Source organism: Nocardia sp. NPDC127579 (assembly GCF_042672005.1).
Taxonomy (GTDB): Bacteria; Actinomycetota; Actinomycetes; order Mycobacteriales; family Mycobacteriaceae; genus Nocardia.
The window spans coordinates 1496736-1609014 of sequence record NZ_JBHXVZ010000001.1; the positions used below are offsets into that span (position 1 = coordinate 1496736).

108 protein-coding genes (2 of these 108 only partly in view) are annotated in these 112279 nt (G+C 67.8%); 41 read left to right on the forward strand and 67 right to left on the reverse strand.

The features are described 5' to 3' along the window. Together ACFVMC_RS06425 and ACFVMC_RS06430 are read right to left on the reverse strand one after the other, a co-directional pair. On the reverse strand, positions 1-130 hold the start of the coding sequence (locus tag ACFVMC_RS06425; protein WP_379207404.1) for a PrsW family intramembrane metalloprotease. 929 nt of this gene lie to the left of the window's left edge; only the first 130 of its 1059 coding nucleotides appear in the window; it begins with the start codon at positions 128-130; the stop codon falls past the left edge of the window. Continuing rightward, on the reverse strand, positions 127-738 hold the full coding sequence (locus tag ACFVMC_RS06430) for a hypothetical protein (RefSeq protein WP_379207406.1): 612 nt from the start codon (positions 736-738) through the stop codon (positions 127-129). The genes ACFVMC_RS06425 and ACFVMC_RS06430 overlap by 4 nt, the downstream gene beginning before the upstream one ends. 297 nt (positions 739-1035) lie before the next feature. Here ACFVMC_RS06430 and lon point away from each other — a divergent pair, with 297 nt between their 5' ends. Further along, positions 1036-3354 (forward strand): endopeptidase La, encoded by a 2319-nt coding sequence (gene lon / locus ACFVMC_RS06435; protein WP_379207861.1) that lies wholly within the window; start codon positions 1036-1038, stop codon positions 3352-3354. A gap of 87 nt (positions 3355-3441) precedes the next feature. Here lon and ACFVMC_RS06440 read toward each other — a convergent pair whose 3' ends face one another. Both ACFVMC_RS06440 and ACFVMC_RS06445 read right to left on the reverse strand, forming a co-directional pair. After that, entirely contained in the window at positions 3442-3888 is a 447-nt protein-coding gene (locus ACFVMC_RS06440; protein WP_379207408.1) for a PaaI family thioesterase, read from the reverse strand. 59 nt (positions 3889-3947) lie between these two features. After that, positions 3948-4508 carry a TetR/AcrR family transcriptional regulator gene (locus ACFVMC_RS06445; protein ID WP_379207410.1) on the reverse strand — a complete coding sequence of 187 codons (561 nt, stop codon included), beginning with the start codon at positions 4506-4508 and terminating at the stop codon, positions 3948-3950. 70 nt (positions 4509-4578) lie between these two features. Here ACFVMC_RS06445 and ACFVMC_RS06450 point away from each other — a divergent pair, with 70 nt between their 5' ends. Continuing rightward, positions 4579-5640: a DNA polymerase IV gene (locus ACFVMC_RS06450; RefSeq protein WP_379207411.1), complete on the forward strand. Its 1062-nt coding sequence runs from the start codon at positions 4579-4581 to the stop codon at positions 5638-5640. Positions 5641-5643: 3 nt separating this feature from the next. Here ACFVMC_RS06450 and ACFVMC_RS06455 read toward each other — a convergent pair whose 3' ends face one another. Further along, positions 5644-5886, reverse strand: a complete 243-nt coding sequence (locus ACFVMC_RS06455) for a hypothetical protein (RefSeq protein ID WP_379207413.1) — start codon at positions 5884-5886, stop codon at positions 5644-5646. An 82-nt stretch (positions 5887-5968) separates the two neighbouring features. On the opposite strand from ACFVMC_RS06455, the gene ACFVMC_RS06460 reads away from it, so the two are divergent. Then, entirely contained in the window at positions 5969-6964 is a 996-nt protein-coding gene (locus tag ACFVMC_RS06460) for an oxidoreductase (protein ID WP_379207415.1), read from the forward strand. A gap of 89 nt (positions 6965-7053) precedes the next feature. Here ACFVMC_RS06460 and ACFVMC_RS06465 read toward each other — a convergent pair whose 3' ends face one another. The 3 genes from ACFVMC_RS06465 to ACFVMC_RS06475 all read right to left on the reverse strand — a co-directional run bounded on the left by ACFVMC_RS06465 (position 7054) and on the right by ACFVMC_RS06475 (position 10108). Then, the gene (locus ACFVMC_RS06465) at positions 7054-7788 is read right to left on the reverse strand and encodes an alpha/beta hydrolase (RefSeq protein WP_379207416.1); all 735 of its coding nucleotides are present in this window, start codon (positions 7786-7788) and stop codon (positions 7054-7056) included. Positions 7789-7980: 192 nt separating this feature from the next. Continuing rightward, positions 7981-8142 (reverse strand): DUF6374 family protein, encoded by a 162-nt coding sequence (locus ACFVMC_RS06470; RefSeq protein WP_379207418.1) that lies wholly within the window; start codon positions 8140-8142, stop codon positions 7981-7983. 115 nt (positions 8143-8257) lie between these two features. After that, entirely contained in the window at positions 8258-10108 is a 1851-nt protein-coding gene (locus ACFVMC_RS06475) for an ABC transporter ATP-binding protein (protein ID WP_379207863.1), read from the reverse strand. Positions 10109-10332: 224 nt separating this feature from the next. On the opposite strand from ACFVMC_RS06475, the gene ACFVMC_RS06480 reads away from it, so the two are divergent. Beyond that, on the forward strand, positions 10333-13236 hold the full coding sequence (locus ACFVMC_RS06480) for an FAD-binding and (Fe-S)-binding domain-containing protein (protein WP_379207420.1): 2904 nt from the start codon (positions 10333-10335) through the stop codon (positions 13234-13236). Positions 13237-13396: 160 nt separating this feature from the next. After that, a complete protein-coding gene (locus ACFVMC_RS06485) occupies positions 13397-14344 on the forward strand; it encodes a DNA-3-methyladenine glycosylase family protein (protein ID WP_379207421.1) in 948 nt (315 codons plus the stop codon). Positions 14345-14501: 157 nt separating this feature from the next. Here ACFVMC_RS06485 and ACFVMC_RS06490 read toward each other — a convergent pair whose 3' ends face one another. Continuing rightward, on the reverse strand, positions 14502-14708 hold the full coding sequence (locus tag ACFVMC_RS06490) for a hypothetical protein (RefSeq protein ID WP_194816555.1): 207 nt from the start codon (positions 14706-14708) through the stop codon (positions 14502-14504). A 402-nt stretch (positions 14709-15110) separates the two neighbouring features. Here ACFVMC_RS06490 and ACFVMC_RS06495 point away from each other — a divergent pair, with 402 nt between their 5' ends. The 3 genes from ACFVMC_RS06495 (at position 15111) to ACFVMC_RS06505 (ending at position 16481) form a co-directional block, all read left to right on the forward strand. After that, positions 15111-16037 carry a helix-turn-helix domain-containing protein gene (locus ACFVMC_RS06495; protein WP_379207865.1) on the forward strand — a complete coding sequence of 309 codons (927 nt, stop codon included), beginning with the start codon at positions 15111-15113 and terminating at the stop codon, positions 16035-16037. Then, positions 16034-16243: a DUF397 domain-containing protein gene (locus ACFVMC_RS06500; protein ID WP_379207423.1), complete on the forward strand. Its 210-nt coding sequence runs from the start codon at positions 16034-16036 to the stop codon at positions 16241-16243. The genes ACFVMC_RS06495 and ACFVMC_RS06500 overlap by 4 nt, the downstream gene beginning before the upstream one ends. A gap of 100 nt (positions 16244-16343) precedes the next feature. After that, positions 16344-16481 carry a hypothetical protein gene (locus tag ACFVMC_RS06505; protein WP_379207425.1) on the forward strand — a complete coding sequence of 46 codons (138 nt, stop codon included), beginning with the start codon at positions 16344-16346 and terminating at the stop codon, positions 16479-16481. Between the two features lie 45 nt (positions 16482-16526). On the opposite strand, the gene ACFVMC_RS06510 is transcribed toward ACFVMC_RS06505, so the two are convergent. From ACFVMC_RS06510 to ACFVMC_RS06540, 7 genes are all read right to left on the reverse strand, one after another. After that, positions 16527-17273, reverse strand: a complete 747-nt coding sequence (locus ACFVMC_RS06510) for a succinate dehydrogenase/fumarate reductase iron-sulfur subunit (protein ID WP_379207427.1) — start codon at positions 17271-17273, stop codon at positions 16527-16529. 2 nt (positions 17274-17275) lie between these two features. Then, positions 17276-19207: a fumarate reductase/succinate dehydrogenase flavoprotein subunit gene (locus ACFVMC_RS06515; RefSeq protein ID WP_379207429.1), complete on the reverse strand. Its 1932-nt coding sequence runs from the start codon at positions 19205-19207 to the stop codon at positions 17276-17278. Between the two features lie 31 nt (positions 19208-19238). Beyond that, positions 19239-20069 (reverse strand): hypothetical protein, encoded by an 831-nt coding sequence (locus ACFVMC_RS06520; protein ID WP_379207431.1) that lies wholly within the window; start codon positions 20067-20069, stop codon positions 19239-19241. A gap of 262 nt (positions 20070-20331) precedes the next feature. Beyond that, complete coding sequence (locus tag ACFVMC_RS06525) at positions 20332-20619, reverse strand: hypothetical protein (RefSeq protein WP_379207432.1); 288 nt, start codon at positions 20617-20619, stop codon at positions 20332-20334. 191 nt (positions 20620-20810) lie between these two features. Continuing rightward, positions 20811-21755 (reverse strand): alpha/beta fold hydrolase, encoded by a 945-nt coding sequence (locus ACFVMC_RS06530; protein ID WP_379207434.1) that lies wholly within the window; start codon positions 21753-21755, stop codon positions 20811-20813. Positions 21756-22064: 309 nt separating this feature from the next. After that, entirely contained in the window at positions 22065-24008 is a 1944-nt protein-coding gene (locus ACFVMC_RS06535; protein WP_379207435.1) for an acyl-CoA dehydrogenase family protein, read from the reverse strand. Between the two features lie 128 nt (positions 24009-24136). Continuing rightward, positions 24137-25318, reverse strand: coding sequence for an AAA family ATPase (locus ACFVMC_RS06540; protein WP_379207437.1), 1182 nt, complete (start codon positions 25316-25318; stop codon positions 24137-24139). A 111-nt stretch (positions 25319-25429) separates the two neighbouring features. Between ACFVMC_RS06540 and ACFVMC_RS06545 the strand changes: the two genes are divergently transcribed. The 4 genes from ACFVMC_RS06545 (at position 25430) to ACFVMC_RS06560 (ending at position 28049) form a co-directional block, all read left to right on the forward strand. Continuing rightward, positions 25430-25693, forward strand: a complete 264-nt coding sequence (locus ACFVMC_RS06545; RefSeq protein ID WP_379207439.1) for a hypothetical protein — start codon at positions 25430-25432, stop codon at positions 25691-25693. A 348-nt stretch (positions 25694-26041) separates the two neighbouring features. Further along, on the forward strand, positions 26042-26608 hold the full coding sequence (locus ACFVMC_RS06550) for a C40 family peptidase (protein WP_379207867.1): 567 nt from the start codon (positions 26042-26044) through the stop codon (positions 26606-26608). 10 nt (positions 26609-26618) lie between these two features. Then, complete coding sequence (locus tag ACFVMC_RS06555) at positions 26619-27014, forward strand: RNA-binding S4 domain-containing protein (RefSeq protein WP_379207440.1); 396 nt, start codon at positions 26619-26621, stop codon at positions 27012-27014. Positions 27015-27077: 63 nt separating this feature from the next. After that, on the forward strand, positions 27078-28049 hold the full coding sequence (locus tag ACFVMC_RS06560; RefSeq protein ID WP_379207442.1) for an MBL fold metallo-hydrolase: 972 nt from the start codon (positions 27078-27080) through the stop codon (positions 28047-28049). Positions 28050-28145: 96 nt separating this feature from the next. Here ACFVMC_RS06560 and ACFVMC_RS06565 read toward each other — a convergent pair whose 3' ends face one another. Further along, a complete protein-coding gene (locus tag ACFVMC_RS06565) occupies positions 28146-29237 on the reverse strand; it encodes an RNA ligase (ATP) (protein WP_379207444.1) in 1092 nt (363 codons plus the stop codon). A gap of 87 nt (positions 29238-29324) precedes the next feature. Beyond that, positions 29325-30296, reverse strand: a complete 972-nt coding sequence (locus tag ACFVMC_RS06570) for an NAD(P)H-dependent flavin oxidoreductase (protein WP_379207446.1) — start codon at positions 30294-30296, stop codon at positions 29325-29327. A gap of 171 nt (positions 30297-30467) precedes the next feature. Between ACFVMC_RS06570 and fadD5 the strand changes: the two genes are divergently transcribed. Then, entirely contained in the window at positions 30468-32039 is a 1572-nt protein-coding gene (gene fadD5 / locus ACFVMC_RS06575; RefSeq protein WP_379207447.1) for a fatty-acid--CoA ligase FadD5, read from the forward strand. A 39-nt stretch (positions 32040-32078) separates the two neighbouring features. Continuing rightward, a complete protein-coding gene (locus ACFVMC_RS06580) occupies positions 32079-32690 on the forward strand; it encodes a cysteine hydrolase (RefSeq protein ID WP_379207449.1) in 612 nt (203 codons plus the stop codon). Positions 32691-32717: 27 nt separating this feature from the next. On the opposite strand, the gene ACFVMC_RS06585 is transcribed toward ACFVMC_RS06580, so the two are convergent. Then, on the reverse strand, positions 32718-33302 hold the full coding sequence (locus tag ACFVMC_RS06585) for a TetR/AcrR family transcriptional regulator (RefSeq protein ID WP_379207451.1): 585 nt from the start codon (positions 33300-33302) through the stop codon (positions 32718-32720). Positions 33303-33406: 104 nt separating this feature from the next. On the opposite strand from ACFVMC_RS06585, the gene ACFVMC_RS06590 reads away from it, so the two are divergent. Further along, on the forward strand, positions 33407-34084 hold the full coding sequence (locus ACFVMC_RS06590; RefSeq protein WP_379207453.1) for a class I SAM-dependent methyltransferase: 678 nt from the start codon (positions 33407-33409) through the stop codon (positions 34082-34084). A gap of 13 nt (positions 34085-34097) precedes the next feature. Here the strand turns inward: ACFVMC_RS06590 and ACFVMC_RS06595 are convergent, their stop codons facing one another. Both ACFVMC_RS06595 and ACFVMC_RS06600 read right to left on the reverse strand, forming a co-directional pair. After that, positions 34098-35024: a DMT family transporter gene (locus tag ACFVMC_RS06595; protein WP_379207455.1), complete on the reverse strand. Its 927-nt coding sequence runs from the start codon at positions 35022-35024 to the stop codon at positions 34098-34100. A 161-nt stretch (positions 35025-35185) separates the two neighbouring features. After that, complete coding sequence (locus ACFVMC_RS06600) at positions 35186-35449, reverse strand: hypothetical protein (RefSeq protein ID WP_379207456.1); 264 nt, start codon at positions 35447-35449, stop codon at positions 35186-35188. 183 nt (positions 35450-35632) lie between these two features. Between ACFVMC_RS06600 and ACFVMC_RS06605 the strand changes: the two genes are divergently transcribed. Then, positions 35633-36931 carry a helix-turn-helix domain-containing protein gene (locus ACFVMC_RS06605; RefSeq protein WP_379207458.1) on the forward strand — a complete coding sequence of 433 codons (1299 nt, stop codon included), beginning with the start codon at positions 35633-35635 and terminating at the stop codon, positions 36929-36931. Here ACFVMC_RS06605 and ACFVMC_RS06610 read toward each other — a convergent pair. Then, the gene (locus tag ACFVMC_RS06610) at positions 36928-39294 is read right to left on the reverse strand and encodes a lysylphosphatidylglycerol synthase domain-containing protein (protein ID WP_379207460.1); all 2367 of its coding nucleotides are present in this window, start codon (positions 39292-39294) and stop codon (positions 36928-36930) included. The two genes, ACFVMC_RS06605 and ACFVMC_RS06610, sit on opposite strands and share 4 nt — an antisense overlap. A 255-nt stretch (positions 39295-39549) precedes the next feature. Between ACFVMC_RS06610 and ACFVMC_RS06615 the strand changes: the two genes are divergently transcribed. Next, positions 39550-40401: an SDR family NAD(P)-dependent oxidoreductase gene (locus ACFVMC_RS06615; RefSeq protein ID WP_379207461.1), complete on the forward strand. Its 852-nt coding sequence runs from the start codon at positions 39550-39552 to the stop codon at positions 40399-40401. 11 nt (positions 40402-40412) lie between these two features. Here the strand turns inward: ACFVMC_RS06615 and ACFVMC_RS06620 are convergent, their stop codons facing one another. Next, on the reverse strand, positions 40413-41171 hold the full coding sequence (locus ACFVMC_RS06620) for an SDR family NAD(P)-dependent oxidoreductase (protein WP_379207463.1): 759 nt from the start codon (positions 41169-41171) through the stop codon (positions 40413-40415). Next, on the reverse strand, positions 41158-41952 hold the full coding sequence (locus tag ACFVMC_RS06625; RefSeq protein WP_379207465.1) for a 2OG-Fe(II) oxygenase: 795 nt from the start codon (positions 41950-41952) through the stop codon (positions 41158-41160). The genes ACFVMC_RS06620 and ACFVMC_RS06625 overlap by 14 nt, the downstream gene beginning before the upstream one ends. A gap of 286 nt (positions 41953-42238) precedes the next feature. On the opposite strand from ACFVMC_RS06625, the gene ACFVMC_RS06630 reads away from it, so the two are divergent. Further along, positions 42239-43363: a nitronate monooxygenase gene (locus ACFVMC_RS06630; protein ID WP_379207467.1), complete on the forward strand. Its 1125-nt coding sequence runs from the start codon at positions 42239-42241 to the stop codon at positions 43361-43363. A 46-nt stretch (positions 43364-43409) separates the two neighbouring features. On the opposite strand, the gene ACFVMC_RS06635 is transcribed toward ACFVMC_RS06630, so the two are convergent. Next, positions 43410-44183, reverse strand: a complete 774-nt coding sequence (locus ACFVMC_RS06635) for a FadR/GntR family transcriptional regulator (RefSeq protein ID WP_379207468.1) — start codon at positions 44181-44183, stop codon at positions 43410-43412. Between the two features lie 108 nt (positions 44184-44291). Here ACFVMC_RS06635 and ACFVMC_RS06640 point away from each other — a divergent pair, with 108 nt between their 5' ends. Further along, complete coding sequence (locus ACFVMC_RS06640) at positions 44292-45644, forward strand: ABC1 kinase family protein (RefSeq protein ID WP_379207469.1); 1353 nt, start codon at positions 44292-44294, stop codon at positions 45642-45644. A 27-nt stretch (positions 45645-45671) separates the two neighbouring features. Here ACFVMC_RS06640 and ACFVMC_RS06645 read toward each other — a convergent pair whose 3' ends face one another. From ACFVMC_RS06645 to ACFVMC_RS06670, 6 genes are all read right to left on the reverse strand, one after another. Further along, positions 45672-46274, reverse strand: coding sequence for a GDSL-type esterase/lipase family protein (locus tag ACFVMC_RS06645; protein ID WP_379207470.1), 603 nt, complete (start codon positions 46272-46274; stop codon positions 45672-45674). Between the two features lie 51 nt (positions 46275-46325). Continuing rightward, positions 46326-47675, reverse strand: coding sequence for a wax ester/triacylglycerol synthase family O-acyltransferase (locus ACFVMC_RS06650; RefSeq protein WP_379207472.1), 1350 nt, complete (start codon positions 47673-47675; stop codon positions 46326-46328). Between the two features lie 138 nt (positions 47676-47813). Then, entirely contained in the window at positions 47814-48443 is a 630-nt protein-coding gene (locus ACFVMC_RS06655) for a class I SAM-dependent methyltransferase (protein ID WP_379207474.1), read from the reverse strand. Further along, the gene (locus tag ACFVMC_RS06660; protein WP_379207476.1) at positions 48440-49342 is read right to left on the reverse strand and encodes a DMT family transporter; all 903 of its coding nucleotides are present in this window, start codon (positions 49340-49342) and stop codon (positions 48440-48442) included. The genes ACFVMC_RS06655 and ACFVMC_RS06660 overlap by 4 nt, the downstream gene beginning before the upstream one ends. Positions 49343-49489: 147 nt before the next feature. Next, the gene (locus tag ACFVMC_RS06665) at positions 49490-51238 is read right to left on the reverse strand and encodes a cutinase family protein (protein ID WP_379207478.1); all 1749 of its coding nucleotides are present in this window, start codon (positions 51236-51238) and stop codon (positions 49490-49492) included. 205 nt (positions 51239-51443) lie between these two features. Continuing rightward, positions 51444-51800: a winged helix-turn-helix transcriptional regulator gene (locus ACFVMC_RS06670; RefSeq protein ID WP_379207479.1), complete on the reverse strand. Its 357-nt coding sequence runs from the start codon at positions 51798-51800 to the stop codon at positions 51444-51446. Positions 51801-51872: 72 nt separating this feature from the next. On the opposite strand from ACFVMC_RS06670, the gene ACFVMC_RS06675 reads away from it, so the two are divergent. Then, positions 51873-52280: a Rid family hydrolase gene (locus tag ACFVMC_RS06675; RefSeq protein ID WP_379207481.1), complete on the forward strand. Its 408-nt coding sequence runs from the start codon at positions 51873-51875 to the stop codon at positions 52278-52280. A gap of 94 nt (positions 52281-52374) precedes the next feature. After that, positions 52375-53436 (forward strand): serine hydrolase domain-containing protein, encoded by a 1062-nt coding sequence (locus ACFVMC_RS06680; protein WP_379207483.1) that lies wholly within the window; start codon positions 52375-52377, stop codon positions 53434-53436. Positions 53437-53495: 59 nt separating this feature from the next. On the opposite strand, the gene ACFVMC_RS06685 is transcribed toward ACFVMC_RS06680, so the two are convergent. Continuing rightward, positions 53496-54068, reverse strand: coding sequence for a TetR/AcrR family transcriptional regulator (locus tag ACFVMC_RS06685; RefSeq protein WP_379207485.1), 573 nt, complete (start codon positions 54066-54068; stop codon positions 53496-53498). Between the two features lie 70 nt (positions 54069-54138). Here ACFVMC_RS06685 and ACFVMC_RS06690 point away from each other — a divergent pair, with 70 nt between their 5' ends. The 3 genes from ACFVMC_RS06690 (at position 54139) to ACFVMC_RS06700 (ending at position 55884) form a co-directional block, all read left to right on the forward strand. Next, positions 54139-55032 (forward strand): NADP-dependent oxidoreductase, encoded by an 894-nt coding sequence (locus ACFVMC_RS06690; RefSeq protein ID WP_379207486.1) that lies wholly within the window; start codon positions 54139-54141, stop codon positions 55030-55032. A gap of 184 nt (positions 55033-55216) precedes the next feature. Further along, a complete protein-coding gene (locus ACFVMC_RS06695) occupies positions 55217-55621 on the forward strand; it encodes a type II toxin-antitoxin system VapC family toxin (RefSeq protein WP_379207488.1) in 405 nt (134 codons plus the stop codon). Next, complete coding sequence (locus ACFVMC_RS06700) at positions 55618-55884, forward strand: LysR substrate-binding domain-containing protein (RefSeq protein ID WP_379207869.1); 267 nt, start codon at positions 55618-55620, stop codon at positions 55882-55884. Before ACFVMC_RS06695 ends, ACFVMC_RS06700 begins: the two co-directional genes overlap by 4 nt. Before the next feature lie 22 nt (positions 55885-55906). On the opposite strand, the gene ACFVMC_RS06705 is transcribed toward ACFVMC_RS06700, so the two are convergent. From ACFVMC_RS06705 to rpsF, 6 genes are all read right to left on the reverse strand, one after another. Beyond that, positions 55907-56524 carry a histidine phosphatase family protein gene (locus ACFVMC_RS06705; protein ID WP_379207490.1) on the reverse strand — a complete coding sequence of 206 codons (618 nt, stop codon included), beginning with the start codon at positions 56522-56524 and terminating at the stop codon, positions 55907-55909. A gap of 29 nt (positions 56525-56553) precedes the next feature. Continuing rightward, positions 56554-60465 (reverse strand): replicative DNA helicase, encoded by a 3912-nt coding sequence (locus ACFVMC_RS06710; RefSeq protein WP_379207491.1) that lies wholly within the window; start codon positions 60463-60465, stop codon positions 56554-56556. 618 nt (positions 60466-61083) lie between these two features. After that, the gene (gene rplI, locus ACFVMC_RS06715; RefSeq protein ID WP_379207493.1) at positions 61084-61536 is read right to left on the reverse strand and encodes a 50S ribosomal protein L9; all 453 of its coding nucleotides are present in this window, start codon (positions 61534-61536) and stop codon (positions 61084-61086) included. Between the two features lie 17 nt (positions 61537-61553). Beyond that, on the reverse strand, positions 61554-61805 hold the full coding sequence (rpsR, locus tag ACFVMC_RS06720; RefSeq protein WP_209885537.1) for a 30S ribosomal protein S18: 252 nt from the start codon (positions 61803-61805) through the stop codon (positions 61554-61556). Positions 61806-61854: 49 nt separating this feature from the next. Beyond that, positions 61855-62397: a single-stranded DNA-binding protein gene (locus ACFVMC_RS06725; protein WP_379207495.1), complete on the reverse strand. Its 543-nt coding sequence runs from the start codon at positions 62395-62397 to the stop codon at positions 61855-61857. 85 nt (positions 62398-62482) lie between these two features. Then, complete coding sequence (rpsF, locus tag ACFVMC_RS06730) at positions 62483-62770, reverse strand: 30S ribosomal protein S6 (RefSeq protein ID WP_356972024.1); 288 nt, start codon at positions 62768-62770, stop codon at positions 62483-62485. A gap of 171 nt (positions 62771-62941) precedes the next feature. Here rpsF and ACFVMC_RS06735 point away from each other — a divergent pair, with 171 nt between their 5' ends. Continuing rightward, positions 62942-64279 carry a hypothetical protein gene (locus ACFVMC_RS06735; protein WP_379207497.1) on the forward strand — a complete coding sequence of 446 codons (1338 nt, stop codon included), beginning with the start codon at positions 62942-62944 and terminating at the stop codon, positions 64277-64279. Positions 64280-64315: 36 nt separating this feature from the next. Further along, positions 64316-65278, forward strand: coding sequence for a DUF389 domain-containing protein (locus ACFVMC_RS06740; protein WP_379207498.1), 963 nt, complete (start codon positions 64316-64318; stop codon positions 65276-65278). A 3-nt stretch (positions 65279-65281) separates the two neighbouring features. Here ACFVMC_RS06740 and ACFVMC_RS06745 read toward each other — a convergent pair whose 3' ends face one another. Beyond that, positions 65282-65821, reverse strand: a complete 540-nt coding sequence (locus ACFVMC_RS06745) for a CGNR zinc finger domain-containing protein (protein ID WP_379207500.1) — start codon at positions 65819-65821, stop codon at positions 65282-65284. A gap of 74 nt (positions 65822-65895) precedes the next feature. Here ACFVMC_RS06745 and ACFVMC_RS06750 point away from each other — a divergent pair, with 74 nt between their 5' ends. Continuing rightward, positions 65896-66789 (forward strand): DMT family transporter, encoded by an 894-nt coding sequence (locus ACFVMC_RS06750; RefSeq protein WP_379207501.1) that lies wholly within the window; start codon positions 65896-65898, stop codon positions 66787-66789. 58 nt (positions 66790-66847) lie between these two features. On the opposite strand, the gene ACFVMC_RS06755 is transcribed toward ACFVMC_RS06750, so the two are convergent. Together ACFVMC_RS06755 and ACFVMC_RS06760 are read right to left on the reverse strand one after the other, a co-directional pair. Further along, positions 66848-67963 (reverse strand): DUF475 domain-containing protein, encoded by a 1116-nt coding sequence (locus ACFVMC_RS06755; protein WP_379207503.1) that lies wholly within the window; start codon positions 67961-67963, stop codon positions 66848-66850. A gap of 172 nt (positions 67964-68135) precedes the next feature. Further along, a complete protein-coding gene (locus ACFVMC_RS06760; RefSeq protein ID WP_379207504.1) occupies positions 68136-68711 on the reverse strand; it encodes a TerD family protein in 576 nt (191 codons plus the stop codon). Positions 68712-68888: 177 nt separating this feature from the next. Between ACFVMC_RS06760 and ACFVMC_RS06765 the strand changes: the two genes are divergently transcribed. The 4 genes from ACFVMC_RS06765 to ACFVMC_RS06780 are packed head-to-tail and all read left to right on the forward strand — an operon-like array spanning position 68889 to position 74954. Continuing rightward, positions 68889-70121: a hypothetical protein gene (locus tag ACFVMC_RS06765; protein WP_379207505.1), complete on the forward strand. Its 1233-nt coding sequence runs from the start codon at positions 68889-68891 to the stop codon at positions 70119-70121. 59 nt (positions 70122-70180) lie between these two features. Continuing rightward, positions 70181-71392, forward strand: a complete 1212-nt coding sequence (locus ACFVMC_RS06770; protein ID WP_379207507.1) for an HpcH/HpaI aldolase/citrate lyase family protein — start codon at positions 70181-70183, stop codon at positions 71390-71392. Further along, positions 71389-74124, forward strand: coding sequence for a phosphoribosyltransferase domain-containing protein (locus ACFVMC_RS06775; RefSeq protein WP_379207509.1), 2736 nt, complete (start codon positions 71389-71391; stop codon positions 74122-74124). Before ACFVMC_RS06770 ends, ACFVMC_RS06775 begins: the two co-directional genes overlap by 4 nt. Continuing rightward, positions 74124-74954 carry an HAD family hydrolase gene (locus tag ACFVMC_RS06780; protein ID WP_379207511.1) on the forward strand — a complete coding sequence of 277 codons (831 nt, stop codon included), beginning with the start codon at positions 74124-74126 and terminating at the stop codon, positions 74952-74954. Before ACFVMC_RS06775 ends, ACFVMC_RS06780 begins: the two co-directional genes overlap by 1 nt. A gap of 7 nt (positions 74955-74961) precedes the next feature. Here the strand turns inward: ACFVMC_RS06780 and ACFVMC_RS06785 are convergent, their stop codons facing one another. The 5 genes from ACFVMC_RS06785 to ACFVMC_RS06805 all read right to left on the reverse strand — a co-directional run bounded on the left by ACFVMC_RS06785 (position 74962) and on the right by ACFVMC_RS06805 (position 78659). Beyond that, positions 74962-75372, reverse strand: coding sequence for a hypothetical protein (locus tag ACFVMC_RS06785; RefSeq protein WP_379207512.1), 411 nt, complete (start codon positions 75370-75372; stop codon positions 74962-74964). Positions 75373-75407: 35 nt separating this feature from the next. Then, complete coding sequence (locus ACFVMC_RS06790; protein ID WP_379207514.1) at positions 75408-76460, reverse strand: alpha/beta hydrolase; 1053 nt, start codon at positions 76458-76460, stop codon at positions 75408-75410. A gap of 101 nt (positions 76461-76561) precedes the next feature. Then, positions 76562-77323: an AIM24 family protein gene (locus ACFVMC_RS06795; RefSeq protein ID WP_379207516.1), complete on the reverse strand. Its 762-nt coding sequence runs from the start codon at positions 77321-77323 to the stop codon at positions 76562-76564. 3 nt (positions 77324-77326) lie between these two features. After that, positions 77327-78025 carry an AIM24 family protein gene (locus tag ACFVMC_RS06800; RefSeq protein ID WP_379207517.1) on the reverse strand — a complete coding sequence of 233 codons (699 nt, stop codon included), beginning with the start codon at positions 78023-78025 and terminating at the stop codon, positions 77327-77329. A 10-nt stretch (positions 78026-78035) separates the two neighbouring features. Further along, positions 78036-78659, reverse strand: a complete 624-nt coding sequence (locus ACFVMC_RS06805) for an AIM24 family protein (RefSeq protein ID WP_379207519.1) — start codon at positions 78657-78659, stop codon at positions 78036-78038. A 181-nt stretch (positions 78660-78840) separates the two neighbouring features. On the opposite strand from ACFVMC_RS06805, the gene ACFVMC_RS06810 reads away from it, so the two are divergent. Further along, on the forward strand, positions 78841-80133 hold the full coding sequence (locus ACFVMC_RS06810; protein WP_379207521.1) for a TerD family protein: 1293 nt from the start codon (positions 78841-78843) through the stop codon (positions 80131-80133). A gap of 26 nt (positions 80134-80159) precedes the next feature. Further along, positions 80160-81725 (forward strand): TerD family protein, encoded by a 1566-nt coding sequence (locus tag ACFVMC_RS06815; RefSeq protein WP_379207523.1) that lies wholly within the window; start codon positions 80160-80162, stop codon positions 81723-81725. Positions 81726-81738: 13 nt separating this feature from the next. Here ACFVMC_RS06815 and ACFVMC_RS06820 read toward each other — a convergent pair whose 3' ends face one another. The 3 genes from ACFVMC_RS06820 to ACFVMC_RS06830 form a co-directional block, all read right to left on the reverse strand. Continuing rightward, complete coding sequence (locus ACFVMC_RS06820) at positions 81739-83400, reverse strand: glycosyltransferase family 87 protein (RefSeq protein WP_379207870.1); 1662 nt, start codon at positions 83398-83400, stop codon at positions 81739-81741. A gap of 205 nt (positions 83401-83605) precedes the next feature. Next, on the reverse strand, positions 83606-86098 hold the full coding sequence (locus ACFVMC_RS06825; RefSeq protein ID WP_379207525.1) for a transglycosylase domain-containing protein: 2493 nt from the start codon (positions 86096-86098) through the stop codon (positions 83606-83608). 392 nt (positions 86099-86490) lie between these two features. Further along, on the reverse strand, positions 86491-86922 hold the full coding sequence (locus ACFVMC_RS06830; RefSeq protein WP_379207527.1) for a DUF5318 domain-containing protein: 432 nt from the start codon (positions 86920-86922) through the stop codon (positions 86491-86493). 121 nt (positions 86923-87043) lie between these two features. On the opposite strand from ACFVMC_RS06830, the gene ACFVMC_RS06835 reads away from it, so the two are divergent. Together ACFVMC_RS06835 and ACFVMC_RS06840 are read left to right on the forward strand one after the other, a co-directional pair. Then, complete coding sequence (locus tag ACFVMC_RS06835) at positions 87044-87601, forward strand: PadR family transcriptional regulator (RefSeq protein WP_379207528.1); 558 nt, start codon at positions 87044-87046, stop codon at positions 87599-87601. Continuing rightward, a complete protein-coding gene (locus ACFVMC_RS06840; protein WP_379207530.1) occupies positions 87594-88706 on the forward strand; it encodes an inositol-3-phosphate synthase in 1113 nt (370 codons plus the stop codon). Before ACFVMC_RS06835 ends, ACFVMC_RS06840 begins: the two co-directional genes overlap by 8 nt. Before the next feature lie 61 nt (positions 88707-88767). On the opposite strand, the gene ACFVMC_RS06845 is transcribed toward ACFVMC_RS06840, so the two are convergent. From ACFVMC_RS06845 to ACFVMC_RS06870, 6 genes are all read right to left on the reverse strand, one after another. Continuing rightward, the gene (locus tag ACFVMC_RS06845; RefSeq protein ID WP_379207532.1) at positions 88768-89193 is read right to left on the reverse strand and encodes a GyrI-like domain-containing protein; all 426 of its coding nucleotides are present in this window, start codon (positions 89191-89193) and stop codon (positions 88768-88770) included. A 4-nt stretch (positions 89194-89197) separates the two neighbouring features. Beyond that, a complete protein-coding gene (locus ACFVMC_RS06850; protein WP_379207533.1) occupies positions 89198-89656 on the reverse strand; it encodes a GyrI-like domain-containing protein in 459 nt (152 codons plus the stop codon). 270 nt (positions 89657-89926) lie between these two features. Beyond that, entirely contained in the window at positions 89927-92137 is a 2211-nt protein-coding gene (locus ACFVMC_RS06855; protein ID WP_379207535.1) for a transglycosylase domain-containing protein, read from the reverse strand. Between the two features lie 128 nt (positions 92138-92265). Continuing rightward, positions 92266-93135, reverse strand: a complete 870-nt coding sequence (locus tag ACFVMC_RS06860; protein WP_379207536.1) for a carbohydrate ABC transporter permease — start codon at positions 93133-93135, stop codon at positions 92266-92268. Further along, the gene (locus ACFVMC_RS06865) at positions 93135-94118 is read right to left on the reverse strand and encodes a carbohydrate ABC transporter permease (protein WP_379207538.1); all 984 of its coding nucleotides are present in this window, start codon (positions 94116-94118) and stop codon (positions 93135-93137) included. The genes ACFVMC_RS06860 and ACFVMC_RS06865 overlap by 1 nt, the downstream gene beginning before the upstream one ends. A 35-nt stretch (positions 94119-94153) precedes the next feature. Then, a complete protein-coding gene (locus ACFVMC_RS06870) occupies positions 94154-95461 on the reverse strand; it encodes an ABC transporter substrate-binding protein (protein ID WP_379207539.1) in 1308 nt (435 codons plus the stop codon). Positions 95462-95623: 162 nt separating this feature from the next. On the opposite strand from ACFVMC_RS06870, the gene ACFVMC_RS06875 reads away from it, so the two are divergent. Continuing rightward, positions 95624-96472, forward strand: a complete 849-nt coding sequence (locus tag ACFVMC_RS06875; protein ID WP_379207541.1) for a DUF2786 domain-containing protein — start codon at positions 95624-95626, stop codon at positions 96470-96472. An 87-nt stretch (positions 96473-96559) separates the two neighbouring features. Next, on the forward strand, positions 96560-97072 hold the full coding sequence (locus tag ACFVMC_RS06880; RefSeq protein WP_379207542.1) for a TIGR04338 family metallohydrolase: 513 nt from the start codon (positions 96560-96562) through the stop codon (positions 97070-97072). Between the two features lie 108 nt (positions 97073-97180). On the opposite strand, the gene ACFVMC_RS06885 is transcribed toward ACFVMC_RS06880, so the two are convergent. Then, on the reverse strand, positions 97181-98140 hold the full coding sequence (locus tag ACFVMC_RS06885) for an o-succinylbenzoate synthase (RefSeq protein ID WP_379207544.1): 960 nt from the start codon (positions 98138-98140) through the stop codon (positions 97181-97183). Between the two features lie 130 nt (positions 98141-98270). Here ACFVMC_RS06885 and ACFVMC_RS06890 point away from each other — a divergent pair, with 130 nt between their 5' ends. After that, the gene (locus ACFVMC_RS06890; RefSeq protein ID WP_379207545.1) at positions 98271-98612 is read left to right on the forward strand and encodes a hypothetical protein; all 342 of its coding nucleotides are present in this window, start codon (positions 98271-98273) and stop codon (positions 98610-98612) included. Between the two features lie 10 nt (positions 98613-98622). Here ACFVMC_RS06890 and ACFVMC_RS06895 read toward each other — a convergent pair whose 3' ends face one another. The 11 genes from ACFVMC_RS06895 to ACFVMC_RS06945 all read right to left on the reverse strand — a co-directional run bounded on the left by ACFVMC_RS06895 (position 98623) and on the right by ACFVMC_RS06945 (position 109895). Further along, entirely contained in the window at positions 98623-99714 is a 1092-nt protein-coding gene (locus ACFVMC_RS06895) for an ABC transporter ATP-binding protein (RefSeq protein WP_379207547.1), read from the reverse strand. Positions 99715-99816: 102 nt separating this feature from the next. Beyond that, entirely contained in the window at positions 99817-100254 is a 438-nt protein-coding gene (locus ACFVMC_RS06900; protein ID WP_379207548.1) for a YdeI/OmpD-associated family protein, read from the reverse strand. 46 nt (positions 100255-100300) lie between these two features. After that, on the reverse strand, positions 100301-100597 hold the full coding sequence (locus ACFVMC_RS06905) for a hypothetical protein (RefSeq protein ID WP_379207550.1): 297 nt from the start codon (positions 100595-100597) through the stop codon (positions 100301-100303). A gap of 79 nt (positions 100598-100676) precedes the next feature. Further along, positions 100677-102470, reverse strand: a complete 1794-nt coding sequence (locus ACFVMC_RS06910) for an ABC transporter substrate-binding protein/permease (protein ID WP_379207551.1) — start codon at positions 102468-102470, stop codon at positions 100677-100679. A gap of 67 nt (positions 102471-102537) precedes the next feature. Continuing rightward, positions 102538-103332: an LLM class F420-dependent oxidoreductase gene (locus tag ACFVMC_RS06915; RefSeq protein WP_379207553.1), complete on the reverse strand. Its 795-nt coding sequence runs from the start codon at positions 103330-103332 to the stop codon at positions 102538-102540. Positions 103333-103444: 112 nt separating this feature from the next. Next, the gene (locus tag ACFVMC_RS06920) at positions 103445-103864 is read right to left on the reverse strand and encodes a hypothetical protein (protein ID WP_379207555.1); all 420 of its coding nucleotides are present in this window, start codon (positions 103862-103864) and stop codon (positions 103445-103447) included. A 32-nt stretch (positions 103865-103896) separates the two neighbouring features. After that, entirely contained in the window at positions 103897-104253 is a 357-nt protein-coding gene (locus ACFVMC_RS06925; protein WP_379207556.1) for a nuclear transport factor 2 family protein, read from the reverse strand. A gap of 121 nt (positions 104254-104374) precedes the next feature. Then, positions 104375-105628 carry a CHAT domain-containing protein gene (locus ACFVMC_RS06930; protein WP_379207558.1) on the reverse strand — a complete coding sequence of 418 codons (1254 nt, stop codon included), beginning with the start codon at positions 105626-105628 and terminating at the stop codon, positions 104375-104377. Positions 105629-105710: 82 nt separating this feature from the next. Then, positions 105711-107417 (reverse strand): tetratricopeptide repeat protein, encoded by a 1707-nt coding sequence (locus ACFVMC_RS06935; RefSeq protein WP_379207560.1) that lies wholly within the window; start codon positions 107415-107417, stop codon positions 105711-105713. 145 nt (positions 107418-107562) lie between these two features. Beyond that, positions 107563-108555 carry a hypothetical protein gene (locus ACFVMC_RS06940; RefSeq protein WP_379207562.1) on the reverse strand — a complete coding sequence of 331 codons (993 nt, stop codon included), beginning with the start codon at positions 108553-108555 and terminating at the stop codon, positions 107563-107565. Then, positions 108555-109895 carry a hypothetical protein gene (locus ACFVMC_RS06945; protein WP_379207872.1) on the reverse strand — a complete coding sequence of 447 codons (1341 nt, stop codon included), beginning with the start codon at positions 109893-109895 and terminating at the stop codon, positions 108555-108557. The genes ACFVMC_RS06940 and ACFVMC_RS06945 overlap by 1 nt, the downstream gene beginning before the upstream one ends. A gap of 163 nt (positions 109896-110058) precedes the next feature. On the opposite strand from ACFVMC_RS06945, the gene ACFVMC_RS06950 reads away from it, so the two are divergent. From ACFVMC_RS06950 to ACFVMC_RS06960, 3 genes are all read left to right on the forward strand, one after another. After that, the gene (locus tag ACFVMC_RS06950; RefSeq protein WP_379207564.1) at positions 110059-110592 is read left to right on the forward strand and encodes a lipoprotein LpqH; all 534 of its coding nucleotides are present in this window, start codon (positions 110059-110061) and stop codon (positions 110590-110592) included. 75 nt (positions 110593-110667) lie between these two features. Continuing rightward, positions 110668-111462 (forward strand): hypothetical protein, encoded by a 795-nt coding sequence (locus ACFVMC_RS06955; protein WP_379207565.1) that lies wholly within the window; start codon positions 110668-110670, stop codon positions 111460-111462. A 181-nt stretch (positions 111463-111643) separates the two neighbouring features. Further along, positions 111644-112279, forward strand: the beginning of a protein-coding gene (locus ACFVMC_RS06960; RefSeq protein WP_379207567.1) for a PhoX family protein. 1416 nt of this gene lie beyond the right edge of the window; only the first 636 of its 2052 coding nucleotides appear in the window; it begins with the start codon at positions 111644-111646; its stop codon lies beyond the right edge, outside the window.

Genomic DNA, 112279 nt, shown 5'->3' on the forward strand with positions numbered 1-112279 from the left:
GGACGAACGGTGCGCCGACCAGGCTGTCGCGCCAGGTGAGCAGCAGCACCGGCAGCAGCTGGATCAGCAGCCCCGCCGCACCCGTGACCAGGGCCAGACAGTAGACCCAGAAGACCGGGGATCTGCTCACGACCGATCGGCCTGGAGCGTGTCGACGATCGTGTCGAGTTGCTCCAGCGTGGCGTCGTCACCGCGCAGCACCATCGTGACCACCAGGTTCTGGTTGCCGAGGATCGCGCAGACGCCCTTGGTCGCGGTGCCGTGGCAGGCCGGTCCGGCGAAACCGTGGTGGTTCCACATCTCCCAGCCACGATCCCATTCGGCCGGAAAGCCCTGGACGCCCAGGACTTTCAGCCGCCACGCGGCCGCGTCCGCGAAATCGGTCGCGCCGTTGACGACATTCACGGCCAGCACCGTGTCGTCGCGGGTCAGCAGCGCGGCGGAGCTGTCACCGGTGGGACGGCGGTCCCAGCCCGCGACGCCGGAGAACGCAATGGTGTCGGGTGCGGTGCCCGCGGCGGTCAGCTCGACGACCGAGTCGGCGTGCTGCGCGGTCTCGCGATCCGGGACCAGCGTGGCCAGCAGGGCCGGAACAGCGAGCAGCGCGGCGAGCACCAGCAGCACGATGACGGCGATTCTCCAGTCCCGGCGTTGCGGCGGCGGCATCTGCAGCACATCCGCCATGCGCGCTGCGGGATCCCGCCATGCGGGTTCCGGATCCCAATCTTCATGTGGCACGCCACTGGTCATCTTCGACGCTCCGCTCGCTTCGATCGCGTGGGTAACCGGAGAAAACTGGCCGTAACCTGCGGCTCAGCCGTTCAACGATATGTCAGCGGGCCCGTGCTCGCGGTGAGCGACGCGGCAAACCGACCGCTCGCATTCGCTGTCAGCGAACGTGGGCGGGCGGCTGGAACAAACCCGGGGCAGGCGGGGTTGACTGGACATCGCTCAACTTTCAGAAGGGTCGAAGACGTGACTACACCTCAGAACCTGCCGGTGCTGTTCCTCACCGATCCGATCGTGCTGCCGGGCATGGTCGTGCCCATCGAACTCGACGAATCCGCGCAGGCCGCGATCGACGCCGCGCGGGCGGCGAAACTGGATCAGGTGCTCGTCGCACCGCGCCTGGACACCGGCTACGCCGCCTACGGCGTGGTCGCCACCATCGAACAGGTCGGCCGGATGCGCGGCGGTGCACCCGCCGCCGTACTCAAGGCCGAACGGCGCGCCAAGATCGGCCACGGAGTCACCGGGCCGGGCGCCGCGCTGTGGGTCGAGGCCGAACCGGTCGAGACCGGCGCCGCCGACGGGCGTACCCGTGAGCTCGCGGCCGAATACAAGAAGCTGGTCGTCTCGGTGCTGCAACGGCGCGAGGCCTGGCAGATCATCGACGCCGTCAATCAGCTCGACGATCCCGCCGCCATCGCCGACACCGCCGGGTACGCCTCGTACCTGACCGCCGACCAGAAGCGCGAGCTCCTCGAAACCCCGGACGTCGCAGCCCGTTTGACCGCGCTGATCGACTGGACCAAGGCGCATATCGCCGAGGCCGAGGTGACCGAGAAGATCAGCGACGAGGTGCGCGAGAACGTCGAGAAGACCCAGCGCGAATTCCTGCTGCGCCAGCAGCTCAACGCCATTCGCAAGGAACTCGGCGAGGACGAACCCGACGGCGCCGACGACTACCGCACCCGGCTCGAGCAGGCCGACCTGCCCGCCGAGGTGCGCGAGGCCGCGTTGCGCGAGGTCGGGCGGCTGGAGCGAGCCAGCGATCAGAGCCCGGAATCCGGGTGGATCCGCACCTGGCTGGACACCGTCCTGGAACTGCCCTGGACCGTGAAAACCGAGGACAGCACCGATATCTCGGCGGCGCGGGCCGTGCTCGACGCCGATCACCACGGGCTGGACGAGGTCAAGGACCGCATGGTCGAGTACCTGGCCGTGCGGGCTCGCCGCGCCCGGCGCGGACTCGAGGTGGTCGGCGGCCGCGGCTCCGGCGCGGTGCTGGTGCTGGCCGGTCCGCCCGGTGTCGGTAAGACCTCGCTCGGTGAGTCCGTGGCGCGGGCGCTGGGCCGCAAGTTCGTCCGGGTCGCGCTCGGCGGCGTCCGCGACGAGGCCGAGATCCGTGGCCACCGCCGCACCTACGTGGGCGCTCTGCCCGGCCGGATCGTGCGCGCCGTGAAGGAAGCGGGATCGATGAATCCCGTTGTGCTGCTGGACGAGATCGACAAGGTCGGCGCCGATTTCCGCGGTGATCCGGCGGCGGCGCTGCTCGAGGTGCTCGACCCCGCGCAGAACCACACCTTCCGCGATCACTACCTGGATCTGGATCTGGACCTGTCCGACGTGCTGTTCATCGCCACCGCGAACGTGGTGGAGTCCATTCCCGGCCCGTTGCTGGACCGGATGGAACTGATCACCGTCGACGGGTACACCGAGGCCGACAAGGTCGCCATCGCGCGCGACTTCCTGGTGCCGCGGCAGCTGGAACGCAACGCGCTGACCGCGGCGGAGGTGTCGATCACCGAGTCCGCGCTGCGCGAGATCGCGGCCGACTACACCCGCGAAGCCGGAGTGCGGCAGATGGAGCGGCTGGTCGCCAAGGCGCTGCGCAAGGCGGCGACGCGGCTGGCCCAACAGTCGGACGATCTGGGCTATGACCCCGAGCTGGGGTACGAGTCCGGTGCGCTGACCATCGACGTGGCCGATCTGAAGGACTACCTGGGCCGTCCGCGTTTCACTCCGGACGGGGTGGAGCGCACCGCCGTCCCCGGCGTCGCGACCGGCCTGGCGGTGACCGGCATGGGCGGTGACGTCCTCTACATCGAGGCCAATGCCGCCGAGGGCGAGCGCGCGCTCACCCTCACCGGGCAGCTCGGCGATGTGATGAAGGAGTCGGCGCAGATCGCACTCACCTACGTGCGGTCGCACCTGGAGGAGATCGGGATCGAGCCGAAGGTCCTGGACCGCAATATCCACATCCACTTCCCGGCGGGCGCGGTGCCCAAGGACGGTCCGTCCGCGGGCGTCACCATGGTGACCGCCCTGGTGTCGCTGGCGCTGGGCCGGCAGGTTCGCGCGGATGTGGGTATGACCGGCGAGGTCACCCTCAACGGCCGGGTCCTGCCGATCGGCGGCGTGAAGCAGAAGCTGATGGCCGCCCAGCGCAACGGGCTGAAGACCGTGTTCATCCCGGCGCGCAACGAACCGGATCTGGACGATGTCCCCGCCGAGGTGCTGGCCGCCCTCGATGTCCGCCCCGTCGCCGACGTGGCCGACATCCTGGCCTACGCCATCGAGCCGGTGCGCGAACCGGTCCTGGACGCGCCGAAGTTCGCGGCGTCCGCTTGAGCCGACCGCGCGGGCCGGGCACGGAACACCGTGCCCGGCCCACCCGTCATCTGGACAGTGCCGCGAGCTCGCGACAGGTGGAATGAGCTAGTCGCCGTTGGATTGCAGGTCGCGCTCCACCGATCGGGTGGTGCCCTGGGCGACCGCGCACAGCACCGGCTCGGAATCGTCGGTCTCGGCGTAGATCTCGCAGCTGACCACGGCTTGCCGCCGGGTCCTTCCGGTCACCTTCGCTTCGGCGCGCAGCCGGGTGCCGGAGGCGGGCCGCAGGTAGGTGACGCTGAATCCGCCGGTGAGCACGTTCGCGCCCAGCACGGTCCCGGCGGCGAAGGTGAGGGCGTTGTCGGCGGCGTAGGCCAGCACTCCGCCGTGCACGAACCCGAACTGCTGGCCGAGCTCCGGCCGGATCGGAATGATCAGTGTGGCGGCGCCGTCGCCGAAGGCCGTCAGTTCGGTGCCGACCAGCTGCGCGAAGGGCTGGGCGGCCAGCACCTGCTGGGCCAGTTCCTGGTTGAGGGCGATCGAGGCGGTCATCGGCGGCTCCGTTTCATCATCGTGGTGTCGCGAATCGGCGCGCCCGGCCGATTCGGGGTTCAGCGGTCGCTGGCGCGCAGCGCGATCCAGGCGGCGTCGGCCAGTTCCTTGCCGACATCCTTGGGCGCGGTGCGCATATCGCCGCCGAGCCACTGCCGGGAGTACTCCTGTGCCGGGCCGAGCCACAGCGCGTAGACGAGGTCGAAGTCCAGATCGCGGACCGCGCCGTAGCCGGCGTGCGTGCGCCACCAGCGGTACACGTTCGTGAAGAACTCCCGGTTGCTGTCGCTGTCGCGCACGCCGGGCGGGCGGGCGGAGGTGAGCACCATGGCGCGGTATTGGTTTTCGGTCACCCAGCGCAGGTGTTCACGCACGCCCGCGGTGACGCCCTCCTGCGCGTCGGTGCTCTGCCCGACCGCGACCCAGAAGTGCGCCTGGTAGTCGGCCAGCGCGTGCGCCCACACCTGCCGGTACAGCTCGGCCTTGTCGGGGAAGTGGTGATACAGCGCGCCCACGCTGGCGCCCGCGGCGTCGCGGATCTGCGTCAGTGTCGCCTCCAGCGCCCCGCGCTCGGCGAATTGCCGCTCGGCCGCCAGCAGCAACCGATCTCGAATCTTCACAACCAGAATTTAGTTCTGTTTCGGCTCGGTGCGCAAGCCCGGCGGCCCCGGAGTGCGGTAGGAATGACCTATGGCCAGATGGCTGCTGCATGTCGATCTCGACCAGTTCCAGGCGGCGGTGGAATTCCGCCGCCATCCAGAACTGCGCGGACAGCCGGTGATCGTCGGCGGGAACGGCGATCCGAGCGAACCGCGCAAGGTCGTCACCTGCGCGTCCTATCCGGCCCGGGCCTTCGGCGTGCACGCGGGCATGGCGCTGCGATCCGCCCAGCGCAAATGCCCCGAGGGCGTCTTCCTGCCGCTGGATATGGCCGCCTACGAGGCGGCCTCGGACGAGGTGATGACGCTGCTGCGCACCTTCGGTGGCCGCGTCGAGGTGTGGGGCTGGGACGAGGCTTTTCTCGCCGCCGACACCGACGATCCGGAAAGCCTGGCCGCGGAGATTCGCGCCGGGATCGCCGCCCTGGAACTCACCTGCGCCATCGGTATCGGCGACAACAAACTCACCGCCAAACTCGCCACCGGTTTCGCCAAATCGGTGAGCAAGTCCGACGCGCCCGCCACCGGGGACGGCACCGGCATGTTCCGGCTCACCGCCGCCAACTGGACCGAGGTGATGGCACATCGACCCACCACGGCGCTGTGGGGTGTCGGCAAGCGGATCGCCGCGCGCATGTCCGAGCTGGGCATCGAGACCGTCGGTGACCTGATGTCCGCCGACCGGCGCCGCCTGGCCGCCGAGTTCGGCCCCAACACCGGGCCCTACCTGTGGGTGCTAGGCAAAGGCAAGGGCGACACCGATGTGGTGACCGAGCCGCGAGTTCCGGTGGGCCGCAGCAAATCCGAGACCTTCCCGCGCGATCTGACCGAACGTGCCGAGATCGAAACCCAGGTGGCCCGATTGGCGGCCGAGGTCGCCGCGGAGATGGCCGCCGCGGGCCGCGTGCCGTTCCGGGTCTCGGTCACGGTGCGCAGCAACACTTTCTACACGCGCAGCAAACAGACCAAGCTAGCCGAGCCGACCGCGGAGGTGGCGGTCATCGTCGACGCCGCGGTCCGCATTCTGGATCGTTTCGAGCTGGATCGCCCGGTCCGGCTGCTCGGTGTGCGCCTCGAGCTGCTACCCGAATGATGGCTATTTCCACCGGTGTACGACGGCGACCGGCCGTCCGGCGAAATCCGCCGCGGTGACCGCCAACTGCCAGCCCTCGTAGGCACTGCCCTGGAGAAATCCACGGCCCGCCTCGACATCGACCCAGGACCCGTCAGGTAGTAGGCAGGTGCCCGCACCGATGTCGGAGAGCTGATTCCACGCGTCCACCCAACGCATTTCGATTTCCGCGGCCGAAACCTCGTCCGCGGGATCTTGCTGCGTCATGTGACCACATTAGGTTTCCCGGCCGCGGTTCTCCACCGGTGGAATCCCGCATGCTCGCGTTCGCGCTCGTATGCTCGAGGCCATGGAGTTCTGGGCGATGGTGGCGCACCGGTCCGATGACGGAATCGAGTTGCGCCGGGAGCGGGTCGGCGCCGAGTTCCTCGGGCCGGGCACCGTGACGATCCGAGTGCACTACTCGAGTGCGAATTTCAAAGACGGGCTGGCGGTCACCGAGGGTGGCGGCGTGGTCCGCGACTACCCGATCGTGCCGGGCATCGATCTCGCCGGTGAGGTGGTCGATTCCGACGACGATCATTTCGCCCCCGGTGATCTGGTGGTGGCGCACGGCTACGACATCGGTGTCGCGCACCACGGCGGGTTCGCCGAATACGCGCGCGTTCCGGCGGAGTGGGTGGTCAAGCTGGACGGGCTGACCCCGCGCGAGGCCGCGGCGCTCGGCACCGCCGGGTTCACCGCCGCCATGAGCGTGCAGGAGCTGCTGAACCGCGGGCTCACCCCGTCCGACGGTCAGGTGCTGGTCACCGGCGCGACCGGCGGCGTCGGCAGTGTGGCGCTCGACATCCTGTCCGGACTCGGGTTCGAGGTGGTCGCCTCCACCGGCAAAACCGATGCGGGCGAACTGCTTTCCGAGCTGGGCGCGGCCGAGGTGATCGGGCGGCTGCCCGAGGACCCCGAGGCGAAACTGCGGCCGCTGTCGAAGGCGCGCTGGTCGGCGGCCGTGGACAGTGTCGGCGGCACATCGCTGGCCTACGTGCTCAGTTCCATCGCCTACGGCGGTTCGGTGGCCGTGAGCGGCCTGACCGGCGGGCACAATGTCCCGGCCACGGTCATGCCGTTCATTCTGCGCGGCGTCGCCCTGTTCGGCATCGACTCGGTCAACTTCCCGATCGATCAGCGCCGCGATCTGTGGGCTCGGCTGGGCAAAGAGCTGAAACCCCCGCATCTTTCGTCCATCGAGCACCTCGCGCCGGTCACCGAGGCGGCGGCCGTGCTGGACAGCATCAAATCCGGAACGCATTCGGGCCGGACGGTGTTCGAGGTCGCGGGCGCTTTCTGAGCTGGTTTGCTGGGCACCGACAGCGCCCTCTGTGACGACGAACCCTGCGGTCGACGACCGCAGGGTTCGCTTTCTTCCTCAGGTGCGGTCTATTTCAGGTGCCGGGCCAAGAATCGGCCGGCCGCTTCACCGGCGTGCTGGGGGACACCGGTGTGTCCGCCGAGGTTGGCGTTCAGCGTCTTCTCGGTGGAGCCGAAGGCGTCGAACAGGTCCAGGGCTTGCTGCCGGTCGTTGCCTTCGTCGTCCCACTGCAACAGCACGTGCAGCGGGATGGTGACCTGCCTGGCCTCCTCGATTATCGATCGGGGGACGAAACTGCCCGCGAACAGCACAGCCGCGATGATGCGCGGTTCGACCAGTGCGAGCCGGGTGCCGATGGAGATCACGCCACCCGAGTAGCCGACCGGGCCGCCGAGTTCGGGCAGCGCCAGGAGGGCGTCGAGGGCGGCCTGCAATTCCGGTACCGCCTGCTCGACCAGCGGGAGGACGAGCCGGTCGACGATATCGTCGGTGACCGGTTCGCCGGTTCGCAGCGCCCGCTGCAAGTCGACGCGGGCTTGATCGATCACAGCCGAACTCGGCCGTGCGCCGCTGCCGGGCAGCTCGAGGACGGCCGCGGCGTAACCTTCCGCCGCGACCGCGCGGGCCCGGTCCAGCAGGCGTGGATACATCGCCGGCAAGCCGATGGGTGACTGGCCGAGCAGGATCAGCGGCACCGGGGTGGCGGCGGATCCGGGTGTCCACAGGATGCCGGGAATGTCACCCAGCGTGAATTCGCGCTCGAGAAGGTCGTCGTCGAGGCGTTGTTCGGTAATGAATTGCACGGTCGTGCCTTTCGGGAGTGCTCGAACGGCGCTCCCGGGCGACCTATCGCCCGACCGTCACCTCACCGAGGAGCACCCATGTCGATACTGCGTTCACGGATACCACCTCCTCGGTCGTCTGGTACGGCTCCGCCACGGTAGCAGCGGCCGGCGGGCACGCGCCACCCTATTTTCGGCGGTTCCCGTCCGGGCTCAGTCCCGGCAGCTGTAGACCCGTAGCGCATAGCCGATCTTGCGGGCCGCGTTCTCGAGCTGCGCCGCATCGAGGTGCTTCCCGAAGGCCGCGGCATCGAGCAATTGCGCCCGAACCTGCTCCAGATTCATCCGCGCATCGTCGGTGGCTGCGTCGAGCATGCGCAGACGATACACCCAACCTCGAACGTGAGTTCGACATCTGGTGGCTTCTCGGCTCGCGGCCATGACCGACCAGCTCGAAGGCTCCGGCGCGTCGGAGTGTTCGAACCTTGTCTCAAGCGGCGACCTCGACCGGGTCGTCGGCGAATTGGGTGCGGTAGAGCTCGGCGTAGCGGCCGTCGGCGGCGAGGAGCTGGGTGTGGGTGCCGCGTTCGACGATGCGGCCCTGCTCCAGGACGACGATGAGGTCGGCGGCGCGGATGGTGGAGAGCCGGTGGGCGATCACCAGGGCGGTGCGCCCGTCGAGGGCTTCCGAAAGCGCTTCCTGGACAGCTGCTTCGGAGGTGGAGTCCAGAGAGGCGGTGGCTTCGTCCAGGATCACCAGGCGTGGCTGCTTGAGCAGGAGCCGGGCGATGGTGAGCCGTTGACGTTCACCGCCGGAGAGCCGGTAGCCCCGCTCGCCGACCACGGTGTCCAGCCCGTCGGCCAGCGATTCGATCAACTCGCGCAGGCGGGCCCGTTCCAGCGCGTCCCACAGCTCGGATTCGGTCGCTTCGGGCCGGGCCAGCAGCAGATTCGACCGGATCGAATCGTGGAAGAGGTGACCGTCCTGGGTGACGAGCCCGACCGTGTCCCGCAGCGACGTGGTGCTCAGCTCGCGCACATCGGTGCCGTTCAGGCGCACCGTGCCGCTGTCGACGTCGTACAGTCGCGAAACCAGCTGGGCGATCGTGGATTTGCCCGCTCCCGAGGACCCGACGAGGGCGATCAGCTGGCCGGGTTCGGCGCGCAAGGACACCTGATGCAGCACATCCGTGCCGCCGCGAGTGTCCAGTGTCGACACTTCCTCGAGCGAGGCCAGGGAGACCTTGTCGGCGGAGGGGTAGCCGAAGGTGACGTTGTCGAACTCCACCGCGACCGGGCCGTCCGGCACCGCCACGGCGTCGGGCGCGTCTTCGATCAGCGGTTTCAGATCGAGCACTTCGAAGACCCGCTCGAAGCTGACCAGCGCGGCCATGATCTCCATGCGCGCGCTGGCCAGCGCGGTGAGCGGGGTGTAGAGCCGGGCCAGCAGCAGCGATAGTGCGACGACCGCGCCCGCGTCGAGTTGGCCGCGCAGCGCGTACCAGCCGCCGAGGCCGTAGACCAGCGCCAGCGCCAGCGCGGACACCAGGGTGAGCGAGGTGACGAAGACGGTCTGGAGCATCGCGGTGCGCACCCCGATATCGCGGACCCGGCGGGCGCGCAGCGCGAACTCGTCGGATTCCTGTTCCGGCCGGCCGAACAGTTTGACCAGGGTGGCGCCGGGTGCGGAGAAGCGTTCCGTCATCTGTGTGCTCATGGCCGCATTGAGTTTCGCGGCCTCCCGTTGCAGCGCGGCCAGCCGATTGCCCATGCGCCGCGCCGGAATAACGAAGACCGGCAGCAGCACCAATGCGAGCAGGGTGATCCGCCAGGAGATGCTGAGCATGACGCCGAGGGTGAGCGCGAGCGTCACCAGATTGGCGACCACGCCGGAGAGCGTGTCGCTGAATGCCCGCTGCGCGCCGATCACATCATTGTTCAAGCGGCTGACCAGGGCGCCGGTGCGAGTGCGGGTGAAGAACGCGATCGGCATCTTCTGTACGTGGTCGAATACGGCGCGGCGCAGATCCAGGATCAGTCCCTCGCCGATGCGCGAGGACAGCCACCGGATCGCGACCCCCAGCACCGCGTCGAAGATCGCGAGCCCGGCGATGACGAGCGCGAGCACGACCACCACCCGCGGCGCCGACCCGCCGACAATGTTGTTCACGACCCGCCCCGCCAGCACCGGTGTGGCCACCGCGAGCAGCGCGGACACCACGCTGAACACCAGGAACACCGCGATGCGCCGCCGGTGCGGTTCCGCGAACCGCAGGATCCGCTTGGCCGTGGCCAGGCTGAACGGCCGCTGTTCATCCGGCGCGTTCATCCGCCGATACATCTGGCTGTAAGCCACGGATTCGATACTCACGCCTGTACTCCCTCTCGCTCCCGCCCATTCAATCCGATGCCCCCGACACTAAAACCTCAACAAAGATTCAGATCAACTATTTCCCGTCCCCGGAACCCAGCGAGCGCCCCGGCTGAAAGGGATGGAACAGGGGTGTGGCTGGTGGGGCTGTGTTGTCGCGGAGGGTAGTGGTCGGGCGGGCTTAGGGTGGTGGGGTGGACGCGGTCGATGTCGGGGGTCTGCGGGAGGCGGTGGGGTGCCCGGTCGAGATTTCGGTGCGGCGGCGGGCGGAGTACGCCAGCGACGCGTCGAACTATCGCGTGCTGCCGGCGGCCGTGGTGTTTCCGCGGGGCGACGAGGATGTGGCGGGCGCGTTGGAATTCGGCCGGGAGCACGGAGTTTCGGTGACGGCGCGTGGTGCGGGAACCTCGGTGGCGGGCAACGCGATCGGGGAGGGGATCGTGCTGGATTTCAGCCGGTCCATGAACCGGGTGCTGGAGGTGGACGCCGAGCGGCGAATTGCGCGGGTGCAACCCGGTGTGGTGCTGTCGGAGTTGCAGCGGGTCGTGCGGGCGGCCGGGCTGCGGTTCGGGCCGGATCCGTCGACCCAGAACCGGTGCACGCTGGGCGGAATGATCGGCAACAACGCCTGTGGGCCGCGGGCGGTGGCCTGGGGGCGCACCTCCGACAACGTGCGGGAGCTGCGAATTCTCGACGGGTCGGGTAGCGAGCGGCGGCTCGCGAACGATCTCGGGGTGCTACCGGGACTGCCGGAATTCACCCGCGCCAACCTCGCCGTCCTGCGCACCGACCTGGGGCGCTTCGATCGCCAGGCTTCCGGCTACGGATTGGAACACCTACTGCCAGAACGCGGTTCGTCTGTTGCCAAGGCGTTCGTCGGTACCGAGGGCACCTGTGGGCTACTGCTCGACGCCACCGTCGATCTGGTCGCGCTGCCCGGGGCAACGGTGCTCACCGTCCTCGGGTACGACGACATCGCCAGTGCCGCAGACGATGTCGCCGAGGTCATGGGCTGCGGTCCGATCGCGGTCGAAGGTATCGATGCCCGCCTCGTCGATATCGTGCGCGCACACCGGGGTACGGTCCCGGACCTGCCGCGTGGCGGGGGCTGGCTGTTCGTGGAAACCGCCGGAACCACGGTCGAGGAAGCCCGCGCGATCGCCGCCCAGTTGTGCGCGAACGTCCATGCCCGTGCGGCCCGCATTGTCACGGAACCGGCCGAGGCCGCGGCACTCTGGCGGATCCGAGCCGATGGCGCCGGGCTGGCGGGCCGCACTCCCGACGGCCGTCCCGCTTGGCCCGGCTGGGAGGACGCCGCTGTACCGCCCGAGCATCTCGGCGCCTATCTCCGCGATTTCGCCGACCTCACCCGCGATCACGGTGTCGATGGTCTGCTCTACGGACATATCGGTGACGGGTGCATCCACGTGCGCTTGGATCTCCCGATAGCCGATGCGCCACAACGATTCCGGGCCTTCCTGTTCGACGCAGCCGAGCTCGTCGTCCGCTATGGCGGTTCGCTGTCGGGCGAACACGGCGATGGGCGCGCACGTTCGGAACTCCTGCCGCTCATGTATTCCCGCAATGTCCTCGACGTATTCGAAGGTTACAAAGCGCTATTCGATCCGCAGAACATTCTGAACCCCGGAGTGCTGGTCGGCCCGCGCCCGATCGATGCCGATCTCCGTGTCGCCGGCCTGCCGATTGTCGCCGCCACCACGGGTTTCGCGTTCCCCGATGACGACGGCGACCTGACGACCGCCGTGCATCGCTGTGTCGGCATCGGAAAATGCCGTGCCGACGACAATTCCGGCGGCTTCATGTGCCCGTCCTACCGCGCGACCGCCGATGAGAAGGACAGCACCCGCGGCCGCGCTCGCGTCCTCCAGGAAGTGGTCCGCGGCGCCCTCCCCTGGGACGCGCCCGCTGTCGCCGAATCCCTCGATCTCTGCCTGTCCTGCAAGGCATGTCGCTCGGATTGCCCGGCCGGCGTCGACCTCGCCACCTACAAATCCGAGGCCCTGCATCGTCGCTACCGCCGTCGCCTCCGCCCGATCGACCACTACTCCCTCGGCTGGCTCCCACGCTGGCTGACCCTGGCCACCCGTGCCCCCCGTCTGGCGAACACCCTCGCCGACCATCCCCGCCTCCGCCGAATCACCTTGCGCGCCGCGGGAATCGACCCCCGTCGCGAAATCCCCCGCCTGGCCGATCGCAGTTTCCGCCGCCAGCTCCGAAAACCCGGCTACCTCGCCGCTCTCGGCACGTCGGATGTCGATGCTCAGCACGAGGTCGGCGCGAGTCGCCCAGGTGGGCCGATCCGAATTCGCCGATGGGCGGCGAAGGTTGGTCGGGCGTCGAGCGGGGCGTTCGTGCTCGATCGGGTCGCCGAGGGCAGCGACGGCAAGGAGGTGATGTTGTGGCTCGATACCTTCACCGATGCCTTCGACCCCGAAACCGCTGGGGCCGCTGTGCGATTGATCAATGCACTCGGCTATCGGGTGCGGATTACCGGCCGTCGGGTGTGTTGTGGATTGACGTGGATAACTACCGGCCAGCTGGATGGGGCGCGGGCGCGATTGCGGGCGACGCTGGATGAGCTGGACGCGCATGTGCGAGGCGGCGGCGTGATCGTCGGTCTGGAGCCTTCGTGCACCGCGGTGTTGCGCTCTGATCTGCCGGAGTTGTTGCCCGATGACCCGCGGGCCGCGGCGACCGCGCGGGCAGTGCGCACGCTCGCGGAATTCCTCGCGGAGCATCCTGATTGGCGACCACCACCGCGGACCGGCGACGTGGTGGTTCAACCGCATTGCCATCAGCACGCCGTGCTCGGCTTCGACGCCGACCGGCGGCTACTGACCGACACGGGCGTGCGGGTCAGCGAGATCAGCGGCTGCTGCGGGTTGGCCGGGAATTTCGGTATGCAGCAGGGCCACTACGAGGTGTCGGCAGGCGTCGCCGAGAACGGAATCCTGCCCGCCCTCCGCGAGAACCCCGCCGCGACGCTGCTGGCCGACGGCTTCTCCTGCCGCACGCAGGCCGACCAGCTGGCAGGCCGACGCGGCATGCACCTGGCGCGGTTCCTGTTGGACGACTGAGACCGTTCGGTCGGTCAGCTATCGAGCCGCTGATTTGCTGCTGGCCTGCCCGCGGGGCATGACGGCGACCGCGGCATCTACCGGCACGACCCGAAGTACTCCGGCCATCACCTCTTCGCTCGTCAACCCGATGGGCCGCCCGAAAGGGCCGACGGGCAGAATGGCGCGGGTGCGCGAACAGGCGGCGATTGCCGAATCCGCCCTGGTCCGGACGGTGACCACGGACCGCCCGGTCGATCTCGCCCACACGATCGCCCCGCTGCGCCGCGGTCTCGGTGATCCGTGCCACGTCGATGCCCCGGACGGCACGCACTGGCATGCTTCGCGGCTGCCGTCCGGCCCGGTGACCTACCGCCTCGCCCAATCGGGACCGGATGCGGTGCGGGCGCAGGCCTGGGGTGCGGGCGCGGCGGAATTCCTGGCCGGGCTCGAGCACATGCTCTGTCTCGACGAGGATGTGTCGGATTTCGTGCCGGAGCATCCGAAGCTGGCCGACGCGCACCGCCGGTTTCCGGGGCTGCGTATGCTCCGGACTGGTCTGGTCTTCGAGGCCCTGGTCCCGGCGGTGCTCGAGCAGAAGGTGCACACCAAGTCGGCGCGGGCGTCGTGGCGGCGCCTGGTTCGTGAGTTCGGCGCGCCGGCGCCGGGGCCCGCGCCCGCGGGGCTCATGCTCCCGCCCGACGCCGAGGCGTGGCGCCGCATTCCGTCGTGGGCCTATCACCGCGCCAATGTCGGCCCACAGCGCGCGCAGACCATCGTCCGCGCGGCTCGGGTCGCGGACGCGCTGGAGCGCACCGCGCACCAGGACCCGGTCGAAGCCGCCCGGCGGCTGCGCACGATCCCGGGTATCGGTGTGTGGACGGCCGCCGAGATCGCCCAGCGCGCGTTCGGTGACGCGGACGCGCTGTCGGTCGGTGACTTCCACCTGGCCGCGATCGTCGGCTGGACCTTGCTGGGCCGCCCGATCGACGACGACGAGATGGTCGAGTATCTGAATCCGCTACGGCCGCATCGCTATCGGGCGGTGCGGTTACTGGAGGTCAGCGGTTACGCGCACAAGCCGAAATTCGGCCCGCGCACGCCGCTCACCGATCACACGTGGCATTGAGTCCGGCGGGCCTCGGGGCGGGATCCAGGCACCGGAACCCGCGAACGGGTCCTCTCATTCCGGTGCGCTGGATCCCGGCCGAAGACCCGCCGGAGGGGATGACGCGCCGCCGCGGCCTTCCCTGTGTCGCGGCCGCGCGTCCCCTGGCGGACGCCGCTCAGGTGCGCAGCGCCCGCTCGTCCAATACGCATTTGCCGGCCTCGACCAGGGTGGCGCGGGCGCGCCGCCGGACCCGGCAGCGGTCGACGGTGCAGTCGAGGTGCAATTGCATTGCCGCGTGTGCTTGTTCGGTGGTCATCGGCCCGGGGTCGGTGCCACAGGCGAGCAGTGCGGCTACGTGCATGTTCAGGTTCGTCAGTTGCATGGCACAACCCCTGTCCGATACCGGGAACCGTTAGCTGGCATTCCACCAGTTACCGGTACCGCCGCGGGTGTCGCCGGTGCGGCGAACCTCCACGCGGGCGGTGTGGGAACCATCCAGCGCTCGGGGCGGGACTGGTCCGGACGTCGATCATCTGCGGCCATGACTCCTCGTTCCTGCGTGCGATTCCTGTGATGTGCCCGGAGCTTTCACAGCGGGGAGGGGCCGGGCCTGGAAGGCTCCGGGCACACTCTCAGCACACCACTGGATGCGGTGTCGGGCAACGGACTTGCCGGATACCGGAAGATTTCGCGCGAATTCCCAGCACGAAGTCCATCCAGGAGAGGAAGATTCACCATATTGGGTGAGCCGGAGAACTGAACGGAGCGTGCCGTGTCAGCGAGTATGGCCAGGGTTTCCGCAATCGAGAGCGACCATGATCGCGCGTCCGCGGAGGGTGCGTCCTCGACGCTACCGCGCCGCCAGCTCGGCAGATATCTGCGCGACTGGCGTACGCAAGCCGGATTGACGATCGCGGAGGCGTCCCGGTTGATGGAGTGGGGTGCGAGCACGCTCCAGCGCATGGAGAAGGGGCAGGCCGACCGGATCCGGACCATCGACATCCAAGAGCTGTGCCGCATCTACGGGATTCCCGACGATCTGGCCGAGGCGCTCAAGGGCCTGGCCCAGCAGGCGGCGGTGAAGAGCTGGTGGCACGCCTACGGTGACCTGATCCCCGAGAACTTCGATGTGTATGTGGGTTTGGAGGCTTCGGCGCACCAGCTGACCTCCTACCAGTCCGAGCTCGTGCTCGGCCAGTTGCAGACCGCCGAGTACGCTCGCGCGCTGAACCGGCTCGGCTACCCGGAGGATTCCGCCGACGAGCTCGAGCGCCGGGTGCAGCTGCGGCAACAGCGCCAGGCCCTGACCTCCCGCAAGACTTCCCCCGCGGCTGTCGACGTGGTGCTGCACGAGTCGGTGTTGCGGCGCGTGGTCGGTGACGCCCGGGTGATGGCGGCGCAACTGCGGCATCTCGCCGATATCAGCACCAAACCGAATGTGACACTGCGTATTCTGCCGTTCGCCGCGGGTATTCCGCTCGGCGACGCGACCGGCCCGTTCACCGTGCTGCAGTTCGGTATCGACGGCAAGGGCCATCAGGTGGAGCCGCCGGTGGTCTATGTGGAGGGTTTCACCGGCGATCTGTATCTGGAGCGCCCGGCCGATGTGGAGCGGTACCTGCGGGCACACGAGTGCCTGCGGCATGCGTCGCTGGATGCTCAGGCGACCCGAAACCTGTTGCGGCAGGTAGCAAAGGAGTTCGTGGCATGAAAGGCAATGTCGACTTGTCCACCGCCACTTGGCGTGCGACGGGCGGACCGGAAGGCAATGGTGTGGAGGTCGCGCTGCTGGCCGACGGTTACGTGGCACTGCGCAATGGAAACGACCCTGCCGAAGGGGTTTTGGTGTTCACGCCCTCGGAATGGGCTGCCTTCACGGCGGGTGTACACGATGGTGAGTTCGATCGTCCGCGGTAACCCGTGTTTACCCCGCCGGTGTGCGGGGTAGCTCCCTATTGTGGACCGCGGGTTGAAGAATGCCCATCCCCGGTATCGGAAATTGCGTCCGGGCGATTGGGTGGAATGGCTGATTGTCGCGCTGTTGTTCGGCGTGTCCGCGATCGGCGTCTACATCCTGTCGGGTTCACTGCTGTCGGCGCTGTTCGTGGGCCTGCTGGTGTGGGTCGTCGCGCTCGGCGTCATCGCGACTTTGTGAATGGGTGCGCCGACCGGCCGGGAGTTCCCCGGCCGGTCCACCCGCTCAGCGCCGGAACAGCTTGTTGCCCAACCAGACCAGCGGATCATACTTCCGGTCGACGACGCGTTCCTTCATCGGAATCAGCGCATTGTCGGTGATCTTGATATGTTCCGGGCAGACCTCGGTGCAGCACTTGGTGATATTGCACAGTCCGAGTCCGTGCTCCTCCTGCGCCATATCGCGGCGGTCGGCCACATCCAGCGGATGCATTTCCAGTTCCGCGATGCGCATGAGAAAACGCGGCCCGGAGAACGCCTCCTTGTTCTCCTCGTGATCACGCACCACGTGACAGGTGTTCTGGCACAGGAAACATTCGATGCACTTGCGGAACTCCTGCGAGCGTTCCACATCGACCTGCTGCATCCGGTAATCACCCGGCTTCAGATCCGGCGGCGGCGTGAAGGACGGAATCTCGCGTGCCTTGGTGTAATTGAACGACACGTCGGTGACCAGATCGCGGATCACCGGGAAGGTACGCATCGGAGTGACCGTGATCAACTCGTCCTCGGTGAAGGTGGACATCCGCGTCATGCACAGCAGCCGGGGCCTACCGTTCACCTCCGCCGAGCACGAACCGCATTTGCCCGCTTTGCAATTCCAGCGCACGGCCAGATCGGGCGCCTGGGTGGCCTGGAGCCGGTGGATGATGTCGAGCACGACTTCGCCCTCGTTCACCTCGACCGTGAAGTCCTCCAGCGCGCCGCCGGTATCGTCGCCGCGCCAGACGCGGAACTTGGCGTCGTATCCCATGGCTAGGCCTCACCTTCCGTGGCAGTAGCCGTCGCGCCCGGGATTTCGTCCGGGCGATAGTACTTTTCGAGCTCGGCCACGTCGAACAGCTCGAGCAGGTCGGCGCGCATGGGCACCTGGTCTTCGGGGGTGACCCGGATCTCCGGGATGGCCGCGGCGGCGTCGGCCGGGTCGATCGAGCAGACCAGCAGCCTGTTGCGCCACACCGGATCCATCGCCGGGAAGTCGTCGCGGGTGTGCCCGCCGCGACTCTCGGTGCGCAGCAGCGCCGCCTGCGCGACGCATTCGCTGACCAGCAGCATGTTGCGCAGATCGAGCGCCAGGTGCCAACCGGGGTTGAACTGCCGGTGTCCCTCGACCGTGACGCCGGCGAAGCGTTCGCGCAGCGCGGCGAGCCGTTCGATGGCCTGCTGGAGTTCGTGTTCCTTGCGAATGATGCCGACCAGGTCGTTCATCGACTGCTGGAGATCGGTATGCAGTGTGTAGGGGTTCTCGCCGGTGCCTTCGGCCGGCGGATCGAACGGCGCCACAGCGGCTTTCGAGGCGGCGGTGATATCGGCGTCGGTGACCGTCGGCCGCTCGGTCAGCTGCTCGACATAGGTGGCGGCGCCGAGCCCGGCCCGTCTGCCGAAGACCAGCAGGTCCGACAGCGAGTTGCCGCCGAGCCGGTTGGATCCGTGCATGCCGCCGGAACATTCACCGGCCGCGAAGAGCCCCGGCACCGTGGCGGCGCCGGTATCGGGATCCACCTCGATCCCGCCCATCACGTAGTGACAGGTCGGGCCGACCTCCATCGGCTCGGCGGTGATGTCCACATCGGCCAGCTCTTTGAACTGGTGGTGCATGGATGGCAGCCGCCTGCGGATCTCCTCGGCGGGCAGCCGCGAGGCGATATCGAGGTAGACGCCGCCGTTCTTGGTGCCGCGCCCCGCCTTCACCTCCTCGTTGATGGCGCGCGCGACTTCGTCGCGGGGGAGCAGGTCGGGGGTGCGGCGCGCGGAATCGTTGTCGCGCAACCACTGATCGGCCTCCGCCTCGGTCTCGGCGTACTGCCCTTTGAAGACCGGCGGAATGTAGTCGAACATGAACCGCTTGCCGTCGGAGTTCTTCAGCACGCCGCCGTCCCCGCGCACCCCCTCGGTGACCAGGATGCCCTTGACCGAGGGCGGCCAGACCATGCCGGTCGGGTGGAATTGCAGGAACTCCATGTTGATCAGCGTCGCGCCGGCGCGCAGCGCGAGGGCGTGACCGTCGCCGGTGTACTCCCACGAGTTCGAGGTGACCTTGTAGGACTTGCCGATTCCGCCGGTGGCGAGCACCACCGCGGGCGCCTCGAACAGGATGAAGCGCCCGGATTCGCGCCAGTAGCCGAAGGCGCCGGCGATCTTGTCGCCGTCCTTGAGCAGCTCGGTGACGGTGCATTCGGAGAAGACCTTGATCCGGGCCTCGTAGTCGCCGGTCTCGGCGAAGTCCTCCTGTTGCAGCGAGACGATCTTCTGCTGCATGGTGCGGATGAGTTCGAGGCCGGTGCGGTCGCCGACGTGCGCCAGGCGCGGATAGGTGTGACCGCCGAAGTTGCGCTGGCTGATCCGGCCGTCGGCGGTCCGATCGAACAGCGCGCCATAGGTTTCCAGTTCCCAGACCCGGTCCGGCGCCTCCTGGGCGTGCAGTTCGGCCATGCGCCAGTTGTTGAGGAACTTGCCACCGCGCATGGTGTCCTTGAAGTGGGTCTGCCAGTTGTCCTTCTCGTTGGCATTGCCCATCGAGGCCGCGCAGCCGCCCTCGGCCATCACGGTGTGCGCCTTGCCGAACAGCGACTTGCACACCACCGCGACGGAGTGGCCGTGTTCCCTGGCTTCGATCACCGCGCGCAGTCCGGCGCCGCCGGCACCGATCACGACGACGTCGTACTTGTGCCGCTCGAGTTCTGGCATGGGGACGAATACTCCTGGGGTCTAGGCAGATTCAGTTGATGAACCGCAGGTCGGAGATGGTGCCGCTGGCCACCAGCATGACGTAGAAGTCGGTGAGCACCAGGGTGAACAGGGTGATCCAGGCCAGCTGCATGTGCCGGGTGTTGAGTGTGGAGACCTGGGTCCAGAACCAGTACCGCACGGGATGCGCGGAGAAGTGCTTGAGCCGCCCGCCGGCGATGTGGCGGCAGGAGTGGCAGGACAGCGTGTAGGCCCAGAGCAGGATCACGTTGCCCAGCAGCACGATATTGCCGAGCCCGAAGCCGAACCCGCCGCCCTTACCGTGGAAGGCGGTGATGGCGTCATAGGTGTTGATCAGCGAGACCAGCACGGCCACATAGAAGAAGTAGCGGTGCACGTTCTGGATGATCAGCGGCAGCCGGGTTTCGCCGGTGTACTTGGCGTGCGGTTCGGCCACGGCGCAGGCCGGCGGGGAGAACCAGACCGCGCGGTAGTACGCCTTGCGGTAGTAGTAGCAGGTCAGCCGGAAGCCGAGCAGGAACGGCAGCACCAGGAAGCCGAGCGGCAGGATCGCCGGGATGTGCCCGAACCAGGCGCCGAAGTGGCGGGCGCCCTCGACGCAGTCGGTGCTGACGCAGGGGGAGTAGAACGGCGTCAGGTAGTGGTAGTCCTCAACCCAATAGGCCGTTCGCACATAGGATCTCACCGTCGCGTAGATGATGAACGCGCTCAGGCCGAGCACCGTGAGCAGCGGTGGGATCCACCACTTGTCGGTGCGCAGGGTGCGCTCGGAGATCCGGGCCCGGGTCCGGCTGAAGACGCCGGGGCCTGATTCGGGAGTGGTTGTCGGTGCGGCACTCACAGCTGGATGCCTCGCTCTGCTGTGCTGAGGTCGAATGTGATGCTGAGCACCATACGACACGTCCGCTATCGCTCGAGCGGGGTCCTGGCAAACCTGACCCATATGATTTGCGCCACAACTGATCTTGTGCAGGTATGACAAATCCGGCAATCGACCGGATTTCGAACCTGTTCGAACACAGGGGAATTCGGCGATCAGGGCGCTTCCAGCACTGTCGCCCCGGCCGTAGCGCGCCGGGACGACAGTGTTGAACGCGGATCGGTTACTTGGTGCGCGGCCGCGAGTGGAAGCCGAGCCCCTCGTCCTGCGCACCCATCCACGCCGCTTCGTCGGACTTGCTGTCCGGGACGTAGATGGTCTGCTGCGGGCGCGGGTTGACCTCCGGCGGCGGCGCTTGCTCGAAGTCCTCGGCGTCGATGACGAGGCGTTCGAGATCGTTCTCCAGGCGGCGCACGGTGTTGGCGTCGCCGTAGTGCGAACGCAGTGCGCTGATCGATTGCCGGAGCTGGCCCACCGCGTAGCGGAGTTCCGCGATATCGCTGCGTGTCATCGTTTCCTCCTGTGTTCGCTGGCGGGTCGTTGCTGACGACGGGGCTTATCAGCCCTGTGACCCACCACACATCGTGATCTACAACACAGTACGTGACGATTTCCGATCTGGCTCGTCCGATCGAGAATCCTGGGTGATTGCCCGAGTGTTGCGGGTCGGCGATTGGTTCGGGTCATAGCTTCGGCCGAGGGCTAACCGGCGGCCGCCAGCTCCGGATCCGGGCCCGGCTCGGCGAGGGTCGCGCACACCCGGTTGACCAGCGCGACGATCTGCAACGCCACCTCCTCGGCCCGCTCCAGGATGACGCTGTGTCCCGCGCCCGGCACCGGAACCAGCTCGGAGCCGCTGAGCTGGGCGGCCAGCACCACCGAGTGCACGAACGGAACCATGATGTCCTGGGTGCCGGCCAGTACCAGGGCCGGAATCGTCCCGAGCCGGTGCAGCGACGCGGTCTCGTCGAACGCGATGAGCGAACCCAGGAAGCTCGACATGGTGAGCAGCGGCGTGTCGTTCAACATGGCGGTCGCCACCGCGACGACCCGCGGATTCACCTTCCGGGTGCCGAACTGCGCCTCCCGGATGATCGGTTCGAAGATCCGCCGGGAGAGCCGCTTCGAGGCCTGCATCACCCGCGGTGCGCGCAGCACCGCGGTCTGTAGCGAGCTGACCGCGTAGCGGTGCAGGAATCGGCCCAGGCCGACCTCGTTGAGTCCGTTGGCGGCGCCCGCGATCAGGCCGACGCCGAGCACTCGGGTGCCGATCGCCTCGGGAAACAAGCGGGCATAGGCCAAGCACACCATCGCGCCCATCGAGTGCCCGACCAGGACCACGGGCCCGGTCGGGGCGAGCGCCCGCAGCACGGCGTCGAGGTCGTGCGCGAGCTGGTCGATGGTGTAGGTCGAGGGGTCCGCTACCCCGGATTCGCCGTGGCCGCGGTGATCGTAGAAGACCATCCGGGTATCGGCGTCCCAGTGACTCAGCAACTGGTCGCGCAGGAACGACCAGGAATCGATGCGCAGGCAGTGTCCGTGGACGAACACCACGGTGAGCGGTGCGGTTTCGACGCCGAAGGTGCGGACCGCGATCGGGACTCCGTCATCGGCCGCTACGACGACACGGGCGAAGGGGGTGGACATGGGATCTCCTGTGGCGCGTCGTCCCAGTGGAGCTTTTGCCCGGTTGTCGATATAGATTGCCGGGTCGTTAGCCCGGCATACCTGCCGTTATGTACGTGTTGCGCAACCGACGCGGTAGATCGACATCGGATCGACCAGCAGATTCCGGTCGATCGGGAACATCTGTCTATCAACGTATCTCGGCGATGCTGTAGATAGCCCTAGATTTTGCGAGACAGTCCGACTAAGGCCCCGACCTGAAGGTCGGGGCCTTATATCGTCAGTATTCAGTTGTCTAGGAAATATCCGATATAGACGGATATTTCTCTGTCATGTCGACGGCCTGGTCGACGGCAGGAACGGATCGAGCAGATTCGGCTCGGTGGACGCGCCCAGCTGCCACTCCGCGATCCACGGCCCGGTGCCCTCGCTCGGATCGAAGACCCCGCCTTCCAGCCAGGTGTAGCGCCCGTCGAGCACGCCGCGGGCGACCGCGCGATCGTCATCGTCGGTGTTGTCCCACAGCGCGGCGAACAGCCTGCGCACCCGCACCCGCGACTGCCCGCAGAAGGCATCGGCCAGCTCCGCTGCCGCCGGACCCTCGGGTGCGTCGCGCAACGCCTGCGCCCGCACCACCGCGGCCGCCATGGCGAACAGCTCGGCGCCGATATCGACGATGCGGCCCAGGAAGTTCTGCCGGTACTCCAGCCCCGCCTGCCAGCGGCCCATGGCGTACATCAGCGAGCGGGCCTGCTTGCGCGAGTTCCGTTCGATGAAGCGCAGATGCTTGGCCAGCGTGCCGAATTCGCCGTAGGTCGCCGGGACGGTCCCGGCGCCGACGGCCAGCTGCGGGAACCACTTGGCGTAGAAGCCGGTCGCTCCGACGGCGGCCTTGGCCTTGTCCTTGAACTCGGCGTTGCGATCCACCAGCGCGCCCGCGGCCGACATGTGCGCGTCGGCCATCTCGCGCGCGACCAGCAGCCGCATGATCTCGCTCGACCCCTCGAAGATGCGATTGATCCGCAGATCGCGCAGCAGCTGCTCGGCCGCGACGGCGCGTTCACCGCGTGCGGCCAGGGAGGCGGCCGTCTCGTAGCCGCGGCCGCCGCGGATCTGTACCAGCTCGTCGGCGATGGCGCAGCTCATCTCGCTGGCCCACAGCTTGGCCAGCGCCGCCTCGATCCGAATGTCGTTGCGCCCCTCGTCGCACATGGTGGCCGAGAGGTCAAGGGCGGCTTCCAGGGCGTAGGTGGTGGCCGCGATGAACGAGATCTTCTCGCCGACCGCGGCGTGCTCGCCGACCGGGCGGCCCCACTGCACGCGGGCGGCGCTCCACTCCCGGGCGATCTTCAGCGACCATTTCGCCGATGCCGTGCAGAGCGCGGGAATCGCCAGGCGACCGGCGTTGAGGGTGGTGAGCGCGATCTTCAGGCCCTCACCCTCGCGGCCGATCAGATTGCGCTTGGGCACACGCACGTTGTGCATTCGGGTGACGCCGTTCTCGATTCCGCGCAGCCCCATGAACGCGTTGCGGCGCTCCACGGTGATGCCGGGGGAGTCGGCTTCCACCACGAACGCGGAGATGCCGCCGCGATGGCCCTCGCTCTTGGGCACCCGCGCCATCACCACCAGCAGTTCCGCGACCACGCCGTTGGTGGTCCACAGCTTGACCCCGTTGAGCTCGTAGGCTTCGCCGTCCTCGGTCGGGGTCGCGGTGCTGGCCATGCGGGCGGGATCCGAGCCGACGTCGGGTTCGGTGAGCAGGAAGGCGCTGACCGCGCCGGCGGCGCAGCGGGGCAGGAACTCGGCCTTCTGCTCGGGGGTGCCCGCCAGCTTGAGCGGTTCGGGTACGCCGATGGACTGGTGTGCCGACAGCAGCACGCCGAGGCTGGCGTGCGCGGAGCCGACCAGCATCAGCGCGCGGTTGTAGCCGACCTGCGAGAGCCCCTGTCCGCCATAGGATTGCGGGATCTTGAGGCCGAAGCAGCCGAGTTCGGCCAGCCCTTTGACGACCTCGTCGGGTATGCGGGCCGCGGCCTCGATGGCCGCGCCGTCGATGCTCTCGCAGAACGGGCGCAGCCGATTCAGGTAGGCCTCGGTGCGTGCGGCGTCCTCGGCGTCGGGTTGCGGGTAGGGGTGGATGAGGTCGAGCCGGAAGCGTCCGAGGAACATCTCCTTCGCGAACGACGGTTTGGCCCAGCTGGTTTCGCGGGATTCCTCGACGAGCGCGCGGGCCTGTTCTTCGGTGGCGTCGACTTTGGCGGTGGTCGCCATGATGTCCTCCTTCGGAGGTGATCAGCGTCACATCCGAGTGTAGGAACAATGGTTACCCGCCGGTAGGCGTTTGCCCGAGAATTCTAACGATCTCTAATGATCTTGTTAGACAAGCGAATACGTGGTTATCACACGCTGCGCAGATAGCGCCCGAAGTGCGGCACGGTGAAACCGATGGTGCCGCGCTCGGCCGAATAGATCAGGCCCTTCTTGATCAGGCCGTCCCGGGCGGGAGACAGCGAAGCGGGCTTGCGGCCCAGCTCCTGCGCCACCGCCGCAGTCGCGACCGGGCCGTCGTCGCCGGCCAGATCGGCCATGGCGCGCATGTATTCGCGTTCGGCCGGTGTCGCGCGCTCATAGCGTGACCCGAAGAAACCCACGGCCAACTCCTCCTCCGCGGCGGGCGCGGCCACCGCGACATCCTCGGCGGTGATCGGGCTCTCCGGCGCCTGATCCCAGGCGGCCTTGCCGTAGGCCTGCACGAAGTACGGGTATCCGTCGGCGCGCTGGTACAGCGCGTCCAGCGCCTCGTCGGTGAACTTCACGTCCTCGCGCCGCGCGGGCGCGATCAACGCCTGATCCGCGGATTCCCGGTCCAGCCGGTCGATTCGGTGATAACTGAACAAGCGCTCCGAATAGCTCTTGGACGCCGAGAGCACCGCGGGCAGATGCGGCAGTCCCGCGCCCACCACGATCAACGGCGCGGCATCCTGGCTCAATTCGTGGCAGGCGCCGCAGATCGCGGAGACATCGGCCGGGCCGAGATCCTGCATCTCGTCGATGAAGACGGCGATGCCGACGCCGATATCGCTGGCCAGCGCCGCCGCCTCCTTGAGCAGCTCGACCAGATCGATCTCGATGTCGCCGGAATCGGCGCGGCCGGAGATCGCGGGCACGTCGATGCCGGGCTGCCAGCGTTCCCGCATGCCCTTGTCGGCGGTGGAACGCAGCGCGAAAGCCTTGAGGATGCCCAGGAAGTCGTCGACCCGCTCGGGATTGCGGTGCGCCATGGCGATCGCGCGGGCGGCCATGTGCAGTGCGGAGGACAGCGGCCGGCGCAGTTCCTGATCCGGCCGGGCCTCGATCTTGCCGGTACCCCAGCCCCGGCTGATGGCCGCGGAGCGAAGCTGGTTGAGCAGCACCGTCTTCCCGACGCCGCGCAGACCGGTGAGCATGACGCTGCGTTCCGGGCGGCCGCGGGCGATGCGTTCCAGCACGATGTCGAACGCGGTGAGTTGTTTGTCGCGCCCGGCTAGTTCGGGCGGGCGCTGACCGGCTCCGGGAGCATACGGATTCCGCACGGGGTCCATACCCTGACACCGTAGCGCTTGACGCCCGTATTCTCTGGGCCGATCTACGAACTCTCCTAGACGCGTCTATTTTGTCCTTGCGAACGCGCCGGAAATCCCTACTCTGAGGCGGTGTCCGAGGAATCAGCAACCCATTCCACCGCCGATGTCGTCCAGTCCTGGCGTATCCCGGCGGGGGCGACGCAGGCCGAATTGATCCGCTCCAACATTCTGGAGGCGATCGCGCAGGGGTTGAACGATCCCCAGCTGGTCGCGGATCTGGCGGTCGGCCCACTGGTGATGGAACTGGGCAAACTCGAGGTCGGCCTGGCCGACGCGCGCCGGCGGATCGCCGAGCTCGAACGCGCGCTGGCCGAGCGGGATTCTCGGTACTGAGCTCCGGGCGCGCCAGTTCGGTAACGCCTGCGCGCGCGTGGCGATATCGAGTCGTAACCCCGTGTCGCATTTCTCGCGACCCGCTTCATGCTGGGGTTTTGCTGTCGCACAAGAACATGCGGCGCTGTGCGCTGGACAACACTCGATCGGCACCGTAATCTCTTCGTGACTTAGTGGAGTCTGTCGCTTCGTAAGAGAAGCGGCGCCACGAAGTCACCACGGATCGGTCGTCGGGGCTGAGAAGTCCCCGGTCGGTGGTGGAGCATGAAACGGAGACTCAGCTCGGTGGGTAGACACAGCTTGCAGCGGGAATCTCGCTTGCCGAATTCCGTCAAGGGCGCCATCGTCATGGGCGCCATCGCGACAACCGGTGCGATGCCTGCCATCCAGGCGCAGGCCGCGACGATCAATGTCCCCGGCTTGGGCGACTTCGACGTCCCCGTGCCGCAGGAATTCGAGGCGCAGGCCCAAGACCTCGGAAAGCAGCTGGGCCAGGCGCTTGCCGCCACCCCGGCGATTCCGCAGGCCGCGCCGAACGTCGGCCTCGGCTTCTTCGAAGCCGCTCCGACCAGCGCCGCCGATATCGCGCTGGACGCCGCCAAGACCAAGGTCGGCGCCGCGTACTCGTGGGGCGCGTCGGGCCCGTACAACTTCGACTGCTCGGGTCTGGTCCAGTGGGCCTACAAGCAGGCCGGAATCGAACTGCCCCGCACCAGCTTCGAGCAGTCGCACGTCGGCGCTCCGGTGGCCTTCCAGAACTTGCAGGCGGGTGACATCGTCATCACCAACGGCGGTGGCCACGTCGGCATCTACGCCGGCGACGGCAAGCTGCTGAACGCCGTCCAGTCCGGTACCCCGGTGTCCTACACCCAGCTGGACCCCGAGGACGTCGTCACCGCGCGTCGCGTCGTCTAATTTCGTAGGGGTGGCGCCCATCGAACGAATCGCTCCCGTCCAGGCCCGCGTCGACGCGTGGACCTGGGCGGTTCGCCTTTTCAAGACCCGCTCCGCGGCAGCCGAAGCCTGCCGGGGCGGGCACGTCCGGGTCAACGGCGCTACCGCAAAACCCGCGCAGACGGTGAAGCTGGGCGATGAGATCCGTATCCGCGGAGCCGGTCTCGAACGCATCGTGATCGTGGAGCGGATCGTCACCAAACGCGTCGGCGCTCCCATCGCCGCCCAGTGCCTGATCGACCGCAGCCCGCCGCCGCCACCGAAGGAGCTCCTCGCGAGCATGCCGGTGCGAGACCGCGGCTCGGGCCGGCCCACCAAACGAGAACGGCGCGAAACCGATCGCCTGCTCGGCCGCGCCGACCAGTGACGTCGAACGGCGGGGTTTGCGGCGCACTTTCCGGATTCGCCGTGATCATTTAGCGTTGCAGGCGTGTCAGATTCCCATGGGTTCGCTGCCCGCGCCGAGCAGACGCCGACCCTGTCGACCGTGCTGCGCTGCTGTGCGGCGGTGGCCGCGACGCCCGCTCGGCTGGTGCGCCCGCGCCGAGCGGATCGAGGGTTGCTGGCGGGCCTGACCGTGCTGGATCCGCCCTCGGCCCGCACCACCGTGCAGCTCACGGTGATCCGCCAGGGCGATATGGCGGCACCGAAAACCATTGTGGCCGAAGGTGTCCGGAGTCTGCGCTCGCTGCCGCTGACCATGGCGGCGTTTCTGGTCGAGCATCCGAAGGGCCGGTTCCTGGTCGATCCGGCGCTGTGCTCGAAGGTGCACGATCGGGTGCTGCCGGAGCTGCCGTTCCCGATTCCGCTGCTGGTGGCGCCGCACAAGCCGGTGCTCGGGCTGGCCGACGCGCTGGCCGCGCGCGGATTGGCCGGTGGCGATCTCGATTTCGTGATCCCGACACACCTGCACTGGGATCACGTATCCGGCCTGCTCGAGCTGCCCACTTCGATGCCGATCAGACTGCCCAGGGCCGAACATGAGTGGGCAATGAGCGGTGCACACGCCCCGATCGGTGTGGCACGCGGCCCGCTGCGCGACCGCGCCTTCGATCTGTTCGACCTCGACGGCCCGCCGGTGCTCACCTTTCCGCGCAGCCGCGATCTCTTCGGTGACGGTTCGGTGCTACTGGTGGATCTGGCCGGGCACACACCGGGCAGCATCGGCGTGCTGCTCGCGGTCGACGACGGCAGCCGAGTGCTGCTGGCCGGTGATGCGGTGTGGAGCAAACTCCAGATCGACCTGCTGCGCGAAAAGGCGCCCATGCCGGGCCAGATCTTCGACACCGACCGCGACGCGGCGTTCACCACCGTCCACCGGCTGCACGCCCTGCCGCCCGGCATCGAGATCATCGCCGGCCACGACCACGCCGCCATCACCGCCCGCGCCGCCCGGAACTAGCGCGGCCGCACGCGCAGCCGCGGCGATCGGTCCTGCGTCTCGGACGGCGAGAGTGCCACCCAGCAGGTCGAGGCCCACCGCGCCCGCGGCTCGGACTCACTCGTACTCGGTACCGCCGTCCCGCAGCAGGTAGGCGTTGGACACGATCTTGCCGATCGCCCGTCCACCGAGCACGGGCGCGTATCGCTCGGTGGCGGGCCGCACCACCAGGCCCTCCCGGATATTGGCCGCGGTTCCGGTGACGGTCTCGCGTCCCTCGGCGAGTTCGAGCAGGGCCGCCGCGTCGTAGGGGCCCTCGTACAGGACCGGCACGCGCGGCAGCGTGATGCCGAGATCGGCCAGCACCGCGCCGATTTCGGCATGGTCGAGCCAGCGCACCGGCTCGGGGGCCGGGTCGATCACGATGTCGAACAGCGCGTAGCCCAGCGTGTCATCGTGTCCGGCGGCGGCGCCGTAGTGCAGGTCCTGCACACCCTGGCCGAACACCTCGCCGAAGAACCCGACCCGCGCGAGATCCAGTGCGGCACTGAGTTTGCGGGCCGCCTCGGCCAGACCGTGGTGGTTGACCGCACGCCAGTACAGATTCCGCTCGTCCGATACCAGCGCCAGCGACTGCCCGCCGACGCCCTTGGAGGACACCTGAACCCGGTCACCGTCGCGCAGATAGGTCATCAGGCAGGCGGTGCCGTGGATCTTCTCGGTAGCCACCACCGGCTCGCCCGGTTCGAAGATCTCCGGGTAGCGTTTGATGTTCTCCACGTCGATCCACCGGAGCAGGTCCGGCGCGGACTCCACCTGCCCGGACATCGAGGTCGGGATCGGGGGCGCCCACTTGGTGATGCCGAGCGTCTCGGCGAAATCGGTCCGCTCGGCCTGCGCCTGTGCCAGGTCGACCTCGGCCAGCGCCGCCGGACGGCACACGATGCCCTGGGACACTTCCCCGCGCAGCCGGACGATCTTCACCCGATTGTGCTGCGACCCGGCCAATTTCCCGGTCAGGCCGAGCTCCTCGATCAGTGGTTCCGGCAGGACCGCCTGTTCCGGGATGTAGAGCGCGTAGTCGCCGGTCGTGAATTGACCCTTGGCGACCACGGCACGGTACAGCCCGACCTGGGCCAGCTCGAGCCGGTCGGCGTTCGGGTGCGGGTGGACAACCAGCTTTTCGGCGGTTACGGACAACGTTGACATGGGCATCCCCTCCAGAAGACCGGGTCAGCGTACGTCCACCGCACCGCCGGGGTCGACGGAATTTCCGTCACCCCGGCGGTTTTCGGCTCAGGCGACCAGGTCGGCCAGGCGCGCCTTGATCAGCGCCTCGGCCTCGGTGACCATGCGCTCGATCAGCTCCGCACAGGTGGGGATGTCGTGGATCAGGCCCTGGGCCAGGCCCGCCGACCAGATGCCCGCGTCCAGATCGCCCTCCTCGAAGACGCGGCGGCCGCGCGCACCGGCGACCAGTTCCCGCACATCCTCGAAGGTGCCGCCGGCCTTCTCGATCTCGACCACCTTGCGGCTGATCTCGTTGTCCGCGACGCGCGCGGTATTGCGCATGGTGCGGAAGATGAGCTGGGTGTCGAGTTCGCTGTTGGCGACGATTTGTTCCTTGACCTTCTGATCGATCGAGGACTCCTGGGTGCACAGGAAGCGGGTGCCCATATTGACGCCGTCCGCGCCGAGCGCGAGCGCGGCGACCAGGCCGCGGGCGTCGGCGATGCCGCCGGAGGCGACCATGGGGATGTCCAGCGCGCGGGCGGCGGCCGGGATCAGGATCAGGCCGGGGATGTCGTCCTCGCCGGGATGTCCGGCGCATTCGAAGCCGTCGATGCTGACGCCGTCGACGCCGATCTTCTGCGCCTTGAGCGCGTGCCGGACGCTGGTGCACTTGTGCAGCACCTTGATTCCGGCTTCGCGGTAGTAGGGCAGGAACGGTTCGGGGTTGCTGCCGGCCGTTTCGACGATCTTGACGCCGCTGTCGATGATGGCCTGTACGTATTCGGCGTACGGCGGCGGGTTGATCGACGGCAGGATGGTGACGTTCACGCCGAACGGCTGGTCGGTGAGTTCTCGGGTGCGCGCGATCTCCTTGCGCAGGTCCTCGGGCGTGGGCTGGGTGAGCGCGGTGATGAAGCCGAGGCCGCCCGCGTTGGCGACGGCGGCGACGAGTTCGGCGCGCCCGACCCACATCATCCCGCCCTGCACGATCGGGTGCTTCACCCCGAAGGTCTCGGTGAACCTGGTACGCAGCATCGTGCTTCTCCTGTGTCTCTGCTCGTCCGTCGCCTAGATGGTGACATGACAGTCACGTCGTATACAAGAAGTAAGTGAACGGTGACTCGCCTGCAAACAGGCGATTACCTCGGATTCGGGCACATGAATTCGCTCTTGCTGCTCAATTAAGTTAGTTGTTATTCTCGTCTCATGATGAATGGTGCCCAAGCGCTCGACGAACCGATCCGGTCGCGGCGCAACCACTGGAACAACCAGATCGCAGCGCACGCGCTGATGCGTCCCGACGCGGTCGCGCTGCGGTTCCGGGGCCGGGACACCACCTGGGCCCAGCTGCACGAGCGGTCCGGGAAGTTCGCCGATGCGCTGGCCCGCCGCGGCGTCGGATTCGGCGACAGGGTGCTGCTGCTCGCGCTGAACTACCCCGAATATCTGGAGGCGGTGTTCGGCATCAACGCGCTCGGCGCCATCGCGGTGCCGGTGAACTTCCGGCTCACCCCACCAGAGGTCGCCTACATCGTCGGCGACAGCGGCGCCAAGGCCATCGTCACCGACACGGTGTTGCAGCCGCTGGCCACCGCGGTGCGGGCGCAGGCGCCGGCGCTCGAGACCTGCGTCGTCATCAACGGCACCTCGGGTGAGGGCGTGCTCGGCTACGACGAACTGCTCGCCGAGGGCGGCGAGCCGCACAGCCCGCTCGACATCCCCGAGGACACCCCCAGCCTGATCATGTACACCTCGGGCACCACCGGCAGTCCCAAGGGCGCGGTGCTCTCGCACGCGAACATGAACGCCCAGGCGCTCACGTGTATCCGGGCCTTGGAGATCACACCCGATTCGGTCGGTTTCTGCACCTCGCCGCTGTTCCACATCGCCGGACTGGGCAGTCTCGCACCGTATTTCATGCTCGGCGGGAAGACTGTGCTGCATCCGCTCGGCGCCTTCGACGCGACCGAGTACCTGGACGCGGTGGAACGCGAGGGCGCCACCACCGCGTTCTGCGTGCCCGCGCAGTGGCAGCTGATCTGCGACGAGCCGACCGTCAAACAGCGCAAGCTGGCGTTGAAGATGCTCAGCTGGGGCGCGGCTCCGGCCTCGGACACCGTGCTGCGGGCCATGGCGGACTGCTTCCCGGATGCCCAGAATGTCGCGGTGTTCGGGCAGACCGAGATGTCGCCGATCACCTGTGTGCTGGAGGGCAAGGACGCGATCGCCAAGCTCGGCTCGGTCGGCAAGCCCATCCCCACCATTCAGGCCCGCGTGGTCGACGACGAGATGAACGACGTCGCGCCCGGCGAGATCGGCGAGATCGTCTATCGCGGACCGACGCTCATGGCGGGCTACTGGAACAAGCCCGAGGCCACCGCGGAGGCTTTCGCGGGTGGCTGGTTCCACTCCGGCGATCTGGTGCGCCAGGACGAGGACGGCTTCGTCTACGTGGTCGACCGCAAGAAGGACATGATCATCTCCGGCGGTGAGAACATCTACTGCGCCGAGGTGGAGAATGTGCTGTTCGCGCATCCGGCGATCCGCGAGGCCGCGGTGATCGGGCGCGCGCACGAGAAGTGGGGCGAGGTGCCGGTCGCGGTGGTCGCGCTCACCGATCCGAACGCACAGCTCACCATCGCGGAGCTGGAGCCGTTCCTCAACGAGAACCTGGCCCGCTACAAGCATCCCAAGGATCTGGTCGTGGTGGCCGAGCTGCCCCGCAATGCCAGCGGCAAGGTCGTGAAAGTGCAGTTGCGCAAAGATTATTCGTCATGAATCCAGGCGCAACCGGCGCGGATGCTTCATGATCGGCCTATGGCTACTCCCCGCGTCCGCGCCGCAGTGCTCGGACTGCACTGGCAGGTGAATGTGATTCGGCCCGAAGGGTTCTTCGGGCCGATGCTGGCGGCTCCGGTCGCGCGCAGCGGCGTGGTGCGCCGGGCGGCGGGCTTTCACGCCGGTGCGCTCGACGCCGGGGTGCCGGTGGTGTTCACCCGGTTCACCGTGCCGATCGGCGAGGGGGAACTGGTGCGCAACACCGGGTTCATGCGCTCGGTCGCGGCCGGGCAGACCGATTTCCGTCCGGGATCGCCCGGGGCGCAGACGATTCCGGAGATGGCCGGGCGGTACACGGTGGCCTTCGACAATCAGAAGCTGTCCGGGCTGGCGTCGAGCCCGGCTGTCGAGTGGCTGCGGGAACGCGAGATCGACACCCTGTTCCTGACCGGCGTGGCCACCAATCTGACGGTCGAGCAGACCGCCCGGCACGGCACCGATCTCGGGTTCACCGTGCACGTCGTCACCGACTGCGTCACCGCCGCCACGCCGGAGGCGCACGCCGCCGCGCTGGCGAATCTGGAGTTGGTGACCGCGGGCAATATCACCGCGGTGGTGGCCCAGGAGCTGTTGCGCCGCGACGCGGTGTGAGAGCCAACTGCCCGGCCGACCCGGATATCAGGGCTGGCGGGCCCGCAGGCCCGGACCGGCCAGCTGATTCAAACGGCGGTAGGCGACGCGGGGATGGGTCGGCGGATCCGCCTGCGCGATCCCACCGAGCAGGCCGACCACGCCCCAGGAGAGGAAGGTGACCGTGGCGGCCAGTTCGTCCTCGTCCAGATCGAGGCGATCCGCCAGACGCTCGGTCAGGATCTTGCCCAGCACAGCCTGATAGGCGCGCAGCATCTCGCCGCTGCTCTTGCGGCCCAGCCACGCCCGGTACACGTCGGAGTATTCGGCGGCGAGGCTGAACAGGGTGTACATCGGTGCCAGCGGTTCGGAATCCGGCGGCGACCAACCCTGTGGCGCCGCACCGGGTTCCGGCGCATCCAGGGCGGATCGCAGGAATTCGGTGCTGCTCACCACGAGCAGGTCGTCCTTGTCCCGGAAGTGCGCGTAGAAGGTGGAGCGGCCGACGTCGGCGCGTTCCAGGATGTCGCGCACCGTGATCCGGTCGTAGCCACGCTCGATCATCAACTCGACCAGGGCCTGGTGCAATTGCTGCCTGGTGCGGCGTACCCGGCGATCCGCTGTGTCACTCATATCATCACCCGGTCCCGGACAATACCGGACCATTTGTTCGGTATCGAACGGTATATCCGGTTTTGTTCCTGGTTCCGCGCGCCGCCTCCGCCGACCATGGAGCCATGACCGAAACCAGCACGAACCCCACCGACGAGATCGGTATCCTGCTCACCAATCCGCGCGCCTATCTGGTCTTCCGGCAGGCATTCATGGTCGGCCGCGGCAGCGCCCTGAACCGGAGGCTGACCGCCCTCAGCGGCGTCGGCCCCGGCGACCGCGTCGCCGATATCGGTTGCGGCCCCGGAGATCTGCTTCGGAACCTGGCCGAACGCGCGGGTGTCACGGGAACGGCGACCGGCATCGATCCGTCCCCGGAAATGCTGCGCTACGCGCGCGAGCACTCCGCGCACCTGCCTCGATGCGCCTTCGAACTCGCTCCGGCACAGCAGCTTCCGCTCGCCGACGCCAGCGTCGACGTACTTACCTGCACCTTCGTCATGCACCACATTCCCCAGGCGCGGCGTCCGGACGCCTTCGCCGAGATGTTCCGCGTGCTACGCCCCGGCGGTCGCCTGCTGCTGGCCGACACCCACCCGCACGGCCGCATCGTGTCCACCCTGATCCGCGCCATGTCCCGCTCCGCCGCGCGCCAGACCGACGACCACGCCGCCCACACCGACCCGCTTGCCGCCATCGATATCCGCCGCTACCGAGACCTGCTGCGCACAACCGGGTTCCACGACGTCGAATTCAGCACCGCGCGCCCGGTGACCGGCGTCCTGCGCGCGACCAAGCCCTAGTCGAGCCGAAAGCTCAGGTCCGCTGCGAGGGCACGGGTTCTCGGTCGACCGGCGCGGGCAGCGTGGTCGGTGGTGGCGGCGAGGCGACGGATGGCGAATCGGGCTGCCCACCGGCGATATTGAGACGCACGGCGCAGGCGACGATCACGATGCCGCCGACGATGCCGCCGACCGTCGGCATCTGCTGGTAGCACAACCAGCCGAGCAGCAACCCCCACACACATTCCAGGGTCAGCAGGTTGCCGCCGTGTACCGGATCGACGTGCTCGAAGGCGTAGTTGATCAGGAACACGTTCATGACATTGAGAATTCCGGCGACCGCGATCGCCGCCCACAGGGTGGTCGGTGCGTCCGTCGCCGAAACGTCGGGCAGGCCATCCCCGCTGAACACCGACCAGAGCGCGACCGCGACAGCGCCGAAACCCACTGTCAACGCGGTGATCTCGTAGTTGTTCAGGCTGTCGTCATGCCATTCCCGGCCGATGTAACTCACCGCGAGGGCGACCATGGCCACCAGCGCGAGTAGCTCACCACGGTCCCAGGACAGGGCGAGCGGGCCGGTGCCCGAGGCCGTCAGGATCGCGACCCCGGCGGCCGACCCGGCGACACAGAGGACGCGAGTGGGCGTGATGCGCACCTTCCGGAGCAGCAGTCCCAACGCGGGTACGAGCGGGAGCGCCGCGATGAACGAGACGTCACTGATCGGAGCCAAGGTCGCGGCCTTGGAGAACAGCGAGGTTCCGACGAGATACAGCAGGACGGCGCGAATGACGATCACCCGCCACTCGCGGCCCGTGATGGTCAGAATCACGCGCCAGCGGATCCAGCGGCCGAACGCGACAACGGCGATCAGAAAAGCCACCGCGGTACGCAGATAAACCTGCTGTGCGATCGTGAATCCATTGTCCATGTTCAGGAATCGCGCAAATACCGTGAGCATCGCGAACGAGGCTGTGAGTACTAGGAATGCGCCGACTCCGCGCAGGTCGGTGCGCATGCTGACCCGTCCGGGAAGAGTGTTGTCGATGCGCTCCAGCCTACAGCCGGACCCGCCGTCCCAATGCGAAACCACGGGCCGGTCGCCGACACCGGCGAATACCCTCATCGCGGCGCCTGGGATTCCTCGGCGCTGTCACCGCACCGGCAGCGCCGCCCGCGGGCCAGCCAGGCCACCAGCAGCGTCGCGGCCGCCAGTACGGCGAGGCCGGTGAGATTCATGCTGGCCACGCAGGTGGCGAAGCCGGCCAGGGCGGCCGCCACCGTCGTCAGGGCCGGTGCGCTCCGGGTCCAGTGGGCTGCCTCTCGGTGCGCGCAGCCCCGGTGCCGAGCCGGGCCGATCGTCGGTACAAATCGCTGGTGTCTCATGGCGAAAGCGTGAGATCCGCGCAACCGCCCGCGCCAGCAGTTTCTCCCGAATGCACGCAGAGCGCGCAAACCGGCGGAATATCGCGGTCGGCACGCACGGCGGCGAGCTATCTTCGGAGCACTGGCACAAAACATTTCGTGCCAGCCCGATCAGCGGGACAGCACCAGCCGGCTGGAGATGTTGTGAGCGGTCAGCACAGCATCGCGTGCGGACGACGAATCGTACGCGAGCTCGAACAAGGCGGTGGATCGAAATGGCAGGCAGCCCAGGCGATCCGCGCACACTGCGGAGTTTCGCTGCTACGCGCGCACCGCGTCGCGCACAAACTCACGCTCAGCGAGGTGGCGCGGCAGCTACAGGATCTGCTGGCCGAGCGCGGAGCCGCCGGGGCGGGACTGTCGCATCAGAGCGTCTCTCGCTGGGAGACCGGATCGGACATGCCGTCGTATCAGTTTCTGGACGCCCTGTGCCAGCTGTACCGCACGCGCCCGGACCGGCTCGGCTTCGGTAACGACTACTCCGATCGGCGCTACCCGGTGCGGGTACGGCTCGTGAATCCCGCGTGCGCCGCACCGGCATTCGATGCGGCCGGTGCGCGGAATCGGTCATCGATGGCGGAGGCGCTCCAGTCGCTGGAAGAGGGCCTGGACCTCAGTGGGTACCTGGTCTATGTGCTGCCCCCGTCGGAATTCATCCCGGCACGGATGCGGGATCTCGCTCAGGTGCAGCAGCTGATCCTGAGCGACCCGGGTACCGAGACACAGCGCAGATTGCGACGGGTCGAGGCGATCCTCGCCGGGCTGATCGCCTTCCGGCTCAATGACATCGCCGATATTCACGACACCTTCATGTGGGCGCACAAATCCCGGCGCGCCGCGCGCCAGTCCGGGTATCCCGGCGTGGAAGCCTGGCTGCTCGGGCATCTGGCCCACGGTCACGAATGCTATCGGCACGCGCTCGACCGTGGTCTGAGCATGGCTCGCACAGCGCAGGCCGTGAGCGGGACGGCACCGAATCCCGGACGGGTGTTCGGGCTGCTCGCCGAAGGCGGAATCCAGGCCCGCGTCGGCAGATCCCGGGAAGCCCTGGACGCCATCACCACCGCCGAGCGACTGTTCGATGTCCTGCCGGTGACCGATCGAACCGACAACAATCTCGGCACCTCCGAGTACATCCTGCGCTGGCATCAGTCGCACGCGCTGAGTTCGATGGACGATTGGCGCGGGGCCGAGGAGATTCGCAAGCGCATGCTGGAACTGCCGATGGCGGCCAAGGACGAGGTGGGACGCGCGCTGCTCGATCTGGACCTGGCGGCCTCGCTACAGCGGCGCGGCGAATCCGAGCAGGCGTCGGCGCTGATCCGCGATGTCTGGCACGCGTTGCCGGCCGAATTGCGCGCGGGTCAGGTGCGCCGGAACGTCGCGCAGTTGGTGACCGGATTCTCGGCGACCGTGCGCGACACCATCTTCGAGCCGAACTAGATCAGGTTGCGTGCGGTCATCCAGCGCATGGTGGGCCAGCCGCAGAAGACCGGGAGCCAGCAGGTCAGGACGCGGTAGAGCAGGACGGCGGGAACGGAGACGGTCGGAGGGAGGACGAAGGCGAGTCCGCCGATCAGGGCGGCTTCGACCGCGCCGACGCCGCCCGGGGTGGGCGCGGCGGAGGCGAGTGTGCCGCCGACCATCGTGACGATCGTGACAGTGACGAAATTGGCGCCGCCGCCGAACGCTTGCACGCTGGCCCACAGCGCGCCCGCCATGCCCAGGGTGATGGCCGTGGAACCGAGGATGATGATGGCGAAGCGTTTCGGGTCGCGGGCCAGATCGCCCAGTTCGCCGAGCACCTCCTGCAATTGCGGGCGGATCGAATTGTTCAGCCAGCGCCGCAGTTTCGGCACGAACATGAAGGTGCCGAGCACGCCGACGCCCACACCGGCGGCCAGATACAGCACGGTGGCGTCGGGCACGAAGTGCGACAGGTCCGCCGATCTGCCCGCCACCACGCTGAACAGCAGCAGTAGCGAGAGATGCGTGATCACCTGGACGGCCTGCTGCAACGCCACCGCGGCGGTGGCCCGCACCGCCCCGAGACCGCTCTTCTGCAGGAACCGCACACTCAGCGCGAGACCGCCGACCCGGGCGGGTGTAGTGGTGGCGGCGAAGGTGTTGGCGATCTGCATGATCACCAGATTCGGGAACGAGGCCAGCCCCGACGCGCACGCCCAGAGCGCGGCGGCGGCGCCGACATAGGTCAGCAGCGAGACTCCGAGCCCGAGCAGCGCCCACCACCAGTTCGCGGTCCGCAACTGGGTGAAGAAGGTCGGGACCTGGCTGATGAACGGATACGCGACGTAGACCAGGCCGATCAGCAGCGCCAGCTGAATGACCTGCTTACGGCTGAACCGGGTGATCTGGTCGGCTTCGAGTTTGTCCGTGCCGGTCTGCTCGCGGACCTCGTCGCGGGTCCCGGCGACCACGGATTTCCAGTCGGCGACCGATTTGCGGATCCCGGAGGGCATGGCGGACTTGGTGAGTCGCGGCGAGGCCGCCAGCACCGGCTGTTCGCCGAGTGCGTCGATGGCCGTGCGCACGGCCGCTTTCTTGCCGAAGATGGCCGAGGTCAGCACCAGCAGCTGCGCGATATCGGATTTCCGCTGCACCTCCGAGGCCCCGAATTCGGCATTGCCGAAACCACTGAACCGGGTGACATCGTCGTCGCCGAGCCGGATCTCCTCCGGCCGTAGATCGCCGTGCGCGACCTGAGCGCCGTGCAGTTCCGCCAGCGAGTTCCACACCCCGGGTAGATCCGCGGCCGCCACCTGGCTCAGGGGTCTGCCGCGCGGGCGGGTGTGCGCATAGAGCATCCAGCCGCGATCGAGGGCGGCCACGGCGACGGCGTCCTGCGCGGCCAGCCCGATCTCGCCCACCGCGATGGTCATGAGCGCGCGATGCTCGACCGCGCGATGCAGCGAACCGTGCATGGCCGCGGTCTCGCCGCGCCGGAAGGTCAACCAGCGGAACAGCATGCGCAGGGCGCCGTGACTGCGCTGATCCTTGCCGTACAGCTCGACGTTCACCTCGTCGTCTTCGGTGGCGGCGGCGAGCACCAGCGGGCCCGGCCCGGCGGGGCGCACCACCCGGATCCCGGTGACGGTGTAGCCGCGTTTGCCCAGCACCCGGACCGCGGCGTCGAGCGGCACCTCCAGGGCGGGCGTGCCGACCAGCCAGACGATGACCGCGCCGACCAGCCAGCCGACCGCGAGGCCGAGCATGGCCCGGGCCGGGACGACGGTCGAGACCGCCAGGTGGATCGGCGCGAACAGCAGTAGCAGAATCCACCACCAGCGCCGCGGTTTGCGCGGCAGCCAGGGACTGGACACGGTGAGCACCGCGGCCAGCATGGCGATCCAGCGCGGGTCGTCGAGGAACTGGGACAGGAAGGTGTCCAGCCGGTCGGGAACCTGTAGATGCCACTGTGGCGCCGACAGACCGGTGCCGGTGATCGAGAGCAGCAGTCCGGCCAGCAGCGCCGCGGCCGCGTATCCGGCCAGCAGCTTCCACTGTCTGCCGATGATCAGCTCGACCAGAATCGCGAACGGCAGGATCAGGATGAGCACGCCGTAGACCAGGTACACCAGATTCGACTGGTCCGGGGTGAGGAAGCCGACGATATCGGAGACCGAACTCTCCAGGGCCAGCCATTCCGGGCGGGTGATCACCGAGGCGGCGATGATGATCGCGAGCCAGGACGCCGCCAGTGCGACGCGAACCATGTCGGTGGTCCGCCGGGTCAGCGGTTGCAGCAGGCTGCCCGTGACCGGGATCTCCCGCCCGTCGACTCGCATGTCGTATCGGCACTTTCGGTCGGTGGAAGCTGCACGGCGCCATAGGGTGACGGGCCACCCCGGGTGAGTATGCAGCAGCCCGCCGGGACGTTCGGCGCCAACACGCCGATGTCCCGCGCGTGATCAGCCTGCCAGAGACGCCCGGATCGGTCGCAGCCCGGGAGACATTGTGGGCTCGAGTGGGGGTACGCGTGCTTGAAGAACTCGCCCGTTCGGCCCACGATCAGGGAGGGCGGGTGATTCAGGGAGGAAGTTATGGCAGTGCAGGACCAGGACTTACAGGGCCGGACCATCGTCGTCACCGGCGCCAGCAGCGGGATCGGCGCGGTCGGTGCGGCCCGTCTGGCCGCGCGCGGCGCGACGGTGGCGGTGGTCGGACGCGATCCGGAGCGGACCGCGCGGGTGGCGGAGGAGATCGGGGCGGCGCATTTCCTCGCGGACTTCGGCCGCCTGGACGACGTGCGAAAGCTGGCCGATCAGTTGCTGGGGCGTTTTCCCCAGATCGACGTGCTGGTCAATAATGCGGGCGGGTCGTGGCCGGATCGCGCGGTCACCGTGGACGGCAATGAGCGCACCTTCCAGGTCAACCATCTGGGCGGCTTCCTGCTGACCGGGTTGCTGCTGGATCGACTACGCCAGGCGCCGCGGGCACGAGTCATCAACACCTCGAGCCTGACCTACCGGACCGCGAAACTGAACCTGGATACCGTGAACGCGCCGTCCGGGTCGTTCTCCATGCTCGGCGCCTACGCCGCGACCAAGCTGGCCAATATCGTGTTCACCCGCGAGCTGGTGCGGCGCACCGGTCTGGTCAGCGCCGCCTTCCATCCGGGCGCCGTGGCCACCAATGTCTACGACAACATCCCGTTCGGGATCGGCGCGTTCATCCGGTCCCCGCTGGCGCGGCCGTTCTTCATCCGCCCGGCGCAGGGCGCCGAGCCGCTGGTGCACCTGGCCGCGACGCGGGATGTCGAGGCGATCGACGGCAAGTACTTCCACCGGTTCAAGGAGGAGTCGCCGAGTGTCAAGCAGGCGGTGGACCCGGTATTCGCCGCGCAGCTGTGGGAGCTGTCCGAGCAGCTGACCGGGGTGAGCTACCAGCGGTGAGCGGTGCGCCGTCAGGCGGACCCGGTGTCCGCCTGCGGTGCCGCGGCGGTGGCGTCGACGTCGAAGATCCCGCCCGTCATCGTGCCGCTGTCGAGCTGGTAGATGGCGTGCAGCACGTTCTCGACCGGAACCACCTCGGGAAAGTTGTAGGGCGCGAGGGCGTTCACGCGCACGCCGAACTCGGTGAATTCGGCGGCCATGTGCCGGGTCAGATGGTTCAGCGCCGCCTTGGACGCGGCGTAGAGCGCCTGCACGCCGGGATAGACCTTGGCGCCGGAGGCGCAGGAGATGTTGACGATATTGCGGTTGCGGGCCAGGTTCGCCGCCCGGTCGTGCAGCCAGCCACGCTGCGCCAACCGGGTCGACATCCGTAGCGGCACACCGACATTCATGCCGAACGTGGGTTCGAATCCGTCCAGGGCCGCGTCGCCGTCGATCAGTCCGTTGGGCCGGTGGTCGACATGCGCGGCATTGTTGACCAGCAGGTCGACCCGGCCGAAGCGGGCGAGTGCCAGGTCGACGACTCGTTCCACTTCGCCCGGCCGGCTCAGGTCGGCATTGATCAGGTGCACGCGCGAATCGTTGTCGGGCACGGCGGCGTCCGGCTGGAACGGGTCGACGAACCATTCGTGCTGCGAGGGCACCGACGGCACCCGGGTGCGATGCACCGCGACGATGTCGTACTCGGTGTGCAGGGCGCGGCAGAATCCGTCGCCGAGCACGCCGCCGGCACCCGTGAGCAGGCAGACGCGTCGTTCACCAGGTGACAATATGGTTCTCTCCCCAGCGCCGGACCGCCTCCGATCTCGGGCGGTGCAGCCACATGACCAGGCAGTTGCGGTCTGCGACATTGTGTCCCGCGAAGGTGTGCCAGGACCGGGGCGTGCACTCGAACATGACCATGGAGTTGTTCAGCGGTGGCACCAGCAGATCCGGTTCCGGGTCGTGCCGCCCGTTCACGTGCGCGAACAGCGCGGTCTCGCCGCCGTCGCCGGCGGCCCAGGCCGGATCGTTGGCCAGATAGAACATGATCGCGACCCCGCGCACCAGTTCGCGGGCCGCGACGCCGGATTCGCGCTCGCCGGTCTGGATGTCGACCTCGCCGTCGGGCAGCCGGGTTTCGCCCGCGACGGGCGGGTCACCCGCGAACCAGGCGGGGGCGAGATCGCTGTGCGGCCAGCCGCGCGGGCTGTCCGGCGGGTGATGGTGCACGGCGCCTTCGATATCGCCGGTGCCCGCCACGCCCATGACGCCGGCGATCAGGTCGTGCCACTCCCGCGAACCGAACAGCGCCAGCGGCCCGTTGCGCAGTTTCGTCAGCGAGATCGCGTCGGCGCTGTAGAGCTCGTTGACCACGTGGAATTCGTCGCCGCGATCGCGGCGCACGCGCTGGTATTCGGCGGACAGCCGCTGATAGAACTCTTCGACGAAGACATCGCGGACGTACACGTGCGGAAACGGTGTCGCGCGCCGAACCCAGCGCCGGTGCGCGAACAGTTCCGTGAACCACTCGGGTAGCGCGGGCGCCGGGGTTTCCATTACGCCGGTCAAGGTTCCTCCCTCCCAAACGAACATCGCGATCCTATGGGGTGTGGGCCGGATTCGGCGGCCCGGTTAGGGAGAAATTGAGGCTGTACCCGGAAAACTAGAACATGTTACTGTCGGATTATGGTGCATCCGCCAGTCGATGCTGCCGCTGCCGCGCCATGGCGATATTCGCGGTAGCGGCAGTCTCGAGGCCGACGGGCGGGCACCTGAACTGAAACCCGTTCTAGGGCGGTGTGTACCCGCCCCGCCGACCTCGTCGGCTGCCATCCCCGAGGGAGATCAGCACGCCATGCGCACCGAAATCTGCGACCGGCTGGGGATCGAATTCCCCATCTTCGCCTTCACCCATTGCCGCGACGTAGCCGCCGCGGTCAGCAATGCCGGAGGCATCGGCGTGCTCGGCGCGGTCGGTTTCACCGCCGAACAGCTCGAGGTCGAACTCGCCTGGCTGGACGAGCACGTCACCGGAGTCTACGGCGTGGACCTGGTGATCCCGTCCAAGTACGAAGGCAAAGGCGTCGAGGGCCTGAGCCCGGAGGAACTGGAAGCCAAACTGGCACAGATGGTTCCGCAGGGCCACCGCGATTTCGCGGAGCAACTGCTCAACGACCACGGCGTGCCGCACCTGCCCGACGAGGAACAGGTCAACCAGCTGCTCGGCTGGACCGCGACCACCGTCGCACCGCAGATCGAGGTCATCCTGCGCCACCCCAAGGCCAAACTGGTCGCCAACGCGCTCGGCACCCCGCCCGACGACGTGATCAAGCAGATCCAGGACTCCGGCCGGCTGATCGGCGCGCTCTGCGGCTCGGTCAAGCACGCGCTCAAGCACAAGGAAGCCGGACTGGACTTCGTCGTCTGCCAGGGCACCGAGGGCGGCGGCCACTGCGGCGAGGTCTCCTCGATGGTGTTGTGGCCGCAGGTGATCGACGCCATCGGCGATCTGCCGCTGCTGGCCGCGGGCGGTATCGGCAACGGCCGTCAGGTCGCCGCCGCCATGGCGATGGGTGCGGCGGGCGCGTGGACCGGTTCGATCTGGCTCACGGTCGAAGAGGCGAATGTGCCGCCTGCTCAGATGCAGAGCTACCTCGACGCCTCCAGCAGCGACACCGTGCGTTCGCGGGCCTGGACCGGCAAGCCGGCCCGCATGCTCCGCAACGACTGGACCGAGGCGTGGGAGCAGCCGGAGAACCCGAAGCCGCTGCCCATGCCGCTACAGATGATGGTCGCCATCGACGGCGTCAAGCGCGGCCACCGCTACCCCGAGCAGGCCAAGGACGTGAACTTCAACCCGGTCGGCCAGATCGTCGGGATGATGAACAAGGTCGAGCGCTCCGCCGATGTGGTCGCCCGCCTGATCCAGGAGTACGTCGACGCCTGCGAGCGTTTGAACAAACTCAACGACGCGCTGTAATCGACGCCGGCTGCGGCCCGGACGAGAAAGCCCGGGCCGCAGCGGGTTACGCGGTGGCCGCGTGCACCGACTCCACGTCGGGCTCGGCGAGGACGCCGACGAGTTCGGTGAACCGGGCGGTCACCTTCTCGTGGTACATCCCGAACAGGTCCTCGAACAGCGCCAGCTGCGCGTCCGACGGGCCGGATCCGGACTCCCACACCGCGATCAGCGCACGCCAGACCAGGACGTGCAGGTCGGCGGCGCCCGCGAAATAGGCCTCGATCGCCTCCGGAACCTCGAGCACCATATCGCCGATGGAGTTCAGGACCGCGCGCTGCATGGTCGACCCGATGCTGGTGAGCAATCCGCGTACCAGGGTGAGTTCGATCTCGAGAATCCGGTGGAAATCCGGAACCTCCAGGCGCGCCAGCGCTTCCATCTCATCGACGGCGGATTTCAATTCCGCCGGGTCGATTTCCTGCGCGCTACCGGTATAGGCGAGCAGCGCCTCCATCACAATGCCGCGTTCGGCTTCCACGATGTCGCCGAACATATCGATCGCGACCTCGGGACTGGAAAAACGAAACAAATGCCGGTACACATCGATGCCGCCCGCCTCCCGGACGTCTCGAATGGTGAACCCCTTGCCCCGGCGTGCTTCGACGAAACCGTAGGACTCCAGCCGGCCGAGAGTCAGCTGGGCTGTCGCGCGGTTCATTCGGAATTCCTCGGCGACCTGGCGGACCGAGGGCATCAAATCCCCTGGCTGATATTCCCCTGCGGCAACCCGGCGCGCCAATTCGTCGGCAACGTCGGCGACTACCGTTTGGGATCCCATCGATGCCACCTTTCTAGTCCGTGTCGATTACGTCCCAGACAGTCTAGGCCCTCTTGTGTCGCACCGCACCTGCGGTAACACTGGTCAGCGCAGACTGTGAGGTGATTCATGACGAGGCTGGGTTCCGGAAACACGCCGCCGGTACGGAGTTCGGTACGCAGCGCCAAACTGGCGGCGCTGCCGGTGGCCTACGCGGGGCGCCAGGCGGCGGGTGTCGGCAAGCGCCTGCTTGGCCGTTCGCCGCAGGAGATCGATCGCGATATCCAATTGCGCACGGCACAGCATATTTTCGAGGTGCTGGGCGAGCTGAAGGGCTGCGTGGCCAAACTCGGCCAGCTGCTGGCGATCTACGGCCTGGCCTTGCCGCGTGATGTCGCCGAGCCCTACACCGCCGCATTGAGCCAGCTCCAGGATTCGGCGCCGGCCATGCTGCCCTCGATGGTGCACGCGGTCATGGCCGAACAGCTCGGCGCCGATTGGCGTTCGCGGTTCCGGGAATTCGATGCCCGCCGCGCCGCCGCGGCCTCGATCGGCCAGGTGCACCGGGCGGTCTGGCACGACGGACGTCAGGTCGCGGTCAAGCTCATGTATCCGGGCGCACGCGCGTCGATCGAGAGCGATCTGGTACAGCTGCGTCGAATCTCCCTGCTGGCCACAGTGTTTCTGTCCGGTGCCGATGTCAAGGGGGTGACCGAGGCGATCTGCGACGGGCTGCTCGCGGAACTCGATTACGCCGCCGAGGCGCGGCATCAGCGCGCGTTCGCCGCCGCCTACGCGGACGATCCCGAATTCTGTGTCCCGAATGTGGTGGCGCAGCACGGTGATGTGCTGATCACCGAATGGCTGGATGGCACGCCGCTGACCCGGATCCGCGCCAGCGGCAGTCAGGCCGAGCGGAATCGGGTGGGCATGCTGACGCTGCGTTTCGTGCTCTCCGGCTGGGCCCGCAATGGATTGCTGTATGCCGATCCGCATCCCGGGAACTTTCGGGTGCTACCCGACGGGCGGCTCGGCATCGTCGATTTCGGGGCCTGCTGCCCGTGGCCGCCGGCCGAATTCGATGAATTCGCGGTGGATTACTGCACCGCTATCGCCCACGGCGGTCCGCGCGATCTGGAATTGGTCGCGCGGCGGCACGGATTCGTGGATTCGAGCCGGGTTTTCGATATCGACGCACTGTTCACCTCGGTGCTGGCCGCCAGTGAACCGTTCCGCCGGTCCAGTTATCGGATCACCACGCCCTGGCTGCGGACCCAGGTATTGCGCACGACGAAACTCGAATTGTCCAATGTGGCGCGGCAATTGACCATGCCCGCGGAATTCACCCCGTTCGCCCGCTCGACTCTGACCCTGATCGGAACGCTGTCACAGCTCGAGACCGAGGGCCCGTATCGGGACGAGTTGGTGCGCTGGCTCCCGCGCCTGGAGGAAGCGATCGAAGCGCCCCGCCGGATCAGTTAGTTCCATTCTGTCCCAGACAATTCTGGCTCATCGGCGCGCCAACCAGTCCTGCCAGTGGGGAAGTACCAGTTCGGCCAGGACGTCGTAGCCCGGTGCACCGGGGTGCGCTCCGTCGCCGGCCCGCACCTCGCGCATCCACACCGCGCTGCCGAGCAGGACCTCGTGCACGCTGACATAGGAGATCTCCGCGGCCGCGCAGATCTCGGCGAATCGCGCGTCGAGGGCGGCGGTGCGCGCATTGTGGGCGGCATCGTCGACCGGGACCGGCCCGACCATCAGCACCCGCCAGCCCTGCTCCGCGGACCGCTCCAGCAGGGCCGCCAGATTCGCGGCCGAGGTCTCGGGATCCACCCGCGGACCGCCGTTCTCGTGCATGGTGTCGTTCACCCCGAACGACAGCACCACGCGCCGATCGGTTCCGGCGGGCAGCCGCTGCGCGCATTCGGCGGTGAAACGGGCCAGTACGTCCGCCGAGGTCTGGCGGCGCACACCGAGGTTGTAGGCGGTCAGCGCGACACCGTCGGCCAGCGCTCGCCCGCCGAGCCGGCCCGCCCAGCCGAGCAGCAGCGGATCTCCGACCCCCGCCACGAACGAATCACCGACGAAACACACCCGGACATCTGCACCCACCCGGTCATCCTGGCAGGCGCGCGGATTCGCTGCCAGCCGATATCGGGCGGACTAGATGGCGTCCTCCATTTCGGCCAGCGAGCTTTCCAGGTGATCGAGGATCCGGTGCATATCCGGCACACTGCGCCGGCAGCCGACCAGGCCGAAGTCCAGATTGGCCGCGGTGGTCGTCAATGTGATGTTCATGGCCTGCCCGTCCAGCGGAATCGACATGGGATAGCTGGCATCGAGCCGGGCGCCGTTGAAGTACATGGGTTCCCGCGCGCCGGGCACATTCGAGATGACGATATTGAACGGCGGCGCCGCCCGCTGCACCAGCGCCGGCAGCAAGGTCATCGCCATCGGGCTGAGCGTCACCGCCGACAGCGCCATCGCCTGGGTGCTGGACAGCTGCTTGTACACGGTCTTGGCGTCGTGCATGGATTCGCTGATCACCGTCAGCCGGGCCAGCGGGTCGGTGACATCGGTGCCCAGATTGCACAGGGCCGCACACACCTTGTTGCCGCTGGTCTCGGTGTCGTCCTCGCCGCGCAAATTCATCGGCACCATGGCGATCAGCGATTTGTCCGGCAGCGCGGCACGTTCGGCCAGATAGCGGCGCAGCGCACCGGAGGACATGGCCAGCACCACATCGTTGATGGTCTTGCCGGTGGCCTTCTTCACCTGCTTGATCCGCTCCAGCGGCCAGGACCGCACCGCGACCGTGCGGGCGCCGCCGATCGGAACATTGAGCATGGTGCGCGGCGCCTCGAACGGCAGGGTGAGCTGCTGTTCCAGCAGCGCCGAGCGGGCGGCGCGGGCCAGCTTCGGCCCGAACGCACCGGCCGAGAGCAGGTTTCGCGCCGCGCCGCCGAGCCCTGAGCTCTCGGGTTTCGGGGTGCGCGGCCGCCGGGGCAGATTCCAGGGCACGCGGACCTCGCGTTCGGCCGGGTCGCTGGTGAGCGTGCGCTGCATCAGCCGCTGCGCGGCCACGCCGTCGATGAGCGCGTGATGCATCTTCGTGTACAGCGCGAACCGGCCGTCGGCGAGCCCTTCCACCACGCGGATCTCCCAGAGCGGCCGATGCCGGTCGAGCAGCTGGCCGTGTAGTCGCGAGGCCAGATCCAGCAGCTGTTCGACGCCGCCGGGACTGGGTAGCGCGGAACGTCGCACGTGATAGGCGAGATCGACATCCGGATCCTGCGACCAGCCGAGCTGGGGTGCGCCCAGCCAGGTCGCGGGCCGCTTACGGAAGGTGGCGCTGACGGTGTGATCCGCCAGCACCCGCGAGTGGATGGTGCGCGCGAATTCGGGTCCCGCGTCCTCGGGCGCCTCGAACAGTTGCAGGCCGCCCACATGCATCGGGTGTTCCCGGGATTCGGCGATCAGGAAGATGGCATCGATCGGTGAGAGTAACTCCATGGCGCGTCGCCCCCTGACGACAGTGGTGAAGTCTTGTAACGGAATCGACCACGTTGTCGGACGGGCCCGCGCAACCCGGTGCACGGCGTCGCGCGATAGTCCAAAGTTACCCGGCGGATCGCGGATGTGTCCGGCGAATCACCGTGGCTTGCGGCACAGCAGGTAGCCCTGTTCGAACCGCTCGCCGCTGCCGGGTTCCCGGATCAGCCTGGCCAGCACCTCCAGACCACCGGCCCGCGACAGCTCGGCAAGCCGCCGCAGGGGCCACCGGTACGCGCGAATCACCTTGTGATCGAACGGTTCCACCACTTCCGAACCGTCGATCGCGAAGGTGGCCAGTAATGCGTGGCCGCCTGGACGGAGTACCCGGGTGAATTCGGCCAACACCCCGGGAATCCGATCCGGCGGCAGATGGATCATCGAATACCAGGCCACGACGCCATCGAGCGTGTCGTCGTCGAAGGGAAGCGACTCCATCGTCCCCTGATCGAAACGCAGGTGCGGAAACTCGGCGCGGGCCAGGGCGATCATGCGGTCGGACAGATCGATTCCGCGCACGTCGAGCCCGAGCCCGGCCAGCTCGGCGGTGATCCAGCCCGGGCCGCATCCGATATCGGCGACCTCCCCGCCGCCGCCGACCGATTCGGCGAACGCGGTCAGCATGCGGCGCGGCAGCGGATTCCAGTCGAGTTGATCGCGCGCGAAATCCGAATAGACCTCGGCTATTCCGTCGTAGGCGCTGCGAGTCGCCGCGATATCGGATGTCATCCGCGGTCACCGCTCGCGGTCGCGACCGCCGGTTCGCCGGTGGATTCGGTGCGGCGGGCGCGAGCGGTGCCGATCACCGACCCGAGAATGACCAGCGGGAAGCCGATCGCCATGCCCGCAGTCAGAGGTTCGTTCAGAACAGCCACCCCGACCAGGATAGCCACGGCCGGATTGATGTAGGTGATCACCGTGGCCCGCGCCGGACCGACCTCGCCGATCAGTGCGAAGAACACGAGAAAGGCCAGCACCGTGCAGATCACGGCGAGGCCGAGCACCGACCAGGTGGCGTCGGCGGGGTAGTGCGACGGCCGCCGCGTGAGGGCGATCGGCGCGTAGAGGACCGCGGCCAGGATCAGTGACGCGGTCACCACGCCCAGCGGTGGCAGGTCGGCCAGCGAGCGGTTGATGATGATCGGCCCGATCGCGTAGCCGACGGCGGTGAGCCCGATCGCGCCGATCGCCGCCGGATTCGACAGATCGACATCGAGGCCGACCAGGGCGGCGACGCCGGCGAATCCGACGATCAGCCCGAGGGTCCGGCGGCCGTCGAAACGTTCGTGCCCGAGCAAGGTCACCAGCACCACGGCGATCAGCGGCACCGCGGCGAGCAGCAGTCCGACGGTGGAACTGTTCAGGGTGGTTTCCGCGTGCCCGATCAGGAACCAGGGCCCGCTGATCTCCACCAGGGTATAGGCCAGCAGCGGTTTCCAACGACGGAACGCGGGCAGCAGCTCCTTGGTGTACAGCGCGATCGGCAGCAGGATCAGGCCGCCGAGCAAGGTGCGGCCGAAGGCCACGGCGAACGGGTCGAAGTCCTCGACCGCAATTCGGATCATCGCGTAGGGCACGCCCCAGATGACGCCCAACGCGAGAAAAAGCACCCAGCCACGCCTGGTCATCGGCCTGCTCCGCTCTGTTTCTCCGCAGAATATCCAGAGATCCGATGATCCGACAATATGGAATTCCGGGGTGGCCGGGCGGGTTTCGCGCCGGACGCGAACGAACCGGCCGGATCGGGATCCGGCCGGTTCGTGGCGTGCTGGTCGCTACCGCGACTCGGTGGTGGTCGGCGCGGCCGATTCCGTGGTCGTGGTGGGTGCGACGGTCGTGGTGGGTGCGATCGTCGTGGTGGGTGCGATCGTTGTGGTCGGCGCGACGGCGGTGGTCTGTGCCGTGGTGGTCGGTGCCGCGGTCGTGGTCGGCGCCACGGTGCTGCTCGGTGCCGTGCTGCTCGGTGCCGTCGTGCTCGGCGGCGCGGTGGTGGAACTCGTGCTCCCCGATGACGTGCTGGTCGGCGCCTGACTCGTCGAGCTCACGGCCGCATCGGATTTCGTGGTGGTGCTGGTCGGGGCCGGGGTGCTGGTCGGCGACTTGCTGGTCGAGGTGGCCGTCGCGGTCCGGGGCGCCTGCGCCTCGTCCACCACCTGGTACATCGCCTGCACGTCCTCGGTCTTCGGCTTGACGGTCTTGTCCACCGGCTCACCGGCCTGCGCCTGCTTGGCCAGCTGGGTCAACCACGCGGCCGCGTACTCGGCGGAGGTCAGCGGCTGCCCGTTCTCCGGATCGGCATTGCGCCAGTAGTCGAAGTGGTGACCGGTGTGGTTCGGGCCCAGCGTCAGCTGGTACGGATCGCTCAGCACCACCGGAATGGTGTTCTGGTTGGTCACGATCAGCCCGATGATCTCGTTGAACACCTTCTGCGGCAGGTAGGCCAGCGGTGACATCCCGTCGGTCGAGATCTGCGAATTCACCGGGACCGGGGTGTGCTGGCCCGGCTTGTAGTTCGGGTCGGAGACCCGAAGCAGCACGGTCAGGAAGGTCTCGTCGCTGGCCATCCAGTTCGGCTGCGCCGCGATATCGGCGAACGCCGTCATCGCGATCCGGCCCAGCACCTCGGCGACATTCTGCCCCGTCGCCGGGGTGAGCCCCTCGCGCTCCAGATTGTCGACATTGATCTGACGGCCCACGTTCACCGCCAGCTGCAGCAGCGAAATGTTCTGCGGCGCGGCGCAAGTCAGGTCACCCTCGGAGCAGAACGAGGCGACCTTGCCGTTCAGTTTGCCGAAACCGCCGCCGGTGCCGGCCATGACGCCCTCGCCGGAGATCGGCTTGCCGCCGTACACCTGATCGAAGTTGTCGGGGTTGTTCGGGTTCTGCGCACCGGGGAATGTGCCGTCACCGGCCGCGCGGCCCGGGTCGGCCAGGATGACCACGCCGACCACCGAGTCCGGGTTCACGATGCCGTAGTTGCCCTCGGGCCCGGCATCCTGATTGCCGACCTCCATCGCGACCCGGCGCACCACGTCCGCGCCCTCGCTGTAGCCGACGATCGAGAAGCGGGTGTCCGGGCACGCCTGGGCGATCTCGCGCATGACTTGCTTGGTGTTCGCTACACCCGCGTTGACCGAGTCCTCGTAGCTGGACATGTTCGCCGGGTAGGCGACGTACACCGCGCGGTAGGAGCCCGGATCGACGTCGTCGGCGGGCGCGTTGACCACCGGATCCACCCATTCGCTGCGGTGGTCGCCGGACAGTGCGGCGGGCAGCGGGTTGCCGTTGGCGTCGACCAGCATGGCGGTGGTCTCCGGGTTCGGCGTGTCGTTGCGTCCGGCCACCGAGATGGTCACCATGTCGTGGCATTCGGTAACCGAGCTGGTCAACCGGGTGTCTCGGGTCTCGGGCGACTGCGCGGTCAGCGCGAACGAAGCGGCGACGATCGCCGACAAACCCAGCACCGCCGGGGCGGCGACGCCGACCCCGATTCGATGACGCGTCAAGAACTCACGAAGAGCCATGTCCTGATCCCCAATTTCACGAAACGACAAACGGAAATGGACAGGCCCCCCGACGGGCCGTTGTCATCGAAGCTGTCGTCGCGTGGAGCGGGAATGTTACGGATCGTGTGCTACACGGTGTGCGGATGCGTGTGGATAGGCGAATTCGACCGCGCCCGGAACCTGGGCCTCGGCACGGCGGCTGCCCGCAGTGCTCTGGCGCTGCTCACTCGAACTGCTCGTCGAATCGGATTCGCGCTAGTTCCACCTCGGGCAAGGTCACGGTCGACCAGTGCAGGAGGGCATCGATGAGCTCCTGCAAAGTCTTGCCCAGCGGCGCGACGCGATATTCGACGGCGATCGGGCGGGTGCCGATCACGACCCGCTCCACCATGCCATTGCGTTCCAGCCGGCGCAGCGCGGTGGTCAGCGACTTCTGGGTGACGGTGGGAATCGACCGGCGCAGCTCGTTGAACCGCTGCGGATTTCCACACAGCGCGTCCAGGATCTGGAGCGACCACTTGTCGAGCACCTGGTCGAGCAATTCCCGGTGGTGCATTGTGAGCTGGGTGGTATCGGTCATGACACCTAGTCTCGTTGAAGTTCCTTTCGAGTACCAAGTATTAATCGGATACCTACTCGGAAAGGTGAACGCATGACAGTGCGGTTGATGACTCCGGACGGCATGTTCGGTCCGGTCCCCTACCACCATGTCTCGATCAGCTCGGGCACCCGGCAGGTGCACGTGGCCGGTCAGATCGCGCGCGACGCCGAGGGCAACGCGATCGCGCCCGGCGACCTGGCCGGGCAGCTCGCGCAGGCGCTGCGCAATACGGCGCGTGGATTGGCCGGTGCCGGAGCCAGTTTCGCCGATGTGGTGCGGCTGCGGTTCTACGTCACCGGTTGGACGCCGGATCGCTACGCCGACTTCATTGCCGGAATCGACAGTGTCGCGGCCGAACTCGGCTTGCCCGATCCGCTGCCGCCGCTGTCGGCGATCGGCGTCGACTATCTCTTCGAGCCGGACGTACTCGTCGAGGTGGAGGCCGAGGCTGTGATGTAGGTCACTGTTGAGGTTGCCCCTGGGGCAAGGTGGACGCTTCTTCGCAACGGCGGAAAGAGCCGGACGGACAGCGAGATCCACGGGAGTGACCATCATGAACGACAACCAGTTGCAGCAGACCATCGACGAGGTCGTCGCCACCGGATTCACCGGAATGGCGATGCGGGTCAACGACGAACACGGCGAATGGGCGGGCAGCGCCGGTGTCGGTGAACTCAGCGCCGACACCGCGCCGCCGGTCGACGGCCACATCCGAATCGGCAGCAATACCAAGACCTTCATCGCGGTGGTGGTGCTGGCGCTGGTCGGCGAGGGCAAGATCGAACTCGACACCGCCGCCGTCGACTACCTGCCGGAATTCGACCTCGACCCGCGGATCACCGTGCGAATGCTGTTGCAGCACACCAGCGGCGTGTTCAACCACACCGGCGAACAGCTCGAAGACGGCAGCTTCGAACCGGGCATCGCCTGGCAGGGACAGGAATGGGTGGAAGGCCGGTTCAAGACCTACCGGCCCGAGGAATTGGTCCGGTTCGCGTTGTCCAAGCCCGCGCGGTTCGAGCCCGGCACCGCCTGGAGCTACGCCAACACCAACTACGTGCTGGCCCGGCTGCTGGTCGAGCGGGTGACCGGCGCCTCGCTGGCGCAGGAGATGCGCCGCCTGATCCTGGAACCGCTCGGGCTTACCGGCACCATCGTGCCGGACACCTCGACCGAGATCCCGGCTCCGCACGCACACGCCTACTACCGGTACGAGGTCGACGGCATCGAGCAGATCACCGATGTCACCGAGCAGAATCCGTCCTGGATCTCCGGCGGCGGCGACATGATCTCCACGACCCGCGACCTGCACCTGTTCATCTCCGGGCTGCTCGGCGGCACGTTGCTCCCCGCCCCGCTGCTGACCGAGATGCTCACCCCGCACGCCGAAATTCCCTATGGCCTGGGCGTTTTCGTGCACGACCTGGACGGCGTCACCGTCATCACGCACAACGGCGGCCACGGCGGCCACGGCGCCCTGATGTACAGCACCGTCGACGGCTCGAAGACCATGACCGCCGCCCTGAACTACATCGACGACGCCGACCTCTCCCTCGCCGGTGTCTTCCAGGCCGCCACCACGCGGCTGATGACCGAGATCTTCGGCAAGAACTGAAGCCGCACGACGAACCGGGCCACGCCGAATCGGCATGGCCCGCTTCGTCGTTCGCGTGCTCAGGCCGCCGCCCAGGCCGCCTCGATCATCCGGAAGATCTCCGCCACCGCGGCCTCGGGATCGGCCGACCCGCGCGCCAGCGAATGGGCGTCGACCACGAACCGCGCGATAGTCCGGCAGGCCGTGTTCGGCTCGGCCAGTTCGAGATCGGCCGCGATGGCGGCCGCCAGTGATTCGGTGTGGCGCACCCGCATCGTTTCCTCGTATCGGCGCAGGCTCGGCGTCTCGTCGATCAGGTTCCAGATGATCGCGCCGCCCTCCGTCGCGCCGCAGTAGCGCACCTGGGCCTCGATCGCGTCGCGGAGCGCGGGAATGAGCGGTTGGGTCGGCGGCCGGTCGGTGACCGCTCGGGTCAGGCGTTGCTCGAAGGTCTCGTCCTGTTCGAACACCAGTGCCTCCTTCGAGGCGAAATGCGCGAACAGCGTGGTGACGGCGACGTCGGCCGCGGTGGCCACATCGCGAATGCCGACCTCGTCGTACCCGCGTTCCAGGAACAGTCGCAGCGCGGTGTCGGCGATCTTCTGGCGGGTCGCGGCCTTCTTCCGTGCGCGGCGCCCGGGCGGCTCGGTCATGTGCGGATACTATCAGCTACAAAAATGCAACCGTTACAAAATACTAACGGTTAGTGTTATCTTCGATCGCATGAAGCAGGTGATCTTCGCCGAATTCGGCGGTCCGGAAGTACTGGAACTCGTCGCTGCCGAGGAACCGCACGCGGGCCCCGGCCAGGTGCGCATCGCGGTGCGAGCGGCCGGCGTGAACGCCGTCGACTGGCGGATTCGCGAAGGCCAGATCCTCGGCGGCCATGCGATCGCACTGCCCTCCGGTGTCGGTCTGGACGCAGCCGGGGTGGTGGACGAAATCGGCGCGGGTGTCGACGGTATCGCGCTCGGCGACCACGTCTTCGGCGTGGGCTCGGGCACCTACGCCGAATTCGCCGTGCTGTCGGCCTGGGCGCGGATGCCCGAGGGATTGGCCTTCGAGGAAGCGGCCGGATATCCCTCGGTCGTGGAGACAGCGCTGCGCGTACTCGACGAAGTCGGGGTGCGGCCCGGGCAGACGCTGCTGGTCAGCGGTGCCTCCGGCGGGGTCGGATCCGCGGTGCTACAGATCGCCCGGGATCGCGGGATCGCGGTGATCGCTGTCGGCGGGGCCGCCAATCAGGACTATCTGCGCGGCCTCGGCGCCGCCGCCACGACCTACGGCGACGGCTGGGTCGAGCGCGTGCGCGAGTTCGGCCGGGTCGACGCGGCGCTCGACCTGGCCGGGTCCGGTGTGCTCCGCGAACTGGCCGATCTCGTCGGGGACCGGCGACGGGTACTGACCATCGCCGATCCGAACGCAGCCGAATTCGGTGTCCGGTTCTCCGGTGTGGCCGGAAGTGTCCCCGACGCGCTCGCCGCGGCGGTCGACCTCATCAGGCGCGGAAAACTCCACATCCCGGTCGAACGGACCTACACCCTCGCCGAAGCCGCGAATGCTCACATCGACAGCCGCGCCGGTCATACCCGCGGCCGCCGCGTGATCGTGACCTGAGCACGTCACCACCAGACCGTCGACAGCCACCCGGTCGCGGCGGCGGTGAGCCGTCGCGCCATCCAGCCGCCATCAATCACCGGATATTGTCTGACAAAAGCAATACATTTCCTGGTATGCGGACCATCAGCAAGCGGCCGAAGTTGACGCCTTGCTGGATGAGATGCGCGCGGATCACTGAGCCGTGGCACCGAACCTCATCTATCTGGACACCTCGGTCACACTGCGCACCATTCTCGACGTTCCCCAACGCGAGCGCCTCCAATCCTGGATGCAGACTCCGGGCGAGATCTTCCTGTCCTCCCGCTTGCTGCGCACCGAGGTGACTCGCGTCCTCCGACGCGATGATCGCCCGCTGTCCGACGGTGCGCCACTGTTGGACCGGGTCGGTCTCCTCGACATCACCCGGGAGACGCACACGGTGGCCGAGTCCATCGAACGACATATCAAGACCCTCGATGCCCTGCACCTGGCGACAGCGTTGCTGATCGGCGAGACCGTGACCGTCGCGACGCACGGCAACACGATGAAGACCGCCGCCGCACACCTAGGACTCCGTGTGACCGACCCCGTATCACCCGTGCACTGACGTCCGACGGCACCGCACAGCTCACCGTCGGCATCCTGAGTGACAGCACCGACCCCGGCGTCACCAGGCTGGCCGCCGAATACCGGCGCAGGCACCCCGAGATCGAAATCCGCGTCCGCGCCACCGATCTCACCGATCCCACCTGCGGACTGCGGGCCGGACTGGTCGATGTCGCCGTGACCCGCGAGCTCCCCAACCTCTTGATCCGCTCATTCGTCCGAACCGCCGTGGCCGCCTACCGCAATCCGCCGCCACGCCCATGAACGATCCTGAACCGGCTGTGTGTCAGGGTGTCTCGGTGTTCAGGTGCGAGGTATCGGCGAGGCTGCGCAGAGCCCGGTTTCGCCAGTAATCGTCGAGCTGCAAATGGGTGATCGCACCCGGCGTCGTGGCGAAGGCCGCGAATCCCGCCGAGTCGACCGGGATCCGCATCCAGGTGGTGACGACGAACGTCAACGCGTATCCGTGCGTGATCACGACATGGTCGTGCGCGGAATCCGCCATCAACTCGCGCACGCACGCCCCCACGCGTGTCGCGACCTCGCGCCGAGTCTCCGCGCCGCGGACGGGGCCGCGGTGGTCGAGTCGGTCGTTGTCAGGCGCGGGTACCTGTCGTTGCGCGAGCCAGTCGTTCGGCCGCCCTTCGGCCACACCGAAGCTGATTTCGCGAAGGCGTGCATCGGCGGTGACACCGACATCGAGCGCCTCGGCCACGATGGTGGCGGTTTCGGCGCACCGGGCCAGATCAGACGTCGTGATGCGGAGCGGCCGCGCCGAGTCGTGCCGCCGCCGCAATTCCGCGGCGATCAATCGAGCATCGCGCCGCCCGCGCTCGGTCAGCCGCGAATCATGCCAGCCACCAACAAGATCGCTTCGCGTGTGTTCCGCGTGCGGGTGGCTCACCACATAGATGTTCTGCACCGACAGTGGGATCAGCCGCGGGCCATGTCCACGAAGCGGCTGAGGTGGAGTTGGTGGGCGACGGTGACGGTGGCGGTGGGGCCGTTGCGGTGTTTGCCGAGGATCAGGTCGGCTTCGCCGCCGCGTGGGTCGTCGCGTTCGAACGCGTCGGGGCGGTGCAACAGGATGACCATGTCGGCGTCCTGTTCGAGCGAGTTGTGAGCTGAGATCCCTTGTGCCACAAAGTTATTCGTCCCAGGCACCGTGCCATCATAGACGTCTTGCTCTCCGAGGCTGGTGATTTCGACGATCTTGTCCCAGAAGACATCGTTGGTGGCGAGCATGTCGATTTCGGCGTCGTCGAGGACCGCGGCGACTCGAGCGAGGCGGGAACGGCTCGGGGAGCGTTTCCACATGGTGGAGCCGCAGAAGCGGGAGTCCATGGCTGCCGAGAATTCCCGGTGGGTTATGTGTTTCGTGGCCAGGAGCGTCCTGATCTGAGACCAGACCTCCCTGGGGACGGTGTCCGCATTGGGGTTGGCGGCGACCGAGGCGAGCTCCCGAAGTGCGATTTCGGCGCCTTCGCCGCGAGCGCCGTGCACGCCGATGTCGCGGAGGAAGGTGGATTGGTTTTCGGAGCCGTCGATGGTGAGGCGCCAGCAGTCGCGGTAGCCGGACTTGGGTACCCGCTTGATCCTTCCAAGCACACCGAGGCGCAACAGTAGCTGGGCTACGTCGTCGATCAGGCGTCGGCTGGTCGAGGCGTAGTAGATACGGGCTTGGCGACCTTTCGCGTCCCAGCGCACGGATCCGTCTGTGGCCCAGAGGTGTTTCAGAAAGAGCGCGACCTGGATGTTCGGCAACGAGAAAACCTGCTGTGGGACGAACTTCTCGTAGCTGCGCAGACCGAAGAGACCAAGCTCGTCGAGCCAGGCCGCGATCGGATTCCGCTTGCCGTGGGTGAGGTGAAAAGGCGCGGGTAGACGCAATGTCGTCACGCGAGCTGCAACGTATTCGTCGCGCACCGCGGTGACGCCGAAGTGCTGCGCCGCGGTTGTGACCGCAGCCAAGTTCTGCTCGTCGATGCTTGCGTAGCGGATCGGCTGGCGCTTCACGCAGGAGCCATCGCCGATCATGTGGGCGAGGAGGATGATCTCGGCATCCTCCATCGGTGTGGTGTGCGCCGGCTCTGGTACCAGTCGCGGGGTCGCCAGGCGATCACCGACGGCCAGCTGCTCCAGCGCGATCCAGCCGTCGACCGTGAGGAATGGGTGGTTGCCGGTTGCCTCGACCTCACGCCCGGAGGCCAGGCGCAGCTTGAATACTTCCTTGCGCCCGCTCGGGAAGACCTTGACCATCGGCCGCGCGACCATTCGCATGCGCTCGTCCAACGACCACACCAGCGGTTGCTCGCCGCTGACGAGCAGTTCGCCGAGAGTCGTCTCGCCTCCATTGTCGGCCCGCAGAATTCGGGTCGAGGCCGACATACAACCCGATTCGCGCAGGTCGGACACCATGGGGCGCTTGTCGGTGCGCTGTTCCGGGCCACGGTTCAGCTGGGAGATCGCGACCACCGGGACTTCGAGTTCCTTGGCCAGCAGCTTCAGGTTTCGGGAGAAGTCCGAGACTTCCTGCTGCCGGGATTCGACCTTCTTACCGGAGGTCATCAGCTGAAGGTAGTCCACCACAACGAGTTTCAGGTCGTGCCGCTGCTTCAACCGCCGCGCCTTCGCTCGAATCTCCATCATCGTCAGGTTCGGTGAATCGTCCACGAACAGCGGCGCCTCGCTGATCTCGCTCATCCGCCGTGCCAGCTTGGTCCAGTCGTCATCGCTCATTCGCCCGGAGCGCATATCGCCGAGTTTGATCTTCGCCTCCGCCGACAGCAAACGCATGACGATTTCCGTACGACTCATCTCCAACGAGAAGATGACGCTGGCCAGGCCGTGTTTGATCGAGCAACTGCGCATGAAATCCATGCCGAGCGTCGAATTGTGCGTGGGCACCATCGAACGACCCGCGAGATACATGTGGTCGGCATTATCGACCTGGACACATCGGACAGGAACACTGTCCACCGCGCGCACGTCGACGATGTAGCGGGAACCAGAGCGCGAAGTGTTCTTGCTTGCGCGACGTTCTTTGTGCAGCAGTGCTTTTCGGTAGAGCCCGAACACCTCGTCGTCTGTGGCGAAGGTGAGTGTGTACAGAGTCGAGGAATCCTCGGAGCGGCCGCGGACATGCCTCGTCGAGATAGCGCAGCGATAACCCAAGCTCACCACCAGTTCACAGACATCCTGGAACAGACGTTCGCTGGTAACCGCGAACTGGACCGAACCGCCATGGGTGACAGTGCCGTCGGTGTCGAGCAGGCCAGCCAGCAGTGCACGGCGCTGAGCCTCGGCAGCGCGCAGATACTCGATCGGAATGTGCTTGTCGCCGAGAACGCCGATGGTGCGGAGTCTTGCCTGCACGCTTCCGATGCTGTTTCGGCACGACCGGCACAGGCGGAGCCCGATCGAAGGGCCGCCACAGTTCGAGCAAGTCGGCGTGGGGACAGGATCGGAGTGGAAACGTGCCTTTCCGCCGCAGGACCTACCGCAAGTGCGAACTTCGCTGGTGAAGGGGATGAATTCGCTGCCGCAAACAGTGCATTGACGCGCGGTGATCGGCTGGTCCGGCGGAAGCCGAAGTTGGTAGCGCAGAGCCGCCGAGTGTGAGGGCACCGCCACGATGCCTTCGGCCTCGATACACGCGATGATCTCTGGATCTGCCGACGTGATCTGCGCTGCGGCCGAAGTTCCGTCGCCGAGCCACGCACCCAGGGTGTAGGGCGGAATCTGCAGGTGGCGCATCGGCAGTTGCAGCGGCTCGGCATTGACGACCGAATGGTTGAGCCTGCGGTCGGCAGTCTCGCAGCGCACCGTGCGCGCGATCTCCGCCGTTGTTCGAACCTCGGCGAACGCTCGCTGGTGATGCTGGCGGGAGTGTCCAGATGCGGCCTGCCGAGCCGAACGTCGAGACTTTCGCGTCTCGGTAAGCCATTGATGCTGCTCGTCGGCGACCAGCACTGTGCCATCGGAGAATTCGACCTCATAACACGGGCGGTCGACCAACACCTCGGTTGCTGCAACTACGCGGGTGGGCCGGCCTGAGGCGTCGAGGAGCTCGTCGCCGACCCGGACCTCGCCCATGGTGGTCCAACCGGTGGGGGTGGGGAGGGGGGTGTCCAAGGCCAGGGCCTTGCCGACACCTGGCCGAGCGGCAACGATGATCATCTGGCCGGGGTGCAGGCCGTTGGTGATCTCGTCGAGTTCGGTGAAGCCGGTGGGGACGCCGAGGGAGATGCCGCCGCGGGAGGCGATGGAGTCGATCTCGTCCATGGTGGGCTGGAGGAGTTCCTCCAGGGGCATGAAATCCTCGGTGGTGCGGCGTTCGGTGACCTCGTAGACCTCGGCCTGGGCGCGGTCGACGACCTCGGCGATGTCCTGGCCGTCGGCGCCGGCATAGCCGTACTGGACGATGCGGGTGCCTGCCTCCACCAGGCGGCGCAGAATCGCCTTCTCCGCGACGATTTCGGCGTAGAAGCCGGCATTGGCGGCGGTGGGGACGGTCTGGGTCAGGGTGACGAGGTAGGGCGGGCCGCCGATGCGTTTGAGCTCGCCGCGCCGGTCCAGCCCCGCGGCGACGGTGACCGGGTCGGCGGGTTCGCCGCGGCCGTACAGATCGAGAATGGTGTCGTAGACGGCCTGATGGGCGGGACGGTAGAAATCGCCGGGCCGGATGACTTCGACGACATCGGCGATGGCGTCCTTGGACAGCAGCATGCCGCCGAGTACCGACTGCTCGGCCGCCATATCGTGCGGAGGCTGGCGGCCGAAATCCTCGCCGGGGGGTTCGGGCGGGAATTCGGCGGCGTGCCCGCGGTCATCGACGACTGCCACCAGACTCGACCGTCCTCTCGTCCCTCGACCGGGATCACACTATCGATGAGTTGTTCTACTCCCGGGCACCGACACATTCGCCGAGCCACCCACGCCACCAGGGCCTTTCGGCCGGAGGTCAGCAAACCGTTGCGGCACTGCCGAACCCGATCTTCGTACCCGGTGCAGCGAAGAACCTAGGCGACCGTACGGCGGGTCGCCAAACGCCCCTGTGTACCCAGCTGTGGATAACTTGGGGAGTGTTCCCGCCTCCGTGTGCACCTCCTGTGGACAACTTGGGGAAAACCCAGGTCACACCGTGAGAACACGCAGATAGCAATCGATTTTTCGAGCGATCGGCATGTGGATTAACTGGGAGTCGGCGTGTCGTTCGAGATGAACGACCGGGCGTGTTGGGTTAACGGCGGATGTGGAGCAGGAATCCGCACGTCACATCGCGATCGGTCGGTTTGCAAGTAATCCACAGGCCGAATAACCGGTGGTCGAAAGGGGGCCGAAATTCGCCGGGGGTGTACCCGCAACCGGCGTTCGAAGAGTGGCAAACAGGCAGTTATCGATTGGTTCGCGCAGCCGAAGACCACCCTCGCGCGAACCGCGAGGGTGGTCTTCGAGCCGGAATCAGTTGGCCGCGACCTGCAGGTCGAACTTGGCCGCCACGTCGGGGTGCAGGTGCACCACGACGCCGTGCTTGCCAACGGTCTTGATGTGCGACTTCGGCAGCTCGATACTGCGCTTGTCGACCACCGGGCCGCCCGCGGTCTTGATGGCCGCGGCGACATCGGCCTGGGTCACCGAGCCGAAGAGCTTGCCGGTGCCGGCGGTCTTCACGCTCAGCGAGACGGCCTCCAGGCCCTCGATGGCCTGCTTCAGCTCGTTGGCGTGATCCAGGTCGCGCACCTTACGGGCGTCCTGCGCCCGGCGGATGCCCTCGACCTGCTTCTGCGCGCCACGGCTGGCGACGATGGCCAGGCCGCGCGGCAGCAGGTAGTTACGGCCGTAGCCGTCCTTGACCTCGACGGTGTCGCCGGGCGCACCGAGGTTGTCCACATCGGCAGTCAGAATCAGCTTCATTGCGATGCTTCCCTTTCTCAGCGAGCCGTGGAGACGTAAGGCAGCAGGGCCACCTCACGGCTGTTCTTGACGGCGACGGCGACATCGCGCTGATGCTGCACGCAGTTGCCGGTGACCCGGCGAGCGCGGATCTTGCCGCGATCACTGACGTACTTACGCAGCAGCGTGGTGTCCTTGTAGTCGATCTTCACGGTGCCGGACTTGGCTTCCTTGCAGAAAGTGCAAGCCTTCTTCTTCAGCACCTTTTCGCGCGCGGGCGCTTTAGGCATGGTCTTTTACTCCGTTAGTTATCGGGCCCGAAGCCCAGGTATGCCGTTCTCAGAACGGCGGTTCGTCATCGACGCGGCCGCCGCCCCCGAAGGAGCCGGCCGCGGGCGCACTGCCCCAGGGGTCGTCCTCGGCGCCGCCGGAACGACCGCCGCCACCACCGGAATTGGCCGCGGCGAAGTTGTTGCCGCCGCCACCACCGGATCCGAAGCCGCCGCCTCCGCCGCCGCGATTGGCCTTGTTGACCTTCGCGGTGGCGTAACGCAGCGAGGGACCGACCTCGTCGACCTCGAGTTCGACGACCGTGCGCTTCTCACCCTCGCGGGTTTCGTAGGAGCGCTGCTTCAGCCGTCCGCTCACGATCACGCGAGCGCCTCGGGTCAGCGATTCGGCGACATTTTCCGCAGCTTCGCGCCAGATATTGCAGCGCAGAAAAAGCGCTTCGCCGTCTTTCCATTCATTCGAATTACGGTCGAACACACGGGGAGTGGATGCAACGGTGAAGTTGGCAACCGCCGCTCCCGCGGGCGTGAATCGAAGCTCGGGGTCGGCCGTCAAGTTTCCGATGACGGTGATGACCGTGTCGCCTGCCATGTGGTTCCTCCTGCTCGGTGTGCAGTCCGCCTTGCACTCGCTTTGCGCTAGAGCCTAGGCATAGGCACCGACGCTGACGAGGGGGTCACTTGCCGTGGCGCAGAACCTTGGTGCGCAGCACCGACTCGTTCAGACCCAGCTGGCGATCGAGCTCGCTCACCGTGGCGGGGGTAGCGGTCAGATCGACGACCGCGTAGATGCCCTCGGCCTGCTTCGAGATCTCGTAGGCGAGCCGGCGGCGGCCCCAGATGTCGACCTTGTCGACCTTGCCGCCCTCGGTCTTGACGACGTTCAGCATGTTGTCCAGCGACGGACCAACAGTGCGCTCGTCCAGGCTCGGGTCGAGGATAACCATCACTTCGTAATGACGCACGGACCAATCACCTCCTGTGGACTAGGAATCGGCCACGGACGGTCCGTGGCAGGAGGGTCGTTGCGTCAGCAACCCGACAAGGCTACATGGGCTCCAGGTCAACCAAGAAATCGATCCCAACTTCCCTGTGGCTGGGAGCGCTCCGAAAAACGGCCACCTAGGGTGGTGCGCATGTTCTCGCGCCCGTCCCGGCGAGTGGCCCTCATCACGGTCACGTTGCTGCTGTGCGCGCTGACTTTGGCGCTGGCCTATGCGAACAAGGCGCGGTGCGCGGGCGGGGAGTTCTACGACGACGGTCGCAGTGTCGTCTTCGACGACATCAAGGATTCCGACGTCTGTTATTCCGATATCCAGTACCTGTGGCTGGGCCGCGATATCGACCAGCACGTCTTTCCCTATATCCACGGCGGCATCACCGCCGAGGGCGAGCTGACCGGGGGCGCGGTCGAGTATCCGGTGCTCAGCGGCTTGTTGATCTGGCTGGGCGCCCTCGGCGCGGACAACGACGCCGATTTCCTGGCGCAGTCGGCCTGGCTACTCGCCCCGTTCGGCCTGCTGACCGTGGCGCTGCTGGTGCTGCTCACCGGCCGCACCGCGCTGCTGTGGGCCGGTGGTCCGCCGCTTGTGCTCTACGGCTCCCACAATTGGGACCTACCGGTGGTCTGCACGACGGTCGCCGCCGTCTACGTGACGACACTGACCAGGTATTCCGTGCGAAAACGGGGCGTGCTGGCCGCGATCGCGCTCGGTGTCGGCATCTGCCTGAAGATCTATCCGGGCATCTTCCTGCTGCCACTGCTGGCCTTCGTGCTGACCAGCGAGCGGCGCGACCGTGGCCCGGATATGCGCGGCGCCGCACTGACTCTCGGCGCCGCCGTGGCCACTGTCGTCGCCATCAATCTGCCGTTCATGCTGCTGGGATATCAGGGCTGGCGCGCATCGATCACCTTCCAGCAGATGCGCACGGTCGATATCACCACCAATTCCATCTGGTACTGGGGCCTGCGCCGGATGTTCGACCCGGACTACGCGGGCGAGGTGGATTTCCAGCAGGTGGTGTCGGTGCTCTCGCCGTCGCTGCTGCTCGGCGCGTTCGCGCTCGCGCTGTGGTTGGGCTGGCAGCGTTACGGGGAGACCGGTGTCTATCCGTGGATCGGGGTCGGCGCGGCCATGCTGTGCGCGTTCATGGTGCTGCACAAGGTCCATTCGCCGCAGTACACCCTGTGGCTGCTTCCGTTCCTGATCCTGCTCACGCTGCCGTGGCCGGTGATCGGGGCCTATCTGGTCGCCGATCTCGCGATCGGGGTCGGGGTGTTCCGGTATTTCCATGCTCTCGTCACCGGGCGCTGGGTGGAACTGTCGGAGAGTGTGGTGCAGTTCGGCGTGTGGGGTCGGGCGATTCTGCTGGTCATCCTGTTCGGGCTGTTCGTGCGGGCCGAGCCACGCTGGGTGCGCCGGGAACCGCCGCGGGTGCCGCGCTACGAACCCGGCACGCTGGTGCCCGCATAACCGGTGCCGTGCGCGGACGCGCGGCACACTGTGTCCATGTTGCAGATTCGGGTCAATGCGCCGAAGGCCATGACCGACGACGTGATTCAGATCTTCGAAGCCGATGACGCGGTGACCGGGCTGTCGGTGCTGCGCGGCGCATCGCTGAAGCCGCAGGGCGATCTGGTGCTGGCCGATGTCGCCCGCGAAGCCGCCAACGATGTGATCACCCGCCTGCGTGAGCTGGGCGTGCACCGCGACGGCACGATCGAGATCGATCAGGTGCGAACCTGGCTGTCGCGCAGCGGTTTCGACGCCGAGGTGCGCACGCCGGGCAGCAGCTCCGACGCGGTGGTGTGGGCCGACGTGGCGCAGCGCTCGTACGAGGAAACCGAACTGAACTGGACCTACCTGAGTTTCATGACGCTGGCGACGATGCTCGCGGCCATCGCCATCGTGGTGGATTCGCAGGTCCTGGTGATCGGCGCGATGGTGCTCGGCCCGGAGTTCGGCGCTATCGCCGCGCTCGGAGTCGCCCTGGTGCGCAGGCGGTTCACGCTCTTCGGACTGGCGGTGCGGACGTTGCTGATCGGCTTCGCCGTCTCGATCGCCGTCACCTTCCTGCTCGCGCTCGTCGGTCGCGGCCTGGGCTGGATCACACTCGAGGATGTGACCGGTCCGCGGCCGAGCACGGCGTTCATCTACACCCCGGACAAGTGGTCGTTCATTGTCGCGGTGATCGCGGCGATGGCCGGTGTGCTGGCGTTGACCTCGTCGAAGGCCGCCGGTATGGCCGGGGTCTTCATTTCGGTGACCACCGTGCCGGCCTCCGGCAATATCGCGCTGGGCGCGGCTTTCGGTGTGGGTGAGGCGATTTGGGGGAGCACGTTGCAGCTCGTCGTGAACCTTACCGGGATGGCGCTGGCGGGCTGGGCCACCCTCGCGGTGCAGCAGCGGGTGTGGAGCCGGGTGTCGATCCGGCGGGCCAGGGCCGCGGCCAAGCCGCATCGCATGCTCTGACGCTCACGCGTGTTTCGCGCGGAACGCCGCGCTCTTGGCGCGGTTGCCGCATAGCGTCATATCGCACCAGCGCCGGGTTCCGCCGCGCGAGGTGTCCAGGTACAGCCGGGTGCAGGACGGTCGCGAGCATTGTTTGACGCGTACCCGATCGCCGCCGCCGAACAGTTCGACGGCCGCGCGGGCGATCGCGGTCAGCGCAGCCTCCGGGGTGCCCGCGCGGGCGATCGTGTCATCGGATCGCAGGGTGACCGTGGGTAATTCACCGCGCGCGCAGTCGTTGATCCAGCGTCGGTCGGCGGCGGCGATCGGCGCGTTCGCGGCCGCCGCGACGCCCATCCGGTAGATCGCTTCGCGCAGCCGCACCGCGTGTTCGAGCTGCGGCGGCGCACAGGCCGCGGTGTCGAGTAGTCCCGCGTCGACCAGCCATTCGGCGAGCGCGTCGGCGGTCGTCAGGCCATCGATGTATGTCGTGGATCGGTGCTTGACCGTGCCCGCGAAGTCGAGTGCGAGATTCCCGCTGACGAAGGTGAACATGCTGGTCATAGTAACCGCCTTGACAGGTTATCCGGTCGGCTGACAGCGTACTAACCACCTTGACCGGTTACCGCGGAGGAATCATGAAGGCGTACTTCACCATTGCTGTGCAACCGTTGTTCGTCCTGATGTGGAGCAGCGCCTTCATCGCGGGCATCATCGGAGTCGGCGCCGCGCCACCGATGCTGGTCCTGCTGGGGCGCTACGTGATCGGCGGCGCCCTGCTCGCCGGGTACGCCTGGGCGGTCCGCGCGACCTGGCCGCGTGGGCAGACCCTGCGGCATGTGGTGATCGCGGGACTGCTCATGCAGATCGTGCAGTTCGGTGCCTTCTACACGGCTATGAGTCACCAGGTCTCCGGTGCCGTCATCGCCTTGATCCAAGGCCTGAACCCGGTGCTGATCGCGGTGTTCGCCGGGTTTCTCGGCGAAACGGTGACCGCTCGCCAGTGGGCGGGGTTCGGTATCGGCGGCGTGGGTGTCGCGGCGGCCGTGGTCGACCAGTCGAACTTCTCGGTGGCGGGGCTGTTGCTGTGCCTGCTCGGTCTGTTCGGCCTGAGCATGGGGACCGTGTATCAGAAACGGTTCGCGCCGCAGGTCGATTCGCGCGCCTCGACGGCCGTGCACGCGCTGGCCAGCGCGCCGATCGCCGCCGTGCTGGTCCTGGCGACCCAGCAGTGGCAGATCCGGGACCTGCCGCATTTCGCCGCCGCGCTGACCTGGATCGTGCTGGTGAATTCGGTGGCCGCGTTCCTGCTGCTGAACGCGATGCTGCGGCGCTGGGACGCCACCCGCGTCGGCCGGTTGTTCTTCGCCACGCCCGCCGTGACCGCGCTACTGGCCTGGCTGCTCGTCGATCAGCCGCTGCGGCCGTTGACGATCGCGGGTCTCGGGGTCGGCGTGCTCGGGCTGGTGCTCGCCTCCGCACGGCCGCAGTCGGCGGGGCGGCCGGCGCCGCAACCGGTGGCCGCACGTTGACGAGAACGCGAAAGCGGCCCCGCCGCAATGGCGGAGCCGCTGTCGGATGGATACGGGATCAGGCGACCGGGGTGGCCGACTTCTCCAGCTCGGGCTCGGGAGCGTCGTCCCCGCCGTCGCGCTTGTTGCGAATGATGCTGGTAATGAACGCCGCACCGATCAGCGCGACGCCGATCAGGCCGGTGACCAGCTCGGGCACGTGCACCTTGATCGAGATGAACAGGATGATCGCCAGGGCGCCGATGGCCCAGTGCGCACCGTGCTCCAGGTAGACGTACTCCGCCAGCGTGCCCTTGCGGACCAGGTACACCGTGATGGACCGGACGAACATGGCGCCGATCAGGCCCAGGCCCAGCGCGATGATGATCGGGTCGGAGGTGATGGCGAAGGCGCCGATGACACCGTCGAAGGAGAACGACGCGTCGAGCACCTCGAGGTACAGGAACAGGAAGAACGCGGCCTTGCCGGTGGCTTTGACCAGGGTGGACGGGCCGCTGTGCTCATGTTCCTCGACCAGCTCGTCGGTGTGGAACATGGACCCGAGCCCGTCGACCGCGATGTAGACGACCATGCCGAGCAGGCCCGCGATCAGGACGGTGGTGCGATCCTCGCCCTTGGTCAGGAATTCGGCGGTCAGCAGCAGGGCGATCCCGGCCACGACGACCGCGACCATATCCATCTTGCCGGCCTTGGACAGCGGCTTCTCCAGCCAGCTCAGCCAGGTGATCTCCCGCTCTTCGAAGATGAAGTTCAGGAACAGCATGAGCAGGAACATGCCGCCGAACGCCGCGATCGACGGATGCGCGTCGGTGAGCAGCGTTTCGTAGGACTTGACGCCCGCGGCCTGCTCTTCGGCCGAGGGCACGTTCATCGCCAGGTCGAAGGCCTTCGCCGGGTTCAGTCCCGCGGTGATCCACACGATCGCGAGCGGGAAGACCAGGCGCATACCGAACACGGCGATGACTACGCCGATGGTAAGGAAGATCTTCTGCCAGAACTCGCTCATCCGCTCGAGCACCGTGGCGTTGATGACCGCGTTGTCGAACGACAGCGAGACCTCGAGGATGCCGAGAATGGCACAGAGAATGAACGCCTCGGGCCCGCCGTAGAGGAAGGCCGCGATCAGCGATACCACCGTGACGGCGATGGAGAGTCCGTATATGCGCAGGACCACTGGGGGACCTTTCGTGTCATGTCTGAGGAGAATCTAGTATCGGGGTCTTTTCAGCGTGGTCGCTGATGCGCTGGATGTCCAACTGCCGCCCCCCTTATTTGCGTCCTACTGAGATCAGGGACACACGAGAAGGGGGCCCGGCGGCGAGCCCCCTCCGCGTTCGCGTCGCCGGTTAGACGTTGACGCCGTAGTCGCGGGCGATACCGGCCAGACCGGAGGCGTAGCCCTGGCCGATGGCGCGGAACTTCCACTCGGCCCCGTTGCGGTACAGCTCGCCGAAGACCATGGCGGTCTCGGTGGAGGCGTCCTCGGACAGGTCGTAGCGGGCCAGCTCTTCACCGTTGTCGCGGTTGACGACGCGGATGTAGGCGTTGCGCACCTGACCGAAGGACTGCTGCCGGGTTTCCGCGTCGTAGATGGAGACGGGGAAGAAGATGCTCTCGATGGTCGGCGGGGTACCGGCCAGGTCGACATTGATGACCTCGTCATCGCCTTCGCCCTCACCGGTCTTGTTGTCACCGGCGTGCTCGATGGCACCCTCGGGCGACTTCAGGTTGTTGAAGAACACGAAGTGCTGGTCCGTCAGGACCTTCTTGTCCGCGCCGGTCGCGATGGCGCTGGCATCGAGGTCGAAGTCGGTGCCGGTGGTGGTCCGCACATCCCACCCGAGGCCGACGGCCACCTTGGTGAGGTTAGGCGCGGCCTTGGTCAGCGAGACATTGCCGCCCTTGGACAAACTGACACCCATGCGGGAAACCCTTTCAATAGTCCGTCTAGTGATCCCAGCATGTCCGAATAGCCGGGTACGCCAACGACAGTAGTAGGTTTCGCCGAACTTGCGTAGGAACTGGGTTAACGGCCGCCGACCGAAAGATCTCCGTCCGGGTATGGGCGGGGGTTACGGGGCAGCGCCTACGATCGGGACGTGGCAGGCCGTAGGCGTGGTTGGTTCCAGTCATCGGATCCCAACGAATGGATAGAAACCGCTCGGGCGCGTCTGACGGAAGCGTTCCTGGATATGGATCGGCGTCAGAGCGCGGCCGAAGCGGCGGTACACGCCTCGGAGCAGATGTCGCCGGAGCGCGGGCACGCGGCGCTGTGGGAACCGGTGCGGGCGCGGTGCTATGCGGCGGCGGAGGCGTATCTGACCCTGACCGGGGAGATCGATACCGCCGAGCGGGACAAGATGCCGTTCCCGCAGGGGCAGGCCCGCGCGGACGCGGTGACCAGGCAGTTGATCGACGCGGCGCGCGGGGTGGACGAGTTCTATCGCGGGCATCAGGCGCAGCTCGAGCACGCGAGCACGGTGCTGGGGGCGGTGCCGCAGTTGGCCCGGCAGGTCAAGCAGGCGGCGGCGGTCGTGCGCGGGCAGGCGGCCGAGAGCGAGTTCGCCGACTATCCGTCGGTGCGGTCGCGCGCGGCCGCCGTGGATGAGGCACTGCTCACAGTGGAGGCGGCCGAGCTGGGCTCCGGCGGACCGGGCCGCGGCACCGCCGGACAGGTGCGCGAGACGGCCCGCCGGCTGGAGTCGGCAACCGCGGAGTTGGCAGATGCGTTGGCGCAGGCCCCATCTCGGCTCGGCGCCGCGCGCACCGCGATCACCTCGGTGAATACCAGGCTTTCGGCGGTGCGGACCCGCGCGGAACGGTTGGCTCCGGCGTACTCCGCGCTACTGCGCGAATTCAATGCTGCAAGTTCGGCCGATCTGGCGAACAATGGGCGCGAGAGCCAGGCAGACATGGACGCCGCGGCCACCGCCCTCGCGGGCGCGCGGTCGGCGATGGCCGAGAACAACCCGGAGTTAGCCCTTGAACTGACCTCTACTGCGCGGGGGAATCTCGCCGCAGCCGAACGCCAGGTAGACGCCGTCACGAAGCGACTCGCCCTGCTGCGTGAGGTTCGAGCGGATCCGCAAAACCAGGCCAAGGCCGTACGCTTCCGGCTGCGGGACGCGCAAATGCTCGCGGTCAGCCGCGGGCTGGTCGAAGAGTGGGGATCTGTGCTCGACGCACAGGCCGACCGGATCGACCGAATAACCGAATCACTGTCGGGGCGGCACCCCGATTACTGGGCCTATGTGACGGAACTCGATGCCGTCACCGAATTCATAGCCGGGGTAGTGGATCGAATGAGAAAACACGCAGGACCACACCGTTAGCGATCGCTTGCGGGGGCGCTCGAAAGGGTCATGGAATTGAAGTTGGGGACGGGGCGCCGATGACCGCGGGCATTGCGGTCCAGCAGGCGGTAACCCTGCGGAAGCGATTGCCGCTGCGCCATTTTCGGCAGCTACACGGTCCGGATATCCGGACCCTCTTTCACCGGCCGCCGGAACCGTTCGGTGACAGCACCGATCGTGAACTACTCGCGACGGCTCTGGGGGCGACACTCTACGCACCGGCGACCCGCCCCGATCTGGCCGAGACCATCCGCAAACGGGCCGCGCGCGGCGTGTGCTCGATGGTGATCGATCTCGAGGACGCGGTCGCCGATCACGAGGTCGAGTACGCCAAGCGGCAGGCCGTGGCGGCGCTGGATCTGCTCGCCGCCAGTCCGGAACCGAATCCGCTGGTGTTCGTGCGGGTGCGCGACGCGGATACGGTCCGCGAGATCGTCGACGGGCTGGGCGCGGGCGCGGATGTGCTGACCGGGTTCGTGTTCCCCAAGTTCGACAGCTCCACCGGCGCGAAGTATCTCGACGCGCTGGAGGAGGCCGGGCAGCGTTTGGCGCGGCCGGTGTACGGCATGCCGGTGCTGGAGTCGAAAGCCCTGGTGCACCGGCAGACCCGGGACGAGGAGCTGACCGAGATCGCCGCGCTGCTGGCCGAACATCGGGAGCGGGTGCTCGCGGTGCGGGTCGGCGCCACCGATATGTGCTCGACCTTCGGCATCCGCCGTGACCGCGATCTGACCATCTACGACGTGCGGGTGGTCGCCGATGTGATCGCCGACATCGTCAACTATCTCGGTCGCGCCGACGGCACCGGATTCGTCATCACCGGCCCGGTCTGGGAGTACTTCGCCGATCACGAGCGCATGTTCCGGCCGCTGCTGCGCACCGCGCCGTTCGAGGAATCCGACGCGGTCCCGTTCCGGCAGTACCTGGTCAGCCGGGATCTGGACGGTCTGCTCCGGGAGATCACCCTGGACCGGGCCAATGGGATCCAGGGCAAGACCGTCATCCATCCGTCACACGTGGCGGCGGTGCACGCGCTGTCGGTGGTGTCGCACGAGGAGTACTCCGACGCGCTGGACATCCTCCAGGTCGAGGTGGGCGGGGTCGCGGCCTCGGAGTACCGGAACAAGATGAACGAGATGCGCCCGCACCGCAGCTGGGCCCGGCAGACGCTGCTGCGGGCGCGGGTGTTCGGCGTGGCAAACAAGGGAGTGTCGTTCGTGGATCTGCTGACGGCGTTGGTGAAGGTATGAGCCTCCGGCACGGCGATTCGGTACCTGGTCAGACGGCGGGCGACGCGCTGCCCTGGGCGACCCGGGAGCTCGGGATCGAACTGCGGCATGTGCGCGCGCATGCCGAGGTGTCGATTCCGGCGCTGGTCGAGCCGGGGTTGCGGCGCAATCCACGCCGCGCGCACCTGCTGGTGTCGACCGTGCTCGGCAAACACTTGCCCACCGATCCGAAGGTCGTGCTCGAGGCCGGGGATCGGCTGGGTGATCTGGTGCGCGCCGCGGTGGGCGATCGGCCGGTGGTGGCGCTGGGATTCGCCGAAACCGCCACTGGGCTCGGGCATATCGTGGCCGCGCGGATCGGCGCGAGCTGCTACCTGCATTCGACCCGCCGCGACGTGGCGACCGCGCAGACGCTCGCCGGGTTCGAGGAGGGCCATTCGCACGCCACCTCGCATCTGCTGCAGCCGATGCCCGCCGAGATCTTCCTCAATGAACAACCGCTGGTCCTGGTGGACGACGAGATCTCCACCGGTGCAACCGCGATCGACGCGGTCCGGGCGCTGCACGCGTTCGCGCCACGCACCCACTATGTGCTCGCCTCACTGGTGGACATGCGCACCGAGGCGGATCACGCGGCATTCGAGGCCGCGGCGGCCGAGTTGGGCGCGCGGATCGACACGGTGTGCTTGGCTTCGGGGAGAACCATGCTCCCCGAAGGCTTGATCGACACGGTCACCGCACTGCCCGACCCGGAACTGAATCCCGTTGCGGTGCGTCGTGGTTCGCTCACTCGAATCGAATTGCCCTGGCCGCTGGACGTTCCCGAAGGCGGGCGGCACGGCATCCTGGATTCCGACACGGCTGCGTTCGAGGCGGCCGTCACCTCGGCCGCGCGGATCGTGCACGCGCAGCTGGCCGATCAGGCCCCCGGCCGCCCGGCGATCGTGATCGGACACGAGGAGCTGATGTACCTCCCGGTCCGCCTGGCCGCCGTACTCGCCGAAACCGGTGTACCCACCCGCTTCCAGACCACCACCCGCTCACCTGCCTACGTCCTGGACGAGCCCGGCTACCCGCTGCGCCGCGGATTCCGTTTCACCGCACCGGAACCCGACGCCGAAGCCCCCCGCTACCTCTACAACGCCCAGTGGACCGACCTCGACGCGGAACTCCAGGCACTGACCGTTCCTGGACCGCACGGGAATACGGCAACCGCAGCGGCAGCCCACCCGACGCGCGCGGTTTCGGTGCCCGCTGACGCGATCACGGATATGACGTTCGCACACGGGGTGCCCGGTTCGCGCGATATCGAGACGCCGGCAGCTGGGCAGGCGACAGCGCACGCCGTGACCACGAAGGATCCGCGGGTGAGCTCGGGAGCCGGTGTGGCACCGGCCGATTCAGGTGTGGCGCGGTCACCTGCCGATGCGGTGCTGGTGGTCGTCATCGACAAGCCGGCCGATACCGCCGCACTGGTCGCCGGGGGCGGTCTGGTCGATGTGCTCACCGCATCGGGTGCGGATGTACTCATCGCGGTACTGCCGGGGGCCGATCCACGCGCGTTGCACGTGGAGCGCACCCGGGCGGCTGTTGTCGCCTCCCCGAGTCCCGCTTCGTCGGCGAGAGCGTCGGTGCGCGAGCTGCCGGAACCCCTGCGTGGCCCCGAGTTCGGGTCGTACGCGGCCGATGAGGTGTCGTGGCTGCTCAAGGATCTGTCCGACGTCGATCTCGAGGCCGATGTGGTCGAGCGGGAGCGGAAGATCCAGGCTGGGGTGGCGCACTACGCGGAGTCGCTGCCGATCGAGTATCAGCCGGATGCCGCCTATCGGGAGCTGTTCGACACGGTGCTCGAGGAGAGTGCCGAACGGCTGGCGCTCGCGGTCGGCACGGTGGCCGAACTCGTGCTGGCCGAGCGGGGTAGCGATATCGTGCTGGTGTCGCTGGCTCGGGCGGGTACGCCGGTCGGCGTCCTGATGAAGCGCTGGTTGAAAACCGCACGGGGACTGGATGTTCCGCACTACGCGGTGTCGATCGTGCGCGGTCGCGGTATCGACGCGGTGGCACTGGATTACCTGGCCGCACACCACGATCCGGCCTCGATCGTGTTCGTCGACGGCTGGACCGGCAAGGGCGCGATCACCCATGAGCTGAACAACGCGCTCGCGGCCTATCACGCCGCCGGTGGCGCGCGTTTCGACGGAGAGCTGGCCGTGCTCGCCGATCCGGGCCACTCTGTACGCACCTTCGGCACCCGCGACGACTTCCTGATCGCCTCGGCCTGCTTGAATTCGACTGTGTCCGGTCTGATTTCCCGCACCGTACTCAACGACGGGCTGACCGGCCCCGGTGAGTTCCACGGCGCCAAGTTCTATCGTGAACTTGCTGGCGCCGACGTATCCGGACGACTGCTCGACACGGTCAGCGCGGCCTTCGACGCCGTCCGCGACCGGGTACCCGCCGCCGTGGCCGCGATCCAGGCCGGTGACCGCACCCCCGACTGGTCCGGCTGGGCCTCGGTGGAGCGGGTGCGGGCCGAATACGGCATCACCAGCGTGAATTTCGTGAAACCCGGCGTCGGCGAGACGACCCGGGTCCTGTTGCGGCGCGTGCCGTGGCGGGTACTGGTCCGGGAGGCCGATGCGCCGGAGCACGCGCATCTGCGGCTGCTCGCCGCGGCGCGCGGTGTCCCGGTGGAAGTTGTTCCCGGCCTTGCTTATTCGTGCATGGGACTGATCAAGGAAGTACTCGAGTAATGCTATTGGGCACCACCCGGAGACAGACCCTGGTCGCGACCGACCTGGACCGTACGATGATCTACTCCCGCAACGCCATGACACCCGGCACCGAGGTGCCGACGGTCTGCGTCGAACATCTGGAGGGTGCGCCGCTGTCGTTCATGACCACGGCCGCCGCGCTGCGCATGCAGGCGCTCACCGAACCCGCCGCGGTCGTCCCGACCACCACGCGCACCATCAAGCAGTTCGGCCGGATCCAATTGCCCGGCGCGCCTTGGCGTTACGCCATCACCAGCAACGGCGGCAATATCCTGGTCGACGGCGTGCCGGATATGCGCTGGCGGATCGATATCGACGCGAAGGCGCGGGCGGGCGGTGCGACCCTGTCGCAGGTGAGCGCCGAACTGCGGTCCCGGATCGACGATTCCTGGGTCACCAAGTTCCGGATCGCCGACCACCTGTTCGCCTACCTGGTGGTCAAACCCAAGGCGGTGCCCGAGGGGTTCCTGGCCGACTGGGATGCCTGGTGCCGGGAACGTGGCTGGTCCGCCTCCCAGCAGGGCCGCAAGATCTACACGATGCCGCAGGCGGTGTGCAAGAGCATCGCGGTGGCCGAGGTGCGCCGCCGGCTCACCGAGTCCGGCGAGCTCACCGCGAGCGCGACCACACTCGCGGCCGGTGACGGCGCGCTGGACGCGGAGATGCTGCGCGCCGCCGACTCGGCCATCCGGCCGCGGCACGGCGAACTCGAACAGCTGAACTGGACCAGCCCGAACCTCACCGTCACCCAGGCTTCCGGAATCCTGGCCGGCGAGGAGATCATCGACTGGCTGATCCAGTCAGCCTGAACGACAGCTACTTCTGGCCGAGGGCGGCGCTGCCGGTTTCGAGCAGATCCTGCAGCGGGTTGCCCGCCGCGGCGCCGACCTGGACGCTCTTGTTCAGCAGTTCGACGGCGGGCGAGTTGACGGTGCAGCTCTCGCCCTCACCCACGTAGAGGTGCACGCGCACCTGGTGGGTGCCCTTCGCGACATCCTTCAGGACCGCGGACGGCTTGTCCGGGGTCAGGATGACCTGCTGCATCATCTCGTCCAGCAGCACGGTGCCCGACCAGCACCTGTCGTCGGTGTTGTTGATCGAGACCGTGATGCTGTCCGTACTGCCCACGGCGTCAGCGGTTTTCGCGGCCGACGCGGTGCCCGCGAGCAGGGTCATCGCGGCGGCGGCGAGGGCGGTGGAAACGGTGGCGAGCTTGAGAGTACGCATGGTTCCTTTCGGGGTGTGGTCGCCCGTCCGCGCCGTCACGGGGCGCTGAACAGGCCTTGTTCCAGGGTCGGCCAGGACGCTTTGAGATCGTCCTGCCAGTACCCCCAGGAGTGTGTACCGCTGTCGCGGTACACGAACGTCGCGGGAATGCCGAGCCGATCGAGCCGGTCGTTCATGTTCCGGTTGGACCAGTTCACGCCCGCCTCGATAATCCCGCCCAGCGCAACGGTTTTCGGGGTGTCTTCCGGCGGCTCCATGCGGAACTCGCCTCCCGGCTTGTCGTACTCGCCGGGGATTCCGTTACCGGTGGAGAAGAAAAGGTTTGTGCCACGCAGCTTTTCGGCGTTCACCAGCGGATCGTTGGCGGCCCATAGCGGGTTGTCCGGCTCACCCCACATGTTGCGGGTGTCGCCGCCGCCCCAGGTCTCCACGGTCAGTTTCACCATCCGCTGTCCGAGCGGGTCACTGACCTGAGCGATGCCGCTGTAGGTGGCGACGCTGCGGAACAGGCCCGGCTTGTGGATGGCGAAGTTGAGCACCGAGGTGCCGGTCATCGACAGCGCCGCAACGGCATTCACGCCGTTGGTGCCGAGCGCGGCGTCGATCAGGGTGGGCATCTCCTCGGTGACGAAGGTCTGCCACTTGTTCACCCCGAGCACCGGGTCGGCGGCGATCCAATCGGTGTAGAAGCTCCACGCGCCGCCGACGACCTGCACCACATTGATGTTCTTGGTGCCCAGGAATTCCAGCGCGTCGGTATTGCGCTTCCACGAGGCGTCGTCCATGCCGCCGCCCGCACCGTTGAACAGGTACAGGGTGGGCCGCGGCACCGAGGTGTCGGCGGGGCGCAGCACGTCCACCGAGACGGGCTTGTTCATCGCCGTCGACCAGATCTGCATGCGCACATTGCGCGCGTCCTTGGTCGCGATCTTGTCGACATAGGAGCCGTCGGTCGACTTGATCACGGGCTTGACCACCCCGGGGTTGGAGAGCACCGGATCCGCGGTCACGGGGGCCGCTCCGATACCCAGCGTGGCCGCGCCCGCGAGCGCCGCCAGCGCGATCCGTCTGCCCCGGTGCTGCGACATCCAGCCCCTCGATTCCGCGTTGCGCCGATGGAATTCGCTCCGATGATCGGAACGGCTCCCACCATAGCGGTGCTTCGGCCGGCGCACCGGCCCGCGAAGGCTCAATACTGCTGCTGCCCCTGGAGTTGCTGCATGATGGTGGCCTGCAACCGCTGGAGTCCGCCGACGCCGATACCGCTCTGCAACTGTCCCTCGATGGTGCGCACGATCATCGCGTCGTTCATCACCTTCTCGCTGGACTGGATCAGCACCGTGCCCGCACCGGTGAAGTCGAACTGTCGTTCCTCACCGGAGTTCACGCCGAACCGGGCCGCGCCCGCGGCCAGGAAGCTGGAGACCCAGCGCTGGTCGTAATGGTGGCTGGGGGACGGGCAGTCGGCCCAGCCGACCAGCGACTCCGGGTCGACCCGCAGCGGCGGTTCGGCGAACATGACCGGCCCGTTGGACGAGGCGAGGAACTTGCCCGTGCCGATCAGCGTCAGGAAGCCGGGCACGATCGACTGGTTCAGCGACAGACCCGGCTCGAAGGCGAGCAGGTTGGCGGCGCGGATGGTGAGGTTGCCGTCCTCGAGGTCGTAGGAATTGATGTTGTAGCCGCGGTCGCCGATGATCAGCTTGCCCTGGCCCTCGGCGACGACGTAATCGCCGGTGAACAGCGGTGCGGAGAATTGCTGCGACACCATGTGCATGAGCCCGCCCTGCAGGCCGTGCGTCAGCATCTGGAAATTGATCTGACCGTAGTAGGCGATCATCGCGCCCTTGCGCATGAACCACGGCTGCATCAGATCGATGCAGTACGCGTAGTCGTTGCCCGGGATATTGTCGCTCGCACCGAGATTCGTGGGATTGAACACTTGCGCCATGGCTTACAACTTCTCTTCGGAGGCCTGCACGTACACCACACCCTGTCCGACGCAATGCAATTGCATCGCCTCGCCCGCGCCGCGGCCCACCGCGTCGCGCCAGCTCATCGCCGTCTTCAGCTCGGTTTGCACATTGCCGTAGGCCGCGATGAACGCCTGCGGGTCGACCACGATCGGATTCGGCCCGCCCACTTGCAGTTCCAGGAAGCCGCCGTGTGCGAGCAATACCGCCGCGCCCTGGCCGGACAGCTGGGTGGTGAACATGCCCTGACCGGTCAGCGCGCCGGTCGCGGCGCCGCGCAGCGCGCCCATCAGCCCGCCGCCACCGCCGCCGCCACCACCCGAACTCATCACCGAGACAATCGAACTCTGCAGCGCGGCGGTATTGGCCAGCAGCCGCGAAGCCTCGACCCGCAGCACCGCGCCCGGCTGCATCTGCACCACCTGCACCTCGAGCCCGGCGAAGCCGTAGTGCACCTCGCCATTGCCCTGCGCCAGCATGGTGCGCTCGTGCTCACCGGCCATCATCCGGCCGGCCATGCGCATCATTCCGCCGCCGCCCATCTGGTTCGCGCCCGGAATCTGGTGCGGCGCGAAGGAGACATCGCCGGTGTAGAACAGCATCGCGCCGTTGCGGGCGACCACGCCGCCCGCCATCCCGACATCGACCTTGACGACTTTGCTGTTGACCTTTTCGAACACTGTGAATCCCTTACCGTTCCGCCGGCTGGATCAGCACCACGCCCTGGCCGTCCCAGCGCAGCGAGAACGCCTCGCCCGCGTCCTGGCCGACGAACGAGCGCCACGACACATCGGTGATGAACGACTGCTGCAGATTGCCCTGCGCCGCGACGAACGCGTCCGGGTCGACGATCAGCGGATAATTCGGCGACACCTCGAGATGGATCAGCGGACCGCCCGCCGACAGCAGCGCGACCTGCCCCTGGCCCTGCACCGTCGTCGTGAACAGGCCCTGCCCGCTGGACGCGCCGCGCACACCCGCGAACCGCACATCGGTGCGCAGATTTCCGGCGAACGCCAGCAGTTGCTGCGATTCCACCTGAAGCATCTCGTTGTTCAGATTCACCACGGTGACGTCCTGGCCGTTCACCGCGAAGAACACCCGCCCGTGCCCCTGGCACTCCATCAGCGACAGCTTCTCGCCGGTGGCGCGGCGCTTGAGCCCCGCCAGCACACCGTCGCCGCCGCCGAAACCCGCGGACTTGAACTGCACATTGCCTTCGTAGGCGATCATGGAGCCGGAGATCGCGCGAATGCTGGTGCCGCTGAGTTGGGCCTCGACGACCTTTTTCGATTGCTCTAACAATTGCGCCATGGGGGGAGTTGCCTGCTGTCTCGATCCGGGAACACATTCGAAGTGCTTCGGCCGCCACCCTAACGGCCACGGTCGAAGATCGTCCATCCACGCCCGCACCGTTAACCACCTAGCTCCGGCGCGGACCACCACGTTTCTCGTAGAGTGGCTAGCGAATGCACCGACAAGCGAAGGGTCAACCTTGTCCGCAACACTCGCCAAGGGCCAGAACGGTCCGCTGGCCACCAACGATGTGGTGATCTCCGTCCAGCTCCCGGCGCCCGCGGATCTGTCCGCGCTGCTGGTGACCGAACGCGGCAAGGTCCGCACGGACGCGGACTTCGTCTTCTTCAACCAGCCCAGCGGTCCCGGCGTCAACCTGCAGCCCGCGCCCACCGGACAGCCCGCATCGCTTGCCGTATCCCTGAATTCGGTGCCGCCGGAGATCGATCAGATTCGGGCCGTGATCACCCTCGACGACGCCTCGAGCAATTTCGGGCAGTTCGCGCCGCCGACCGCGATCGTCTCCGATTCCAGCGGTAACCGGCTCTTCGAATACCAGATCACCGGATTGCAGAGCGAGTCGATCGTGATCGCGCTGGAGCTGTACCGGCGTCAGGGCGCCTGGAAGGTGCGCGCGGTCGGCCAGGGCTACGCGGGGGGATTCGCGGCGCTGGTCACCGATCACGGTGTGTCCGTCGAGGATTCGCCTGCGCCTGCCGCCGCGCAGGCCGCCGCGCCGCCGCAGCAGCCGAGCTACCCGCCGCAGCAGCCGCCCCCGCCGCCGCAGCAGCCCAACTACCCGCCGCCGCAGCAGCAGTACGCGCCGCCGCCCGGACAGGGCTACCCGCCGCCGGCGCAGCCGATGGCGCCGCAGCAGCAGCCCACCGGCGAGGTCAGCCTGAGCAAGGACCGGCCGGTCAGCCTGGTCAAGGGCCAGAAGGTCACCCTGCGCAAGGAGGGCGGCGCGGCGCTCACCTTCGTGAAGATGGGTCTGGGCTGGGATCCGGTCCGCAGCCGCGGGATGTTCGGCAACCGCACCGTCGACATCGACCTGGACGCCTCGGTGATCATGTTCGCCGACGCCAACCCCGCCGATTACGCCTACTACGGCCAGCTTTCGTCCAAGGACGGCTCGGTGCGCCACCAGGGCGACAACCTCACCGGCGAGGGCGAGGGCGACGACGAGATGATCCTGGTCGACCTCACCCGGATCCCGGCGCATGTCACCACGCTCGTTTTCATCGTGACCTCCTACAAGGGCCACACCTTCGAACAGGTGCAGAACGCGTTCTGCCGCCTGATCGACGGCACCAACAGCGCCGAACTCGCCCGCTACACGCTGACCGGCGGCATGCCGTTCACCGCCATGGCGATGGCCAAGGTGTACCGGGCCGGCGGCGACTGGAAGATGCAGGCGCTCGGCGAGGGCTTCCAGGCCAAACATCCGGGCGAGGCGATTCCGCAGCTCGGCCGATTCCTGTCGGTGCACTAGCGGCGCGAAACAGCAGGGCAGATCACGTGATTCAGCTCAAGGCCGGTCAGAACACGCCGCTTTCCGCCGACGCGATCCGGTTCAGCGCGAAAGCCACAGCCGCACTGGATGTTTCCGCGCTGGTAGTGGCAGAGAACCTGCGCGTGTTCGACACCGACGACTTCGTCTTCTACAACCAGATGGCCACCGCCGGCGTGGCGCTGGCCGACGACGAGGTGACGGTCACGCTGTCACAGGTGCGGGCCGACGCACAGGCGGTGCTGCTGGTGGTCAGCGCCGACCCCGCACCGCTCGGCGGGCTCGGTCCGGTGACCGTCACCCTGTCCGAGAACCGCACGCCGACAGCGGAATTCGCGATCACCCCGCTGGCGGGGGAGACGGCGCTGATCTGCTTCGAGGTGTATCGCCGCGGCGAGGCGTGGAAGGTGCGCGCGGTCGGGCAGGGCTACGCGGGCGGGCTCGCGGTCCTGCTCAACGCGCACGGCGTCGAGGTGGACCACCCCGGCCCGGACGCGCACGTGCACTCCGCGCAGGCCGAGACGCCGCACGGCCACGACCACGGCGCCATCCCCGGCCCGGCCGCCGGTGCGCCACTGGAACTGTCACACGGGGTGGAACGACTGTGGATGATCTTCGAGGACGCCGCCCGCTCCGCCGCGGCGCTGCTGTCCGCGCGCGCCTACGCCGGTGACCGGCTCGATGAGGAACTGTCCGCGGCGGTCTCCGACCCGGCCACTCGCAACAGCCCGGCGGGGGAGGCGGCCCGCCAGGCCGCCCAGCAGCGCTACGACGACCTGATCGCTACCGCCGAAGCCAACCATGGGCGCGACAGCGACCACCTGATCCAGGAACTCGTCACCGCCGACGATCAGCTGCCGCCCGCCCTGGCCTCCTGGAATTCCGCGGCCTGGGATCGCCCGGCCGCCAAGGCCGACGGCATCCGGCTCGGCGAACTGTACGCGAACGAGCGTGGGCCGCTGCGGATTCCGTATTGCGTGCCGGTACCGCTCACCCGGCCGCTGTGGATCGACACCGAATACACCGCCGCCGTCGTGCCGGTGGTCGGCGCGCTGCTGGCCCGCCTGCGCGCCGCCGACCCGACCCGCCGCACCCGGCTCGACGTCATCGACCTGTCCGGCGCCTTCACCGGGCTGATCGCGCCGCTGCTGCCCCTGTTGAACGGGCCGGTGGTCACCGACCACAGCGAGATCTCGGCGCGGATCAAAGCGCTGGCCGACCAGGCCGAACTCGCTGAGATGGCGTACAGCAGCGGCAATTTCACCCCGCCCACCGAGCATCGGGTGCTGCTGGCCGCCGACTTCCCGCACGGCTACCAGCCGGTCGACGCCCAGCGGATCGGCGCGCTCATGCTGCGCGGCGACCTGATCGGGCTGTCCATCATGATCGTCGGCACCGACGAGTCCGAATCCGAGGACGAGACGATCGCCGTGCTGTCCCAAGCGTGCCGGCACCTGCCGACACTGACCGACACACCGATGTTCGATCCGTGGACCGGCAGCGCCTGGCATCTGGAACTCGATCTGCTGCCGCCGGATCCACACCGGCAGGCCCGGTTACTTCGCGTCGACTAGTTCCCGGCCCGGGTCAGCGGGCTGGATGGTGGTGGCGCAGCGAATCCCAGGGGCGCAACCACTCCGGCAGCCACGGCAGTAGCGGGTCGGTGGCGCGGTCTACCACGCCACCGACCGGATCGTCCACGAAATCCCGGCGGACCAGATCCTGCGCGGGCCGGTAGATCTGCCACACGATCAGCGCGCACAGGCCGACAACCGCGAGATCGCGCAGCGCGACAGTGCCCGTGAACCACTGCTCCGGCAGCCCCTTACGGTCCAGGCCCAGGTAGTAGAACATGCGCGGCGCCCAGACCAGGGCGTCGATCGTCATCCAGGCCAGCAGGATCCGACGATGCGGCAGCGCCAGTACCGCCAGCGGCACCAGCCACAGCGAATACTGCGGGCTCCACACCTTGTTGGTCAGCAGGAACGCGGCGACCACCAGGAAGCACAGCTGTGCCAGCCGGGGGCGGCGCGGCGCGGTCAACGCGATATAGGCGATGAGCAGGCAGGCCAGCAGGAACAGCAGCAGCGACACCGTGTTCAGGATGGTCGGGGCCTCGCCGTGCGCGAGTTCACCGTCGAAGCCGCTCCAGCCGGTGAACGAGGTGATCACGTTGTACAGCGAATCCGGGTCGGCGTGCCGGGTGGTGTTGAGGCGGAAGAACTCCCGCCAACCCTGCGGAAACAGCAGGGCGATCGGCAGATTCACCAGCACCCAGGTGCTTGCCGCCGCGCCCACCGCCACACCCGCCGCGCCGAGCGGACGCTGACTCGTGACCCGGATCCGGTCGGGCGTCTCCCGCAGCCAGGTCAGTGCCCTCGCGCCACTGTCGATATCGCGCAGCCGTAATCCGGTGTGGGCGCTCGGCGTGCGGCGCATGGGGTCCACGCGCAGGCACAGCACCACGATCGGGCCGAGCAGCAGCAGCGGATACAGTTTCGCCGCACCGCCCAGACCGAGCAGGATGCCCGCCAGCACCGGCTTGCGGCGCGCCCAGGCCAGCAGGCCGGTGGCCGCGAAAGCCGTGGCGAGCGCGTCGAAATTGGTGAACGCGTGCACGATCACCAGCGGCGAGCAGGCCAGCAGCGCGATATCCCAGACCCGGCGCCCCGCCAGGGTCGCCGAGGCCCACACCGTCACCAACCAGGCCAGCGCCAAACCGAACGCGATCACATTGAAGTACAGGACGACTTGCAGCGCGCCCGGCAGCGGGGAGGCGTCCCAGGTCTTGGCGATCTGCATGCCCAGGTACTGGTACAGCCCCGACAGCACCGGGTATTCCATATAGCGGGTCTCGACCCCGCCGTCCGGCGTCTCCTCGGTCCAGGATTTCTTGTACGGGAACGCGCCCTCGTCCAGCCGTTCGGCCCCGTACAGCGGCACCGTGTCCGAATAACACATCGCCGTGTACTGCCGCCCGTCCCCCCAGTCCAGCATTGCCCGCCCATCCGGCGCGCTCGTCTGCTGAATACACGGCGCCTTGGCCCCCCACCCCAACGCCAGAAACACCACGGTGAACAGAAACAGCACCCGCAACGGCGTCCAGAACCGCGCCCGCCCGATCAGCGCATGATCCCCCACCGGCCCCCCGACCGTCGTGGACAACTGCGCCACCAGCGAATCATTCCGGCTGGGCCGATCCCGCCCATCCACCGACCGCGGATCCGCCGCGGGACCCCCGGCCCACACCCATCGCGGCCCAGCACCATTGTGCCCCCGCCCACCCGTGGACACCTGTCCGTCCACCACCTGCTGCTCGGTCACAGAGTTCGAGGCTACCGTTCCCCCGCCCCACCCGACCCATTGACCAGAACCAGCCAGCTCAGCGGCACCGCAGAACGGCCGAGGGCCGAATCGGACGGGTATCCGATTCGGCCCTCGGCCTGTTGCTGTCCTACCTACTTCGAGTTGTGGGCCGGGTATTGCCGTTTCCGTTGTCGTTGTCATCGGGGCGGTTCGATGACGTCGGCTGGGAGCCGTCGGTCGGCGCGATCGGCTGGCCGGGCAGCGGGCCCTGGTCCGGGGTCTGTGGGGACTGGGGTTCCTGCTGCTGTTGTTGCTGCTGCGGCTGTTCCTGGACGCCCAGGCCCGGGATGGTGAACGGCAGGCCCGGGATCTGAATCTGGGTCGGGACGACCACCGGCGGGACGAACTGCGTCGTCGACGGGGCGGTGTAGGGGGCAGACCATTCGGGGACACCGGCCTGGCCCTTGATCGCGGCGGGCTTCGGGAAGGTCTCGTTGGGGGTGCCCTGGAGGGCGCCGTCCATCGTGGCCTTCCAGATGTCCGACGGCAGGCCGGAGCCGTAGATCATGCCGCCCTGGTAATTCCGCAGCCGGGTGTTGTCGACCGTGCCGACCCATACGGCCGTGGACAGCGACGGCGTGTAGCCGACCATCCAGGCGTCCTTGTTCTCGCCGGTGTCGCCGAGCTGGGCGGTACCGGTCTTGGCCGCGGACTCCCGGTTGTTCGACAGGTTGTGGTTGCGCGAGTAGGCCGCGATCGGCTTCATCGCCGCGGTGACATTGTCGGCGACGGCCGCGGAGACGCGCTGCTCACCGGCGACCTCGCCGCGGTCGAGCAGGACATCACCGTCGGCGGTGACGACCTTGGTGACGAAGTGCGGCGCGTGATAGACGCCGGAGGCCGCGAACGTCGCGTAGACCGAGGCCATATCGAGCGGGCGTGCCTCGTACTGGCCGAGCACGATGCCGTTGTTCGGGCCGGAACCATCGGACTCGGACAGGGTCTTGGCGATGCCAGGCAGGCTGTCCGGGATGCCGAGCTTGTGGCCCATGTCGGCGATCTTCTTGGGCCCGTTGCCCATATCGATCTGCATCCGGTAGAAGCTGGTGTTCAGCGAGCGCTTCAACGCCTCGGCGATGGTGCAGTTACCGCACTGCTCACCCTCGACATTGGTGATCTTGATGCCGTTGACCGTGAGCGGCCCGCTGTCGTACAGCTGCGAAAGCGGGATGCCCTGTTCGAGATTCGCGGCCAGGCCGACCGCCTTGAACGACGAACCGGTCTGCAGCGGCGCATTGGCGTAGTCGTAACCCTGGCCATCGGTGCCGCCGTAGTAGGCCTTCACCGCGCCCGTGCGCGGATCGATCGACACCACCGCGGTCCGCAACTGCTCGGGCTCGCCCTCCATCTTCTTCGTCGCCGCATCGACCGCGGCCGCCTGCATCTTCGGGTCGATGGTGGTGGTGATCTTCAAGCCGGACTGGTTGAGCTGCTGCTCGCTGATACCCGCGGCCGCAAGCTCTTTGAGCACCTGGGTCTTCACGAGACCTTCCGGCCCCGAATCCTGGGACTTGTCCCGGACCGTCGCCAGCGGCACCACAGCCGGGTACTGCATGCCCTGGCGGTCGGTGGCGTTGAGGTTGTTCATGTCGCGCATGCCGTCGAGGACATAGTTCCAGCGGGACTTGGCGCCCTCGGGGTTCTTCTCCGGGTCCAGGGACGACGGGAGCTGGATGGTGGCGGCGAGGACGGCGCCCTCGGCGACGCTGAGTTCCTGGACCGGCTTGCCGAAGTAAGCCTTGGCGGCGGCATCGATGCCGTAGGCACCGCGACCGAAGTAGATGGTGTTCAGGTAGGCGGTAAGGATCTCGTCCTTGCTCCACTGCCGCGCCATCTTCGCCGAGATGACCAGCTCGCGCAGTTTACGGGTGTAGGAGCGCTCGTCACCGACCATCGCGTTCTTCACATACTGCTGCGTAATGGTCGAACCACCACCGGCGCTCTCCTTGCCGAGGAGATTGTCGCGGGCGGCGCGGGCGAAACCGGAGATGGAGAAGCCGGGGTTGGTGTAGAAATCCCGGTCCTCGGCGGCGATCACGGCATTGCGCACGTGCGGTGGAATCTGGTCGATGGTGACGTCGGTGCGGTTGCCCTCCGGCGGCACCACCTTGCTGAGCACGGTCTCGCCGTCGTTGCCGTAGATGAAGGCGACCTGATTGTTCTTCAGATCACCGGGTTTGGGCACCGACACCGAGGAGTAGGCGATCAGGAACGCGGTGCTCGGCACCACGATGGCCAGCGCCATCAGCACATACAGGGTGCGGCGCACGGCTTTCCACGGGAAGCGCCGGCCCTGCCCCTGCCCCGGACGACGCCGCCCCGGGCCCTCGCCGCCACCGTCACCGCCGCGACCACCGCGCCGCGGCGGCGGACCGGACGGCGGACCGCCCGCGGTCGCCCGGCGTTCACCGGTGGACGGGCCGTTCGTGCGGCCGTTGCGCAGCGTGCGTTCGGCGCCCGGACGTTCGGTGCGCGCGGTGCGTTCGGCTCCGGCCCGGTCCACGGCCGGGCGTCCGCCGGTCGCCGGACGCGAAGCGCCCGGCGCGCGGTTGCCCTCGGGCCGCCGATTGCGTTCGGCCACGGCCTCGCTCAGCGAACCGGCCCGGTTCGGGTTCGGAAGTTTCTGTGTCGCCTGCGGATTGGGCCCACTCCGCGGTGCCCGATCGTGGGGCGGACGGCCCTGGGGCGGTCGCCCTTGCGGCGCGCGATTCTGGGGCGGCGGCCCCTGTTGCGGCGGCTGCGGACCCCGCGGGCCGCCCTGCTGCGGCCGTGCGCCCTGCGGGGGCAGCGGCCGGAAACCGGGAGGAGGCTGACGACGCTCCGGTGAGTTGGGACCCGGTTGTGAACCTCGCTGTGGACGGCCGCCGTGCGGTTCATCGCCGTAGGGGGAAGTCACTGACAAGATCTCCATAACTCGTATCGGACTGCGTGGCTGGTTGTGGTCCTCGCCGGACAGCTGCGCATTCGGTTAGTTCATTCGGCGGCGGTACGACGGTTCGCGCGGCGCCTGGTCGGTGCCGGCGCCGTGCCGAGCACATAGGACTGCACCAGATGATTCCAGCTGCACGTCCGGCATACCTCGACGACATGAACCGAGAATTCCGCACGCGTCTCGGCGAGACGCACCAGCTCCTCGGGGGTACGAGCGGACCCGGCCATCGGCCCGAGCTCGTCGCCGTAGACCCAGGATACGAGTGTCAGCTGTTCTTTCCGGCAGATAGGGCACGTGACCTCGCTCCCCCGGCCGTGGAATTTGGCCGCACGCAGGAGGTAGGGATTCGCATCACATACCTCGGCGACACCGACCCGGCCCGCATACACGTCAGCCAGCAGGGACCGGCGCCGGAGCGCGTAGTCGACCACCTGCCGCTGAATAAGCACGGACCCCAGAGTACTGGTGAACATCGAGTGCCGCCCTGGCCAGAGTGCGCCGTTGCCTCCCCGTGCGCTCAGGTATATCGGCGCGATATAGTTGGCAATCGCATCTGTTGGTTAGGTCTGTACACAAGTCAGGGGGTGAAGCCCGATGCTCGAGCTGGCGATTCTCGGGCTGCTCCTCGAAGCGCCCATGCACGGCTACGAGTTGCGCAAGCGGCTCACGGGTCTGCTCGGACCGTTTCGGGCCTTCTCCTACGGGTCGCTCTATCCGACGCTGCGGCGCATGCAGGCCGACGGACTGATCGACGAGGAGAACGTCGCGGGCGTGCCGATGCGCCGCGCGCGACGGGTCTATCAACTGACATCGCAGGGGCGAGAACGCTTCACCGAACTGCTCGCCGACACCGGCCCGCAGAACTACACCGATGACGGCTTCGGCGTGCACCTCGCCTTCTTCAACCGCACTCCCGCCGAGGCGCGCATGCGCATCCTCGAGGGGCGGCGCAGGCAGGTCGAGGAACGCCGGGAGAGCCTGCGGGAGGCGATCAAGAAGGCCAGCGGGTCGCTGGATCGCTACACCCGCCAGCTCCACCAGCTCGGTCTGGAATCAAGCGAGCGCGAAGTGCGCTGGCTCAACGAGTTGATTGCGGCGGAGCAATCGACGAACGCGGCACCACAGAAAGAGGGAAACATCGGCCATGACTGAAACCAAGAAGGCTGGTAACGCCACGGAAGTACGCGTGGCCATCGTTGGCGTCGGCAACTGCGCCTCCTCCCTGGTCCAGGGTGTGCAGTACTACCGGGACGCGGACGAGTCCGCCACCGTTCCGGGCCTGATGCACGTCAAGTTCGGCGCGTACCACGTGCGTGATGTGAACTTCGTCGCCGCGTTCGACGTCGACGCCAAGAAGGTCGGTTTCGACCTGGCCGACGCCATCGTCGCCAGCGAGAACAACACCATCAAGATCGCCGATGTGCCGCCGACCGGCATCACCGTGCAGCGTGGCCCGACCCTGGACGGTATCGGCAAGTACTACTCCGAGACCATCGAGGTCTCCGAGGCCGAGCCGGTCGACGTGGTCAAGGTCCTGAAGGACGCGCAGGTCGACGTGCTCGTCTCCTACCTGCCGGTGGGCTCGGAAGAGGCCGACAAGTTCTACGCGCAGTGCGCCATCGACGCGGGGGTCGCCTTCGTCAACGCGCTGCCGGTGTTCATCGCCTCGGATCCGGTGTGGGCCAAGAAGTTCGCCGACGCGGGTGTCCCGATCGTCGGTGACGACATCAAGTCGCAGGTCGGCGCGACCATCACCCACCGCGTGATGGCCAAGCTGTTCGAGGACCGCGGTGTCACGCTGGATCGCACGTACCAGCTGAACGTCGGCGGCAACATGGACTTCAAGAACATGCTCGAGCGTGATCGGCTGGAGTCGAAGAAGGTCTCCAAGACCCAGGCCGTCACCTCCAACCTGGAGGGCCCGCTGGCGGGCAAGGTGCACGACCGCAACGTGCACATCGGCCCGTCGGACTACGTCGAGTGGCTCGACGACCGCAAGTGGGCCTATGTGCGCCTCGAGGGTCGCGCCTTCGGCGATGTGCCGCTGAACCTGGAATACAAGCTCGAGGTGTGGGATTCGCCGAACTCGGCGGGCATCATCATCGACGCGGTCCGCGCGGCGAAGATCGCCAAGGACCGCGGCATCGGCGGCCCGGTCATCCCGGCCTCGGCCTACCTGATGAAGTCCCCGCCGCAGCAGCTCGCCGACGATGTCGCGCGGGCGCAGCTCGAGGCGTTCATCATCGACGCCGAGTAATACCGGCGCACAACGTGAACCGGCCCCGGCATTCGCCGGGGCCGGTTTCGTTCGGGCGTGCTCAGTCGAGCGAGACGTAGACCTCGACCGAGGTCGGGCCGGTGTAGCGCTCCACCTCGGCTCGGTGCGAGCGCGTGATCGTGCCCGCCGCTTCGGCTTTGGCCACCTGCGCCCACGCGGTGCGCAGCAGATCGTACGGCTTGTCCGAGACCACGAATCTGGCGTAGCGGCCGGCGGGTATCCGGGTCAGCACGTCGCCCGCGTCCACGTCGTCGAGTCCGCCGACCTCGTAGCCGAGCACGGCGACCGCGTGATCGTTCTGGCCGATGTAGGCGGCCACTCGCGGTACCGCCTTCTCCCGGGCCAGGTAGCGATCCCAGGTGAAGTTCACCAGGTCCAGATCGCGGGCGGTGACCTCGCGTCCGGCCAGCGGAATGGTCAAGCCCGCGACCAGGCTGTCGTCCAGGGTGACAATCTCGAAATCCACGGTTCTACCCCTCGGCCTCGTCGTCGGCCAGCGCCACGAATATCTGGGCCGTGCGCGCGTCCGGATAATGCTCGGAATCCCCGGTGTAGGAGCGCACGAACCTGCCCGCCGCCTCCGCGTCCCACACCGCCCGCCAGATGCTGACGATCGTGTCGCCGAGATTGTCGCCGCTGGCGGTGAACTGGGCGAAGCGCCCGGCGGGCACCCGGGCGAGCACATCGCCGGGTTGTAGATCGTCCAGGCTCTTGCAGCGGTAGCCGACGATATGGGTGAGATACGAGTTGATCTCCGGCGCGTGGTCCACGTACGCGGTGGTCGGCGGGCCTGGCAGCGTCCGCGCCATGGTGCGCTTCCACGCTTCTTCCACCTTGAGGCGGCGCGGCCCTTCGACCGCGAGCGCAGGGCTGCGCAGTACTGTTCCCGCCACCAAGAGCTCGGGACGGTCAACGACTTCGAAATCCACCGGCGTTGCCCCTATGTCTAGTCTGTTTCGCTTGGCGGCGCACCGGGAGCCCATGCTCCCGGGCCTTCCTGGCTCATCGTTCACGCCGCTGTTCGTCGCTCGAGCGCTATCCTTCCGCATCGCGTCGCCGGCGTCAGTGCCGACCCGGATCCGGATTCGGAGTTTTCACCCAGGATTCGCTCTCACTCTGGCAAACGATGCTGCCACGTCCAGTGTTCCTGTGGGGCGTGCTAGGTCACAAGATCGACAAGACTGGCTGTGAAACAGCTGTCACCTGGGCACGGGAACGGAGAAACCGGGGAAAATCTCCACCTCCCCGCCGCCGGGCGCGGGCGGGAAGACGATGACCGGTCCGTGGTCCTGCTGTGGTTCCTGCTGCTGCGGGTCGAGAATGTCGTATGGACCCCCGGACGGTTTACCCGGAATCAGGGCCTGCGGTGCGGCCGGGGCGGCGGGGTCCGGGAACTGCTCCACGGGTGTGCCCGCGAGTGTGTTGTCCATCACCTGCTTCCAGATATCGGAGGGCAGGCCGGAGCCGTAGATATCGGCGCCGCGAGCGGTGCGGATCGGCTGCGACAGCTCGGTGCCGACCCAGACCGCCGTGGACAGCCCGGGGGTGAAGCCGATCATCCAGGCGTCCTTGTTCCAGTCGCTTTCCCCGAGCTGGGTGGTGCCGGTCTTGGCGCCGGAGGGGCGGCCCTCGGCCAGGGCATGGCCGTTGGAATAGGCGGCGATCGGCGCCATGGCCGCGATGGTGTTGTCGGCGATATGGCGCGGGATCCGTTGCTCGCCCTCCGGAAGTTGTTCCCCGACCCGGTTCGTGGGGTCGCGATCGAGCAGCACCCGGCCGTCGCCGGTGACCACCCGCTGCACGAAATAGGGGCGGTGGTAGACGCCCGAAGCGGCGATGGTCGCGTACGCCGACGCCATGTCGATCGGCCGAACGAGGTACTGGCCCAGCACGATTCCATTGAGCGGGCGGCCGTCGTCCTCGGTCAGTGTCTTGCCCGCGACACCGGGGATCTCCTCCGGGATACCGGCCTGGTGGGCGGCCGCGGCGATCGCGCCCGGGCCGTCGAACATGGTCATGGTCAGCCGGTAGAAGGTGGTGTTCAGCGACCGTTTCAGCGCCTCGGCGATGGTGCATTTGCCGCAGCTCTCACCGTCCACATTGGTGATCCTGGTGCCGCGGTCGGTGATCGGGGAGCTGTCGATCACCCGGTGCAGCGGAATGCTCTGCTGCTGCGCGGCGATGGTCGCGAAAACCTTGAAGGCCGAACCGGTTTGCAGCGGCGCCTGGGCGAAGTCGTAGCCGATGCCGTCGGCGCCGCCGTAGTAGGCACGCACCGCGCCCGAACGCGGATCGATCGACACCACCGCGCCGCGCAATTCGGGTGGCTGCCCGCCGAGCCGGTCGGCGATGGCGCCCAGCGCGGCCTGTTGCGCGCGGGCATCGATCGTGGTGGTGATCCGCAGGGCGCCGGTGTTCAGCTCCTGTTCGCTGATGCCCGAGGCACGCAGTTCCCGCAGCACCTGGGTGCGGATCAGGCCCTCGGGACCGCGCGCCTCGTCGACGGTGGGCAGTTCGGTGATCGGGAGGATGTCGGGGAACCGGGTGGCGTCTCGATCGCCGGGCGCCAGCACACCCATCTCGACCATGCCGTCGATCACGTACTGCCAGCGCGCTTTCAACTGCGGCAGATGCGATTCCGGGTCGAGCAGGGAGGGGGTGCGCAGCACGGCGGCCAGTACCGCGCCCTCGGCCCGGGACAGGTGCGCCGGTTCCCTGCCGAAGTAGGCCTTCGCCGCCGCGGCGATACCGTAGGCGCCGCGCCCGTAGTAGACGGTGTTGAGGTAGGCGGCGAGGATGTCGTCCTTGCTCCACTGCCGGGCCATCTTCGCGGCGATGATCAGTTCCCGCATCTTGCGGCTGACGGTGCGCTCGGAGCCGAGGAAAGCGTTCTTGACGTACTGCTGGGTGATGGTGGAGCCGCCGCCCGCGTTCTCCCGGCCGAGCAGATTGTCGCGGGTGGCGCGCAGGAAGCCCGAGGTGGAGTATCCGGCATTGGTGTAGAAGCTGCGGTCCTCGGCGGCGAGCACGGCGTCACGCACGTGCTGGGGCACCTGATCGAGCGGGACCGGTGTCCGATTGCCGTCCGGCGGAACGACTTCGGCGAGCACCGTGGAGCTGTCGGCGGCCAGGATGGTGGCGATCTGATTGGTCTGCACCGCGCTCGGGTCGGGGATCTCGGCACTCCAGTACGCCAGACCGGACAGCAGCGCGGGAACGCCGACGAACAGGATGAACAGCGCGAGCGCCAATCTGCGGGCGCGCTGGGCGCGGGTGCGGGGCGGGCGTTCGGCGGGCGGGGGCGCGGGGCGAACCGCGGGTGTGTCGCGCAGGGTGGGTTCGTCCCAGCCGGCGAGCGAGGCATAGGACGCAGGCTCCGCGCGCCTGCCGGTTTTCCTACGCACGAGCATCTCCTCCCGGAGCGTCGGTCGAGTTCACCCATGTGCCAGAAGCAACGTTCGGTAAAGCACACCTGACGCTTCGAGACTAGCGCGCCTGGATTGTGTCGGGATGCTATCACCGCATCCCGACACGGTCCCTAGCTCTTGACACCGCCCGCGGTCAGTCCGGAGATGATGCGGCGCTGGAAGATCAGCACCATGGTCACCAGCGGAATGGTGACGATGGTGCCCGCGGCCATGATCGCCGCGTACGGCGGCACCACCGGGTTGTTGCCGGAGAAGCGCGCGATCGCCACCGTCACCGGTTCGGTCGAACCGCTGGAAAGCAAACGGGCCAGCAGATATTCGTTGACCGCGGCGATGAACGCCAGGATCGCGGTGGTGAACACCGCCGGCGCCGCCAGCGGCAGCATGACCAGCCGGAACGCCTGCAACTTGCTGGCGCCGTCGATCCGGGCCGCTTCCTCGAGCTCCCAGGGGAGTTCGGTGAAGAACGAGGCCAGGATGTAGACCGTCATCGGCAGCACGAACGAGATGTTCGGGATGATCATCGCCTGGTACTCACCGATCCAGCCGATATTGGTGAACAGCTGGAACAGCGGGGTCACCAGCACGACCACCGGGAACATCGACGCGGACAGGATCAGCCCCGACACCAGGTACTTGCCGCGGAAGGTCAGCCGGGCCAGCGCGTAGGCCGCGAAGATGCCGATGATCAGCGCGAGCACCGTGGTGATCGACCCGATGACGAAACTGTTGATCAGCGCCCTGCCGAAATCGTTGCCACGCGAGGTGTCGAAGGCATTGCGGAAGTTTTCCATGGTCAGATGCGTCGGCCACGGAGTGTTGTCGAAGGTGTAGTCCGGATCGCGGAACGCGGTGACCGCCATCCAGTAGAACGGGCCCAGGCCCCACACCAGGATGATCAGCACACCGAAGTACAGCCGGGGTGTGCGCAGCCGCCGGGTCCAGGACGGCGCGGCCGGGTTCTTTGTCGCGACGGCCATCAGCGCACCGCCCCTTCTCGCTGGGCTTCCTGAGTGCGAACGGCGTTGGCGCCCAGCACCTTCACGAGCAGGAACGCGACCGCGAAGATGAGCAGGAAGGTGATGGTGGACAGCGCGGCGGCACTGTTGGGGCCCTGCCGGAACTGGTCGACCACCAGGATCGAAGCGGTCCGGGTGTTCGGGTTGCCCTGGGTCATGATCGCGGGCAGGTCGAACATGCGCAGCGCGTCCATGGTGCGGAACAGCACCGCGACCAGCAGCGCGGGCTTGAGCAGAGGCAGCGTGATCTGGGTGAACCGCTGCCAGGCCGACGCGCCGTCGACCTTGGCGGCCTCGTACACATCGCCGGGGATGACCTGGAGACCGGCCAGCAGCAGCAGCGCCATGAACGGCGTGGTCTTCCAGACATCGGCGGCGATCACCGCGAACCGCGAGAACCACGGGTCGGTGGTCCAGAGGATGTGCGTGCCGAACACCCGGTTCACCACACCGTCGTACTGGAACATGAACTCCCACAGCCGCGCTGTGACGGCGGTGGGTATGGCCCACGGGATCAGCACCGCGGCGCGCAGCAGCGCGCGACCGGTGAAGCTCTTGCCCATCACCATCGCCATGCCGAGGCCGATGGTGGCCTCCAGCGCGACGGTGACGACGGTGAAGAACAGGGTGACGCCGATCGCCAGCCAGAACTGCGAGCCCAGATTGCCGGTCGGGCAGGCGATCGTCTCACCGGTGGGCAGCGTGCACTGCTGCAACAGCCAGTGCGTGTAGTTGGCGAACCCGGCGTTGCCGCCCTCGACGAACATGCCGGTCGCCGGGTCGAGCCCGGCGTCCTTCTGGAACGACATGTAGATCGCGCGGAACACCGGATATCCGATGACCACAGCCAGTGCCACCAGCACCGGCGCGACGAACAGCCACGGCTTACCGCTCTCGCGGAGGCTGAAACGCTTGCGTGTAGCCGTTCCAGAAGGATCCGACACCGTTTATCTCTCTCCTACGGGTGGGTCCGGGTCCGCTACGAGCCGGCCGACTCGATGCCCTTCTGCATGCCCACGATCGCGTCGTCCACGGACTTCTCGCCGCGCAGCGCGGCGGCGGCGTTCTCCTGGATCGCCTTCGAGACCGCCGGGTAGAACGGGGTGACCGGGCGCGGCACGGCGCTGGCGATCGAGTCCTTGAGGGCGGGCAGGTACGGCATCTTCGCGATCAGCGCCGGGTCGTCGTACATCGAGGCGCGCACCGACGGCAGCGAGCTCGCCGCCACCAGCTGCTGTGCCTCTTCGCTGATCAGGTAGCGCAGGAAGTCCAGCGCGGTGGCCTTGTTCTTGGAGAACGCGCTGATCGCCGCGTTGTAGCCGCCCAGGGTGGAGGCGCCGACGCCGGTCTCACCGGGCAGCGGGGCGACGGCGAACTTGTCCTTGACCGAGGAGCCCTCGGACTTGAGGTCGCCGAAGGTGGACGGCCAGCCGCGCAGGAACATCAGCTTGCCGGACTGGAAGGCGTTGGCCGACTCCGGCTCCTTGAAGGTGATGGCCTCCTTGGGGATATCGCCGTTGTTGTAGGCGTCCACCAGGGTGGTCAGGCCCTTGCGGGCCTGCGGGCTGTTCACTGTCGGGGTCTTGCCATCGGGGCCGACGAAGGTGCCGCCGAAGCCGTTGATCACCTCGGAGGTGTTCACGGTCAGGCCCTCGTAGGTCGCGAATTGACCGGCGTAGCAGCCGATGCTCTGCTCCTTGGCGACCGGGCACTGGCTGAGCAGCTCGGTCCAGGTCTTGGGGGGATTCGGGACCAGGTCGGTGCGGTAGAACAGCAGGCCGCCGTTGGTGTTCCGCGGCGCCGCGTAGAGGGTGTTGTTGTAGGTCGCGCTGGCCACGGGCGGGGACAGCAGCGTGGAGGTGTCGATGGCGAAGGTGTCCTTGAGCGGCTGCAGGTAGCCCTTCGCGGCGAACTCGGCGGTCCACGGCACGTCCAGGGCGACCACGTCGTAGTCCGCCGACTTCGAGCGCATGTGCTCGATCAGGTCGTCGTACTGCTGCGAGGCGTCGTTGGACTGCTCCTTGAACGTCACCTGCTCGGTCGGGTGCGAGGCGTTCCAGCGCTCGATCAGCTGCTTGACCACGCCGGTGTCGGTGGTGTCTTTGCCTTCGACATAGGTGATCGGGCCGCGACCGGTGAGGTTCTGGCTGGTCGGGTTGGTACCGCTGTCGTTGGAGCAGGCGCTGGCGAATGTGGCGGTGAGCAGCGCGCACGCGGAGAGCGCGACGGCGGCCCGCGGCACGAGTGACGAACGCCGGGCGGTCGGCGCATCCTTCTTTATAGCCATCGCGTTCACTCCAGGTTCAGATCGTGAGCGGCGGCACAGACTGCCGCTTGCACAAGGCAAGATACATGGTGTGCGCGAAGGCCGCCCCGGTTGTGTCGCTTTCCTGTGCTCGGTCCCAGGCCACGGATCGGCGAGCGGGCCGCTCTCCTACGATTACAGGCGATGACTGTGCCGAATGGGGTTCCCGACCGGATGCTGACCCGCATCGGGGGATTGCTGCGGCAGGCCGAATCCACCGACAACGCGCACGAGGCCGAGGCGTTCCTGGCCGCGGCGCAGCGGCTGGCCACTCGCTCCTCGATCGATCTGGCGGTGGCGCGGGCGCATGTGCGCGGGCGTGAGCGCAGGCCGGCGCCGGTGCAGCGGGTCATCCCGATCGGCGCGGTCGGCAAGAAGGGGTTGCGCACCTATGTGCAGTTGTTCGTCGCGATCGCGCACGCCAACGATGTGCGCTGCGATGTTGCCCGTACCTCGACGCAGGTGTACGCCTACGGTTTCGACGCCGATATCGACACCTGTGAGGCGCTCTACGCGAGTCTGCTGATCCAGATGGTGCGTGCCTCGGACCATTACATCAAGTCGGGTGCGTACCGGTCGGCGACCGTGGAGAAGGTGGTCGACGAGCAGCGCTGGGGGCGCACGGTGCGGCGGCGGGTGCAGGCGCCGGTGGCGGCGGTGACCGCCCGGTTGAACTTCCAGATGGCCTTCGCGGCGCGGGTCGGGCGGCGGCTCGCGGTGGTGAAACAGGAGGTCGAGACGGCGGCGGTCGCGCCGTCGGAGACCGCGGCCGGCACCGCGCTCGCCTTACGGGACAAGGAGATCGAGTTGGTCGACTTCTATGCGAAGACCTCCGAGGCCCGCGGCACCTGGCGCGGTCCGCAGGTCTCGGCGGGCCATTCGGCGGCGGCACGGCGGGCCGGGGATCGAGCGGGGAAGGCCGCGCGACTGGGGAATTCGCCCGAACTGGGTGCGCCCCGCGGCGAGTTGACCCAGCGTGAGGACGCGGAGTGAACCCTGTGGACGGGTGTGGATGGATTTCGCACCGGCGAATTGTGGACAATTGATACACGGTGATCCGACGGGGCGGGATGCGGTGCGATGAGTGTGCGCGACAGTCAGCGGGCCCGGGTGTACGACGCCGAACAGCTGGTACGCGGCGTCTTCGACCGCGCCGACGAATTCGGCAGCCGCACCGTCGATCTGTACGGATCGCAGCTCACGCTGCCGATCGAACGTCGTTTCGCCTCGGTGGCCTCGGTACAGGCTTATGCTGACAGGGTGCTCGCGCTCAATTGGGTTCGGGCGCAATGGGATAGGGCCTCGATCCCGGTGCGGGTCCGGTCGCGTGCCGGAGCGACCGCTGCCCATTACGAGGCGGCCGACGCGGTCCTGGCGGTACCTTTGCACACCGGCGGGACCGCGTGGGCTCTCCGGGAACTCGTCGTGCTGCACGAACTCGCCCACCATCTGGAGTCGGCGACTGACGATCTCGCCCCGCACGGCCCCGAATTCTGTTCGTGCTACCTGGAATTGGTCGACGGCGTGATCGGACCGGAGGCGGCGCTGCTGCTGCGGGCCACGCTGTTGAACTGCGGTGTGCGGCTGAACTGACGGCGCGGTGCGCGGAATCTGACAGCGTGCGGGGCCGACGCCATGTGGGGGCGAGATGTCGGCGCGCGCCATACGAAGCGAATGGGGCAGGCAGTCGTGGTGCCCGCGTCAGGCGGGCAGCAGGCGACGAACACGGTTGAAGCGGTCGTGCCACCACGACGTTCGAGCAGGGTCAGGGTGCCGGTAGCGCTCGAGCAGGGCGGGATCCGGGGTCGGCGGGGTGCTGGGGACCGGAAGGTAGCCGTCCACCGGGCGCAGCGATTCGGTGACGACATCGCCGTCGAACAGCGCGGTGGTGCCGAGGCCGCAGGCGAAGTCGAGTTCGGGCAGCGCACCGGCCAGGGCCAGTTGGGCCGCCAGTCCCACACTGGTCTCCAAGGCCGAGGACACCACGCAGGGGAGCGCGGCCGCTTCCGCGACTTCCAGCGCCCGCTGCACCCCGCCCAGCGGCGTGCATTTGAGGATCGCGATATCCGCCGCGCCCGCGACCGCTACTCGCAGCGGGTCCGCGGCCCGGCGGATGGACTCGTCGGCCGCGATCCGCACGTCGACCTTGCGGCGCACCGCGGCCAGCTCCTCGAGCGTGCGGCAGGGTTGTTCGACGTACTGCAAACCGGCTGCGGCCCGGTCGAGTTCGGCGATGGCGGTGATCGCCGTATCCACATCCCACACCGCGTTGGCATCCACCCGGATCGCGCCCTGCGCGCCGAGCGCGTCGCGCACCGCCTCGACCCGGGCCAGGTCCTCGGCGAGCGAATCCGGGTGGTCGGCCACCTTCACCTTGGCAGTGCCACAACCGGATTCGGCCACGACCCGATAGGCCCGCTCCGGATCCACCGCGGGCACAATGCAATTGACCGGAATCCGGTCGCGCACCGGCTCCGGCCACCCGAGCGCGCTCTGTTCGAGCGCCGTCGCCAGCCACCCGGCCGCCTCCCGGTCGTCGTACTCCGGGAACGGGCAGAATTCGCCCCAGCCCAGCGGCCCCGGAATCAGCATCCCCTCACGCACGGTGATGCCCCGGAACCGCGTCCGCAACGGGATCGCGTACACCACGGGTTCGGTCACCCCGTCACCCTACGCACCCGGTGCGGCGGGATCGCGGAATCTCGAGTCCACTGGACGGCTCGGCCGTGACGTTGCGCACCTGAGTAAAAACCCCGTGCCCGCACCGGTAGCGGATTGCCATGATGGGTGCATGTCCTACCGGTATCAGGAAGCACAGCAGCATCAGCGGCAATCGAGAACCTGGGACGCGACCGTGAGCAGACTGCTGTTCACGGTCGCGGCCATCCTCGGTGGAGCCGCCCTGCTGTACGCGACCTTCGCGCTGGTCGTCACCTATATCCGAGGCGACGGGATCGCGATCGCGGAAGTCCTTGCCGCCCTGGCGGTCTGCTGGGTCGGCATCGGGCTGATCCTGGCCGTGCCCCGGATCATGGGGCGCCGGGCGCGCGAACAGGGCCGTTCCAGCGTGATCTGGGCGGGCGGCTCGGTGCTGCTGGTGTTGGCGTCGATCTCGATGTTCATCGCGGTCTGAGCCGCGAACCTCAGTTCAGGCGACGACCGTCGTCGGCGGAGAAGAAGTAGGTGTGCTCCGGCGTGGTGGCCAGCGTGAGCCGGGTGCCCTTGGCCGGCGGGTTACGCCAATCCGCCCGCGCCACAATGATCTCGCCCGCGCCGTTCGACTCACCGTCGGCCAGCGTGCGGCCGTAGATGTAGGCGTCGGAGCCGAGTTCCTCGACCACGTCGACCTCCATCTCGATGCCCTTGCTCAGGCCGCCGCCGATCTCGAGGTGCTCGGGACGGATACCCATCACCACCGATCCCTCGGCCGCGTCGACCACCGAGCGCGGCACCGCCAGCGCGTGGCCGCCCAGTGTCACCGAACCGTTCTGCACCGGCAGCGTGAACATGTTCATGGCCGGCGAGCCCATGAATCCGGCGACGAACGCGTTCGCCGGATCCCGGTACAGGTCACGAGGAGTGGCGCACTGCTGGAGCAGGCCGTCCTTGAGCACCGCGACCCGGTCGCCCATGGTCATGGCCTCGACCTGGTCGTGGGTGACGTAGACGGTGGTGGTGCCGAGACGACGCTGTAGCTGCGCGATCTGGGTGCGGGTCTGCACGCGCAGCTTCGCGTCCAGGTTCGACAGCGGCTCGTCCATCAGGAACACCTGCGGCTGCCGCACGATCGCCCGGCCCATCGCCACCCGCTGGCGCTGACCACCGGACAGGGCCTTGGGCTTGCGATCCAGGTAGGGCTCCAGATCCAGCAGCTTCGCGGCCTCGAGTACCCGCCGGTCCTTCTCCGCCTTGGCGACCTTGGCGAGCTTGAGCGCGAAGCCCATGTTCTCCGCGACGGTCATATGCGGGTAGAGCGCGTAGTTCTGGAACACCATGGCGATATCGCGTTCCTTGGGTTCGGCGTGCGTGACGTCGTTGGCGCCGATCAGGATGCGCCCGCCGTTGACCTCCTCGAGGCCCGCCAGCATCCGCAGCGACGTGGATTTGCCGCAGCCGGAGGGGCCGACCAGGACCAGGAATTCGCCGTCGGCGATCTCCAGGTTCAACTGGTCGACGGCCGGTTTGCCCGAGCCCGGGTAGAGCCGGGTCGCGTTGTCGAAGGTCACTGTAGCCATGCTGAATCCATCCCATTCACCGGCAGGAACGTGCCGGACGATCCGAGTAAAGGGTTTCTCGCCATCACCTTAGCCTCAGCGGCTGGGATGAGCACGGCAGCTTTACGCGCTCAGCGCCTCGACGATCTTGTCGATCCGCCTGGCGCGTGTGTCGGCTCGCTTGGCCTCGGTCACGGACCGGACTTGTTCGCGGCGGCGGGAATAGGATTGCCCGTCGAATCCCGCGCGGAGTCCGACGGCGGCGAGTGCCGCGGCCAGGTCATCGGGTACCGCCACGGTCCGCTCGGCGGTATCGCGTTCGACCGTGACCGCGACCGTTTCACCGGCCTGCTTGCCGATCGTCGCGCGGATGGATTTCAGCAGGCCGATGCACGGACCCTCGCCCATGGAGACGATCGATCCGGTGTAGCCGGCACCGTCGAAGGTAGCCCGCACCGGGATCCGCCCGCCGCCGCCGAGAGCCGCCACCACCTCATCGGGCACGCATACGTAGGCGCCGCCGCCCGCGGCGGACTCGATCGTGGCCTCGAATCGTTGCATGACCCGCATGCTAGTTCGCACCCCGACGGGGCGACGGCCGGTTCGGTCAGTGGTCGTCGTAGTGATCGCCGTGGATGGCGTGCCGGTGACCGTCGTGCAGGTAGTCGACATGGTCGCCGTGCTGGACGGCGTCGTGGCCGCAGTCGGGGCCGTGGATGTGGGCATGGTTGTCGCAGGGCTGGTGGCCGGTGGGCTCGCACTCGTCGTAGTGGCCGTCGTGGGCGCGGTGCAGGTGACCGTCGTGCGCGTAGTCGATGTGGTCGCCGTGCTGGACGGCGGTGTGGCCGCAGTCGGGTCCGTGGACGTGGTCGTGCGCGGTGTGCTCGAGGTGTGCTGTGGTCATCAGAATCTCCCTCTCCCGGTACGCGAATCGATCCGTTCTGTTGCCCGGGTCACATTAGTGGATGCGCATCAATGGGTGCTCAGCGGCCCTCGGTGACGGTGGCCCGCTCCAGGGAGTCGATGGTGCGGCCGGTCTTGGGCCGGGCCTGGCGCATCCGGCGGTCGAGGTAGTTGACCAGATGGGTCAGCGGGATGGTGAGCAGCAGATACACCAGGCCCGCGGCGACCAGCGGCGACAGGTTTCCGGTCTGCGCGTTGAGATCGCGGCCGACGGCGAACAGCTCGCGCTGGGTAGCGAGCAGACCGAGGAAATAGATCAGCGAGGAGTCCTTGATCAGCGCGATGAACTGGTTCATCAACGCGGGCAGCACTTTTCGCACACCCTGCGGAATAATGACCAGGCGCATCGCCTGGCGGTAGCTGAGGCCGAGTGCGGCGGCCGCCTCGCGCTGACCGGTATCCACCGATTGGATACCCGATCGGAAGATCTCGCCGATATAGGCCGAGGCCAGCAGGGCCAGGGCCAGCGCGCCGAGCCAGTACGGATTGTTCCCGGTCAGCGTCCGGCTGACCGGGCCGAGACCGAGCCCGATCAGCAGGATGATCACCACGGCGGGCAGGCCGCGGAAGATATCGGTGTAGACCCGCGCGGGCCAGCGCAGCCAGCGGGTGCGCGAAATGCCCGCCACGGCCAGCAGCATGCCGAGAACGCAGCCGAGCACACCCGAAACCACGGCCAGGATCAGGGTATTCGGCAGACCGGTCTTGATCAGGTCGGGAAAGGCCTTGCGGTACAGCGACCAGTCGAAGAACGTTTCCCGCAGCTGCTGCACCGTCGACTTGGGGGCGGCGGGCCCGGTGGTCTTCTCGTCGGCGTGCTCGGCCGCGATCGCCGCGAAGTCCGGAAGTTGCGGCGCGGGAGCGGCTTTGGAGCCCGGCTTCCAGCCGGGCGGGAACTGGCGCGGCACCCAGTCGGTGTAGAGCCGGGCGTAGGTGCCGTCCGCGATCACCGCGTCCAGTCCGCTGTTCAGCGCGTCGATCAGCGGCTGATTGGTCTTGCCGACCGCCCACGCCGCGAAATTGTCCAGGCTGTAGGCATTCTGGACGACGGAGGTGCCGTCACCGGCTTTGATCGCCCCGTCGGCCTGCGCGGACGGCGCCACCCAGGCATCCACCTGACCGGATTTCAGATTGGCGTAGGCGGTGTTGTAATCGGGGAACTTCACCGGGTCCAGGTGCAGTGTGTTGATCACGTAGTCGTCCTGCACGGTGCCCTGCACGACGGCGATCCGCTTGCCCGCGTTCAGATCCGAGAACGCGCTGATCCCGCTGCCGTCGCGCACGACGAGCGCGAAGTAACCGAAGTCGTAGCCATTGGTGAATCCGACTAGCTCGCGGCGCGCGGCCGTGGTGGTGATGTTCGAGGAGCCGACATCGAAGCGCTTACCCGCCACCTGGGCCAGCAGGCCCGCGAACTCGGTGCCCGAGAACTGCACGCGCAGCCCGAGCTTCGCGGCGACGGCTTCGAGCAGGAGATTGTCGAACCCGGTGAACTGCCCCTCGGAGTTGACGCAGATGCTGGGCGGCGCGTCCGACAGGGTGCCGACACTGAGCACGCCGGGGGTGATCAACCCGAGCTTGCTCACGTCCACCGAGTCGAGCGGCGCGGTCGACTCGGTGGTGTAGCGGTCGGGTCCGGCGGCCTCGGAGGAGGCCAGGTTGCCCGGCGCCGCCGAGGCGGAGTTCACCCCGGGGGGTGCGCACAGATCCGTGCCGGATTCCGTGCCGGACGCGCAGCCTGTTGCCACGAAACCGACAGCGAGCAACATCACGGCGATCAACGCCCGGAACCTCACGACACGCAGGCTGGCCATGACCGACCAGCCTATCGGTGGCCAGCGCGAATACCCAGTTACATCAGTGAGGGTCGCGCCACGTGGTTCAGGCCAGGCCGCTGAGCGCCTCCGGATTCACCTCGTCCCGCCAGCGCAGGGCACGCTCCACCTCGGACAGGTCGTAGTCCGGTCCGTTGACGCCCACCGTGAACAGGGTGACCCCTTCGGCCCGCAGACCGGGCGCGTCGGCCACGCCCGGCCACTGCACCGACCGCTCGATCGCGGCGGATTCGCGTCCGACGGCCGCGCAGTGCTCGCCGAGGATGGCGTTCTTGCGGGCCAGCACGGTGGCGTCGGCGAAGCTGTGCCAGATATCGGCGTACTCGGCCACCAGGCGCAGCGTCTTCTTCTCCCCGCCACCGCCGATCAGGATCGGGATCTGCCGGGTCGGCGGCGGGTTCAGCTGCCGCAGCCGGGCGTCGATCCGCGCCATCGAGTCCTTCAGCAGGGCCAATCGGGTTCCGGGAGTTCCGAATTCGTAGCCGTACTGGTCGTAGTCCTTCTGGAACCAGCCCGCGCCGATCCCCAGGATCAGCCGACCGTCGCTGACATGGTCGACGGTGCGCGCCATATCGGCCAGCAGATCCGGATTGCGATAACCGCCGCCGGTGACCAGCGCGCCGATCTCCACCCGCTCGGTCTGCTCGGCCCAGGCGCCGAGCATGGTCCAGCACTCGAAATGCGCCCCCTCCGGATCACCGGTCAGGGGATAGAAGTGGTCCCAGTTGAAGACGATGTCCACACCCAGGTCCTCCGCGCGCAGCACCGCGTCGCGGATCGATCCGTACTTGGCCGAATGCTGCGGTTGCAGCTGGATACCGATACGCACGGGCTTGCTCATCCGAGGCTCCTCACGTCGTCCCGGGACGAGGCTACCGATCACGAGCGGACTCCGCCCGTACCCGACACCCGAGAACGCGGCACCGGAGTACCGGTACCGCGTCGCGGAAGGATCAGGCTGCCTTGCGGATGCCCAGGTATTGGAGGGCGGCGAAGGCGCCGACGGTGGCGGCCTGCATGACGGTCCAGACGGAGCCGGCCAGGTTCAGCTCGAGCGTGCCGGTCAGCAGGGCGATCAGGCTGAGCGCCACCCAGGCGGCGTTCACGAGGACCGCGCCGTGAGCGGCCGAGGTGTTGGGCGTCGCGGGGACGCCGATCAGGCCGACGGCGATGCCGTAGAGGGTGAGGAAGATGCCGATCGGGATGCCGAGGCCGCGATCCAGGCCGAGCAGGGATTCCAGTGGGCCCGAAAGTGCCAGGTAGGCAAGCCCGTTCGCGGTGGTGACGACCGAATCCAGGCGCAGCGACAGGCGCAGCAGCTTGGGGCCGGGGGCCATGAGATCCGACATCGGGGTGGGTGCGGTGGTGGTCATGGTGGTGCTCTTTCTCGTCTAGGCAAGGAGGGTCAGGCGGCGGCGGGGACTTTGTCGAGGAAGCCGTAGACCTTGGCGACCTTCCCGTCCTCGACGATCGCGACATCGAAGCCGATCACGACGGCGGGGCCGTCGGCCGGACCCAGATCCCAGGTGAAGCGGACCTGATCGTGGTGGGCGTCGACCGGACCGCCGAGACGGAAGGTCCAGCCGGGGAACTGGGTCTGCACACCGGCGATCACCGCGTCGAGACCGGCGCGGCCCGCGACGTCGACCATCGGATCGACGTAGGTCGCGTCCGCGGTGAAGACCCGGGCGACGGCTGCCTTGCGGGCATCGGCGTCGGTGGTGTTCCAGGCTTCCAGGTACTGGGCGACGAGCTCGTTCATGGTGTCCTCCATAGGGTCTGAGCTGGTAGTTCTCGCTCTGTCTTGCTGACGAGAACTACGTTATGGCTCGGGGAGGGTGCGCCGAATCAGTCGCCTATAAGTACTTTCCGCGCTCGGTTACCTATGTGCTGACGGTGGCGAGCGCGCTCCACAGGATGGGCGAGAATTCGATCGCGCCGGTATCGCGCCAGGAGCTCAGCCGATCGCGCTGCCAATCCGCCAGCGCGACCACCGGATCGGGCTGTTCATGGGCGGCGTCGACCGCGCAGATGGTGGCCAGCAGCGGACGTGCGCCGGTGTTCGCGAAATGCTGGAAGGCCAGATCGGTGGGCAGTGGCCAGCGGGTGGCGGTCACGAGTTCGGCGCCACCGGCGAGCATTGCCGCGGTGAGGCCCAGCGCCTCGCTGAAACGCAGGTCACCGCCGCTCTCGCAGGCGATGAGCGCGACCCGGGCGGGCATCGGCCACAACTCGGCGCCCGCCCTCGGAACGGGTTCGAGGGTGTGGGTGCCGAGCAGGAAGTCCTTGGCCGACAGCGGACGATGGGTGCGGGTGGCCCGGGCGAACCCGGTGGTGTCCGCGCCGCAGGCCAGATGCAGTTCGGCGTTCTCGCTCTGCCCGGACTCCGGCGCGGCCGCGGTCACATGCCCGACGTAGAGCAGGCGGCTCGCACCCGCGCGCAAGGCGGCGCCGAGCCAGTCCCGGTCCAGGTCGGTGCGCCGGAAGGCGGTGCCGATCTCCGGCGCGAACCGTTGCCGCGCACGATATTCGGCGATCCGCTCGGTCAGCGCGTTCGACGCGTCCATCCGGCCGAGCACCGATCCGAGCGCCGAATCGGCGCGATAGCCCGGAATACGCGGATCGAGAATCCCGACCACCGGCAGATCGCGTCGATCCGCCCAGCGGCGCGCCACCCGCCCCGGCGCCCCCACAATGCTCGCCGCCGCCGAGAGGCCGAGATCGGCGATATCGATCAGCCGCAGTTCCGGCGCGGGCGCCAGAATCTCCCACGGCACCTGCGCGACCCGCGGCGACGGTTGCAGCCGAAGCAACGGCCGGATCCCCTGGGCGTGCAGGTGCGCCAGCTGCTCGGCCAGGCCCGAGGGCAGCAGCGCCCGCGAAAGATCCCGTGCCAGTAGATATTCCGACTCCGGTGTCGCGAAATCCCCGGTGCTGAGCGCGTCGGCCACCCCCTGGGCCGCACCGGGAACCGGCAGCGCCGCCGCCAACCGCGCCACCACCTCGTCGATCGGCCCGCCGGGCAGCATGCTCACCCCGCCGGGGCCGACATCGTCGACCCACCGCCACGACATGTACAGATCGCCCGCATCGGCCATCCGCACCACGACAACCGGCTGCTCCGCCGTGCGCGTCATGCGGACACCTCCGCCGCGACCCGAGCGGCGGCCCGATTCGTTTGTCCGCGTGCGGAATCGGTCGAGGCGAGTAGAGCGTTGGTCATGCGGAAACCTCGCGGGTATCGCGGATCGGGCGGCCGTAGCGTTGTTCGGCGGCGGTGATGAAATCGGCCAGGGCGAGGCGCTGTTCCGGGCCGACGAGCAGGCGCGGGGGGAGGGTGATGGGGAGACCTTCGCCAGCGGCGATATCGGCCAGGGCGGAGGCCAGCCGCAGGGTCGCCGGTGGGGGAGCGCCTGCGGTCGCGGGTAGCGGCCCGGCTTGGAGTGTGGGTTGGGGTGCGCTGGAGCTAGTCGATTCAGCGTGCGAACTGTTCGACAGGTCGGTGGAAGACAGGCCCGCTCGATCCGTGTTCTCGGTTCCGGTCGCGCCGGTGCCTTCTGGGCCGGGACTGGTCGACGCCTCAGAAAGTGTTGCGGTGTCCGCGGTTTCGGATGCAAGAGTGGGGTCGAGTAGCTCGAGGGGGAACTGTCTGCGGCCGGGTGGGCTGGTGGTCGCGGGTTGCAGGGTCGCACCCGCGCACTGGGTTTCGATGAGGTCGGCCAGGAGCAGGCCGTCGCCGCGGCGGTAGGCGAGCCGGAAGGCCAATTGCAGGGCGGGGTCGGCGATCTGGCGGGTCCACTGGTGGCGCTGCGCGCCGGTGGGCAGGGTGTGGCGGACGGCGTCGATGGCCAGGGCGGAGGTGACGGCCAGATCGGTGGCCAAGGCCAGGGCCGCGGTCGGATCCTCGACGGCGTCCAGGATCGACTCCAGCAGCAGGGCGTGCCAGAAATCGATCTGGGCGCAGTGCAATCCGAGACCGCGCTCGGCGTAGACGGCGAAGGCCTCCGCGAAATGATCCTCGCCCACTTCGATGTCGCCGCTGTCGTAGGCGACGGTGGCCAACCGGGTGCGGACGAAGGCGGCGTCCAGGACGGCGCCGGAGTCGCGGAAGTAGGTGAGCGCGCGGGTGTACAGGTCCTCGGCTTCGGCCAGGTCGTCGTTGCCCTCGGCCATGGCGCCCAGGTTCTTGAGGCCGACCCCGGCGCGATACCCGAGCCCGGCCCGCTCGAAATAGTCCTGGCTGGCGCGCAGCAGCGGCGCGGCCGCGTCGTGCTGGCCGAGCCGGATGTGCATGATCGCGACATTCTGCCGCGACTCGGCGACCCCGTTCACATCACCCGCCGCCTCGAAGGCCGCCAGCCCCTGCCGGGCGAAGTCGAAGGCCAGCTCGTGGCGGCCGGTCTCGAAGTACGCGCCCGCCAGATTCATCAGCGGATGGCCCGCCAGCTGGGGCGCGAATCGTACCGCGGTCTCCAGGGATTCGGTGGCGATCTCGATGGTGTGCGCCCACTGCCCGCGATGGAAGGCGACCGCGCCCAGCGACAGCAGACAGGAGACGCGCAAGGTGCCCAGCTCCTCGGCACTGTTGGCGAGCAGGCCGCGCGCCTCCTCCAGCGCCGCCTGTGCTGCGTCCAGTTCCCCGAGGTGCTGCAATGCCTGGGATTGGTTAACCAGTGCGCTACAACGCTTTTCGACGGCGTCCGCCGGAATCTCGGCCAGCGCCTCCCGGTACCAGCCGAGCGCGGTGGTGTGATCGCCGAGCTCGTCGGCCATGCTGGCGGCATTGATCAGCGCGCTGACCCGCAGCGGGCCGGTGGTGTCGCGTACCGCGTCGGAGAAGATCCGGAGTGCCCCGGCGACATCGCCACGCTGATACGCCTGCGCGCCCGCCAGTAGAACCGCACGGCCGTCGTCGGCTTCCGGCATCACGATCTCCGAACTGTGTACCGGCTTCGCGCAGCCGTTTCCGTGAGTCCGCCCACCGCGCGGCGTCGGCCCTCGGTGATGAGGATCGCACGGCCGCCGGTGGATGCGCTGGTCATCGCACAATATCGAAGTGGCGGAACCGCAATCAGAAGTCCGAATCGCCAACGGCGGCATCGAGTTCCGCCCGCAGCGGCGCGTCGAATGCGTCGGTTTCCGCCGTTCGGGTCAACCGTGCGGCGGCGAACTCCCTTATCCGCCTGCGCAGTTCGGGCCCGCCGCGATCCTCGTACTCGGGCAGGCCGATGCCGGGCACGGAGACCTCGACGGTCACGGCGTCCTCCCCGGCCACCGGTGTCTGCCCCACCCAGGTGTCACCCACCAGGTCGAGCTCGATCTCGGCGGCCTCGGTGACGCGCGCTCGCGGCCGCAGGTGCGACGGCACCGGGCCGGTCAGGCCGGGGGCGGCGACCACGCTGACCCGGGCGATGGTGAGACCGGATTCGCGGGCCAGTTCCCAGGTGACCGCCTGTTCGGAGGCATCGAGCAACCCGGGCGGGCAGCCGCGCCAATCCCAGCCGCCGACGCCGCGGTCCAGCGTGAGCACCGCGCCGGGGGTATCGCGACCGGCGGCCAGTGCGTAATCCGAGCGGCGCGCGGCCACTTTCGGCACGGACACGGCGATCTCGGCGTCGTCGCCGTCGACGAGCAGGTCGCACTGCTCGGTGAGTTCGGCGATCTCGGCCGCCAGGAGCGCGGGGTCCAGGGCCGGGATACCGTCCAGCGTGGAGGCGGGCCACCAGCGGGCCGCCCAGTGCGCGTAGCCGAGCCGCCAGCTGTGGGTGATCAGGCGCGGCAGTTCCGGGCGGGCGGGCAGCGCGGGCCGCCCCCCGGCGTATTCGGCCGCGGCCAGTGCGACGGCCTCGCCGTAGATCGCCCACAGCCAGTCCTGGGCGGCGTCGAGGTCGTCGAGGACGGCGGCCGGGATGGCCTGGCCGGACAGGGCACTCCAGGTGAGCGTCCCGCCGAGCACCTCGAGCACCATGACGTCGTTGTCCGGCGCGCCGTCGAGGACGGTGGGCGCGCCCGCCGGCGCGATGGCGAGCACGTCGCGCGCGCGGAACAGGGTGACCTCGGTCATCAGCTCACCCTCGATTCGAGCGTGTCGATCTCGGCGGCCAGGGATCCGGCGCTGAGCGCCTTCTTCACCCGGGCTCGGTGGTCCAGGATGACCGAGCGCGCCACCCCGTCGAGCAGATCCCACAGCTCATCGGGATCGAAGATCGAGAATTCGCGGACATCACGTCCGTGCAGCCGCACCCACAGTCGCCGCAGATAGGGTTGCCACGGTGTCCGCAACTCGGTGGCTATCACGGCGAGCGGGTTCGACGCCGACAGCTCGGCGGCCGGGTCGATGGCGAGCCGACGGGCTTGCAGCACATAGGATTCCCGCCGCCAGCGCCCGTTGATCAAACGCGCCGGCACCGATTCCGCCGCATCGGGGTCGGTGCCGAGCCGAGCCGGGCCGGGGGTGTTGATCGGTGCGAACCGCACCGCCAGCGCGGCTCCCGCGGCGGCGGTGACGCGCAGCGATTCGTCCAGGAACCCCCACGGTGCGCAACTGCGGGCCACCTCGGAGGTGACCAGTTCCGGTATCTCGGGTAGCTCGGAGCGTTCGGTCGATGCCTGCAACACCGTGAACACCCGCTCGTAGATGGTGCGGTCCAGGGGCAGCCCGAGCGCGGATGTGGAAGCCGAGACGCCGATCTCGGGCGCCCGGGGCAGCGGATGACCGGTGAGCCCGTAGCGCTGCGCCCGAGTCTCCCGGTGCCACAGCGTGATTCCCGCATGTGCGCCCGCGTGCGCGGCGATCAGACTGTCGAACAGATACTGCCCCTTGCCGTTTCCCGCGCCGACCCGCGCGCCGGCCGCCTCCTCCAGGAGCGCGTCGATCGTCCGCGTGTGATCGACCGTCGGCGCTGCCGCGGACGGTCGCCGCCGCCAGGCGACCTCGACCAGCTGGGCGAGTTCGGCCGCCCGCTCGGCATCTCCGAGGTGAGCTTTCAGTGCTCCGGTGGTGCGCCCGGCCGCGAACTCGTGGATCTCGCGCAGCGCCGCCTCGGCGATCTCGCGCTCCCGCACCGGATTCGGCGCACCCGAGGTGGTCGCGAGTTCGAAACAGCGCTGGAAGTACAGGTCCTGTGGATGTCCCTCGGTGATCCGCAGCGCCCGGCGAACCTGTTTGAGCACGGTGAACCAGGCCGCGGTCGCGCGCAGTACGTCCGCGCTCGCGTGCACCCGGGCCGTCAGCAGCGTCGCGCCGTCGGCGCTGACCAGCGGCCCGGCACAGCTCGGATGCTGGACCGGCCGGATCACCAGCGGATCCAGCAGCAGTTTCACGGTGCGCCGCAGCGGACCGCCCTGTGGGCCGCTGAGCGCTTCGACACCGTCGAGCTCGCGCCACACCTCGTCCAGCACCATGGCGCGCGGTCGTCGCATTCGACCAGGTTACCGGCCAGGTGATACCGAGCAATTGTGATTTGGGCGGGCACAAACCTGGGATCGGTAGGACGCCGATCGTTCCTACCTTTCTCGTAACGGCACCGCCAAGGGCCGGACCACACGAAAGACAAGGAACACCATCATGAACCTCAAGACCGCCGCCGCCGTTGTCGCCGCCACCTCCGCGCTCGCCCTGGGCCTGACCGCCTGCGGTGAGGACGCCAAGAGCAGCAGCCCCGCCCCCGCCGACAAGCCGGCCACCTCCGCCGCCCCGGCCCCCGCACCGGCGGGCAAGTCCTCGGCCGCCGTGGACGGCAAGACGCTCGCGGGCACCTTCGACACCACCTGCGCCAAGCAGGGCGGTCTGCTGGCACTGGCCCTGACCGACAACAACAACGACGCGCACGGCCAGCTCTCGGTGAGCGCCACCATCAGCGGCGACACCGTGCAGGCGGTGGCCATCGCGGGCAGCAAGGGCGGCGCCAACGGCATGCCGTACGCGGTCGGCTACGGCAACGGCCAGCCGGGCGGCTCGGCGAAGCTGGTCAAGGACGGCAACACCTACAAGGTGACCGGTGAGGGTGTCGGCACCCCGGATATGACCAACCCGATGGCCGGAGCGCCCGCCGCGAAGTTCGACATCACCTTCGCCTGCACGACCATCGTCGGCGCCTGATCCTTCTCCCTTCCGAATCCCGCGCTCCCGCAACATCTGTGGGAGCGCGGGTCACCCCTCTGCCAGGAGCACACCATGCGTACCAAAGCCCGCGCCGCCGCTCTCGTCTTCGGCGCCTTCGCCTTCGCCTTCTATCTGTTCCACGGCTTCACCGCCGACACCACCGACCCGTTCGCCATGCCGTGGGTCGGCCCGCAGCTGGCGCTGCCGATCATCGCCATGACCATCGTCCCGATCGTGTTCGCGTTCACCGGCGAGGGCATTCTGCAAGCGTTCACCGGTAACAACAGCTCCGAGTTCCGGGGCGGGCTGGTCGGGATCGGCACGGTGCGGTCGTTCCATCACACCGGTGTCACCGTCAACGACCAGCCGCAGGTGCGCGTCCACTTCAGTGTGGAGGGCATGGACGGCAAGGTCTTCGAATCCCAGGCCCGGATGATCGTGCCGCTCACCGAACTCGCCCTGCTGCGGCCCGGTGTGGTGCTGCCGGTGCGATACCTGCCCGGGCGCACCGACAAGGTCGAGGTCGACCTGTCCGGTGACGCCGCCGCGGCGCAGCGCGCGATGAACGAGTCGATGCTGCGCAAGGGCTTCACCACCCCGGCGAAATTGGATATCGCGGCCCGGGGCATCCAGGCCCAGGCGGTGGTGCGGTCGCTGTCGGTGCCGGGGGAGATCCGGGACGGGCACACACGCATCGATCTCGGACTCGTCGTCACCCGGCCGGACGGGAGCACGTTCGCCGCGCACGCCGAGAAGTTCCTGCCGCCCGCGCTGGTGGCCGGGGTGCAGGTCGGCCGGATCGTGCAGGTCCACTACCTGCCGGGCGCGGAGCAGGAGGTCGTGCTGGCGCTGCCGGTGAACGCATGAGGAACGCGAAACCCCCTAGGCTGGGCCCGGGATGACAAGCGGATGTGCTTGCGCCCCGGGCCTTTTGTGCTGAGCTGGCAAACTGAGGGTTACCTAATTGGTCGCCTGTTCACCTTTTCGTTTCCCGGGGCTGGTTTCCGCGGTTTACCGTGCGCCCGACAGCTCGAGTTCAGGAGTTACCGTGAAACCGCTCGCCCTCTTCGTCAAGCACGACGGCCAGTCCTCCCGTGCCGCCGTGACCTGTGAATACAAGTGCGGCAACGCCTGCTTCCACGAGCCGCCCAACACCTCCGGCGGCGCGTACTTCGGTGACATCGTCGCCGCCCTGAACCGCCGCGGCCTGATCAAGGGCGGCGCGGCCGCCGTGCTCGCCGTCGGCGCGGGCAGCGCCCTGGCCGCATGTGGTGACGACAAGCCCGCCGACGCACCCACCCCGGTCGCCAAGGCCGCGGGCACGCCGGGTACCGGCACCGCCTACACCGCCGTCACCCCCAACAAGGAAGACGCGGTCGTCATCCCCGAGGGCTACGAGCAGGGCGTCGTCCTGCGCTGGGGCGACCCGATCTTCGCCGACGCGCCCGCGTTCGACTTCGACAAGCAGACCGCCGCCGCGCAGGCCGAGCAGTTCGGTTACAACAACGACTTCGCCGCGCTGCTGCCGATCGAGGGCCAGCCCAATTCCTATCTGCTGGTGGTCAATCACGAGTACACCACCGGCCCGCACATGTTCCGCGGCTACAACAAGGATGCCCCGACCGCCGAGCAGATCGCCATCACCATGGCGGCACACGGCCTGTCCGTGGTGGAGGTCAAGGGC

What these genes read in the sequence shown, in the direction of transcription:
- ACFVMC_RS06890 (WP_379207545.1), top strand. Translation starts at nt 98,271, where the DNA reads ATGTCCTACCGGTATCAGGAAGCACAGCAGCATCAGCGGCAATCGAGA.
- ACFVMC_RS06590 (WP_379207453.1), top strand. Translation starts at nt 33,407, where the DNA reads ATGACCGAAACCAGCACGAACCCCACCGACGAGATCGGTATCCTGCTC.
- ACFVMC_RS06475 (WP_379207863.1), bottom strand. Translation starts at nt 10,108, where the DNA reads ATGTATCGGCGGATGAACGCGCCGGATGAACAGCGGCCGTTCAGCCTG.
- ACFVMC_RS06455 (WP_379207413.1), bottom strand. Translation starts at nt 5,886, where the DNA reads ATGACGCAGCAAGATCCCGCGGACGAGGTTTCGGCCGCGGAAATCGAA.
- ACFVMC_RS06895 (WP_379207547.1), bottom strand. Translation starts at nt 99,714, where the DNA reads ATGGCTACAGTGACCTTCGACAACGCGACCCGGCTCTACCCGGGCTCG.
- ACFVMC_RS06490 (WP_194816555.1), bottom strand. Translation starts at nt 14,708, where the DNA reads ATGCAACTGACGAACCTGAACATGCACGTAGCCGCACTGCTCGCCTGT.
- ACFVMC_RS06690 (WP_379207486.1), top strand. Translation starts at nt 54,139, where the DNA reads ATGAAGCAGGTGATCTTCGCCGAATTCGGCGGTCCGGAAGTACTGGAA.
- ACFVMC_RS06665 (WP_379207478.1), bottom strand. Translation starts at nt 51,238, where the DNA reads ATGGCTCTTCGTGAGTTCTTGACGCGTCATCGAATCGGGGTCGGCGTC.
- ACFVMC_RS06805 (WP_379207519.1), bottom strand. Translation starts at nt 78,659, where the DNA reads ATGGCGCAATTGTTAGAGCAATCGAAAAAGGTCGTCGAGGCCCAACTC.
- ACFVMC_RS06940 (WP_379207562.1), bottom strand. Translation starts at nt 108,555, where the DNA reads ATGACCGAGGTCACCCTGTTCCGCGCGCGCGACGTGCTCGCCATCGCG.
- ACFVMC_RS06595 (WP_379207455.1), bottom strand. Translation starts at nt 35,024, where the DNA reads ATGCTCACGGTATTTGCGCGATTCCTGAACATGGACAATGGATTCACG.
- ACFVMC_RS06875 (WP_379207541.1), top strand. Translation starts at nt 95,624, where the DNA reads ATGACTGTGCCGAATGGGGTTCCCGACCGGATGCTGACCCGCATCGGG.
- ACFVMC_RS06540 (WP_379207437.1), bottom strand. Translation starts at nt 25,318, where the DNA reads ATGGACCCCGTGCGGAATCCGTATGCTCCCGGAGCCGGTCAGCGCCCG.
- ACFVMC_RS06450 (WP_379207411.1), top strand. Translation starts at nt 4,579, where the DNA reads ATGGCCAGATGGCTGCTGCATGTCGATCTCGACCAGTTCCAGGCGGCG.
- ACFVMC_RS06855 (WP_379207535.1), bottom strand. Translation starts at nt 92,137, where the DNA reads ATGCTCGTGCGTAGGAAAACCGGCAGGCGCGCGGAGCCTGCGTCCTAT.
- ACFVMC_RS06640 (WP_379207469.1), top strand. Translation starts at nt 44,292, where the DNA reads ATGACGAGGCTGGGTTCCGGAAACACGCCGCCGGTACGGAGTTCGGTA.
- ACFVMC_RS06660 (WP_379207476.1), bottom strand. Translation starts at nt 49,342, where the DNA reads ATGACCAGGCGTGGCTGGGTGCTTTTTCTCGCGTTGGGCGTCATCTGG.
- ACFVMC_RS06915 (WP_379207553.1), bottom strand. Translation starts at nt 103,332, where the DNA reads ATGAGCAAGCCCGTGCGTATCGGTATCCAGCTGCAACCGCAGCATTCG.
- ACFVMC_RS06795 (WP_379207516.1), bottom strand. Translation starts at nt 77,323, where the DNA reads ATGGCGCAAGTGTTCAATCCCACGAATCTCGGTGCGAGCGACAATATC.
- ACFVMC_RS06470 (WP_379207418.1), bottom strand. Translation starts at nt 8,142, where the DNA reads ATGCTCGACGCAGCCACCGACGATGCGCGGATGAATCTGGAGCAGGTT.
- ACFVMC_RS06725 (WP_379207495.1), bottom strand. Translation starts at nt 62,397, where the DNA reads ATGGCAGGCGACACGGTCATCACCGTCATCGGAAACTTGACGGCCGAC.
- ACFVMC_RS06530 (WP_379207434.1), bottom strand. Translation starts at nt 21,755, where the DNA reads ATGTCCACCCCCTTCGCCCGTGTCGTCGTAGCGGCCGATGACGGAGTC.
- ACFVMC_RS06680 (WP_379207483.1), top strand. Translation starts at nt 52,375, where the DNA reads ATGAACGACAACCAGTTGCAGCAGACCATCGACGAGGTCGTCGCCACC.
- ACFVMC_RS06780 (WP_379207511.1), top strand. Translation starts at nt 74,124, where the DNA reads ATGCTATTGGGCACCACCCGGAGACAGACCCTGGTCGCGACCGACCTG.
- ACFVMC_RS06930 (WP_379207558.1), bottom strand. Translation starts at nt 105,628, where the DNA reads ATGACGCGCACGGCGGAGCAGCCGGTTGTCGTGGTGCGGATGGCCGAT.
- ACFVMC_RS06735 (WP_379207497.1), top strand. Translation starts at nt 62,942, where the DNA reads ATGTTCTCGCGCCCGTCCCGGCGAGTGGCCCTCATCACGGTCACGTTG.
- ACFVMC_RS06635 (WP_379207468.1), bottom strand. Translation starts at nt 44,183, where the DNA reads ATGGGATCCCAAACGGTAGTCGCCGACGTTGCCGACGAATTGGCGCGC.
- ACFVMC_RS06570 (WP_379207446.1), bottom strand. Translation starts at nt 30,296, where the DNA reads ATGCTGCGTACCAGGTTCACCGAGACCTTCGGGGTGAAGCACCCGATC.
- ACFVMC_RS06835 (WP_379207528.1), top strand. Translation starts at nt 87,044, where the DNA reads ATGCTCGAGCTGGCGATTCTCGGGCTGCTCCTCGAAGCGCCCATGCAC.
- rplI (WP_379207493.1), bottom strand. Translation starts at nt 61,536, where the DNA reads ATGAAGCTGATTCTGACTGCCGATGTGGACAACCTCGGTGCGCCCGGC.
- ACFVMC_RS06830 (WP_379207527.1), bottom strand. Translation starts at nt 86,922, where the DNA reads ATGTTCACCAGTACTCTGGGGTCCGTGCTTATTCAGCGGCAGGTGGTC.
- ACFVMC_RS06880 (WP_379207542.1), top strand. Translation starts at nt 96,560, where the DNA reads ATGAGTGTGCGCGACAGTCAGCGGGCCCGGGTGTACGACGCCGAACAG.
- ACFVMC_RS06905 (WP_379207550.1), bottom strand. Translation starts at nt 100,597, where the DNA reads ATGACCACAGCACACCTCGAGCACACCGCGCACGACCACGTCCACGGA.
- ACFVMC_RS06600 (WP_379207456.1), bottom strand. Translation starts at nt 35,449, where the DNA reads ATGAGACACCAGCGATTTGTACCGACGATCGGCCCGGCTCGGCACCGG.
- ACFVMC_RS06670 (WP_379207479.1), bottom strand. Translation starts at nt 51,800, where the DNA reads ATGACCGATACCACCCAGCTCACAATGCACCACCGGGAATTGCTCGAC.
- ACFVMC_RS06650 (WP_379207472.1), bottom strand. Translation starts at nt 47,675, where the DNA reads ATGGAGTTACTCTCACCGATCGATGCCATCTTCCTGATCGCCGAATCC.
- ACFVMC_RS06500 (WP_379207423.1), top strand. Translation starts at nt 16,034, where the DNA reads ATGAAAGGCAATGTCGACTTGTCCACCGCCACTTGGCGTGCGACGGGC.
- ACFVMC_RS06840 (WP_379207530.1), top strand. Translation starts at nt 87,594, where the DNA reads ATGACTGAAACCAAGAAGGCTGGTAACGCCACGGAAGTACGCGTGGCC.
- ACFVMC_RS06775 (WP_379207509.1), top strand. Translation starts at nt 71,389, where the DNA reads ATGAGCCTCCGGCACGGCGATTCGGTACCTGGTCAGACGGCGGGCGAC.
- ACFVMC_RS06535 (WP_379207435.1), bottom strand. Translation starts at nt 24,008, where the DNA reads ATGGCGACCACCGCCAAAGTCGACGCCACCGAAGAACAGGCCCGCGCG.
- ACFVMC_RS06515 (WP_379207429.1), bottom strand. Translation starts at nt 19,207, where the DNA reads ATGCCAGAACTCGAGCGGCACAAGTACGACGTCGTCGTGATCGGTGCC.
- ACFVMC_RS06900 (WP_379207548.1), bottom strand. Translation starts at nt 100,254, where the DNA reads ATGCAACGATTCGAGGCCACGATCGAGTCCGCCGCGGGCGGCGGCGCC.
- ACFVMC_RS06615 (WP_379207461.1), top strand. Translation starts at nt 39,550, where the DNA reads ATGGCAGTGCAGGACCAGGACTTACAGGGCCGGACCATCGTCGTCACC.
- ACFVMC_RS06945 (WP_379207872.1), bottom strand. Translation starts at nt 109,895, where the DNA reads ATGGTGCTGGACGAGGTGTGGCGCGAGCTCGACGGTGTCGAAGCGCTC.
- ACFVMC_RS06565 (WP_379207444.1), bottom strand. Translation starts at nt 29,237, where the DNA reads ATGTCAACGTTGTCCGTAACCGCCGAAAAGCTGGTTGTCCACCCGCAC.
- ACFVMC_RS06655 (WP_379207474.1), bottom strand. Translation starts at nt 48,443, where the DNA reads ATGACATCCGATATCGCGGCGACTCGCAGCGCCTACGACGGAATAGCC.
- ACFVMC_RS06770 (WP_379207507.1), top strand. Translation starts at nt 70,181, where the DNA reads ATGACCGCGGGCATTGCGGTCCAGCAGGCGGTAACCCTGCGGAAGCGA.
- ACFVMC_RS06870 (WP_379207539.1), bottom strand. Translation starts at nt 95,461, where the DNA reads ATGGCTATAAAGAAGGATGCGCCGACCGCCCGGCGTTCGTCACTCGTG.
- ACFVMC_RS06440 (WP_379207408.1), bottom strand. Translation starts at nt 3,888, where the DNA reads ATGACCGCCTCGATCGCCCTCAACCAGGAACTGGCCCAGCAGGTGCTG.
- ACFVMC_RS06920 (WP_379207555.1), bottom strand. Translation starts at nt 103,864, where the DNA reads ATGACCACCACCGCACCCACCCCGATGTCGGATCTCATGGCCCCCGGC.
- ACFVMC_RS06580 (WP_379207449.1), top strand. Translation starts at nt 32,079, where the DNA reads ATGGCTACTCCCCGCGTCCGCGCCGCAGTGCTCGGACTGCACTGGCAG.
- ACFVMC_RS06630 (WP_379207467.1), top strand. Translation starts at nt 42,239, where the DNA reads ATGCGCACCGAAATCTGCGACCGGCTGGGGATCGAATTCCCCATCTTC.
- ACFVMC_RS06585 (WP_379207451.1), bottom strand. Translation starts at nt 33,302, where the DNA reads ATGAGTGACACAGCGGATCGCCGGGTACGCCGCACCAGGCAGCAATTG.
- ACFVMC_RS06550 (WP_379207867.1), top strand. Translation starts at nt 26,042, where the DNA reads ATGGGCGCCATCGCGACAACCGGTGCGATGCCTGCCATCCAGGCGCAG.
- ACFVMC_RS06925 (WP_379207556.1), bottom strand. Translation starts at nt 104,253, where the DNA reads ATGAACGAGCTCGTCGCCCAGTACCTGGAAGCCTGGAACACCACCGAC.
- fadD5 (WP_379207447.1), top strand. Translation starts at nt 30,468, where the DNA reads ATGATGAATGGTGCCCAAGCGCTCGACGAACCGATCCGGTCGCGGCGC.
- ACFVMC_RS06740 (WP_379207498.1), top strand. Translation starts at nt 64,316, where the DNA reads ATGTTGCAGATTCGGGTCAATGCGCCGAAGGCCATGACCGACGACGTG.
- ACFVMC_RS06525 (WP_379207432.1), bottom strand. Translation starts at nt 20,619, where the DNA reads ATGACACGCAGCGATATCGCGGAACTCCGCTACGCGGTGGGCCAGCTC.
- ACFVMC_RS06950 (WP_379207564.1), top strand. Translation starts at nt 110,059, where the DNA reads ATGAACCTCAAGACCGCCGCCGCCGTTGTCGCCGCCACCTCCGCGCTC.
- ACFVMC_RS06760 (WP_379207504.1), bottom strand. Translation starts at nt 68,711, where the DNA reads ATGGGTGTCAGTTTGTCCAAGGGCGGCAATGTCTCGCTGACCAAGGCC.
- ACFVMC_RS06785 (WP_379207512.1), bottom strand. Translation starts at nt 75,372, where the DNA reads ATGCGTACTCTCAAGCTCGCCACCGTTTCCACCGCCCTCGCCGCCGCC.
- ACFVMC_RS06745 (WP_379207500.1), bottom strand. Translation starts at nt 65,821, where the DNA reads ATGACCAGCATGTTCACCTTCGTCAGCGGGAATCTCGCACTCGACTTC.
- ACFVMC_RS06510 (WP_379207427.1), bottom strand. Translation starts at nt 17,273, where the DNA reads ATGGGATACGACGCCAAGTTCCGCGTCTGGCGCGGCGACGATACCGGC.
- ACFVMC_RS06910 (WP_379207551.1), bottom strand. Translation starts at nt 102,470, where the DNA reads ATGGCCAGCCTGCGTGTCGTGAGGTTCCGGGCGTTGATCGCCGTGATG.
- ACFVMC_RS06935 (WP_379207560.1), bottom strand. Translation starts at nt 107,417, where the DNA reads ATGCCGGAAGCCGACGACGGCCGTGCGGTTCTACTGGCGGGCGCGCAG.
- ACFVMC_RS06610 (WP_379207460.1), bottom strand. Translation starts at nt 39,294, where the DNA reads ATGCGAGTCGACGGGCGGGAGATCCCGGTCACGGGCAGCCTGCTGCAA.
- ACFVMC_RS06495 (WP_379207865.1), top strand. Translation starts at nt 15,111, where the DNA reads ATGGCCAGGGTTTCCGCAATCGAGAGCGACCATGATCGCGCGTCCGCG.
- ACFVMC_RS06685 (WP_379207485.1), bottom strand. Translation starts at nt 54,068, where the DNA reads ATGACCGAGCCGCCCGGGCGCCGCGCACGGAAGAAGGCCGCGACCCGC.
- ACFVMC_RS06860 (WP_379207536.1), bottom strand. Translation starts at nt 93,135, where the DNA reads ATGGCCGTCGCGACAAAGAACCCGGCCGCGCCGTCCTGGACCCGGCGG.
- ACFVMC_RS06750 (WP_379207501.1), top strand. Translation starts at nt 65,896, where the DNA reads ATGAAGGCGTACTTCACCATTGCTGTGCAACCGTTGTTCGTCCTGATG.
- lon (WP_379207861.1), top strand. Translation starts at nt 1,036, where the DNA reads ATGGTCGTGCCCATCGAACTCGACGAATCCGCGCAGGCCGCGATCGAC.
- ACFVMC_RS06460 (WP_379207415.1), top strand. Translation starts at nt 5,969, where the DNA reads ATGGAGTTCTGGGCGATGGTGGCGCACCGGTCCGATGACGGAATCGAG.
- ACFVMC_RS06485 (WP_379207421.1), top strand. Translation starts at nt 13,397, where the DNA reads ATGGCGCGGGTGCGCGAACAGGCGGCGATTGCCGAATCCGCCCTGGTC.
- ACFVMC_RS06790 (WP_379207514.1), bottom strand. Translation starts at nt 76,460, where the DNA reads ATGTCGCAGCACCGGGGCAGACGGATCGCGCTGGCGGCGCTCGCGGGC.
- rpsR (WP_209885537.1), bottom strand. Translation starts at nt 61,805, where the DNA reads ATGCCTAAAGCGCCCGCGCGCGAAAAGGTGCTGAAGAAGAAGGCTTGC.
- ACFVMC_RS06955 (WP_379207565.1), top strand. Translation starts at nt 110,668, where the DNA reads ATGCGTACCAAAGCCCGCGCCGCCGCTCTCGTCTTCGGCGCCTTCGCC.
- ACFVMC_RS06675 (WP_379207481.1), top strand. Translation starts at nt 51,873, where the DNA reads ATGACAGTGCGGTTGATGACTCCGGACGGCATGTTCGGTCCGGTCCCC.